Source organism: Methanocorpusculum vombati, from assembly GCF_026891935.1.
Lineage (GTDB): Archaea > Halobacteriota > Methanomicrobia > Methanomicrobiales > Methanocorpusculaceae > Methanocorpusculum > Methanocorpusculum vombati.
The window spans coordinates 170,776-284,785 of the sequence record NZ_JAPTGC010000001.1 but is presented as its reverse complement, the minus strand read 5'-3'; the positions used below and the strand labels follow the sequence as shown (position 1 = coordinate 284,785).

General features: G+C 54.1%; 118 protein-coding genes and 2 tRNA genes (1 of these 120 cut by a window edge). 70 read left to right on the top strand and 50 right to left on the bottom strand.

Translation table 11 applies throughout. The features are described from left to right. The 3 genes from O0S09_RS01445 to hcp form a co-directional block, all read left to right on the top strand. Positions 1–146, top strand: the final stretch of a protein-coding gene (locus tag O0S09_RS01445) for a DUF367 family protein (protein WP_268922113.1). 364 nt of this gene lie to the left of the window's left edge; the window shows 146 of its 510 coding nt (coding positions 365–510); the start codon falls outside the window, past its left edge; its stop codon occupies positions 144–146. 54 nt (positions 147–200) lie between these two features. Continuing rightward, positions 201–1,844: an ABC1 kinase family protein gene (locus tag O0S09_RS01440; protein ID WP_268922112.1), complete on the top strand. Its 1,644-nt coding sequence runs from the start codon at positions 201–203 to the stop codon at positions 1,842–1,844. A gap of 138 nt (positions 1,845–1,982) precedes the next feature. Further along, entirely contained in the window at positions 1,983–3,596 is a 1,614-nt protein-coding gene (gene hcp / locus O0S09_RS01435) for a hydroxylamine reductase (RefSeq protein WP_268922111.1), read from the top strand. On the opposite strand, the gene O0S09_RS01430 is transcribed toward hcp, so the two are convergent. Further along, positions 3,597–5,219: a uracil-xanthine permease family protein gene (locus tag O0S09_RS01430; protein ID WP_268922110.1), complete on the bottom strand. Its 1,623-nt coding sequence runs from the start codon at positions 5,217–5,219 to the stop codon at positions 3,597–3,599. Between the two features lie 104 nt (positions 5,220–5,323). Continuing rightward, on the bottom strand, positions 5,324–6,094 hold the full coding sequence (locus O0S09_RS01425) for a type IV pilin domain-containing protein (protein WP_268922109.1): 771 nt from the start codon (positions 6,092–6,094) through the stop codon (positions 5,324–5,326). A gap of 27 nt (positions 6,095–6,121) precedes the next feature. Between O0S09_RS01425 and O0S09_RS01420 the strand changes: the two genes are divergently transcribed. After that, positions 6,122–6,454, top strand: a complete 333-nt coding sequence (locus O0S09_RS01420; RefSeq protein WP_268922108.1) for a hypothetical protein — start codon at positions 6,122–6,124, stop codon at positions 6,452–6,454. A gap of 74 nt (positions 6,455–6,528) precedes the next feature. On the opposite strand, the gene O0S09_RS01415 is transcribed toward O0S09_RS01420, so the two are convergent. Beyond that, positions 6,529–7,464, bottom strand: coding sequence for a cation diffusion facilitator family transporter (locus O0S09_RS01415; RefSeq protein WP_268922107.1), 936 nt, complete (start codon positions 7,462–7,464; stop codon positions 6,529–6,531). A 65-nt stretch (positions 7,465–7,529) separates the two neighbouring features. On the opposite strand from O0S09_RS01415, the gene O0S09_RS01410 reads away from it, so the two are divergent. Then, entirely contained in the window at positions 7,530–8,633 is a 1,104-nt protein-coding gene (locus O0S09_RS01410; protein ID WP_268922106.1) for a hypothetical protein, read from the top strand. Between the two features lie 58 nt (positions 8,634–8,691). Here the strand turns inward: O0S09_RS01410 and O0S09_RS01405 are convergent, their stop codons facing one another. From O0S09_RS01405 to O0S09_RS01380, 6 genes are all read right to left on the bottom strand, one after another. Then, on the bottom strand, positions 8,692–8,958 hold the full coding sequence (locus tag O0S09_RS01405) for a hypothetical protein (protein ID WP_268922105.1): 267 nt from the start codon (positions 8,956–8,958) through the stop codon (positions 8,692–8,694). A 225-nt stretch (positions 8,959–9,183) separates the two neighbouring features. Continuing rightward, a tRNA-Ser gene (locus O0S09_RS01400) sits at positions 9,184–9,267 on the bottom strand. Positions 9,268–9,398: 131 nt separating this feature from the next. After that, the gene (gene thsA, locus O0S09_RS01395) at positions 9,399–10,985 is read right to left on the bottom strand and encodes a thermosome subunit alpha (protein ID WP_268922104.1); all 1,587 of its coding nucleotides are present in this window, start codon (positions 10,983–10,985) and stop codon (positions 9,399–9,401) included. Between the two features lie 79 nt (positions 10,986–11,064). After that, positions 11,065–11,661, bottom strand: a complete 597-nt coding sequence (locus tag O0S09_RS01390) for an orotate phosphoribosyltransferase-like protein (RefSeq protein WP_268922103.1) — start codon at positions 11,659–11,661, stop codon at positions 11,065–11,067. A gap of 108 nt (positions 11,662–11,769) precedes the next feature. Next, the gene (locus O0S09_RS01385) at positions 11,770–12,249 is read right to left on the bottom strand and encodes an NOB1 family endonuclease (protein WP_268922102.1); all 480 of its coding nucleotides are present in this window, start codon (positions 12,247–12,249) and stop codon (positions 11,770–11,772) included. A gap of 5 nt (positions 12,250–12,254) precedes the next feature. Then, the gene (locus O0S09_RS01380; protein WP_268922101.1) at positions 12,255–13,100 is read right to left on the bottom strand and encodes a ribose-phosphate diphosphokinase; all 846 of its coding nucleotides are present in this window, start codon (positions 13,098–13,100) and stop codon (positions 12,255–12,257) included. 96 nt (positions 13,101–13,196) lie between these two features. Between O0S09_RS01380 and lonB the strand changes: the two genes are divergently transcribed. The 5 genes from lonB to O0S09_RS01355 all read left to right on the top strand — a co-directional run bounded on the left by lonB (position 13,197) and on the right by O0S09_RS01355 (position 19,306). Then, entirely contained in the window at positions 13,197–15,218 is a 2,022-nt protein-coding gene (lonB, locus tag O0S09_RS01375; protein WP_268922100.1) for an ATP-dependent protease LonB, read from the top strand. Positions 15,219–15,305: 87 nt separating this feature from the next. Next, positions 15,306–16,643 carry a TldD/PmbA family protein gene (locus O0S09_RS01370; protein ID WP_268922098.1) on the top strand — a complete coding sequence of 446 codons (1,338 nt, stop codon included), beginning with the start codon at positions 15,306–15,308 and terminating at the stop codon, positions 16,641–16,643. Continuing rightward, the gene (locus O0S09_RS01365) at positions 16,636–17,928 is read left to right on the top strand and encodes a TldD/PmbA family protein (protein WP_268922096.1); all 1,293 of its coding nucleotides are present in this window, start codon (positions 16,636–16,638) and stop codon (positions 17,926–17,928) included. Before O0S09_RS01370 ends, O0S09_RS01365 begins: the two co-directional genes overlap by 8 nt. 126 nt (positions 17,929–18,054) lie before the next feature. Next, the gene (locus tag O0S09_RS01360; protein ID WP_268922094.1) at positions 18,055–18,294 is read left to right on the top strand and encodes a hypothetical protein; all 240 of its coding nucleotides are present in this window, start codon (positions 18,055–18,057) and stop codon (positions 18,292–18,294) included. A 175-nt stretch (positions 18,295–18,469) separates the two neighbouring features. Continuing rightward, on the top strand, positions 18,470–19,306 hold the full coding sequence (locus tag O0S09_RS01355; protein ID WP_268922093.1) for a hypothetical protein: 837 nt from the start codon (positions 18,470–18,472) through the stop codon (positions 19,304–19,306). 64 nt (positions 19,307–19,370) lie between these two features. On the opposite strand, the gene O0S09_RS01350 is transcribed toward O0S09_RS01355, so the two are convergent. Together O0S09_RS01350 and O0S09_RS01345 are read right to left on the bottom strand one after the other, a co-directional pair. After that, entirely contained in the window at positions 19,371–19,610 is a 240-nt protein-coding gene (locus O0S09_RS01350) for a hypothetical protein (RefSeq protein ID WP_268922092.1), read from the bottom strand. 4 nt (positions 19,611–19,614) lie between these two features. Then, positions 19,615–20,160 carry a hypothetical protein gene (locus tag O0S09_RS01345; protein ID WP_268922091.1) on the bottom strand — a complete coding sequence of 182 codons (546 nt, stop codon included), beginning with the start codon at positions 20,158–20,160 and terminating at the stop codon, positions 19,615–19,617. A gap of 250 nt (positions 20,161–20,410) precedes the next feature. Between O0S09_RS01345 and O0S09_RS01340 the strand changes: the two genes are divergently transcribed. Beyond that, entirely contained in the window at positions 20,411–22,069 is a 1,659-nt protein-coding gene (locus O0S09_RS01340; RefSeq protein ID WP_268922090.1) for a cache domain-containing protein, read from the top strand. Between the two features lie 12 nt (positions 22,070–22,081). On the opposite strand, the gene O0S09_RS01335 is transcribed toward O0S09_RS01340, so the two are convergent. Beyond that, on the bottom strand, positions 22,082–22,798 hold the full coding sequence (locus O0S09_RS01335) for an ATPase domain-containing protein (RefSeq protein ID WP_268922089.1): 717 nt from the start codon (positions 22,796–22,798) through the stop codon (positions 22,082–22,084). Between the two features lies 1 nt (position 22,799). Further along, positions 22,800–23,657 (bottom strand): RAD55 family ATPase, encoded by an 858-nt coding sequence (locus tag O0S09_RS01330; protein WP_268922088.1) that lies wholly within the window; start codon positions 23,655–23,657, stop codon positions 22,800–22,802. A gap of 328 nt (positions 23,658–23,985) precedes the next feature. Between O0S09_RS01330 and O0S09_RS01325 the strand changes: the two genes are divergently transcribed. The 3 genes from O0S09_RS01325 (at position 23,986) to O0S09_RS01315 (ending at position 28,009) form a co-directional block, all read left to right on the top strand. Continuing rightward, entirely contained in the window at positions 23,986–24,390 is a 405-nt protein-coding gene (locus O0S09_RS01325; protein ID WP_268922087.1) for a hypothetical protein, read from the top strand. Positions 24,391–24,452: 62 nt separating this feature from the next. Further along, positions 24,453–26,084 carry a type II/IV secretion system ATPase subunit gene (locus O0S09_RS01320; RefSeq protein WP_268922086.1) on the top strand — a complete coding sequence of 544 codons (1,632 nt, stop codon included), beginning with the start codon at positions 24,453–24,455 and terminating at the stop codon, positions 26,082–26,084. Then, a complete protein-coding gene (locus O0S09_RS01315; protein WP_268922085.1) occupies positions 26,081–28,009 on the top strand; it encodes a type II secretion system F family protein in 1,929 nt (642 codons plus the stop codon). The genes O0S09_RS01320 and O0S09_RS01315 overlap by 4 nt, the downstream gene beginning before the upstream one ends. A 79-nt stretch (positions 28,010–28,088) precedes the next feature. Here the strand turns inward: O0S09_RS01315 and O0S09_RS01310 are convergent, their stop codons facing one another. From O0S09_RS01310 to O0S09_RS01280, 7 genes are all read right to left on the bottom strand, one after another. Continuing rightward, positions 28,089–29,234, bottom strand: a complete 1,146-nt coding sequence (locus tag O0S09_RS01310) for a nitrogenase component 1 (protein WP_268922084.1) — start codon at positions 29,232–29,234, stop codon at positions 28,089–28,091. Beyond that, positions 29,227–30,246, bottom strand: coding sequence for a nitrogenase component 1 (locus O0S09_RS01305; protein WP_268922083.1), 1,020 nt, complete (start codon positions 30,244–30,246; stop codon positions 29,227–29,229). The genes O0S09_RS01310 and O0S09_RS01305 overlap by 8 nt, the downstream gene beginning before the upstream one ends. Positions 30,247–30,253: 7 nt before the next feature. Continuing rightward, positions 30,254–31,060, bottom strand: coding sequence for a Ni-sirohydrochlorin a,c-diamide reductive cyclase ATP-dependent reductase subunit (gene cfbC / locus O0S09_RS01300; RefSeq protein ID WP_268922082.1), 807 nt, complete (start codon positions 31,058–31,060; stop codon positions 30,254–30,256). Positions 31,061–31,132: 72 nt separating this feature from the next. Beyond that, a complete protein-coding gene (locus O0S09_RS01295) occupies positions 31,133–32,620 on the bottom strand; it encodes a TrkH family potassium uptake protein (RefSeq protein ID WP_268922081.1) in 1,488 nt (495 codons plus the stop codon). A gap of 163 nt (positions 32,621–32,783) precedes the next feature. Further along, the gene (gene purC, locus O0S09_RS01290) at positions 32,784–33,497 is read right to left on the bottom strand and encodes a phosphoribosylaminoimidazolesuccinocarboxamide synthase (RefSeq protein WP_268922079.1); all 714 of its coding nucleotides are present in this window, start codon (positions 33,495–33,497) and stop codon (positions 32,784–32,786) included. A 49-nt stretch (positions 33,498–33,546) separates the two neighbouring features. After that, positions 33,547–34,518, bottom strand: a complete 972-nt coding sequence (gene cofG / locus O0S09_RS01285; RefSeq protein ID WP_268922078.1) for a 7,8-didemethyl-8-hydroxy-5-deazariboflavin synthase CofG — start codon at positions 34,516–34,518, stop codon at positions 33,547–33,549. 231 nt (positions 34,519–34,749) lie between these two features. After that, a complete protein-coding gene (locus O0S09_RS01280; protein ID WP_268922076.1) occupies positions 34,750–34,950 on the bottom strand; it encodes a hypothetical protein in 201 nt (66 codons plus the stop codon). A gap of 60 nt (positions 34,951–35,010) precedes the next feature. Here O0S09_RS01280 and cls point away from each other — a divergent pair, with 60 nt between their 5' ends. From cls to carB, 3 genes are all read left to right on the top strand, one after another. Continuing rightward, positions 35,011–36,501, top strand: a complete 1,491-nt coding sequence (cls, locus tag O0S09_RS01275; protein ID WP_268922075.1) for a cardiolipin synthase — start codon at positions 35,011–35,013, stop codon at positions 36,499–36,501. A 671-nt stretch (positions 36,502–37,172) separates the two neighbouring features. Beyond that, the gene (gene carA, locus O0S09_RS01270; protein ID WP_268922074.1) at positions 37,173–38,234 is read left to right on the top strand and encodes a glutamine-hydrolyzing carbamoyl-phosphate synthase small subunit; all 1,062 of its coding nucleotides are present in this window, start codon (positions 37,173–37,175) and stop codon (positions 38,232–38,234) included. Further along, positions 38,227–41,391, top strand: a complete 3,165-nt coding sequence (gene carB, locus O0S09_RS01265) for a carbamoyl-phosphate synthase large subunit (RefSeq protein ID WP_268922073.1) — start codon at positions 38,227–38,229, stop codon at positions 41,389–41,391. The genes carA and carB overlap by 8 nt, the downstream gene beginning before the upstream one ends. A 238-nt stretch (positions 41,392–41,629) precedes the next feature. On the opposite strand, the gene O0S09_RS01260 is transcribed toward carB, so the two are convergent. Beyond that, positions 41,630–43,612, bottom strand: coding sequence for an InlB B-repeat-containing protein (locus O0S09_RS01260; RefSeq protein WP_268922072.1), 1,983 nt, complete (start codon positions 43,610–43,612; stop codon positions 41,630–41,632). A 312-nt stretch (positions 43,613–43,924) separates the two neighbouring features. Here O0S09_RS01260 and O0S09_RS01255 point away from each other — a divergent pair, with 312 nt between their 5' ends. From O0S09_RS01255 to O0S09_RS01240, 4 genes are all read left to right on the top strand, one after another. Then, positions 43,925–44,152: a hypothetical protein gene (locus tag O0S09_RS01255; RefSeq protein ID WP_268922071.1), complete on the top strand. Its 228-nt coding sequence runs from the start codon at positions 43,925–43,927 to the stop codon at positions 44,150–44,152. Between the two features lie 243 nt (positions 44,153–44,395). Further along, positions 44,396–44,914 carry a hypoxanthine phosphoribosyltransferase gene (gene hpt, locus O0S09_RS01250; RefSeq protein ID WP_268922070.1) on the top strand — a complete coding sequence of 173 codons (519 nt, stop codon included), beginning with the start codon at positions 44,396–44,398 and terminating at the stop codon, positions 44,912–44,914. Between the two features lie 31 nt (positions 44,915–44,945). After that, positions 44,946–45,104, top strand: coding sequence for a hypothetical protein (locus tag O0S09_RS01245; protein ID WP_268922069.1), 159 nt, complete (start codon positions 44,946–44,948; stop codon positions 45,102–45,104). A gap of 3 nt (positions 45,105–45,107) precedes the next feature. Further along, a complete protein-coding gene (locus tag O0S09_RS01240) occupies positions 45,108–45,605 on the top strand; it encodes an alpha/beta hydrolase (protein WP_268922067.1) in 498 nt (165 codons plus the stop codon). 4 nt (positions 45,606–45,609) lie between these two features. On the opposite strand, the gene O0S09_RS01235 is transcribed toward O0S09_RS01240, so the two are convergent. Further along, on the bottom strand, positions 45,610–46,797 hold the full coding sequence (locus O0S09_RS01235) for a hypothetical protein (RefSeq protein ID WP_268922066.1): 1,188 nt from the start codon (positions 46,795–46,797) through the stop codon (positions 45,610–45,612). 141 nt (positions 46,798–46,938) lie between these two features. Here O0S09_RS01235 and O0S09_RS01230 point away from each other — a divergent pair, with 141 nt between their 5' ends. Further along, positions 46,939–47,748, top strand: a complete 810-nt coding sequence (locus O0S09_RS01230) for a phosphotransferase family protein (RefSeq protein WP_268922065.1) — start codon at positions 46,939–46,941, stop codon at positions 47,746–47,748. After that, a complete protein-coding gene (locus tag O0S09_RS01225) occupies positions 47,745–48,542 on the top strand; it encodes an SDR family NAD(P)-dependent oxidoreductase (RefSeq protein ID WP_268922063.1) in 798 nt (265 codons plus the stop codon). The genes O0S09_RS01230 and O0S09_RS01225 overlap by 4 nt, the downstream gene beginning before the upstream one ends. 1 nt (position 48,543) lies before the next feature. Here O0S09_RS01225 and O0S09_RS01220 read toward each other — a convergent pair whose 3' ends face one another. The 8 genes from O0S09_RS01220 to O0S09_RS01185 form a co-directional block, all read right to left on the bottom strand. Further along, positions 48,544–49,434: an SPL family radical SAM protein gene (locus O0S09_RS01220; RefSeq protein ID WP_268922062.1), complete on the bottom strand. Its 891-nt coding sequence runs from the start codon at positions 49,432–49,434 to the stop codon at positions 48,544–48,546. 45 nt (positions 49,435–49,479) lie between these two features. Further along, entirely contained in the window at positions 49,480–51,342 is a 1,863-nt protein-coding gene (locus O0S09_RS01215) for a heavy metal translocating P-type ATPase (protein ID WP_268922061.1), read from the bottom strand. Between the two features lie 123 nt (positions 51,343–51,465). Beyond that, a complete protein-coding gene (locus O0S09_RS01210) occupies positions 51,466–51,729 on the bottom strand; it encodes a metal-sensing transcriptional repressor (RefSeq protein ID WP_268922059.1) in 264 nt (87 codons plus the stop codon). A 62-nt stretch (positions 51,730–51,791) separates the two neighbouring features. Further along, the gene (gene tfrB / locus O0S09_RS01205; RefSeq protein WP_268922058.1) at positions 51,792–53,240 is read right to left on the bottom strand and encodes a fumarate reductase (CoM/CoB) subunit TfrB; all 1,449 of its coding nucleotides are present in this window, start codon (positions 53,238–53,240) and stop codon (positions 51,792–51,794) included. Beyond that, a complete protein-coding gene (tfrA, locus tag O0S09_RS01200; RefSeq protein WP_268922057.1) occupies positions 53,237–54,868 on the bottom strand; it encodes a fumarate reductase (CoM/CoB) subunit TfrA in 1,632 nt (543 codons plus the stop codon). Before tfrA ends, tfrB begins: the two co-directional genes overlap by 4 nt. Positions 54,869–54,943: 75 nt before the next feature. Then, the gene (locus O0S09_RS01195; RefSeq protein ID WP_268922056.1) at positions 54,944–55,837 is read right to left on the bottom strand and encodes a PEGA domain-containing protein; all 894 of its coding nucleotides are present in this window, start codon (positions 55,835–55,837) and stop codon (positions 54,944–54,946) included. Positions 55,838–55,896: 59 nt separating this feature from the next. Further along, positions 55,897–57,288 carry a PEGA domain-containing protein gene (locus O0S09_RS01190; protein ID WP_268922055.1) on the bottom strand — a complete coding sequence of 464 codons (1,392 nt, stop codon included), beginning with the start codon at positions 57,286–57,288 and terminating at the stop codon, positions 55,897–55,899. Continuing rightward, positions 57,248–57,568 (bottom strand): YunC family protein, encoded by a 321-nt coding sequence (locus tag O0S09_RS01185; RefSeq protein WP_268922054.1) that lies wholly within the window; start codon positions 57,566–57,568, stop codon positions 57,248–57,250. The genes O0S09_RS01190 and O0S09_RS01185 overlap by 41 nt, the downstream gene beginning before the upstream one ends. A gap of 87 nt (positions 57,569–57,655) precedes the next feature. Between O0S09_RS01185 and O0S09_RS01180 the strand changes: the two genes are divergently transcribed. From O0S09_RS01180 to O0S09_RS01170, 3 genes are read left to right on the top strand one after another with little or no spacing between them, the layout of a single operon-like run. Beyond that, on the top strand, positions 57,656–58,147 hold the full coding sequence (locus tag O0S09_RS01180; RefSeq protein ID WP_268922053.1) for a peptide deformylase: 492 nt from the start codon (positions 57,656–57,658) through the stop codon (positions 58,145–58,147). A 48-nt stretch (positions 58,148–58,195) separates the two neighbouring features. Beyond that, complete coding sequence (locus tag O0S09_RS01175; protein WP_268922052.1) at positions 58,196–58,489, top strand: ferredoxin-thioredoxin reductase catalytic domain-containing protein; 294 nt, start codon at positions 58,196–58,198, stop codon at positions 58,487–58,489. 53 nt (positions 58,490–58,542) lie between these two features. Then, positions 58,543–59,448, top strand: coding sequence for a transporter substrate-binding domain-containing protein (locus O0S09_RS01170; RefSeq protein WP_268922051.1), 906 nt, complete (start codon positions 58,543–58,545; stop codon positions 59,446–59,448). An 86-nt stretch (positions 59,449–59,534) separates the two neighbouring features. On the opposite strand, the gene O0S09_RS01165 is transcribed toward O0S09_RS01170, so the two are convergent. Both O0S09_RS01165 and O0S09_RS01160 read right to left on the bottom strand, forming a co-directional pair. After that, positions 59,535–60,101 carry a sugar O-acetyltransferase gene (locus O0S09_RS01165; protein ID WP_268922050.1) on the bottom strand — a complete coding sequence of 189 codons (567 nt, stop codon included), beginning with the start codon at positions 60,099–60,101 and terminating at the stop codon, positions 59,535–59,537. A 66-nt stretch (positions 60,102–60,167) separates the two neighbouring features. Continuing rightward, the gene (locus O0S09_RS01160) at positions 60,168–60,560 is read right to left on the bottom strand and encodes a 5-(carboxyamino)imidazole ribonucleotide mutase (protein WP_268922049.1); all 393 of its coding nucleotides are present in this window, start codon (positions 60,558–60,560) and stop codon (positions 60,168–60,170) included. Positions 60,561–60,609: 49 nt separating this feature from the next. On the opposite strand from O0S09_RS01160, the gene O0S09_RS01155 reads away from it, so the two are divergent. The 7 genes from O0S09_RS01155 (at position 60,610) to O0S09_RS01125 (ending at position 66,735) form a co-directional block, all read left to right on the top strand. After that, on the top strand, positions 60,610–61,743 hold the full coding sequence (locus tag O0S09_RS01155) for a pyridoxal-phosphate-dependent aminotransferase family protein (protein WP_268922048.1): 1,134 nt from the start codon (positions 60,610–60,612) through the stop codon (positions 61,741–61,743). Further along, a complete protein-coding gene (ribC, locus tag O0S09_RS01150) occupies positions 61,740–62,201 on the top strand; it encodes a riboflavin synthase (RefSeq protein ID WP_268922047.1) in 462 nt (153 codons plus the stop codon). Before O0S09_RS01155 ends, ribC begins: the two co-directional genes overlap by 4 nt. A 54-nt stretch (positions 62,202–62,255) precedes the next feature. Next, positions 62,256–62,441: a hypothetical protein gene (locus tag O0S09_RS01145; protein ID WP_268922046.1), complete on the top strand. Its 186-nt coding sequence runs from the start codon at positions 62,256–62,258 to the stop codon at positions 62,439–62,441. A 96-nt stretch (positions 62,442–62,537) separates the two neighbouring features. Beyond that, positions 62,538–63,935, top strand: a complete 1,398-nt coding sequence (locus O0S09_RS01140) for an aspartate kinase (protein WP_268922045.1) — start codon at positions 62,538–62,540, stop codon at positions 63,933–63,935. After that, positions 63,932–64,927 (top strand): phosphoribosylformylglycinamidine cyclo-ligase, encoded by a 996-nt coding sequence (gene purM / locus O0S09_RS01135; RefSeq protein WP_268922044.1) that lies wholly within the window; start codon positions 63,932–63,934, stop codon positions 64,925–64,927. Before O0S09_RS01140 ends, purM begins: the two co-directional genes overlap by 4 nt. A 45-nt stretch (positions 64,928–64,972) precedes the next feature. After that, positions 64,973–65,479 carry a hypothetical protein gene (locus O0S09_RS01130; RefSeq protein ID WP_268922043.1) on the top strand — a complete coding sequence of 169 codons (507 nt, stop codon included), beginning with the start codon at positions 64,973–64,975 and terminating at the stop codon, positions 65,477–65,479. Between the two features lie 41 nt (positions 65,480–65,520). Further along, the gene (locus O0S09_RS01125) at positions 65,521–66,735 is read left to right on the top strand and encodes a hypothetical protein (protein ID WP_268922042.1); all 1,215 of its coding nucleotides are present in this window, start codon (positions 65,521–65,523) and stop codon (positions 66,733–66,735) included. A 277-nt stretch (positions 66,736–67,012) separates the two neighbouring features. On the opposite strand, the gene O0S09_RS01120 is transcribed toward O0S09_RS01125, so the two are convergent. Genes O0S09_RS01120 through O0S09_RS01105 form a run of 4 tightly spaced genes read right to left on the bottom strand, consistent with a single transcriptional unit; the run spans position 67,013 to position 69,929 of the window. After that, positions 67,013–68,431 carry a small ribosomal subunit Rsm22 family protein gene (locus O0S09_RS01120; protein WP_268922041.1) on the bottom strand — a complete coding sequence of 473 codons (1,419 nt, stop codon included), beginning with the start codon at positions 68,429–68,431 and terminating at the stop codon, positions 67,013–67,015. Positions 68,432–68,445: 14 nt separating this feature from the next. Further along, on the bottom strand, positions 68,446–69,000 hold the full coding sequence (locus tag O0S09_RS01115) for a ZPR1 zinc finger domain-containing protein (protein WP_268922040.1): 555 nt from the start codon (positions 68,998–69,000) through the stop codon (positions 68,446–68,448). Positions 69,001–69,005: 5 nt separating this feature from the next. After that, positions 69,006–69,380, bottom strand: coding sequence for a cell division protein SepF (locus tag O0S09_RS01110; protein WP_268922039.1), 375 nt, complete (start codon positions 69,378–69,380; stop codon positions 69,006–69,008). A gap of 51 nt (positions 69,381–69,431) precedes the next feature. Next, positions 69,432–69,929, bottom strand: a complete 498-nt coding sequence (locus tag O0S09_RS01105) for an RNA-binding protein (RefSeq protein ID WP_268922038.1) — start codon at positions 69,927–69,929, stop codon at positions 69,432–69,434. A gap of 194 nt (positions 69,930–70,123) precedes the next feature. On the opposite strand from O0S09_RS01105, the gene O0S09_RS01100 reads away from it, so the two are divergent. Then, positions 70,124–70,843, top strand: coding sequence for a signal peptidase I (locus tag O0S09_RS01100; protein ID WP_268922037.1), 720 nt, complete (start codon positions 70,124–70,126; stop codon positions 70,841–70,843). After that, entirely contained in the window at positions 70,840–71,952 is a 1,113-nt protein-coding gene (gene cofH, locus O0S09_RS01095) for a 5-amino-6-(D-ribitylamino)uracil--L-tyrosine 4-hydroxyphenyl transferase CofH (RefSeq protein ID WP_268922036.1), read from the top strand. The genes O0S09_RS01100 and cofH overlap by 4 nt, the downstream gene beginning before the upstream one ends. Positions 71,953–71,963: 11 nt before the next feature. Here cofH and O0S09_RS01090 read toward each other — a convergent pair whose 3' ends face one another. Next, positions 71,964–72,422: a methylated-DNA--[protein]-cysteine S-methyltransferase gene (locus O0S09_RS01090; protein WP_268922035.1), complete on the bottom strand. Its 459-nt coding sequence runs from the start codon at positions 72,420–72,422 to the stop codon at positions 71,964–71,966. Between the two features lie 130 nt (positions 72,423–72,552). On the opposite strand from O0S09_RS01090, the gene lysS reads away from it, so the two are divergent. Genes lysS through O0S09_RS01070 form a run of 4 tightly spaced genes read left to right on the top strand, consistent with a single transcriptional unit; the run spans position 72,553 to position 76,672 of the window. After that, a complete protein-coding gene (gene lysS / locus O0S09_RS01085) occupies positions 72,553–74,058 on the top strand; it encodes a lysine--tRNA ligase (RefSeq protein ID WP_268922034.1) in 1,506 nt (501 codons plus the stop codon). A 2-nt stretch (positions 74,059–74,060) separates the two neighbouring features. Beyond that, positions 74,061–75,071: a radical SAM protein gene (locus O0S09_RS01080; RefSeq protein WP_268922120.1), complete on the top strand. Its 1,011-nt coding sequence runs from the start codon at positions 74,061–74,063 to the stop codon at positions 75,069–75,071. After that, entirely contained in the window at positions 75,068–75,838 is a 771-nt protein-coding gene (gene uppS / locus O0S09_RS01075) for a polyprenyl diphosphate synthase (RefSeq protein ID WP_268922033.1), read from the top strand. Before O0S09_RS01080 ends, uppS begins: the two co-directional genes overlap by 4 nt. Positions 75,839–75,868: 30 nt before the next feature. Continuing rightward, the gene (locus O0S09_RS01070) at positions 75,869–76,672 is read left to right on the top strand and encodes a hypothetical protein (protein WP_268922032.1); all 804 of its coding nucleotides are present in this window, start codon (positions 75,869–75,871) and stop codon (positions 76,670–76,672) included. Between the two features lie 7 nt (positions 76,673–76,679). Here O0S09_RS01070 and O0S09_RS01065 read toward each other — a convergent pair whose 3' ends face one another. Then, positions 76,680–77,288, bottom strand: a complete 609-nt coding sequence (locus O0S09_RS01065; RefSeq protein ID WP_268922031.1) for a flavodoxin family protein — start codon at positions 77,286–77,288, stop codon at positions 76,680–76,682. A gap of 112 nt (positions 77,289–77,400) precedes the next feature. On the opposite strand from O0S09_RS01065, the gene O0S09_RS01060 reads away from it, so the two are divergent. Continuing rightward, positions 77,401–77,778 (top strand): carboxymuconolactone decarboxylase family protein, encoded by a 378-nt coding sequence (locus O0S09_RS01060; protein ID WP_268922030.1) that lies wholly within the window; start codon positions 77,401–77,403, stop codon positions 77,776–77,778. A 73-nt stretch (positions 77,779–77,851) separates the two neighbouring features. Then, the gene (locus O0S09_RS01055) at positions 77,852–78,619 is read left to right on the top strand and encodes an A24 family peptidase C-terminal domain-containing protein (RefSeq protein ID WP_268922029.1); all 768 of its coding nucleotides are present in this window, start codon (positions 77,852–77,854) and stop codon (positions 78,617–78,619) included. Here O0S09_RS01055 and O0S09_RS01050 read toward each other — a convergent pair. Both O0S09_RS01050 and O0S09_RS01045 read right to left on the bottom strand, forming a co-directional pair. Beyond that, positions 78,612–79,499: a DUF1848 domain-containing protein gene (locus O0S09_RS01050; RefSeq protein ID WP_268922028.1), complete on the bottom strand. Its 888-nt coding sequence runs from the start codon at positions 79,497–79,499 to the stop codon at positions 78,612–78,614. The genes O0S09_RS01055 and O0S09_RS01050 overlap by 8 nt on opposite strands. 3 nt (positions 79,500–79,502) lie before the next feature. Continuing rightward, entirely contained in the window at positions 79,503–80,105 is a 603-nt protein-coding gene (locus O0S09_RS01045; RefSeq protein WP_268922027.1) for an undecaprenyl diphosphate synthase family protein, read from the bottom strand. Between the two features lie 104 nt (positions 80,106–80,209). On the opposite strand from O0S09_RS01045, the gene O0S09_RS01040 reads away from it, so the two are divergent. From O0S09_RS01040 to O0S09_RS01015, 6 genes are all read left to right on the top strand, one after another. Beyond that, the gene (locus O0S09_RS01040; RefSeq protein WP_268922026.1) at positions 80,210–80,527 is read left to right on the top strand and encodes a DUF2551 domain-containing protein; all 318 of its coding nucleotides are present in this window, start codon (positions 80,210–80,212) and stop codon (positions 80,525–80,527) included. 43 nt (positions 80,528–80,570) lie between these two features. Beyond that, positions 80,571–80,852 carry a hypothetical protein gene (locus O0S09_RS01035; protein ID WP_268922025.1) on the top strand — a complete coding sequence of 94 codons (282 nt, stop codon included), beginning with the start codon at positions 80,571–80,573 and terminating at the stop codon, positions 80,850–80,852. Further along, positions 80,842–81,255, top strand: coding sequence for an archease (locus O0S09_RS01030; protein WP_268922024.1), 414 nt, complete (start codon positions 80,842–80,844; stop codon positions 81,253–81,255). Before O0S09_RS01035 ends, O0S09_RS01030 begins: the two co-directional genes overlap by 11 nt. A gap of 3 nt (positions 81,256–81,258) precedes the next feature. Further along, complete coding sequence (locus O0S09_RS01025; protein WP_277612881.1) at positions 81,259–82,701, top strand: RtcB family protein; 1,443 nt, start codon at positions 81,259–81,261, stop codon at positions 82,699–82,701. Continuing rightward, positions 82,698–83,291 carry a hypothetical protein gene (locus O0S09_RS01020; RefSeq protein WP_268922023.1) on the top strand — a complete coding sequence of 198 codons (594 nt, stop codon included), beginning with the start codon at positions 82,698–82,700 and terminating at the stop codon, positions 83,289–83,291. Before O0S09_RS01025 ends, O0S09_RS01020 begins: the two co-directional genes overlap by 4 nt. Before the next feature lie 243 nt (positions 83,292–83,534). Continuing rightward, on the top strand, positions 83,535–84,521 hold the full coding sequence (locus O0S09_RS01015) for a biotin--[acetyl-CoA-carboxylase] ligase (RefSeq protein WP_268922022.1): 987 nt from the start codon (positions 83,535–83,537) through the stop codon (positions 84,519–84,521). On the opposite strand, the gene bioB is transcribed toward O0S09_RS01015, so the two are convergent. Then, a complete protein-coding gene (gene bioB / locus O0S09_RS01010) occupies positions 84,511–85,536 on the bottom strand; it encodes a biotin synthase BioB (protein WP_268922021.1) in 1,026 nt (341 codons plus the stop codon). The genes O0S09_RS01015 and bioB overlap by 11 nt on opposite strands. 52 nt (positions 85,537–85,588) lie before the next feature. On the opposite strand from bioB, the gene O0S09_RS01005 reads away from it, so the two are divergent. From O0S09_RS01005 to O0S09_RS00970, 8 genes are all read left to right on the top strand, one after another. Continuing rightward, positions 85,589–86,119 (top strand): biotin transporter BioY, encoded by a 531-nt coding sequence (locus O0S09_RS01005; RefSeq protein WP_268922020.1) that lies wholly within the window; start codon positions 85,589–85,591, stop codon positions 86,117–86,119. Beyond that, on the top strand, positions 86,116–86,715 hold the full coding sequence (locus O0S09_RS01000) for an ABC transporter ATP-binding protein (RefSeq protein ID WP_268922019.1): 600 nt from the start codon (positions 86,116–86,118) through the stop codon (positions 86,713–86,715). Before O0S09_RS01005 ends, O0S09_RS01000 begins: the two co-directional genes overlap by 4 nt. Further along, positions 86,712–87,278: an ATP-binding cassette domain-containing protein gene (locus O0S09_RS00995; RefSeq protein ID WP_268922018.1), complete on the top strand. Its 567-nt coding sequence runs from the start codon at positions 86,712–86,714 to the stop codon at positions 87,276–87,278. Before O0S09_RS01000 ends, O0S09_RS00995 begins: the two co-directional genes overlap by 4 nt. Then, entirely contained in the window at positions 87,271–87,915 is a 645-nt protein-coding gene (locus O0S09_RS00990) for a hypothetical protein (RefSeq protein ID WP_268922017.1), read from the top strand. The genes O0S09_RS00995 and O0S09_RS00990 overlap by 8 nt, the downstream gene beginning before the upstream one ends. A 133-nt stretch (positions 87,916–88,048) precedes the next feature. Then, a complete protein-coding gene (gene oadA, locus O0S09_RS00985) occupies positions 88,049–89,794 on the top strand; it encodes a sodium-extruding oxaloacetate decarboxylase subunit alpha (protein WP_268922016.1) in 1,746 nt (581 codons plus the stop codon). Further along, positions 89,791–91,293, top strand: a complete 1,503-nt coding sequence (locus O0S09_RS00980; protein ID WP_268922015.1) for an acetyl-CoA carboxylase biotin carboxylase subunit — start codon at positions 89,791–89,793, stop codon at positions 91,291–91,293. The genes oadA and O0S09_RS00980 overlap by 4 nt, the downstream gene beginning before the upstream one ends. 73 nt (positions 91,294–91,366) lie before the next feature. Further along, positions 91,367–91,440: transfer RNA gene (locus O0S09_RS00975), tRNA-Met, on the top strand. Positions 91,441–91,974: 534 nt separating this feature from the next. Further along, on the top strand, positions 91,975–93,066 hold the full coding sequence (locus tag O0S09_RS00970; protein ID WP_268922014.1) for a Fic family protein: 1,092 nt from the start codon (positions 91,975–91,977) through the stop codon (positions 93,064–93,066). Between the two features lie 383 nt (positions 93,067–93,449). Here O0S09_RS00970 and O0S09_RS00965 read toward each other — a convergent pair whose 3' ends face one another. After that, positions 93,450–93,794, bottom strand: coding sequence for a ribbon-helix-helix domain-containing protein (locus O0S09_RS00965; protein WP_268922013.1), 345 nt, complete (start codon positions 93,792–93,794; stop codon positions 93,450–93,452). A gap of 106 nt (positions 93,795–93,900) precedes the next feature. Here O0S09_RS00965 and O0S09_RS00960 point away from each other — a divergent pair, with 106 nt between their 5' ends. The 6 genes from O0S09_RS00960 (at position 93,901) to O0S09_RS00935 (ending at position 99,869) form a co-directional block, all read left to right on the top strand. Further along, a complete protein-coding gene (locus O0S09_RS00960; protein ID WP_268922012.1) occupies positions 93,901–94,827 on the top strand; it encodes an FkbM family methyltransferase in 927 nt (308 codons plus the stop codon). Positions 94,828–94,929: 102 nt separating this feature from the next. Further along, positions 94,930–95,748 carry an EFR1 family ferrodoxin gene (locus O0S09_RS00955; protein WP_268922011.1) on the top strand — a complete coding sequence of 273 codons (819 nt, stop codon included), beginning with the start codon at positions 94,930–94,932 and terminating at the stop codon, positions 95,746–95,748. A 73-nt stretch (positions 95,749–95,821) separates the two neighbouring features. Next, positions 95,822–96,724 carry a protein translocase subunit SecF gene (locus tag O0S09_RS00950; RefSeq protein WP_268922010.1) on the top strand — a complete coding sequence of 301 codons (903 nt, stop codon included), beginning with the start codon at positions 95,822–95,824 and terminating at the stop codon, positions 96,722–96,724. Further along, positions 96,721–98,187: a preprotein translocase subunit SecD gene (locus O0S09_RS00945; protein WP_268922009.1), complete on the top strand. Its 1,467-nt coding sequence runs from the start codon at positions 96,721–96,723 to the stop codon at positions 98,185–98,187. The genes O0S09_RS00950 and O0S09_RS00945 overlap by 4 nt, the downstream gene beginning before the upstream one ends. Before the next feature lie 75 nt (positions 98,188–98,262). Continuing rightward, complete coding sequence (locus O0S09_RS00940) at positions 98,263–98,760, top strand: hypothetical protein (RefSeq protein WP_268922008.1); 498 nt, start codon at positions 98,263–98,265, stop codon at positions 98,758–98,760. A gap of 26 nt (positions 98,761–98,786) precedes the next feature. Continuing rightward, complete coding sequence (locus O0S09_RS00935; protein ID WP_268922007.1) at positions 98,787–99,869, top strand: hypothetical protein; 1,083 nt, start codon at positions 98,787–98,789, stop codon at positions 99,867–99,869. A 105-nt stretch (positions 99,870–99,974) separates the two neighbouring features. Here O0S09_RS00935 and O0S09_RS00930 read toward each other — a convergent pair whose 3' ends face one another. The 4 genes from O0S09_RS00930 to fhcD all read right to left on the bottom strand — a co-directional run bounded on the left by O0S09_RS00930 (position 99,975) and on the right by fhcD (position 102,233). Next, positions 99,975–100,535, bottom strand: a complete 561-nt coding sequence (locus O0S09_RS00930; RefSeq protein ID WP_268922006.1) for a manganese efflux pump MntP — start codon at positions 100,533–100,535, stop codon at positions 99,975–99,977. Positions 100,536–100,541: 6 nt separating this feature from the next. Then, positions 100,542–100,826 (bottom strand): DUF1894 domain-containing protein, encoded by a 285-nt coding sequence (locus O0S09_RS00925; RefSeq protein ID WP_268922005.1) that lies wholly within the window; start codon positions 100,824–100,826, stop codon positions 100,542–100,544. Beyond that, positions 100,805–101,269, bottom strand: a complete 465-nt coding sequence (locus O0S09_RS00920) for a DUF1890 family protein (RefSeq protein ID WP_268922004.1) — start codon at positions 101,267–101,269, stop codon at positions 100,805–100,807. The genes O0S09_RS00925 and O0S09_RS00920 overlap by 22 nt, the downstream gene beginning before the upstream one ends. Before the next feature lie 79 nt (positions 101,270–101,348). Next, a complete protein-coding gene (gene fhcD / locus O0S09_RS00915; RefSeq protein WP_268922003.1) occupies positions 101,349–102,233 on the bottom strand; it encodes a formylmethanofuran--tetrahydromethanopterin N-formyltransferase in 885 nt (294 codons plus the stop codon). A 119-nt stretch (positions 102,234–102,352) separates the two neighbouring features. Between fhcD and O0S09_RS00910 the strand changes: the two genes are divergently transcribed. The 3 genes from O0S09_RS00910 to O0S09_RS00900 all read left to right on the top strand — a co-directional run bounded on the left by O0S09_RS00910 (position 102,353) and on the right by O0S09_RS00900 (position 104,755). Then, on the top strand, positions 102,353–103,240 hold the full coding sequence (locus O0S09_RS00910; RefSeq protein ID WP_268922002.1) for a PEGA domain-containing protein: 888 nt from the start codon (positions 102,353–102,355) through the stop codon (positions 103,238–103,240). Positions 103,241–103,494: 254 nt separating this feature from the next. After that, entirely contained in the window at positions 103,495–104,340 is an 846-nt protein-coding gene (locus O0S09_RS00905; protein WP_268922001.1) for a hypothetical protein, read from the top strand. Beyond that, on the top strand, positions 104,306–104,755 hold the full coding sequence (locus O0S09_RS00900) for a type IV pilin (RefSeq protein WP_268922000.1): 450 nt from the start codon (positions 104,306–104,308) through the stop codon (positions 104,753–104,755). Before O0S09_RS00905 ends, O0S09_RS00900 begins: the two co-directional genes overlap by 35 nt. On the opposite strand, the gene O0S09_RS00895 is transcribed toward O0S09_RS00900, so the two are convergent. The 4 genes from O0S09_RS00895 to O0S09_RS00880 form a co-directional block, all read right to left on the bottom strand. After that, positions 104,752–105,507, bottom strand: coding sequence for a pentapeptide repeat-containing protein (locus tag O0S09_RS00895; protein ID WP_268921999.1), 756 nt, complete (start codon positions 105,505–105,507; stop codon positions 104,752–104,754). The genes O0S09_RS00900 and O0S09_RS00895 overlap by 4 nt on opposite strands. A gap of 42 nt (positions 105,508–105,549) precedes the next feature. After that, the gene (locus tag O0S09_RS00890) at positions 105,550–106,716 is read right to left on the bottom strand and encodes an FAD-dependent oxidoreductase (protein ID WP_268921998.1); all 1,167 of its coding nucleotides are present in this window, start codon (positions 106,714–106,716) and stop codon (positions 105,550–105,552) included. A 59-nt stretch (positions 106,717–106,775) separates the two neighbouring features. Next, positions 106,776–107,804, bottom strand: a complete 1,029-nt coding sequence (locus O0S09_RS00885) for an AI-2E family transporter (RefSeq protein ID WP_268921997.1) — start codon at positions 107,802–107,804, stop codon at positions 106,776–106,778. Positions 107,805–107,884: 80 nt separating this feature from the next. Continuing rightward, positions 107,885–108,385, bottom strand: a complete 501-nt coding sequence (locus O0S09_RS00880) for a rubrerythrin family protein (protein ID WP_268921996.1) — start codon at positions 108,383–108,385, stop codon at positions 107,885–107,887. A 144-nt stretch (positions 108,386–108,529) separates the two neighbouring features. On the opposite strand from O0S09_RS00880, the gene O0S09_RS00875 reads away from it, so the two are divergent. From O0S09_RS00875 to O0S09_RS00850, 6 genes are all read left to right on the top strand, one after another. Continuing rightward, positions 108,530–109,237, top strand: coding sequence for a JAB domain-containing protein (locus O0S09_RS00875; protein ID WP_268921995.1), 708 nt, complete (start codon positions 108,530–108,532; stop codon positions 109,235–109,237). Between the two features lie 119 nt (positions 109,238–109,356). Beyond that, positions 109,357–110,367 carry an adenylosuccinate synthetase gene (locus O0S09_RS00870; protein WP_268921994.1) on the top strand — a complete coding sequence of 337 codons (1,011 nt, stop codon included), beginning with the start codon at positions 109,357–109,359 and terminating at the stop codon, positions 110,365–110,367. 3 nt (positions 110,368–110,370) lie between these two features. Beyond that, positions 110,371–110,550, top strand: a complete 180-nt coding sequence (locus tag O0S09_RS00865; RefSeq protein ID WP_268921993.1) for a methytransferase partner Trm112 — start codon at positions 110,371–110,373, stop codon at positions 110,548–110,550. Between the two features lie 11 nt (positions 110,551–110,561). Further along, positions 110,562–111,125 carry a DUF7524 family protein gene (locus O0S09_RS00860; RefSeq protein WP_268921992.1) on the top strand — a complete coding sequence of 188 codons (564 nt, stop codon included), beginning with the start codon at positions 110,562–110,564 and terminating at the stop codon, positions 111,123–111,125. Further along, entirely contained in the window at positions 111,107–112,057 is a 951-nt protein-coding gene (cbiB, locus tag O0S09_RS00855; protein WP_268921991.1) for an adenosylcobinamide-phosphate synthase CbiB, read from the top strand. The genes O0S09_RS00860 and cbiB overlap by 19 nt, the downstream gene beginning before the upstream one ends. 232 nt (positions 112,058–112,289) lie before the next feature. After that, on the top strand, positions 112,290–113,996 hold the full coding sequence (locus tag O0S09_RS00850; protein WP_268921989.1) for a cache domain-containing protein: 1,707 nt from the start codon (positions 112,290–112,292) through the stop codon (positions 113,994–113,996). The last annotated feature ends 14 nt before the right edge of the window (positions 113,997–114,010 follow it).

The window sequence follows — 114,010 nt, the reverse complement described above, 5'->3', positions numbered from 1 at the left end:
GTGAGGAGGAACAGGCAAAGACAATTCTTGCAAAATTTCACTGGGGACTCAACTTCCTCGCCCTCAACGCAGAACCGCTTGCCGAGTATGCGGCGGCAAGGGACAGCGCCGAAGTACTCAAGATCCAAAGCGAGTACATCGGCTGAAACGACCGTCACCGAGACTATTAACATCTGAAACGACCAATTAACACAGATACAATGGCAAGCGTAAGCATCCGGAGATACGGGCAGATTTTTGATGTACTGGTGAAGTACGGATTCTCCTATTATCTCAACGAACTTTTCCCCGGATTCATCAATACCAAAAAGGCGGCACAGGACGATTTCAGTTCCTACTCGATGTACGCCAGAGTCAGAATGGCTCTGGAAGAACTCGGACCGACCTTCGTGAAGTTCGGCCAGCTGATGAGTACGAGAACCGAACTGTTCCCGCCGGAAATGATCGAGGAGCTGTCAAAATTGCAGGACCGGGTCGGAGTCGTGCCGTTTGATGAGGTTATCCCGACGCTGGATGAGTACATTCCCGACTGGCGGGATGTATTCACCTCGGTGGACCCAAAACCGCTTGCCGCAGCCTCCATCTCCCAGGTGTACCGCGCTGTTATGCAGGACGGAACAGAGCTTGCCTTAAAGATTCAGCGTCCAAACATTCAGGACAGAATCGAGCAGGATATTGTCCTCCTCAGATCCATTGCCGAGCGGATTGAGGAGCGGCGGCCGGACCTCCGTATGTATAATCCGGTGACGCTGGTGGACGATTTTTCGGTGCAGATTAAAAAGGAACTGGATTTCACCCGCGACGGAATGAACGCCGAACGGCTCGCACGGAACATGCGGGTCTCCGGCATTCCCGGCATCAAGGTCCCGAAGATTTACTGGGAGTTTTCCGGAAAATGCCTGCTTGCAATGGAGTTTGTTTCGGGTGTCAGGAGCGACGATGTGGATGCAATTGTTGCAATGGGGATGGACCCGAAGGATCTTGCAAGCAGGGGCCTGAAGGCATTCATGGTGCAGATTTTCCAGAACGGGTTTTATCACGGCGATCCGCACGCCGGAAATATCCGTGTGTCACCGAAGGGCGATATGGTGTTTCTCGACTTCGGAGTCTGCGGCGTTCTGATGAAGGACACGCGGAACAAATTCATCTCGCTGATGCTTGCCCTGTTTGCAGCGGATACGGATCTGACGATCCGGTACGTGAAAAATCTCGGCGTAAAAATTCCGTCAAGTGGTCTGGATGAGTTCCGCGGCGAGTTGTATCTCGCCCTGCAGGACAGCAAGGACATGGGTGCCCAGATGAACTTCTCAGGCCTTGTTGCGGCAATTCAGGAGTTGTTCCAGAGAAACAATATCCGCGTGCCGTCGAACCTTATGCAGCTCTTAAAGGCGCTGATGCTTGTTTCCAACATTGCGTTCACGCTTGATCCGCAGCTGGAGTTTGCCAAGGAGGCCGAACCGTATCTGAAGAAACTGATTGCAGAGGACATGAAAAATCCGGAGAATGTGCAGAAACGGATTCTTGATGCAAAGGTGCGGCTGGAGGATCTGTCCCGCGTACCGCAGCAGCTTTCCTCGGTTCTGGAGATGGCATCGGAAGGGAAACTCAGAATTGATGTTGCGGCAAAGGAGGTCGGCGAACTGCGTATGACGATCGAAAGTTCCATTGATCGTCTGGTGATCGGTATGATGGTCTCCGCAATTGTCATTGGTTTGTCGCTGGTGCTGATGAGTCAGCCTGCCGAGGCCGGATACTATCCGCTGCTGGCCTATATTGCTGCGATCATTGTGATTGTGATCATCTTCTATAAGATGAAGACCCGCAAGCTCAAGCGGGAAGACTAATTTTTTTGTGATCTCTTTTCCGGGAAAAAATCATCGCGAAGTACTGTTTGGTACTTTCTCCAACTACTTTTGTCCCCGCGTCCTTATACTGTAGTATCCGTCCGGACCCCCTCCGGACGAAACCAGGAGAATGTTACCATGTTTTGCCAACAATGTGAGGAAACCGCACGGGGTCTCGGCTGCACAGCCGGGGGCGTCTGCGGAAAAAGCAATGACACTGCGTGCTATCAGGACGCAGTAAATTTTATTCTGTCAGGTCTTGCATACCGGAAGATCCACCAGCCGGCGGGAGCAAAAGTTCCGGCCGACACCGCAAAGCAGGACAAAGCGGTTGTGGAGATTTTGTTTGCAACGCTGACGAATGTCAACTTCGATAAAGAACGGTTCAAAGAGTATCTGAAGACCCTCATCGCCTATCGTGATGCCTATCCGATCATTTCCGGAGAGCCGGAAGGGTGTGCGTGGACCCCGAAATCCGAGGAGGAGATTGTTCATCTCGAAGGAGGTATTGGTCTTCTTGCAATTGAGGACGACAACGAACGGTCGCTGTTTTCCCTGCTGCTGTTCGGACTGAAAGGCATGTGCGCCTACTACTCCCATGCCGAGGTGTTGGGAAAGACCGATCCGGATATCATGGCCTTCATCTACAAGGGTCTTGCCTCACGGTTTGAGGTGTACACCATTGCAGAACGGACAGAGCTGGTTCTGGAATGCGGCACGGTTGGTGCAAAGGTGCTGGCCCTGCTGGATGAGGCGAATAAACACTACGGAACAACAGAGATCACGAAGGTTCCCTGCGGCGTCAAAGATAAACCGGGGATTCTCGTGACCGGTCATGATCTGCGGGATCTGGAGATGCTGCTGGAACAGACAAAAGGAACAGGTGTTGATGTGTACACACACGGCGAGATGCTGATTGCCCATGCACATCCTGCATTCAAACAATACGACAATCTGATCGCAAACTACGGTACGTCCTGGGCAAACCAGAAGGACGAGTTCCCGAAGTTCAACGGCCCGGTTCTGTTTACGACGAACTGTCTTGTGCCGCCGCCGGAGGAGTCACGCGGAAGAATCTTTACAACCGGGTCGGTCGGATTTGACGGAGCCGTGCACATCCCGGAGAAGGCCGACGGGTCAAAGGATTTCTCAGAGATTATTGCGCTTGCAAAAAGATGTAAAGCCCCGATCGATCTGAAGCTTTCGGAGGTGACGACCGGCGCGGGTCATGATGCGGTTCTCGCGCTTGCACCAAAGATTCTCAAGCTGATTGAGGAGAAGAAGATCCGCCGCTTTGTGGTGATGGCCGGATGTGACGGGCGGCACAAGGAGCGGAGGTACTACACGGAGTTTGCACAGGCACTGCCGAAGGATGTGATTATTCTGACGGCGGGCTGTGCGAAGTACCGGTACAACCGTCTGAACCTCGGCGAGATCGATGGTGTCCCCCGCGTGCTGGATGCGGGACAGTGCAATGACTCCTACTCGCTCGTGGTGATTGCAACAGAACTTGCAAAGGCTCTGAAGATTCCGGTAAACGAACTGCCGCTGTCGTTCAATATCGCCTGGTATGAACAGAAGGCAATTCTGGTGTTCCTGACACTGCTTGCGCTCGGTATCAGGGACATTATGATCGGTCCGCATCTTCCGGCGTGTCTTTCGCCGGATGTACTGAATACCCTGGTAGAGCGGTTCGGGGTGCAGCCGAACACGACCGTTGAGGCGGATTTGAAGACACTGCATCTGGTGTGATCAGACGATAAGATAACTGGAGCGGATGAATGTTTTGTCCGCAGAAGCCGAGACCGTGACGATTGCGGGGTAGTGCCCCGCGGTCTTCATGGCGGGTTCGTCAACGGGACCCGGTGCAGTGAGTTCTGCGCTGATGGTTCCCGTACTGTTTTTGAGGGTGATGACCAGGGTTTCCGGGTGTGTTCCTTGCGGCAGAGCGGATATGAGTGCCTGGATATGATGCATTATCTGGAACATCTGGGTTTTGTCCATGGTCCAGAGACGTCCGCAGTCAAGGAGAATACAGGATACGTCGTTGTGCGGAGCGGTCCCGAAGGTGATGCTGCGGGTAGTTGGGATGCCGATTTTGAAGAGGAGACCTAAGGTGACGACGAAGATTGCGCCGGAGGTGAGGGGGGAGGCGAAGAAGAGGCGGAGAGTGTCAGGGAGTGCGGTGTAGAGGTTGGGACACATGACCGAGGAGACGCCGATCATGATCGGCAGGATGACGACGAAAGTCCGGCGGTTGTCCAGTACGCGGGAGGAGATGCTCTGCACGCCGCCGAGCATGATGAAGGCGATGGCGTAGATGACGATCGCACCCATGATGGGTTCGGGCATGACATGGAAGAACCAGCCGATGGCAGGAAGAAATCCGCAGAGGATGAGGAGGAGACCGAGACCGATGCCGATGCTGCGTGAGGCGATGCCGGTTCCAGGGATGAGGCCGGTGTTGGACGCGGAGGACCCAATGCCGATTCCGCCGATGGCAGAACAGAGGGCTGCCCCGAATCCTTCGGAGAGGATGCCGCGGCGGAGGTTGTTTTTGTTGGTGTTGCCGGTGTAGTCGTCAAGCAGGGCAATGTTTCCAGCGGATTTGAGCATGACACAGAGCATGCCGATTGCAAAGGGTATGAGAAGGCCGATGTCAAAGCGGTAGCTGACGATGCCGACGGGGTTGGGGAAAGAGAAGATGGATATGGTACCGGCGGCTTCAATGTCGGCAGGGGTGAGGACACCGAAGAGGACGGAGGAGACAAGACCTATGATGATGCCGATAAGGACTGCGTAGAATCTGAATATTTTTTTCTGCTGAATGCCGAGGATGATCATAGAGCCAAGCGTGATGATGCCGACGGCGGTTGCGGCGGGGTTGAGGGGGCCTGACTCGCCGCTGCCGAAGAAGAGAGGGAAGGAGAAGGGGATGATGGCAAGGCCGAGCATGAACATGACGACGCCGATGACTTCCCCGGGGAAGAGGATGCGGAAGTAGCGGGTGAGACGGCTGAACAACATTTCCAGAAAACCGGAGATGATCATCATGCCGTAGAGGAGGGGGAGACCTCCGGCGGTTGCGGCAAGCATGGAGGCCGGGAGGTAGGAGGAGTTGGGGACCATGGGGAAGATGTAGCCGCAGCCGGTGTAGCGGAATGCCTGAAGGAGGGTAGCGATGCCGGAGCCTATGAGGGTTGCGCTGATGAGGAAGGTGGAGAGGTCTTCGCCGCCGCCGATCGCTTTGGTGATGATGACAGGGTAGGTCATGTAGACGGCGAGGACAAAAAAGTGCTGGAGGATGCTGAGGACAAGGACGGAGGGCGGCACGTTGTCGCTGACGTTGTACACCGGACGGTCTTGGTAGTCCATGATTGAGGAGATAGTTTTGTCTGGGGAGTATTATAGGTTTGGACTTTGGGAATGGAGGAGGTCTCCGGGAAAAAGGGTTGGTGGGGAGAGATGTATTGCTGATTTTACGGAACGACAACAGTGCCGTCATAGAGCAGGCTGTCTGTGAAAATCGTATTGCCCGTGGAGTCCACGGTCTGACCACGGACTACAACACGATACGATCCTGGGGCAAATCCCTTATTCGCCTGATTAGTAATTATTACACAGCTATCCTTATAGAAAGAAAGTGCGAGATTAAGTTCCCACCCAGCCCACGTTCGATTCACCACATTTCTGCCAGAGGAATCAGACACATCTACTACCAGTTGTTTTTGCCATCCATTCCCTTGGAAAGTACCTGCAGTCCAGTCACGGGGAAGGGTAACCTTGATCATATTTTCATTCTCATGTTTATGAGAAGAAGCATCCGCCGGCCATAGCGCGAACGCAAGTTGCCCTGTCCACAACGTCACCGCGGTGGTATCCGAAAAAACACCGGTTACCGTGGTGGTGTGGGTTCCCTCCACTCCAACGCCGGTAAACCGGATGGGAACGCCGATCTGTCGGACGCAATCGGTTGTATTGGTACTCTGGAATTCGGTCACGTAGGGATTTCCCGCCACTGAGACGCGCAGCGATTGCAGATCACTGACATCCTGTCCGGTAAAGAGGGTTACCATCACATCCGTATGGTCTGAGGTTACCGTCAGTCCCACATCTTTTAGATCATTCTGCCCGCCCGCCATACCAAGTGCCACCACCGCAACGACTGCGGCGAGGACCATCACAATCGCAACAAGCAAAATCGTTGCAATCACCGGGGATACAGCATTATCCTCGTAATTCCTATTCATACGGACCAACTCCTACGGATATTTCCAATGATATATTTCCTATCAGGAGAGGGTTGCATCATCACCGATGAATATTTTCAAAAAATAATTTTTCTAAAAAGATATTTTCAAATTTTTTCTTTCAATGAGAGGCACAATTTTTTCTCCGGTTATATCCTTCCAAAAAATATTTTTTTCCCGAAATGGGAGATCCAAAAAAAAGTTTCTCGGAAAAATAACGCCATTCACAAACCAGAATGTCATGCAAAGGGAGGAGGGCTGATTTTTGTGATTTTTTCTGCCACGCCACAACTTTATATTTCGTGCAATCCTATCCTGAAAGGATTCAATACCGGCGGACATCCCGCGGTGATGTCATGAAAATAATTCGTCGGTTTTCTTTTCTGAGGAAATTGTGTACGGGTGAGTGGTGAGTGGGCATGATGAAAAGAAAATTAGTTCTTTCTCTCCTTACACACAAACGAACACTCCGGCCTCCCGCAGCGTCCGTCACAGGGATCCAGATGCACAATCACAGATGTCCGCGGCATCTTTGCAACAATATCAGTCTCGATCTCCTTCAGCACCGCATGCGCCGCATCAAGGGGCGTTGCATGCGGCATCATCAGATGAAACTCCACAAACCGGTTCGGTCCCGACCGGCGGGTCTTCAGACTGTGGAAGTTCGTAAACGCATTCGCATGCCGGCAGATGATCTCCTTAATCAGAATAACCTCATCCTCATCCAGACTCTCATCCATCAGATCCGCAAAACTCCGGCGGATCAACGAATACGCCTCACGAAGAATCAGCAAAGCCACAACAATTGCGATCACCGAATCAAGAAACACCAGATGCGTAACCTGAATCAGCACAAGACCCGCAAACACTCCCGCAGATGTCAGAACATCCGTACGCAGATGCCACGCATCGCTCTCCAGCGCAATCGACTCCGTCTCCTTTGCAACCCTCATCAAACGCTGCGACACCACGAAGTTCATCACCGCGGAAACACCCATCACGATCATACCCGCATACAGAAGATCAAGCGAGACCATCTCCCCGCCGGAGACCAGCTTATGGCACGCCTCCCAGATAATAATCCCTGCCGCAACAACAATCAGCAGCGCCTCAATCAGACCCGACGCATCCTCATACTTCCCGTGACCGAACGCATGATCCGCGTCCGGCGGCTCGGCCGACTTCTTCACCGAAAAATACGCAATACAGGAAGCAAGCAGATCCATTCCCGAATGGATACCCTCCGAGATAATACTCACCGAACCAATCGAGATTCCCGTCAAAATCTTTGCAACCGTCAGAAACAGATTCGAGAACACCGATAAACGAGCGACATTCTGCTTTCTGGCATCATCTGTCACGGTATTCATGGTTGATCACAACAGTAGAAAATATAGGTCAGCGCCACGTAAATAACTTAAGCGAGAGATACGACATGGCAACCAAAGATGCACTCATTATCCGCATCTCCGGGCAGATCAAAGAAGAACAGGAATATGGCAAAGCCCTGGAAGAAGGAGAGCAACGCCTTGCCAGAACAAAATACTGGGTCCCCCTCCCGATCCTTCTCCTCCTCATCTGGAGCATCATCTGCATCCTCCATGACATCTCCCCCTATGACATCCTCATGCTCTGGATCGTTGCAAGCTTCTTCATCTACATGTTCTACTTCTTCCTCATGATGATCCCCTCCCTTGGTTCCGGCACCAGTACCCCCCTAACCGGCACAGCCGCCCACATGCAGATCCGTGAGTTCCTGCGGCTGGCAAACCTTCTGAAAACATTCCGCAAAAACAAAGTCACCTTTATTGAAATATTCTGGAACGCATTCCTCATCAATGCAAAACCGCTTGCAAAAGGATTTGCGATCATCTATAGTATCGACGTCCTCTGTGCCGTCATCCTCTACACAGAGGAGATAATCGACCGGCATCTGCTCCTCGTTGTCATCCTGCAGATCGCAATCATCCTCGCCTTTTATGCAAAGATCATCCGCACCCGGCCGGACGAACAGGGATTTTTCGTACCCCGGAACATCCCTGCCGAAGCTCCGGAAACGGAAACAGCGAAGTTCAAGATCTGGCTTTACCTCAGCACCGCCGCAATGATCACCGGCCTGTTACTGGTCGGGGCAATGCTGTTTCCGGGACTCACCCTAAACCAGTACCTCGAATTCATCTCCATCCTCCCGACCGAGTACCCGATCATCCTCCTGCTTACACTCCTTACGCAGGCGGTCATTATCCGCTACTATCAGGGAGTAGAAAGCCGCAGACTTATGACGGCCTTAAACACCCGCCATATTGCCGCTCTCAAGGATGACCTGCTGCCCCGTATCCGGGCAGCAGAACCGGAACAGATGAACGAACTGCGGCGGGAGTTTCTGATTCTCCGGATGAACAAACTCGTAGTGCAGGAGTTTTTCCGACGCTTCCCAGTCTATGCAATCCTGCCGAACTTCCTCCTGATCGCCGACCCGACTGCCCGTGAAGTGCTCGACAGTACCGGAGATGAGAAGACCATCCGCGATCTGCTGTAAAAACGAACCTCCCTGCACGTCCCGGAAAAAAAGATCATCTGAAACTTCCCGCAGGAAATCAGGAAGCTTCCGCGATGATCGGAATCACCACTCTGCGGTATGCCCCGTCATCGCTCTGCTGGATCATTCTCAGTTCATAAATGCCGGGCCGTCTTGCCTGGACCGTCCAGGAGTAACACTGCCCGCCGTTGCACGGCGCGCGTTTCTCGTCCATCACTGCAAGTCCGGCGGACTCCAGCGTCCGCCATGACTGTTTGCCTGGGCTCGTCACGGTTACCGTAAACCTTCGCGCGTCGATTTTTCGGATCGTATAGGAGTCCATCATCTCTTTCTCCGTGCTGTAGAGGAATTGCTGGTAGCTATGCTGTTTAGTAATTGAAAATATATTGTTCTACTATATAAAAACTCGCGTGAGATTTTGCGCATAATTTTCCAAAGATCCCTTCTGTTTCCCCCTGCCCCTCGTCGAAAATTCATTCGACGGGGTTTCAGGGTGAAGAAAAAATGGATTCAGATCTCAATGTATATCAACTATTTTGTAAAATAAAGACGCCGAGGGGGAGATTTGAACTCCCGAGGTGTTACCACCAGAGGCTTTCGAGGCCACCGCCCTTCCGGACTAGACTACCTCGGCACGTCCGTTTGCCGCTGAAAACAGTATGCGCGACCAGATCTCCGCTGATGCGGGCAAAACAGGATCTCCCGCTGCACCTTACTGCCTATACACATAGACCTGTGGTCTAAAAAAGATAGTGTTTTTTGGTATTATGCCTGGCCGGCGCCTTTGCTGATCATCATGTCATCCACACGGATCAGCAGCATTGCGGTCTCGGATGCGCTCTGGATTGCCTGACGTTTGACGCGCTTCGGCTCCACCACACCTTCGGACTGCATGTCAACAACCTTTCCGGTGAACACATTCAGACCTGCGTACTTCTCGCCGGTTGCATGTGCCTGACGGAGATCAATAACCTTGTCCACGGTGTCAAAGCCGGAGTTCTCTGCAAGGGTCTTGGGAATGATCTCAAATGCCTTTGCATATCCCTCAATTGCCAGCTGGACACGACCGCCTTCGGTTGCCGCATACTCGCGGAGGCGCAGGGCAAGCTCGGTCTCCACCGATCCGCCGCCGATCAGGTATGCGCCGTCCTCGACAACATCCTGCACTACGCGGGTTGCATCCTCGATTGCACGCTCAAGCTCGTCCACAAGATGCTGGGAAGAGCCGCGCAGAAGAATGGTTACTGCCTGCGGGTTCTTGCAGCCGGAGAGTTTGGTCATCTCAATGTCCTCCAGCATCTCAAGGTTGCCGGCGGTTCCGATCACTTCGGGGGTAAGATCTTCGGGTTTGTTGACGATCTGTCCGCCGAGTGCCTTTGCGGCATACTTCAGATCCTTTTCCGCGACAAACTCAAGTGCGTAGATACCGTTCTCGGCAAGGTAGTACTGGACCGGGTCAGCGATACCTTTCTGACAAAGAACCACATTTACGCCGGTCTCCACAAACTTCTCGGCCATTGCACGGAGCGTCTCGCGCTCTGCAACGGAGAATGCTTCAAGCTGTTCGTGGGACGTGATCTTGATCTTCGACTTCGTCTGGGTCTTGGTGATCTCAAGCGGGTTTGCAATGAACGCAGCCTTCACGCCTTTGATCTTCTTGGGCATCAGCGCGTCAAGTCTGGTCTTGTCAATTAAGACACCTTTGATCATCTCGGCATCCATCGTTTCGCTGCGTTTGGTCTTGACCAGAATGTCATCTTCGTTGACCACCGTCTTCTTGCCGGTAGTAACCGCGACGTTGCTGACCGCCTCCACGACAACATCACAGGCCTTGTCCATGATCATCTCAATGGATTTGCCGGTCATTGCCGTCTTTGCGATCTGCTTGAGCATGTCCTTGTCCTTCGGAGTGACTGCGATTGCGAGGCTGTCGAGAAGCTCAAGCGCCTTCATCATACCGAGGTTGTAACCTTTTGCAATAACCGACGGGTGAACGCCCGTGTCGATGAGGTTTTCCGCCTGTTCCATAAAGGAGCCGACCATTACGACTGCGGTTGTGGTTCCGTCACCGCACTCATCGTCCTGCGTCTCGGCGACCTCAACGACGAGTTTTGCGCCGGGGTGCTGGACGTGAATCTGGTGCAGAATGGTTGCGCCGTCGTTGGTGATGACGATGTCATCACTCCCTTGCGTAACCAGCATCTTGTCCATGCCGCGGGGACCAAGGGTGGTCCGAACGGTGTTTCCAAGAACCTTTGCAGCCATGATATTGGAGCGGAGCGCCTCCTGTCCAGGCACGCGCTCAACGTTGTCCCGTAAAATAACGACAGGTTGTCCTGATCTGCTTGACATAAAATCTATTATCTCCTGTACTCGTGTGATAAAAATGGAATTGAACTTCTATATAAAATATATGTATTGGAATCTTCCCTTAGTCAATAAGCCGGATAGAGAACAGCGAGTACACCGGTACTCCATCGACTTCAGTCACACCGCGCTTATCGAAGATGACCAGAATCGCAACCGGCACTGCATTGTGTCTGCGCAGATAGGCGACCAGTTCGGTCAGAGTATTGCCCGACGTAATGACATCGTCGACAAGAATACAGCGCTTGCCGCTGATCTTGCTGAAGTTTCCGGAGATGCATCCGGTTCCGGAGTCGGTGTTGTGTTTGGAAGGGTGATAGATGGAGAGATTGAGTCCCTCTTCAGCGGCAATGAGGGTTGCAAGCGGCACGCCGGAGATGGAGATACCAACGATTGCATCAACTTCCTCTTCGCCGCCGGTTGCTGCATCGAACCGGGCGGACAGCATGGATGCGATGCCGCCGAGCAGTGTTGCGTCCGAGCTGACAACCGTCCAGTCGATGTGCACATCTTTGGGGACAGCCATGTTTGTTTTGCTCTGGGTCAGAAGCCAGGTAACCGTGTCCACGGACAGACTCAGTTCGTCAGCTATCTGGCCTGCTGAGTGGCCGTCAGCACGCAGGTCTTTTGCTTTTGCCATAAGCTCTTCAAGGGAAGACATGATACTACAGTATTCGAGTTGCGGGAATTATTACTTTTGGGTTTTCGGAGGGATTGGGCAGGATGAAGAAGATAAACCAACGAAATGCCTTCGGAGCATCACAAAATATTATTTCTTCCCGCCCCGCTTCTCGGTCCCGCGTCGGACCGGCGGCGACCCGCAGACCGGACAGTCCTCCTCACCCGCCGGAATCTCCGCGCCGCATCCGCTGCAGATACTTTTCCAGACGCGGCGTTTTGCTTTCTTCTGCATCATGTTCTGTACCGGAATCTTCAGATGACGACAGACGTTCTGTACGGCAAAATCATCCGAGACAACCGTTCCGGAAAGAGCAAGGCCCAGAGCGATCACCGAGATATCTGTTTCCGAAAGCACCCGTGCATCTCCGGACCTTCTTGCGGCATCTCTCACGCGGTCCACTGCCGCAGCGTCTGCTTCGCTGATCAGAAGTCCCCGGCTTTGCATCACCTCAAACCGCATCTTTGAGGTTACATCCCTGAGTTCTGCGACAACCTCCGGAGTTGTGGCAAACTCCCCGCAGAAGGGATACTCCCCGAAAAAAAAGGATGCGTCTAAAATATAGCGCATGAAAGTTATCGGCGGACAGCGTCTGCAATGACCGTTGACGCAGTAAATCTGCTGCTCGCACGCTCAATGGTATCAGAGGATGCAATATCTGCAAGTCCCGCCTGCATCAGCTTCACATATCCGCCGCTTGCAAACACGCCGTGCACCCCTGCGGCACGAACGGAGGTTGCCCCCTGCTCTTTCAGCATGCCTGCCGCCGTTGCCATCGACCCGCCGGTTGCAATGATGTCATCAACGATGATACAGTCGCGACCGTTTGCATCCAGATGCTTCGGCGCCATCTTCACCTCGGAACCGGACAGCCGCGTCTTGTCGAGATGATCGCAGTCCCAGCCGCCAACGGCCGCAACACCCTTGGCGAACTCCCAGGCACCGTCATCGGGCGCGAGCACCAGCGGGTCTGCGAGATGCATCGTCTGGATGTATCTGCCGATCTCAGGAGCAATGGTGAGATTTTCGGCAGGACACTTGAAGTGCCCGAGAACGGAAGGGTCGTGGATGTTCACGGTAAAGATCCGATCCGCCCCTTCGGAAAGAACGCGTGCGAGTGCACGGGCGCTGATCGGTTCGCCGTCGTTGAACCGCTTGTCCTGCCGGGCATACCCCATGTAGGGAAGAACCAGCGTGGTATTCTTCCCTTCGCAGGCATCCAGCATCAGAATTGCCTGAAGAACCGACTGGGAGTCCACCGTACTTGCAACAATGACCATATCGTCGTCAAGGTCCATTACGCGGACATACTGCTCCCCATCGGGGAAAGTGTTGTATTTTACCTCGGCGATTCTGCATCCGAGGTGACGGGCCACCCGTGCGGCCAGCAGCTGACTTTTCTCGGTATAGATAACTTTCATCAGTACTCTCCTTCTTCTATCTTTTACTGAAACTACTTAAACCATCATCAAGCACAATATTAACACTCTCGAGTTAGGCGAGTTAGGAAATAAACTATGGATGATACAGATAGTGCGGCAGGACGTGCTGGCGGCGCGGATTTGGGGACTGCGCCGGTTATCAGTCCCGGAGTACAGGAACCGGAAACTCCTGCGCGGGAAGAGCCTGCCGTCCCGAAGACCTACGCATCGGATAGTTTCGATCCGGAGTTCTTCGGCGGGATACAGTTTGATACAACCGCTGATATTGTGATCCCTCCGTCGCTGATCGATCAGGTTATCGGTCAGGAACATGCGGTGGAGGTAATCAAGAAAGCAGCTACCCAGCGCCGCCATGTGATGATGATCGGCAGTCCCGGTACGGGAAAGTCGATGCTTGCCAAGGCAATGTCCGAGCTTCTCCCCAAAGAGGAGATGCAGGATATTCTGACCTACCCGAATGCCGAAGACAGCAACAATCCGATTATCCGTGTGGTTCCGGCGGGACGCGGCAAGGAGATCGTTGCAGCCCATCGTGCCGAGGCACGCAAACGTGTTTCATCAAGGAACACAATGCTGATGGTTCTCATCCTGGGAATTCTTCTGTTTGCGTTCTTCAGCGGCCAGATCTTAATGGGTTTGTTTATCGTGATCATTCTCCTGATGGCATTCCGCACGATGATGCCGCGGGATGAGGCAATGGTGCCCAAGCTGATCGTTTCCAACAAACCGGACTCCAAGGCGCCGTTTGTTGACGGTACGGGTTCCCATGCAGGAGCACTGCTCGGCGATGTCCGGCATGATCCGTTCCAGTCAGGAGGTCTTGAGACGCCGGCGCACGATCGTGTGGAGGCCGGGGCAATTCACCGCGCCCACAAGGGTGTGCTGTTCATTGATGAGATCAATACGCTGGAGCTTTCTTCGCAGCAGAGTCTGCTGACTGCATTACAGGAGGGCGAGTTCCCGATCACCGGACAGAGCGACCGATCGTCAGGGGCGATGGTCCGGACCGAGCCGGTTCCCTGCCGGTTCATCATGATTGCGGCAGGAAACCTCGACGCCATGCAGGGTATGCACCCGGCACTCCGCAGCCGTATCCGCGGATATGGTTACGAGGTGTATATGAGTGAGACGATGGATGACACGCCTGCAAACCGTGCGCGTCTTGTCCGGTTTATTGCACAGGAGGTGCAGAACGACGGGAAGATTCCGCATTTCGATCCGTCCGCGGTCTCGGAAATTCTCCGCGAGGCGCGCCGCCGGTCCGGCAGGAAGGGACATCTCACGCTGAAACTCCGTGATCTCGGTGGTCTGGTGCGTGTTGCAGGAGATCTTGCCCGGCAGGCAGGAGACCCCGCCACCACCATGAAGCACGTGGTGGACGCAAAGCAGATTGCCCGTTCCGTTGAGGATCAGATCTCGGATGAGTACATCAGAAGAACCCGCGATTATGATCTGACGATCGTTTCCGGGACGCTTGTCGGCCGTGTGAACGGTCTGGCGGTCGTGGGGAACGATGCGGGTTCGGTTCTGCCGATCACAGCAGAGGTTACGCCGTCGCAGGGAGCCGGCGCGGTTATTGCGACCGGTCTGTTAAAGGAGATTGCGCAGGAGTCGATTAAGAACGTGAGCGCTCTGATCAAGAAATTCTCCGGAACCGATATCCGCAAGGTGGATATTCACGTGCAGTTCATCGGAACCTACAATGGTGTTGAAGGCGATTCGGCATCGGTGACGGTGGCGACCGCAGTTATCAGTGCTCTTGAGGATATTCCCGTCCGGCAGGATGTGGCGATGACGGGGTCGCTTTCGGTGCGGGGTGATGTGCTGCCGATCGGCGGAGTGACCTATAAGATTGAGGCTGCTGCAAAGGCAGGCATTCACACGGTCATTATTCCGCAGTCGAACCTGGATGATGTGCTGATTGAGGAGCGCTACCGGGAGATGGTTACGATCATTCCGGTTACGCGGATCGAGGAGGTTCTCAAGTATGCTCTTGTGCCGCAGGATAAGGAGGCATTTGAGAAGAAACTCGGCCTTATCGGCAAGCACATGGAAATCCCGAAGATGCCCGAGGCCGCTGAGAAGGCGGAGGCATAATTTTTTTCTTTTTTCTCTGGTGAGTGAGGCGGGACTCTGCCGTTTCCAAAATCAGTTATCCTTCCTCACGAAACCATAGAAGCATCAATGGATCCCATACGCTACTATGATATCCGGTACGTCCGCGGAACCTCCACGACAATTACGGTGGAGAATGGTGACGTGGAATCAGCCGGTTCAAACTTTTTCGGGAAAGCGCTCATCCGTGTTCTGGGAGAACACGGATGGGGCTACTACTGTGCTTCGCCGTTTGATCCGGATGATCAGAACGCAAAGAAGGAGTACATCAGCCGTGCCGCCCGTGCTGCAAAGCTTGCAAACGTTCCGGCAGAGATTGCCGATGTTCCCTACGGCACGCCCCGCAACTGGGCCTGTTCCGCTGCGGAACAGGCTGCGGTCCCGATTGAGGAGAAGGCTGACCTTCTGCTGAAGATGGAGGCGGGAGCAAAACTTCCCGAGATTTGCAGCACGTCCGCACGGTACTCGGAACAGTATCAGGATGTCTGGTTTGAGGACTGCAACGGGTATGCGGCGAACTCTTCGGTCTGCCGGACACTCTTTACCATCTCTGCGGTTGCCGCCCGCAGCGGAAACATGCAGATGAACTATGAGCAGGAAGCGGTTGTCGGCCCGCTGAATCTTTCAGCGTATCTCGGTTATGGCGAGATGTGTGCAAAGCGCGCCACTGAACTGCTGGATGCATCCGCGGTCTCCGGCGGCAGGATGCCTGCGGTGCTGGACCCTGCCATCGGCGGGGTCTTCGCACACGAAGCGGTCGGTCATGCAAGTGAGGGAGACGCCGTCCGTGACGGCGTCTCGGTTCTCGCGGGAAAACTGGGTACACCGGTCGGATCACCGCTGGTGACCATCATTGATGATCCGTCGATGCACGGCTACGGGTACGAGCCGTTCGACGCGGAAGGTGTCGCCTGCGGCCCGACCGAACTGATCAAAAACGGCATCATGCACGCCTACATGCACTCGCGCGAGACGCTTGCAGCGGTCGGTACGGATACCGGCGACGCCGGGCATGCCCGTGCGGAACCGGGCATGCAGCCGCTGGTCCGGATGAGCAACACCTACATTCAGGAGGGAGACTCCTCCTACGATGAGATCATTGCCGAGTGCAAAAACGGTATCCTTCTGATCGGCTCCCGCGGCGGACAGGTGGATCCCGGTCGCGGTGCATTCCAGTTCAATGCGAAGTACGGCTACCGGATTGAAAACGGCGAGACGACATCCATGATCCGCGATGTTTCCCTTTCGGGTGATATTTTGTCCGTTCTCCACAATATTGCCCTGTGCGGTAATGAACGAAAAATGTCGTCCGGCATGTGCGGGAAAGGTCAGGCAGTACCGGTCTCGGACGGTGCACCGCATGTGTATCTGACCGAGGCCATGGTGGGAGGTGCCGGCAATGCATGAAGTGGATATTGATGCGATTCTCCGTGCGGGTGAGAAACTCGCAGATGAGACGGAGGTTCTTGTTCTTACGTTTGAGGATCTCTCGCTGGAACAACGGGAGATGGCGGTTGCGGCAGTTTCTGAACATGCGGGAACGTCCATTTATATCAGAACCGTCACCGGCGGCAGGATAGGCGTGTCCGCAACGTCGGATCCTACCCGCTGGAAGGACTGTCTTACCGCAGCCGTTTCTTCTGCAAAGCTTGCCGAACCGGTTGAGGGATGGAAAGGGCTGCCGGGTCCGGCAGCCCTTCCGGCAGGGGATGATCCGTTCGATCCGCATCTTTCGATCGATCCGGATACTGCGTCTGCCCTCCTTGCACGGATGAACGAGGGTGCAACGGCGCATCCGGATGCCCGCGTGGTTACCGCAGGAGTTTCCCTTTCCAAGGGTTCATCGGTTCTTGCAAACAGCCACGGTGTCCGGTACGAACGACAGATGACCGGGATCTCTCTCGGGCTTGACGCAATTGCGGACGGTTCAACCGGTTACGAGTATGACGCTTCACCGTTCCTTTCCCGGATTGATCCGGAAAAGATGGGAGAACAGACGGCATTCTGGGCAACCGCATCCCGCAACGGTGTCGCGGTGCCAACCGGGCGGCGCGATGTTGTTCTGTCAGAGCATGTGGTTGACTCACTGATTCTGGAACTGTTTACGGAGGCGGTGAACGGAAGAAATGTTTTGACCGGCAAGTCCGTTTTCGCCGGAAAACTCGGCGAGACCGTTGCGGATTCGTCGATCTCCATTGCGGATGTGCCGATGGATCCCCGGGGAAACAGTATGCGAAGATTTGATACCGAGGGAACACCCGCATCCCGCTGCGGTATTCTTGAAGACGGAGTACTCTCCTCGTTCCTCTATGACTGCAAGACCGCAGCCCAGGCGGGTACGGCGTCCACGGGTCATGCGCTTCGCGGCGGAAACGGGGCAACGTACATCTCCCCGCACTGTCTGCGGGTGTCGGGTGATGTCTGCGATGTTACCCGTGAACCGTGTCTGTTTGTCCGCGAGGTTATCGGTGCCCATACGGCCAATCCCCTGACCGGGGAATTTTCGGTGGAGGTTGCAAATGCGTTCCTGATGGAGAACGGGGAGTTTGTGCAGCCGGTGAAAAAAGCGATGATCGCCGGAAATGTGTTCGAGATGCTGCGGCAGATTGATGGTATCAGCGCAGAGACCAGGGTTTTTGACGGTGCAGTTGTTCCCAGAATGCGTATTTCTTCGATGCAGGTCATCGGATAATTCCGGCATTCTCTTTTTTTCCTGCTTTTCCGGAAATGAGAATAATCATATGATATCAGATTCATAACATTAAAAATGCCCGCACCAAAGCGTTTGTGCAAAAAACCTACCTCATACAAACTTCCGGTGGATATCGAGGTGCTCCTGCATAATGCAGTCGAAAGCGGTGAATACAATAATACGTCAGATGCGATCACGGCTGCGCTTCGGTTCTTCTTTCAGCATAGGGATATTAAACAGGTAAAGGATGAGGTCGCCGTCCTGCAGAGTGAGATTCTGCTGCTTAACAATAAAAATCAGATTCTGGAATCAAAAGTTTCATCTCTTGAGGCACAGATCAAGATTCTTATGCTTCCCCGGGAATAATCTTTTGAGTGTTCTTCTCTGTTTTCGGGAGGGCATACCAAACGTTGTTTCCGGCACCAGGCCTTCGGTACATTGCTCCGTCGTAGTGATGGCCGGCGTCCCGTATGTTCTGTGAGAGGGACAACGCCTGTTTTTACCAAAACCTCTTATTCTGTGATGTGCAAAATAGAACTATATGTTGACAACCCGTATTCTTCCAGTACTTCTTGTGGCAGTTCTGGTAGTGGTTGTTCTCGGTTATATGTCCGGTGCAATCGGAACCGGTTCTGATATGAGTCAGCTGTTTGGTCAGTCGTCCACGCCTGCTTCCACAGAATCATCCGGCGCTGCAACACCTGCTGCAACTCCTGTTGGAACTCCTGCCGAAACCGAGTCACCCACACCTGTACCGACCCCCACCTGGGAGACTGTTCCAATTTCTTCGCAGATCAACGAGGTCGTAACACCAACACCGCAGGTAACTCCCGTGACCGCCGTTCCGACGGTGTCTTCAACAGAACCGGCATATTACGTGCACATGGATGATACCATGAAGTACAACACTTCAACGTCGCGGATGTTTGAGGTGAATGTTGATCAGGTTCCGTTTGTTGTGTACTTCTCCTTCAACCCGGGGACGGTGAAGAAGTCATATGTTGCGAAGGAGTCCACGTCGTCAAATACAGTCCGGTATGAGGAATGGTATGGGACACGATCCCAGGTGGAGTCCAAGTATGTGGTGAAGTCAACGGATGTCATCGATCCGAATGCGTGGTTTAAGGTTGATATTGTCCGCATCTATGCTGATTCCGATGCCTATGCTGCTGCAGTTTCTGCTGCGGGAGGTAAGGAAAAACTTGCCGAGAAGAAGCTCCTGTACGGAGACAACGGTATTATTGTCAAGCAGGACGGGTATGCACATGGTTACAGCAGCGAAGTGGAAAAAGAGCTGAAGCTTTTCAGTGCCGGAACGTATCTTGTAAAGGTTACCGGAAATCAGATTGTCGTCAATATTCAGATGCTTTCACCATAATTTTGGTGAATACTTTTTTCAGGTATCCCACTCACGCACGAACAGTTTCCCAAAAAAAGAAGAATTAGTTTTCGTCTGCGTCTGAGGGATAGATCAATATTGTTCCTTCTTCCTCGTTCATGCTGTCTGCGACGATGCGTTCGATGACCGACTCCCAGGCATGGGTGGACAGACGCCGTGTCAGCGCGCGGGTCAGCAGTTCGGCAAGGAAGATGTTGCGGTTGGAGATGCCTTCCTCGTCCATCCTGTTCTCGATCAGTTTCAGTGTTTCCGGCGGGAAGTTGAGTATGAGTTCTTCTGCCATGATGTTAGTCCCTCGGTTCCTGTTCAGCGTTGTTTTCATCCAGCAGACTTTCCGCAACGAATCTGCGGAAGCGGTCCTGTGCCTCGGGGGAGTCAACATATGCAGAAACAGCTTCACGGATGGATTCCTGTTCCGTGTGTGCACTGGAACTGCGGCTGAGTTCTTCTGTGATCAGGGACTGGATGAACCTGGTTCTGTTGGATGCCCCTTCCTGTTTCATGAGGCGTTCGATCTGCTGTTTTGCGGTTTCTGAGATCTCCAGGTGAATCCCCGGGTTCTTCATTGCGGTGAGCCGCGGTATCAAAGTACTGATCATATAGACAATTGCAAGAAGGAGAAGGATGATAAGCAGGATCAGCAGGACAACAATAAGGGTGAAATATTCAGGAGACACAAATACCAGTGCCTGTGCTTCCTCTCCGGCTCCGCTTGAGACAGCACCGGTGATATTTTCAGGAATTCCACTGTCCTGTGCTGCGGCGGGGACTGCGGCAAACGCTGCGATCAGCAGACAGAGGATGCCGAACAGAATGGTTGTTTTCTGATTCATGATACTTTCACTCACTCCGGATATCAAATGCAATACTATCTATTCCGTTTGCAAATATAATCATATTCATAATGATGAAGGAATCCCGTGTGTTTTATTGTTTGTTTTGGATTTCTTCAGTTCATTTTCCGGGCAGCATCACTCACGGTTTTTCGGTGACTGTTTCTGACGTATGTAGTTCATATGAAACCCATGATATTATGGTTGTTAACTTACAATGAATACAGAGTTTTATTGTTGGGAGAAGTGCATGTCCAAATCCTTCAGAGTTCTTGTGATTGTGCTGATTGCCGCAGTTGTCGTATGTGGTGCCGTTCTTGCATTCCATTCTTCTGCGTCATCCTCTCCGGAGAGTGATGTTCCGGTAAAGGAGATGCAGACGGCTGTTCAGAATCTTTCAGCTTCTTTGTCTGAGTATACCCGGGCTCTTTCCGGGGATATTGTATCTGCTGCGAGGAATCTTTCCGGTATCTCTGCGGATGATCCGGCATCCATACGTGTTCTGACGGAGCTGTATGTGGAAAATCCGGGTGTGTCTTTTGTGTTCAGAACGGATGCGGACGGATCGGTTGTCTGTTCCCTTCCGGTGACGGGCTCTGCCGGATACGAGATTCCGTCTTCAGTTCTGGACCTGGATAATGCATCGGCCGGGATGTATATGCGGACATTTACGGGTCCTTCCGGTGTGGAGGCCACCTGCCTGCTGTCGCCGATCGTTTCGGCCGGGGGAAGGCATGAGGGTGCGGTTGGTGCTGTCGGGGATGCACGAAGGTTCTTTGCGGTGCCGATTGACAGATTCCGCAATGCAACCGGGTATGGTGTGTGGGTGGTGAACGATCAGGGTTACGTTCTGTACTCCCCTGTTCCAATGAACGGCGGGACGAATATTCTGACGGTTGCGGAGGCTGCCGGGAATACCGAGCTTGCAAATGTTCTCCGCAGAATTATGACGGAGGCGGAAGGAACAGCAGAATACTCTTCTTACGACTACGGCCGGCTGCAGGTGGTGGATCGGATTTCGGTGTGGAGTACTCTGGATACCAAGATCGACAGCACGTTCAGGGTTATTATTACTGATGATATGTCCAGCAGGAAGCTTGTGCCGCTTCCGACCGCGTCTTCCGATATGACGCTTAAAGAGTTTGTCCGGGCAGCGTATTCGTATGTGCTGGAGAACGGACGTGATGCTGCTCTTGCGGAATTTTCCAATCCCGAAGGGCAGTTTACGACACAGGAGTATTATGTCTCTGCTTTGGATCGGAACGGGACGCTGCTTGCCCATCCGTACCGGCCGGGTATGACGGGCCTGGATCGCTCTGTATATGAGGATGTGAACGGGGTTCGTACGGTCTCTATGGTTGCGTCCCGGGCTTCGCACGGCGGCGGGTATGTGCTGATGCTGTATCCGAACTATCTGAAGGATATGGAGAATGAGGTACGGCTTTCGTATGTTCAGCCGATTGATGAGAACTGGTGTATTGTCTGCGGGATGTTTGTTTCCGAGATGCCGAAGAGACTGGATCCGGCAAAAAAAGATGCGATGATCCGGGATCTCCGTTCAATTGTGCAGTATGCGCATGAGTACGGGAAAGAAGCTGCTCTTGCAGCTCTATCTGATCCGTCCGGCCTGTACTATAATGAGGGATGTAAGATTGTGGCGCTGGACTATGACGGGACAGTTCTTTCGTGGCCGTACGATCCTACCCGCACGGGAGTGAATCTTCTTGGTGCGACGGATGTATACGGGGGTTCGTTTGTCCGGGATCTGGTCCGGACGGCAAAAGGAGGAGGAGGATTTGAGTACATGTATCTGCCGATTCAGACGGAGAGCAGAAGCAAACTGCAGCTGCAGTATACACTGCCGGTTGATGATGCGTGGTTTGTTTCTGCCGGTGTGCCGCTGTACTGAATTTTTCTTTTTTTATGGCTGCGGGGATTCGAGGTACATGATTCCCTCGCGGGTGAATTTCAGTATTTTTCCGTGATGATCGTGGCCGGAGTAGCGGGTCTTGATAACGAGGAGGATTTTCCGGTATTCGTTTAACAGAGTGTCTTTGGGAAATTCCCTGACAAGGAAGAGTACGTTGTCGGCGAATTTTTCGGAGTAGCCGTAGGTACTTTGCAGAGGGTCGGCAATGTTTGAGGCAAGGACAACAACGGTGGTACAGGGTACGGACTTCAGTGTCCAGTAGATGTGGTAGATGGACATGACGGAAGTCTGGCGGTCGGAGTATTTCAGGGAGTCTTCATACAGGGTCATCGGGTCGATCGCGAGACGCGATATGTTGAGGGTGGTGAGCAGTTCGGGAAGTCCGTTTCCAAGATAGTAGGAAAGGGAGTCGAAGTTCTTCGGGTCGAGTTTGAGGAAGTGAAATTTTTTGTCCAGTTCACTTTCTATCCAGGGGAGGGAGGTGGTCAGTTTGCTTTTGATCCGATCGATGCTGTGGCTGAAGCTGATGTACATGACATCCTCCCCGTTCCTGACACCTGCGGCAAGAAACTGTAATGCTGCGGTTGTTCTGCCGGTTCCGCTTTCTCCAATAATTGCCGTGATGGTGTTTTCCATGTATCCGCCCCCCATCATTTCGTCGAGTCCTTGCACACCGGTGGAAAGGAATATATTGCTGATGCCTGTCATGTTATGCTACCATTCTCATGTTTGTGATCTCAAATCCTGCTCCTGCAGAGACTTTTACGTTGAAGATTACCATGTCGCGGGGGTCTATGCACGGGAGGAGTCCGACAAATTTCAGGATGTACATCTGCCGCTGCCGTTTGACGGTGGTGTCTTTCTGCCAGAACATTTTCAGGACGCCGTCCACGGCGTCGATCAGTTCGTGTTCCTGACCACCGGAAAGGACTCCCGCGGTGAGGAGGAAGACGATCGTGATATTCCATTTTTTTGCGGCACGGGTCAGTCCCCGGATCAGGGTGACGAGTTCAAACCAGTTTTCGGGGGTTTTGGTACAGTACGGCAGGAGTGCGGTCAGGGAATCAACGAAGATGATGCTTTCTTTTGGCAGTTTCCGAATATTATCGGCAATTATGGTGAGCCCTCCGTAGTCATCGGAAGGGGACATGTTCACCATACCGTGGACGGAGTTCTGGGTCCCGTACCAGTCATACGGGACGTGGGTTTTACCGAAGTAGCTTTCTCCCAGGTCCAGATAGTGGAGATGCGACATCATTTCCCGGAACCGGGGATGTTTTTCTGCGTTGAAGAGTTTGGCTATCTGCTGTTCGAACATCTCCCTATTGAGGGTGAGGGAGATGTAGTGCAGTTCGGACGGGGCGGTTGTTCCTTCCGGTACGTTTTCTCCTTTGGTAATGTCGCTGCAGTAGTTCATGACGGAGGTCTGCACCAGTTCAACACCGCCGGATCCCGGTTCTGCGAGAACCAGGATGGTGGAACCTGAAAGGATTCCTCCACCGAGTACTTTGTCAAGGGAGGGGACGCGGGTTGCGTGCAGAACACGGGCATTGATTGTATCCGGCATACGTTATGTATATCTCCCTTCTTTGAGAATTTATAGGTTGCCGTGCCAGGGGGTGTTGTCCATCAATTTGTTTGTTGACCGCCGGCACTGTCATGGTTCGTGTGCTCCGGATGGCAGGGGTTTTTCGTATGGCTGCCCGTAAGTATGGGATTTTGTGTTGCTCCAAATTTCCCGTCTCTTTTTTTGTAGGATAACAAGTCTAATCAGTTTGGAGGAGACAATATATAGCTGAGTATTTCCATATAATTAATAGATTCCCTTTGGCATACCGGTGATTTGGTGGATTCCCCGGTATTCAGGGATTCTCATGCATGAAGCGTGCTGCCTTGTGACTGATAAAAAGACCTCGTTTACCCCAGCGATGGGGGTTGTACTGGTGATTGTAGTGATTGCGGTACTGGTAGGTGTTGGTTTTGTTGTGATGACCAACATCATGGATGAGGTGCAGTCATCCCGCGATGTACAGATGAATATTGTCCTTTCCGGCAATGATATCATAGCAACGGTTCTTCCGGGATCAGATGCGGAGCATCTGCGGATTATTACCATTTATGTGGATGGAGCGGATTCAGTACCTGAGTCGTTCCGTACACGTGAGGTTTCGGTTGGTGTTCCGATTGTGTATGAGGGAATTGCCTATGGTGTGGTCGGGACACGATTCGTCATGGTTAAGGGTACGTTTTCGGATGGGAAAGATGCCATTCTGAAAAATGTCAGGATTCAGTTCTCCTGAATGTTCTGCATGAGATCGTATGGATCCAAGAGATATAATCCCAATTCGGGGTGAAGCGGAGTATGTTTAAGAAGAAAGAGGTACGTGAGCCCGTTCCGGAGTATGATTTCGAACGGGACGATCCCCTTGTTACTCCGGAACTGAATCCATCGTACACGGTTGTGGAGTCATACTGGACACGTCCCGGTCTGGCGCTGATTGTTATTGCGATAACTCCTTCGAATGAGTATGTGTACCTTGTATTTGAGCCGTCGCTGACTCCGTTTGAAAAGGAGGTTTTGGAGCGGCTGTTTGCAGGGGTTCGGGATATTCTGATTCTTGAGGATGTGGCACTGGATACGGAGAGTAAGACAAAGGCACTGTATGACGCGATGGATGCGTATCTGGAACGGTTTGAGATTGAACTTGAGCCAAACTCTGTGCATAAGATCCGGTATTATCTGATGCGGAATTATCTGGGATGGAATATTCTGGATCCGCTGCAGAATGATATTGATATTGAGGATATTTCCTGCGACGGGTATAATACGCCGATATTTTTGTTCCACCGGAATTACCGGAATATCCGGACGTCGATTGTGTTTGAGAGACAGGAGGATCTTGATGCGATGGTGGTAATGCTTGCACAGAAGACGGGTAAGCATATTTCGATCTCGTCACCGATTGTGGATACATCGCTGTCGGATGGTTCGCGTGCGCAGCTGACCTACGGAAAGACGGTGAGCAGTCACGGGTCATCGTTTACTATCCGGAAATTCCGTGAGGTGCCGTATTCACCGGTTGATCTGATTCTGAACCAGACGTTTACGGTTGAGGAGATGGTGTTCTTCTGGCTGGCGGTGGAGTATAACCAGTCGATTCTGTTTATCGGGGGTACGGCATCAGGGAAGACGACGTCGCTGAATGCAGTGGCACAGTTTATCCCGCATCTGTCAAAGGTCATTACAATTGAAGATACGCGGGAGATCACGCTGAGTCATCAGAACTGGCTTGCATCCGTGACGCCGGATGTGACAAATGTTTCGGGGGGAGACCGGGCATCGATTGAGATGTTTGATCTGCTGAAGGCTGCGATGCGTCAGCGTCCTGAGTATATTCTGGTGGGTGAGGTTCGCGGTGTTGAGGCACAGACACTGTTCCAGGCAATGAACACGGGACATACGACGTTTTCGACGCTGCATGCGGGGTCGGTTGACTCTGCAATTCACCGGCTGGAAAATGAGCCGCTGAATGTACCGCGGGCGATGATTGAGTCACTGGACATTGTGTCGTCCCAGGTGCGTATGTATCGTGAGGGCAAACAGATTCGCCGCTGTAATGAGATTGTGGAGATTGTGGGCATTTCGGAAACGAATGATGTGATCGTAAATACGGTGTTCAAGTACCGTCCTGATACGGATACTCCGGTGTACTCCGCCCGTTCGGAGATGTTTGCGCATATTGCAGAGATTTCCGGGAATGATATGAACTGGATTTCGCGGGAGCAGCAGCGCCGGGCGATGGTGATTGAGGCGATGATTGATCAGCGGATTCGCGATTACCGTGATGTGTCGGAGATTCTCTGGAAGTATTATTCTATGCCGGATAAGGTTATTGCGTCGCTGGAGGATCTGTCCGTGCTTTTGGAGAGCGGCATTATGGCGCAGACACTGCACCGGAATCTGAAGGCTGATCTGGATAGTCTGTTGATATGATGCAGTTCGGCGCGATATTGAAGGAGCGAAAGAGGGCACAGCTGGAGTCTCTTGAGCGGGAGATTTTCTCTGCCCGGATGCATGTGAAGGCGGAGCGGCTGTACCAGTACGCGCTGGTTTCCGGCGGTCTGTCGGGTATTGCGACGTTTCTTCTGCTTGCGTATTTGTCGCAGCTGATTATTCCTCTGTCCTTTTTCCTGGTGTTTCCTGCGTTAGGTCTGGTTATCGTTCTGGTGTGGGTTTCCATTGCGCTTGCGGCTACGTACGGTGCGTTTACGGCGATATTGTATCTGCCGGTGGTTGAGTGCGGGAGCAGGAGTCTGCGGATTGACCTGTCGCTGTTTCATGTGACGACGTATCTGTATGCACTGCATAAGTCGGAGCCGAATCTGTATGCACTGGTTGAGTCTCTTGCAAAGTATGCGGATTATTACGGGGAGGCCGCCCGTGAGTTCCGGCAGGTGGTGTTTGACTGCAGGATGTGTTCACTGGATTTCTATACGGCGATCTCGCGGCTTGCGGAGACGACACCGTCGGACAAGTTCCGGTTTTTCCTGACGGGCCTGTTGTCGTCGTATAAGACGATCGGATCGGCAAATGATTATCTGCGGATGAAGGTGGAGGAACTGCGGGAGGAGCAGCGTATTTCCCAGAAGGTGTATCTGAATACGCTGGGCGTTATTGCAGAGATGTATATTACGATTTTTGTTGCGGGCCCGCTGTTTATTATTATCGTGGTGATGGTGATGGGAATGATCTCAAGCGCGAATCCGCTGATTCTTGCATTGATTATTTATGTGATGCTGCCGTTCGGGACGGCGGTGTTTCTTTTGATGCTGGATCTGATCTCGGAGGTGCATGAGGATAAGTCGGAGGAGATTCATGAGACGAAGCGGCGGATCTGGGAAGAAATGCCGGAATATTCGTCGGTTCGCGTGGTGATGCCGCATGAGTCGGAGACGTTTGCGTTTGAGCGGCTTCGCAAGCGTGATGAAAGGGAAGGTGTTCTGCGGTTTCTCCGGTCACCGGTTACGTATATGATGTTTCATCCCGGGACGGTGTTTTTGTTTAGTATTCCCGCGGCGCTGGTGGTTACAGGGATTTTGTATTTCCTGTTTGTGACGGTTCCGCTGACACCGTGGACATTTCTTGAGTGGGTGACGGCTTCGGAGGATATTGTGATGGCAGGGATTCTGGTTGCGCTGATTCCGTTTGCGGTATTTTATGCGATTTATTCGCGGCGTCACCGGAGGATCGAGGAGGCTATTCCGGATTTTGCGGATCAGATGGCGTCTTCGGTGCGGCATAATATGACACTTGCGCGGGCTATTGAGCTGATTGCGGTGGGAGGAAAGAGTAATATGCTGGAGGAGATCAGGCTGATTCACCGGGATATTGTGTGGGGAAGTCTGACGTCGGATGCGATTAAGCGGTTCAGCGAGCATATCCGGATCGGGGCGATTGACCGGATGGGGATTCTGGTTTCACAGGCCGAGCATTTTACGAATAATCTGTCGCAGGTTTTGCAGATTATTGCGGAGGATGCGAAAAATATGGTGACGCTGAAGAGTGAGCGCCGCGGGGATATGCTGCTGTATGTGATTGTGGTGTATCTGGCATTCTTTGTGTTTGTGTTTGTGCAGGCGATTCTGGTGGTGATGTTCCTGCCGATGATGATGCAGGGCGGGGAAGGTATGTCCATGGTCGGGTCGGGCATGGCGATGCCGGGAGTTGGTTCCGGGTTTTCGATTGATCTGTATGATCGGCTGATTTATCATTCGGTGGTTATTCACGGGTTCTGTTCGGGGATTGTAGCGGGTATGATGGGTGAAGGATCAGCTCTTGCGGGCGTAAAGCATTCGTGCGTGATGGTTGCGGTTGCGATGATTGTGTTTGTGATCCTGAAGTTCTTCTTCCTGTCGTGATTTTTCCGGTAGTGCGCACTGAGCACTGCAACCTCCATCACTCATAAACAAATTCCAAAAATGAGATAGTAACTCATCTTTATGGGAAACGCCGTTTCTTCTCTTCTGCTGCATGCCGGTTCATCAGCGCATTCAGTGCCCCCTCGATCAGCACCAGTCCCCCCTCAACCCCGGCAAGAGGCCGGGCAGCAACGGAAACACGGCTCCGGTCCGGCGGCGTAATTCCGAAGAATGCCGCACTCCGGCACCCTGCCGCCTCAAACGTTGAACCGAGGATCAGATCCGGTTCCGCCGCCGCAACAGCCGCGTTGATCTCCGCAGAATTCACCGAGTACGAAACACCCGCCGCAGCCCGGTCGCGGGCAAACACTACCGGCACGTCAGAACCGAAGTACCGTTCCATCATCGCCTTCGCAAACATTGCATAACTCCCCTGCGCCGCAACCGCAACGACCGGCGGCGTATACTTCCGCAGATACTTATCACAGGAATAAAACATCTGCTCCTCCGCCCGCTGCCGCTCCGCAAGCACCGCATCCGCATCCGCATCCGGAAACCGCGTAAGCAGCCGGTCAACCGTACCCGGAATATCCAAAAACAGCATACTGCCGCAGCACTCCCCCACCCCTGACCCGTACGACGGATTTGCCGAAACCGTAACCGGTGCCGCCCCCGCCCGGAGATTTGTCCAGGTATCGCGGCAGAATCGCACCGCAACCGGAACTCCGAGCAGCCCGAGCAGCCGCTCCGTCTCATACAGATTTCCGCGCCAGAACAGATCCAGCAGATGAATCCCGTCAATATTGACGCCCGGCCGACTTGCAGAAACCTCCGGCATCATCGCCGCAAACGCCTTTGCCGCTCCCTCCTCTGCATTCCCGCAGAACCCCGGCGCATCCACAAACATCGCCGGCGTATTTGCAAACGCCGTCTGCAAATCCTCACCGGTCAGTGCAGGAACACAGGTATTTACCACCGCAACCGGCCTGCCGGTCGTCGCAACCTCCGTCACCACCTCATGCAGCCGGTCAACCGTCCCGAACACAATCTCCGACTCCAGCAGATACGTACTGAACAGCGGAACCTTCAGCAGTGACCGCGGATAATAGTAACAACCCGACGACCCGTGAATTATCACACAAATATCCGGGAATCCCGCAAGCGTCGCCGCAGCCCCCGTCATCGCACACGGCCAGACCGGATTTGCACACGCATTCTCAGCCATTGTGCACCGCCCGCCGCCACAAATACAGCATCTTCTCAACACCTGCGGTGCCAACGGGCAGATAAAACGGCAGCCGGATCAAAAACCCGTCCGCACGCTCCTGCATACCCAGACGGGCAACCGTCTCGCGGGCAACCGCCGCAGTACCCGCAAACGGCTCGGCACCAAGAAAAACCGCCTTCCCGCAAAGACCTGCAAACCGTCCGAGCATCGCATCCTGAAACGCCTGCTCCTCCGCAACCGCCGCAGAAATCTTCTCCTCCGCAACACCGCACGCCTCCCCCGCCGCCCGCAGAAACGAAAGACAGCCCGACAACCCGCGGGGAAATTCCGGCAGCACCGGACGGCCGAACCGTTCGCCGATCCTCTTCCCCGCATCCGCCGCCCGTTCATCCCGCAGAATAAAACACGCCGCCGTCCCAAGCCGCATCAGCGTCGCACAATCACAGTTCCGGCAGAACCGCACCGTAACCCGCAGACCCAGCCGGGCAAGCAGACGCTCCACCTCCGCATAGTTCTGATCCGCCTCGGACTCCAGATTCTTCTCACCAACCAGCGCAACCGTCCCCGGAACCGGCTCCGCAGCAGGCGCACGGTCTGCAAGCGCCGCAAGCACCGCACTCTCCCCGTCCTTTGCACTGCCGCCCAGAAATCCCGACGTCGGCACATACACAATCCGGTCCGCATACGGATGGCGGGCACACACCGCACCGCAGTCATCTCCGATCGTCTCCGGAACACAGGACGTCACCACCACAATCAGATCCGGACACCGCGCCGCAGCCCGCGTCAGCGCATCGGACAAACACTCCTCACCGCCGAAGATCACCTCACGGTCGGAGATCCCGGAAACAATAATCTCCGGAACAGTCCAGATATCATGATCATTTGCCATCGCATGCAGCATCGAAAACGTCTGATGCACACAACCCTGCGGAGCATGCACCACAGCTACTGCTCCGGGAATAAAACAGGCAACCGACAGGGCACCGGTTAAGGTGCACCCTGCCATCCGGGATTCATAAATATTCTCTGGCAAGATCTTCCAGCTCGTCAAGTTCGAGAGCTTTCGGGATACGCAGACTCTCATTGGAAAGAATCGTCTTTGCAAGTGCGCGATAGACCTCCGCCTGCGGCGACTGCGGCGCATGCTCAATCACCGTCATCTGGTTCACCTCCGCCGCCTGCACCGCCTTGTCGCGGGGAACAAACTGCACCATATTTGAACCAATCCGCGTCGCAAACTCCGCAACCAGCTCACGTTCATTATCCATATTCTTCGAGTTGCAGATAACGCCTCCCAGCCTGCATCGTGCCGTACTCCGCTGCGACAGCCGGGCAATTGCCTTACAGATATTGTTTGCGGCATACAGACTCATCAGCTCGCCGCTTGTCACCAGATACACCTCCTGTGCATACCCGTCCCGCATCGGCATTGCAAACCCGCCGCAGACCACATCACCCAGCACATCATACACCACCACATCACCGTACAGCGCCTTCATCTTCTCCAGCAGCTGAAACGTTGCAATAATACCCCGTCCCGCACAACCGATGCCCGGCTCCGGTCCGCCGGCCTCAACACACCGGACACCCCCGAACCCGGTGAAAATAACATCATCGGCGGTAAGATCCTTTCTCTCATACATCTGTTCCAGAACCGTCGGAATCCAGCGTCCGTGCATCAGCATCCGGGTACTGTCATGCTTGGGATCGCAGCCTATCTGCATTACATCCAGGTCCATCTCCGAAAACGCCGCCGACAGGTTCGCGGATGTCGTGGATTTTCCGATACCTCCCTTCCCGTAGAGGGCTATCTGTCTCATTCACTACCTATTTGACCCGCATGCCACATATATTTTGACTTGTGGCAATCTGCCTTTCCCAAAACGTACCCGTCACTTCCGCGACGGCCCGCTTCCCAGATGCAACTCAAATCTGCGGAACAGCCCCCAGACCAGAATAAGAACCGGAATGATCTCCAGTCTGCCGATCCACATCGCAATATACATCACCACTTTGGAATAATCCGGCATATCCGGCCCGACCATACCTGCCGTACTGCCGTTGTTGCCCATACAGCTGAACACATCATACATCGTCCCGATGACATCTTTGGAGAAGTAGGGATCGTGCAGAAGAATAACCAGAGTTGCAACAACCAGCAGAATATACAGAATGATCAGCAGCAGAGACTTTGCAATCAGCATATCGGCATCCTTCCCCGCAACGGGTTTTCCGTCATGGCGCATCGGAATGTAGGCACGCGGACTGACAATCGTCTTTCTAAACCACCAGACCATCGCCTCAAACATCACCTGAACGCGGTCAAGCTTGATACCTCCGGACGTACTGCCTGACCCTCCCTCAATGAGAGTGAACACCGCAAGGAACAGAATCATGGCCGCACTCCATCCTGCCATCGTTGTGTTCTGGAACCCGGTTGAACTGATCGCCGTCCCTGCCATAAAGAATCCCTCCCGCACCGCATCAATCAGGGTGTAGTCACTAAACAGCACGAGATCACAGGTAAGTACCGCGGCAACGAGGAAGAAAACCGCAACAAGCAGATGAAGAACCCGGTCGGAGAGGACCTCCTTGAACGAGCGGTTTGTATAGACGAGATAATACAGACGGAACGGCAGCGCACCCGCAAGCATAATCGGAATTACCACCATCTCCAGCCCGAAGTTCTGGAAATGGGAAATGCCGTCGGCATAAATCGACATACCTCCCGTGGAAATGGCACAGAAGGCAACGTTTACCGCGTCCCAGAGATCCAGACCGGCAGCCATGATAGCAAGAAGAGAGATGACTGTCAGCACCACATAGATCTTCCACATCTGAAATGCAGTCGCGATCACACTCGGCATAAACGCTTCCGACCGCGCCTCCGAACGATAGAGACCGCGGGCAACTAGACCGGACCGGCTGGCAACCGTAAGCGTAAACGCGATAATGCCGAGACCGCCGATCCACTGCATAAAAGACCGCCAGAACAGCAGTGTTTTGGGCCATTCCTCAATATTTGCCGCAAGGGTAAAACCCGTCCCCGTCCATGCCGACATGGACTCAAACGCTGCATCCAGCACCCCCATGCCGGTAAAGAGGAAAGGCAGACACCCGAGAAAACTGACAAAAACCCAGATAAGGGCGGTCGCTGCAATGGACAGACTGTTGCGTGCAGGTTTGCTGCCCTTCGGCAGCAAACGGAGGACGGCACCAAGAAGAAGAAACAGAAGCGTTGCCTGTCCCATCACGAAGAATGCATCCCACTCCTGATAATATGCCCCGACTCCGAGCGGCAGAAAAGTTGCAAGGCCTATCAGGAGGAAAACAGCGCCAACGTCGTGCCCGACACTTGCAAGTTCACGGAAGATGCCCATTTGATATATGATGATCGACCTGCTCAAATATAATGATACGGGATCGACAGATGAAATCGGGATAATGAGCAGGCCGGATAATTTTTCTGAAAGAAACAGAAAATAATCCTGACAGTATTTTGAAAAAAAAACGGGAGCAACTTTTTCCCGGAATAAAAAATGTTTACGCACCGCAGATGCGCTGTGCAACCATCGCGTAGGTTTCCATGACGTCGCCCAGTTCCTTGCGGTACACATCCTTATCCAGCGACGCACCGACCGCACCGTGATCCCACAACCGCAGTGAGTCCATACTTATTTCATCGCCCAGCCGGATCATGCCTGCCGCATCTCTGCCGAACTCGAACTTCATATCGATTAAGTCCAGATCCTTTGCTGCAAGATTCTCCCGGAGAACTGCATTGATTGCAAGTGCCAGCCGCTTGATCTCCGCAAGCTCCTCAGCGGCTGCAATTCCGCGTGCCAGAATGATCTCATCATTGATCATTGGATCGTGACGCGAGTCATCTTTCAGATCCATCACAATCAGCGGGGGGGACAGAGGCTCGCCTTCCGCAAAACCATAATTTCGCACCAGAGATCCTGCTGCACGATTCCGGACGATAATCTCCAGCGGAATCATGGAAAGCCGGCGAACCAGATGCGCGGTGGGCGTCACAGCCGCAAGAAAATGCGTCGGGATACCGGCCGCTTCAAGAAGCGGATAGAAGTATGCCGTAACCTTTGCATTGTACCCGCCTTTTCCTGCAAGGACATTCTTCTTTTGCCCGTCAAATGCAGTAATGTCGTCCCGGAACACCACCAGAAGTTCATCCGGTTTGTCGGTCCGATAGACAGACTTTGCCTTACCCAGATAGAGAAGATCTCCCTGCTTCATTGTGCCATATCTATTGAACGGATTTCATGATAAGTGTTAGCATGACACACTATCCATAGGTCCGTTTCGCCAGGCGTTCCGCCAGCGGCAGAAGCTCCGGGGAAACCCACTCCGGGTTGCAGTACTGCGGATAGATGCACAGCCGCTCCCGCAGATCGTATCCGGCGGCGATCTCTGCAAGAACATCCAGTGCCGGCCAGGGATGTTCCGGATTGATGTAATCAATCGTCACTGGGGAAACCCCGCCGAGATCGGTTACCCCGAGGGAAAGAAGCCCGCCGGCATCCGCAAGGTTCGGAGGAATCTGAATGGAAACATCTTTTGGCAGAATACCGGCAGCAAGCCGGAGCGTCTCGCGGATAACCTCCTGCGATGCACCCGGAACACCCGCCATCTCTGTTCCTTCCTTCGGACAGAAGTTCTGGATGATCACCTCCTGAATGTGGCCGTAGCGTTTGTGCAGGTCCCGGATAGCTGCAAGCGACTCCTCACGATCAGCCGCCGTCTCCCCGATGCCGAGCAGAAGCCCGGTCGTAAACGGAATCTTCAGTTTTCCGGCATCGGCCATCATCTCAAGGCGGACGCCGGGATCTTTTCCCGGACTGTGGCGGTGTGCCGGAATTTCGGCGGTCGTCTCCAGCATCAGTCCCATACTCGCGTTCACGTGCCGGAGCCGTTCGAGTTCTTCATATGTTAAAATACCGGCGTTTGTATGCGGCAGCATCCCGAGATCAATCGCCGCCCGGCTCATCGCTTCGCAGTAAGAAAGAATATCCGGATACCCCGCGGCCTCAATATATCTCCGGAATCCCGGTTCGTTCTCCGGCCGCTCCCCGAACGTGAACAGTGCTTCGGTGCATCCGAACGCGGCACCGCGGCGAAGCGTTGCCAGTACCTCTGATGCGGGCATCACGCAGCCGTCGGCAACGGGCGCCTTGAAGGAACAGTAGCCGCAGGCGTTCGCACACACATTCGTCAGCGGGAGAAACACATTCCGGGAAAACGTAATCGTCCGGGGCATAGCTGTTCTAAGATTTGGGTGCTGCTCGCATATGAACCTGATCGGTTCCGGTGATGCGAACATGTTCAGAGGGATTTTTCTGAAAAAATGTATGGGAGAGTCTTTCTCTTTGGTTTTGCTTGCGGGAACCACGGAACACACAGAATATCACCACTAACCCGCCAACAGTTTCCCAACAACACCAACGAAATACGTTCGTCACACCACGCAGACAAAACAAGATAACATCGGTTACTGCGGTTCTGCCTCCCGAATCATCCGCCCCATCATCAGAAACACCACCGCAAGCACCAGCAGAACTGCCGCACCAAGATACAGCATACCCACCCACTCACCGTCTCCCGTCAGAAGACCGGCAATTGCAGCAATAATTGCGGCAAGTAAGAACCCCTTGCCCCAGAAACGACAGAACTCTTTGTAGGATAACGCCATTACTATCCATGCGTGCGCATGGAAAATATATCTCTCCCTACATGCAATAGGGAGTAACGTATGTTTGATCTTCTGCTGAACCTGATCGCCGAGGGAGTTGCATGGTTTTTCATTCTCATCATTCTCCTCGTGGATATCGGCGCCTGTATAACCCTGCTCTTCCTCGAACGAAGAAACCCGCAGGTAGTGGCCGGGTGGCTGCTCCTGATTCTCTTCCTGCCGATTGTCGGCTTCGTCGTGTATCTGTTCTTCGGCAGACACCTGTACGGCGAACATATCTTCAGCAAAAAGACCACCGCGGATGAAGGCATCGCCGGGGTTGCACAGGATCAGTACCGGAAAATTCTCGAAAAGGACATGAACCTGCCGCCGGGGATCGAACGGTTCGACAGCACCATGGCGCTTCTTCTCAATCAGGACAACGCCGCCTACTCGGACAACAATGCAGTTGATGTCTATGTCCACGGTGAGGACAAGTTCGCGGCATTCAAGGAAGCGATCAAATCCGCCGAGCATCACATCCACATGGAATACTATATTCTGCGGGGTGACGAACTCGGCCGCGAGATCATTGATCTCCTTGCCGAGCGTGCAGCAGCAGGTGTTGAGGTGCGGGTGCTCTTTGATGCGGTCGGGGTGCAGAAGGTAAAACATGAGTTCTTTGCAAACCTCCGGGCAGCAGGCGGGCAGGTTGCGATCTTTTTCCCGCTCAAAATTCCGTTCCTCAACACCCGCATCAACTTCCGCAATCACCGGAAAATTCTCGTCGTGGACGGAAAAACCGGATTCATCGGCGGGTTCAACATCGGTGACGAATATCTTGGCAAAGGCCCGTTCGGCTACTGGCGCGACACACATCTGCGGCTTCACGGCGGAGCGGTTGCCGGTCTGCAGACGCGGTTCATCATGGACTGGAACTATGCGGTTCCGGACGCGCCCGTAACGGTCAGCAAAAACTGCCCGTATTACCCGATGGAAGCACTCAATCTCCCGTACGGTACTTCGGGCGTGCAGATTGCCTCATCCGGCCCGGACTCTTCCGGCCGGGCAATCTATGCAGGATTCGTCAGCCTGATCGGGCACGCCCGCAAATCCATCTACATCCACTCGCCGTATTTCATTCCGGATGAGACGATCTTCACCTCTCTTCTGATGGCGGTTCGGTCCGGTATTGATGTGCGGATCGTCATCCCCTGCAAACCGGATCATCCGTTCGTGTACTGGGCAAGCTACTCGTATCTCGGAGATCTGATCCGGGCAGGAGCTAAAGGCTACACCTACGATAACGGGTTCATTCACAGCAAGACGGCGATCATCGACGGCGTAGCGTCTGCGATCGGTACGGCAAACTGGGACATCCGCAGTTTCAAACTGAACTTTGAAACGGATGCATTCGTGTACGATGAGGCGTTCGGCCGGAAAATGGATGAAATTATGCTCCGGGAGATGGAGGAGAAGTGCACACAGGTGACGGTTGGGATGTACAACAACCGTCCGAAATGGATCAAGTTCAAGGAAGGTATCTGCCGGCTGGTCTCGCCGCTGCTGTAATCCCCACCCTTTTTTGCAGTACCAACATATCGTTACTGAAAATTTTTGAAAGATTCAACCGGACAAATGAACCGATCCGCTCCGTACCAGTACAATCACAAAAACAAAAGCAAAAAGAAATAATCAGGAATCAAACCGTTTTCCACAGGACTTCGAAAAGTTCACGCCGTTACATATGAGAGTTTGACTATAAAATTTATATACTACTAAAACACCAGTGCAGAATTATTTCCCCATCACCCTGCACTCCTCCAAAACAGAGAGAAAAGCAGGTGCTTTCCCCCAAAAAAATCATCCGGAACACCCGAACACTCCTCATAATAACCCGGAAAAAGAAGTGAAATTCAGATTAAAGCGAATACTATGAGAATTTTGGAAAAATACAAAAAATTACAGACCAGACAAACAAAAGGCCACAAATATTCCGTAAAATAGAGATAAAAAGCATGAAAACGGCCAGTATAAAAAATAACGCAGAAAACAAAAAATTTGGGAAGATACCGGAAATTATCTCCAGCCCGGGAAAATATAGATTTTAAGGATTGCATATTGATAATTTCATGAAAGACAATAGATAATAGAAATTCGCTATATTTTTTCCAATTACACATAGAGACATCAGAGATTAGCCTTATAACCTCACATAACCGACATATAAGACGGTACAAAACATGAAGGCGGTCTTAGGACTTGAAGACGGAACTATCATCACCGGCAGCGGCTTCGGCGTCGAAGGCACAGCAGCCGGCGAACTGGTAGTAACCCTCGTATCCAACGGATACATGGAAGCCCTCAGCGACCCGAGCACAGCCGGACAACTCTTAATGTTCGGCTACCCGCTTGTGGGAAACTATGGTGCAAACCCTGATCAGCTCCAGAGCAGCAAGGTCCACGCAGCCGGTGCCATCGTCCGTGAACTCTGCGAGTTCCCGAAGCACGAACCAACACTTGGTCAGTACTTCGAAGAAAACGGACTTATGGGAATCGAAGGAGTCGACACCCGTATGCTCGCCATCAAGCTCAGAGAGCAGGGCGTCATGCGTGCCGCTCTCCTCACCGGCTCCGACGACGGACACGAAGCAGTCCGCCTCGCCCAGAACGCCCCCGTGCAGGAGACCCGTGAACTCATTCCGGATGTCACCTGCAAGGAAGCCTATCATATCCCGGGCACCGGCAAAAAGATCGCCGTGCTCGATCTCGGATGCAGAAAGTCCATTCTGCAGAGCCTGCACAACCGCGGCGCAGACCTCTATATCTATCCCTACGGAACACCGGCTGACGTCATCCTCGCCGACAATCCGCAGGCACTCTTCCTCACCAACGGCCCCGGGTATCCGTTCGCCGCACCGAAGGCCGTTGCAACCGTCAAAAATATTCTCGGCACTCTTCCCGTACAGGGTGTCTGCATGGGAACCGAGATCATCGCCGCAGCGCTCGGCGGCGAGGTCGAAAAGCTCAGACTCGGTCACCGCGGCGCAAGCCAGCCGGTCAGATTCTCTGACGGCTCGGTTGCCGTCACCTATCAGGGCCACGGCTACGCCGTGGTCGGTGACAGCCTCCCCGAAGGATGCGAAGTCTCCTGCATCAACGTAAACGACCAGACCGTCGAAGGATTCGTTAACAACGATCTCGGTATCTACTGCGTACAGTTCCACCCCGAACACGATGCGGTTCACGATGGAGCGGAAAAACCAATTTACGACATCATGTACAGAGGTATCCCCGATGCCTAAAAACCCCACACTCAAAAAAGTCCTTTTAATCGGATCAGGACCGATCCAGATCGGTCAGGCAGCAGAGTTTGACTACGCAGGCAGTCAGGCGTGTAAGGCTGTCCGCGAAGAAGGTATCGAAGTCGTCCTCGTGAACTCCAACCCGGCCACCATTCAGACCGACCCAGAAACTGCCGACAAAGTCTATGTCGAGCCCTTGAAGGCCGAGGTCATCGCCGAGATCATCAAAAAGGAGAAACCGGACGGCATTCTCTCCGGTATGGGTGGTCAGACCGGCCTGAACCTCACCGCGGAACTCTATGAGATGGGGGCACTTGAAGGTGTTCAGATTCTCGGAACCCCGCTTGAGGCAATTTATCACGGTGAAGACCGGGAGATGTTCAAAAATCTCATGCTGGAGATCGGCGAGCCGGTCCCGAAGAGTTTCATCCTCACCAAGATGGAACAACTTGAGGAGGCCTACGAGACCGTCGGCCTTCCGGCAATTATCCGGCCTGCATACACCCTTGGCGGCAGTGGCGGAGGAGTTGCGGCCACCAAAGACGAGCTCCGGAAGATCGTCGAGCACGGCCTCACCAAGTCCCGTGTGCATCAGGTCCTGATCGAGGAGTCCGTCAAAGGCTGGAACGAGATCGAGTTCGAGGTTATGCGGGATGCCGCAGATACCTGTATTATCATCTGCGGTATGGAAAACGTCGACCCCATGGGTGTCCACACCGGCGAGTCCGTCGTGGTTGCCCCGATTCTCACCCTCACCGCGGAACAGTTCGGCATCATGCGCCGTGCGGCCATCAAGATCATCCGGGCACTCAACGTGCAGGGAGGCTGCAACATCCAGTTCGCGTTTAACAACGGCGACTACCGGGTCATTGAGGTCAACCCGCGTGTTTCAAGATCTTCAGCCCTCGCCTCCAAGGCGACCGGCTACCCGATCGCCCGTGTTGCGGCGAAGGTTGCCATCGGTCTGCGGCTTGATGAGATCATGAACACCGTTACCGGTACAACCCCGGCCTGCTTTGAGCCGGCCGTCGACTACGTCGTCGTGAAGGTTGCACGCTGGCCGTTTGACAAGTTCAAGACCGCGGACCGGACGCTCACCACTGCGATGAAGTCGACCGGTGAGGTTATGGCAATCGGCAGAACGGTTGAGGAAGGGTTCAAGAAGGCACTCCGTTCCCTTGACACCGATATCTACCACCACACCGACTTAAACGAGATCAGAATGATCCTCTCCCGGCCGACCGACGAGCGGTTCCCGACCCTGTTCGACGCATTCCGCCTCGGCATGACCATCGACGACGTCCACGCACTCACCCAGATAGAGCCGTTCTTCTTAGAGAAGATTCAGCACGTCGTGGACATTGAACTCGAGCTCCGCGAACACCCGACCGAGGAGCTGGTCAAGACCGCGAAGAAGTTCGGCTTCTCGAACGCTGAGATCCGTGAGCTCACCGGCTGGAACATCTACAAGATCGAGCAACTCGTCGGTCTTCCGACCTACAAGATGGTCGATACCTGTGCCGCAGAGTTCCCGGCAAAGACGCCGTACTACTACTCCACCTGGGAGCAGGAGTGCGAACTGAAAGAGACGCCGAACAAGAAAGTCCTCATCCTCGGTTCCGGCGCAATCCGTATCGGTCAGGGTATCGAGTTCGATTACTGTACAGTGCATGCGGTCAAATCCCTGCGGGAAGAGGGGATTGAGGTCCACATCTTAAACAATAATCCGGAGACGGTTTCCACCGACTTCGATACCTCCGACCGGCTCTACTTCGAGCCTATGCAGCTGGAAGATGTTGTGAACATTCTCCGGAAGGGGGACTATGACGGGGTCATGGTGCAGTTCGGCGGCCAGAACTCCGTGAACCTTGCCATCCCGATTCAGGAGGAGATCAAACTCTTCGGTCTTAAGACGAAGGTTCTGGGCACCAGTCCGGACAACATGGATGTGGCCGAAGACAGAAACCGGTTCAGTGTGCTTCTCGAAAAGGACAACATCCCGTCACCGGCAAACGGGTCCGCCTACTCCGAGAAGGAAGCCTACGAAATTGCAAACAAGATCGGCTACCCGGTTCTCGTCCGGCCGAGTTATGTTCTCGGCGGCCGTGCAATGGAGCTGGTCCATGACGAGCTGGAGTTACAGACCTACATCAAGGAAGCTGTCCGTGTCTCGAACACCCACCCGGTGTTAATCGACCGCTACCTTGACAACGCAACCGAGCTGGATGTGGATGCGGTCTCCGACGGAACGGAAGTTCTGATCGGCGGCATCATGGAGCACATCGAAGAGGCCGGTGTTCACTCCGGCGACTCGGCCTGTGTGATTCCGACCCAGACGCTGACGCCTGAGCAGATTGCAACCGTCAAGGACTACACGAGAAAGATTGCGCTGTCTCTCGGGGTTATCGGTCTGATCAATATTCAGTACGCGATTCACAACGGTACGGTCTATGTGCTTGAGGCGAATCCGCGTGCCAGCAGAACGGTTCCGTTCGTTTCCAAGGCAACCGGCCTGCCGCTTGCAAAGATTGCGGCAAAGGTGATGCTCGGTATGAAGCTCGCCGATCTCGGCTATCAGGAGAAGGAGATTCAGCATGTCGCCGTCAAGGAAGTCCTGCTGCCGTTCTCCCGGCTGCCGGGTGTTGACCCGATTCTCGGTCCTGAGATGAAGTCCACCGGTGAGGTTATCGGTATCGATTATGACTTTGGCCGGGCCTTCTACAAGGCAAGCCAGGCTGCGGACAACAAGCTGCCGCTGGAAGGAAATGTGTTCATCTCCGTAACCGACGAGCAGAAGGAGGCTATCCTCCCGATTGCACAGAAGCTTTCCGACCTCGGCTTTAACCTCTACGGAACGGAGGGAACGGTGAAGTTCCTGGAACAGCACAATATCAGAATGAATCTGGTCAGAAAGGTGCAGGAGGGTTCCCCGAACATCATCGATATGGTCCGCGGTGCAGACGTTGATCTGGTTATCAACACGCCGGGCGACAAGAACGCCCGGGCGGATCACTTCCAGATTATGCGGGCGACGATCGATTACAGTATCCCGTATATCACGACCATCTTCGGCGCGGAGGCGGCAGTGCAGGCAATCGAGTCGATGAAGTCGAATAAGATTACGATCGAGCCGCTCTCGCACTATCACGCGGAATAAATATTTTTTTCTTTTTTTGAGATTGTTTGCGGGCATGGTCCTGATGTACGAGATCGCAAAACGATGAACACGACGGAATGGTTGTGTGAGTCGAAGGACTTGTGACTATGAGATAAATGTCAGGAGTTTCATGCAGATGCATTTTTTTGAGAATTGTTCGCGGTTCCTTTTTCTCATCCTGCCCGCTCACCACTCAGCAGTACACAACTTCTCCGGAAAAAAGATGAGATAAAAAAAATTATTCCCGCCGCCGCAACAGCACACCAGCAGCAAGGAGACCCGCAAGCATCCCGAAGAAAGGTGCCGGCGCCTGTGTGAGTGTCAGTTGTGCGCCTGCGGCGGTGGTGCCCGCCGAAACCGGCGTCGTTACGGACGCGGTAGGAGACGGCGTCGGGACAGGCACTGTTGTCGCTTCTGTTGTCGCTTTCGCGGTCGCCTGAGGCGTATCACCGCCGATCCATTTGGCATACAGCGTCATGTCGCCCGGAATGCCGTCGGCGAAGCTCCAAGCTTTCGTGCAGTCCTCGTCCGCGTACCAGCCGCCAAAGGTGTATCCGTCCTTCACCGGTGCGGGAGGTGCGGTGATGACGTCGCCGGAGGAGAGACCGGTGACCGGGGAGATGAGACTGCCGCCGGAGGTGTCGAAGAGGACGCGGTAGGCGTTGTCCATATTGCCGGAGGAATCACCTGATGGAGGTACGGGCGGGACCGGACTGCTCCTGAAGGTTACAATAATCTCATGCGGCTGAACCACGTCGGATATAGTATAGCTGTTGCTGATGGACTGCGTGATGCCGTTATCGGTGACTGTGTCAACAGTAGAACCAGGGTCCGCATTCAGGGTGAAGGTCACCGATGCCCCGTCTTTGTAATTCTGTTTTCCGCTGGGAGTAATCGATCCGCCGGTGCCGATCACTGTTGCGTTGACTGCATGTGTGATGTTGAGATACGAGGCGTCCACGACTGGGCCGGTGGACTGCCATGTGAGAACCGGAAGTCGATAGGCTGCATCGTGACCCATCGTCCAGTTTTTGGTGACGTCCCAGCTGAGATCTTCATAGAACGCTTGGTTGTCCCAGATCATCGCCGTGCTCGCGTTCGTGGCATTGCTGTCGCCTGCGGGAACCGGCCTGACGATGGTGCCGCTGATGTTAAGTCCCATGTACCGCCATGCATAGGGATTGTTTAACGTGGCGCCAGAATTATGGCCGATGAATCGTCCGGTATTGATAGGGCCATTGCCGCTGCTGCTCGCATTCACCCACTGGTTCAGCGCGACGGAGTTCGTGATGCTGATCTGGCTGGCAAGCCCCACCAGACCACCGGCATAGGTTGCAGAGGTTAAGGACTTTGCGGTGACTGCACCGGTTGCGTAGCAGTTCGTGATGCTGCCACCACTGGTCTCCCCCACCAGACCACCTGCGCCATAGGCGTAATGAGCAGTGACGCTTACCGCGCCGGTTGCGTAGCAGTTCATGATGGTGGTACTGTAGCCAACATCTCCCGTCCACCCCACCAGACCGCCGGCGTGGGAGGAGCCCGTGACCACACTGGTTGCATAACAGTTCGTGATGATACTGCTGTGGTGGGCAAGTCCCATCAGACCGCCGGAATAGGTATAGAAGGAGGAGGAGGACTCGGTAGTGATCACACCGGTTGCGTAGCAGTTCGTGATAGCACTATGTTTAACATATCCCGCCAGACCGCCTGAACAAACATAGGCGGAAACGGAGGAGGAGGAGACGGCCACGTTCGCATTCACCACGCCTACATTCCGGATCGTTGCATCCTCCACGTAGCCGAAGAGACCAACATAGATATTGCTAGAAGTGGAGGGAGTAGTCACGTTCATGTTCGAGATGATGTAATTGTTCCCGTCAAACGTGCCATTGAATATCTGACTGGAGGGTGACAACACCGTCGTATTCCCGATCGGTGTCCAGAGATGGGTAGCTCCGTTCAGATCCAAATTCGTTTTCAGCAGAATGTGTTTCTCGAAAAAACCGTTTTGTGACTGATTATTATTCGTCTCGTTTGCAAGAGCGGCAAGACTCGCCGCATCATAAATGAGGAACGGATTATCCGGATCGCCGGTATGTCCCGCGGCAATTTCCTTCTCATACCACGTGGCATTCACTGTCCCGTCCCACGCCGCACTTGCTACACCCGCACTGCACAACAGCAGGAGCACCGCGAGGCAGACCATGCCTGCACCTCTCATCGCACTGCCCCCTCTGCACGTATTCTCCTCCTCAACCCGGCTGCTGCTTGCGCCGCATGCCGCAGAACATCCAGTCCTTTTCGTTAACAAGAGATCACCTCAAATGATTCAACCAAACTGGTTCCACCAGGCACAGGGGAGAAAACGTCGCCGATTGAATCCTATGACGATAGGATAGAATCCTGCAGGAATCTCAAATTACGAAACAAACGGATAATGTTCAGATACACGAACATTTACGCGATATCCGGGCGACGATGATCTTCGGACATTGTCTTTGAGAATGGCGGGAAAAATGAAGGTGTGTGTGCTATGGAGCAGTATTTTTTAAAAAGATGCAGATATTTTGGTATAAAAAAGTCAGAGGATACTTTAATGTCCCATGGGGTGCTATATCCTATCGTCAGAGGATTCAATCACCAAATAGTTTCACCAGTAGTTACTGCAACTTTTCACAAAGAGAACAACACAGGACCAAAAAAGCCGCAAAGGAATGGTACACCACGAAAAAAATCAACAGAAAACAAAACCGGCAAATGAATACTCTCCCTCACGGAAACCCAGAAGAACAGATTATTTTCGATGATGTAGATACACGTGAGTGCATACCGGAACGTGCCCGCAACTCCCTGACATCTCTGGGAGGGGCAAAACAATCTGGCCGATCTTCTGTGGAGTCTTTTCTTGGATTCTTTTATTTCCGGAACAGGACCAAACGTTTGGAACAACGTCCACGCCACCGACAGAATTATGGGAAGTTCTGTTCTATACATACCAGAGTTTATGGCAGATACTATCGACGTTCTGATTCCTGAGGAGAAGATCGATGCACGCATCAGGGAACTGGCAAAACAGATCGATACCGATTATGCCGGAAAGTCCGTGACGCTTCTGACCACGCTCAAAGGTGCCTGTTTTTTTTCCTGCGAACTTGCGAAGCGCCTGACCGTGCCGGTTTTTATGGAGTATATTCAGGCGGCGAGTTACGAAGGAAAAACCTCGACCGGCACCATCACCATGAAACTGGATGTCCCCGTCGATTCAGTTGCCGGAAAAGAAGTGATCATCGTAGAAGATGTCATCGATACCGGCAGAACGCTTTCCGCCGTCAAGGAGCTGATACGTGAACGAAGACCGGCGTCGCTTGCGGTCTGTTCCCTCCTTGACAAACACGAATGCCGCATCGTTCCGTTTGAAGGAGAGTATATCGGATTTACCATCGGCAACGACTTCGTCGTCGGGTATGGTCTGGACTGGGATCAGAAGTACCGCAACCTCCCCTATATCGGGATTGTGCGGTAACACTTATCACCTCCCGCGTCAATGTTCTGGTATGTGTTCCGCAGGCGGACCAATCGACGTTGACTTCAACGACCCTCTGAAAGGAAAAGGCAAAAAATACCGGTGCAACGAGTGCGGTCAGACCTTCACCGGCCTCGGCAGGCATCCGATGTGCCCCTCCTGCCAGTCCGAGGACGTCACCGAGATCTAACCAATGGAAAAAACGATCCGAATCCCGTTTTCCGGGAACAACCCGATCCTCATCAGAGGACGCTCCTCTTTTTTACTCGCGGCATGCGTCCGGGAAAAATTTCCGCTGATCATCGAAACCGACACGGAAGAACTCGTACAGGGCATCTATCCGGGCGACCTCATCATCGTCTCCGCACCGGAAGGCGGCGAGATTGCACCGGCCCTGTACCTGCTGGAGATGGTGAAAACGTATCACACGCCGGTGATAGCCCTGGGAAAAGATCATCCCGCAAGCCGCAGACTCTCCTACGTCGTCTCCGCCGCAGAACGGATTGAGATGCGGTGCGGTATCCGGCGCGGCACACACCCCGACCAGCATCTGCTCTGTGCCGCAGACGAGCTCACCGGTATGATACTGTATGCCGACGGTGCAGAACTGGTGATCGAACACTGCCGCGGAGAGATCACCGCAGCAGTGCTCGCGTGGAACCTGTCTCTTACCGAAGAAAAAATGGGATAAAAATTCAGACCGCGACCGCCGGCAGCCGTTCGGCTTTTCGCATCAGAAACAGCAGTGCAAGAAGCACACAGCCGTTTGCCGCAAGAACCGCACCGATCACAAGACCCGGAATCAGCGTTGTTGTAAGCATCGAGACACCAAACACAATCGTTAACACATTCATTACGATCTGCAGTACCAGCATCTGAAGAACAAACCGGGGAACCGGCACATCCGTCGCCGGAGCACTCTTCATCATCACCGCGATTCTGCCAAGTCCGAGAACACCGCCGAGAATATTGACGCCTGCAATCAGAAGCGTTGCAATCACCAGCAGAACGTCCGGGATGAGACAGCAGATAACTCCGACCACTCCCAGAAGACAGCCGGCACCCACAACCAGATGCGTCCGGGAAAACACACCAACCGGCGTCTCTCCAAGAAGCATCATCTGCATCGAAAAGATCACCAGCAGCAGACCAAGCTGGGCACTTGCTGCGAACGGCAGCAGACCAAGGCTCACCGGAATCAGCAGAACACCCAGAACAACCATGAACACACCGATCAAAAGCAGCATCACATTTCCGATCGACAGACTGACCGAACCCGCAGGCTCCGTCTGCGGATACTTCTGATACACCTGCCGGAGCACACATGCAAGAGCAGTACCGGCAACTCCGTACCCAAGCACGGCAATACACATCACAAGCCCGGCAACCAGACTCTGGAAGATCAGAATGACTGCGAGAACCACGGAAAAGAGATAGACCGTAGTGCGCAGAACAGCAAGTTTCCCAAGAAGCGGATCAGCTGCCCTGCGAACCCGCTCCTCCTCACGCATCAGATACATCTGTACCAGCTGCACCGCCCCGCCCAAACCGAGGAACAGAATCAGCAGCAGACGCGGAACATCTCCGAAGAGACCGGGAATGAAACAGACAACAATGCCGAAAACCGCAACTGCGACGCCGAACAAAACCACCGGCAGACTCCGGTGCACATCCCCGAACGGAGACTTTCCCAGTGCAAGTATCTGCAAAGCCGCAACAATGATCAAAAGACCGAACAACCCTTCCTCATAGTAGGGAAGAAGACCTGCATACACAGGAAAAAGCAGAACGCCGAGAATCAGCATCACAAGTCCCATCAGCAGGAGCACAACCACTTCAGCCGGCAGAGTATTTTTCTGCAGAAGCCGGATATCACCATTCATTATGGTTAGGTCTTTTTGCTGTTTTCCGTATTATAGATTTTGACACATATGAATAACCCTATATAGAGAACGAATTTCAAATACAAAAACAATAAATAAGAAAAATCCGTAGTACATACTATCTGACCGGAGAAAAACCCGATGACGGACGAAACAGCATTTATACAAAAATACGGAAATATCCTGGGCCGCGGGAAAACGGCACTGATCTGTGGAACAGATGATGTTGTCGCAAAAATTTACGTGGAAGGATTCGCGAAACAGGAGATATTCCATGAAGCTTATCTGATGGCCCAGGTGGAACAGTCTGACCTGCCGGTTCCCAAAGTGTACGGCATTGAGCAGTGCGGCTCACGATATGTACTGAAGATGGGCCGGGCCAAAGGCAGAAGTCTGGGAGAACTTCTCCTCACCGGAGAGATAACACCGGAAGCGTGTATGGATATACTAACTCCTCTGCAGGTACAGATGCATCAGATTCAGATCCCTGAAACCTTCCTCCCGATGAAAAAAAGCACATTATACACGAACATCAGGTACAACCCCCTGCTCACCGATGCAGAGAAAGAGGAACTGCTGAACCTGCTGGGCACTCTGCCGGACGGGCACTCCCTCTGTCACGGGGATTTCCATGCCGGAAACGTACAGTCGGACGGCGAAAACTATAGTATTCTTGACTGGGCGGAGGTCTCCTCCGGTCCTGCGGCCTCGGATGCCTGCCGGACTTATCTCGACTATAAGTATCTGGGAAAGTACCTCATGCCCGAAGAGCTTGCCGAACGGATGGCAGAACTGTTCCTGGAAAAATACACCGCGGCCAGCGGTATCTCCCGCGACGAGATCTTTGCCTGGCTGCCGATCACTGCGGCGGGACTGTACGGGTTTGTGCAGGATAAGGAGATGAATCAGGAACTGCGCTCCGTCGTACTGGCCAGAGGTACGCAGGGATGACCAAAGCGTTTGCAGGAAAAATCTGTATTGTAACCGGCGGATGTTCGGGGATCGGTCTTGCCGTTGGTGAGGCGCTGCTGAAACGCGGTGCGGTTGTGTATCTTGCCGATCTCTCAGAACACAATGTTGAGAGAACCCGCGAAAAGATGAAGGCACAGTCAAATGCCAGATGTGCTGTTGTCGACGTAACACGGCAGGAGGAGATTGCCGGTCTTATCCGCAGCGCGGCCGCGGAGAACGGGCGGCTGGATTACCTGTTCAACAACGCAGGTATTGGCGCGACGATGCCGTTTGAGCGGGTAACGCTTGCAACGTGGGAGAAAGTCATCAACATAAATCTCTGGGGAGTTATTTACGGCATTGATGCGGCGTTTCCGATTATGGAAAAGCAGGGATTCGGCCATATCGTAAACACCTCCTCCCTCGCAGGTGTGATAGCCCCCCCGTATCAGGCGGTGTACTGCGCAAGCAAGTATGCCGTCACCGGTCTTGGCGAGGCGCTGCGGTATGAACTTGCCCACAAGGGAATTGCGGTGACGACGATCTGCCCCGGCAATGTGGCAACACCGATCTTCGGTGATGCCGCACCACCGGAGGATGCAATTCTGCCGGAAGATGCAGCCGAAATAATTCTTGCCGGGGTTGAACAGAAGAAAGGAATCGTAATCTTCCCGCGGAATATGGACACATTTGTCCGCCGGGGACAGATGCATCCCGAAGAGATAGAGCAGTGGATGTTTCAGGAAGCCGAGATCCGCCGGAAGGCGTATGCGGATCACGGAAACTACTACTGACTCAGGGCGAAAACAGCGTTGACTGCGTGTCCGTGGCCTGACGGCTGAGCAGGGAATCGATCTCCTCATGCCGCCAGAGAATGCCCGCCGCCTCACACTCCCGTGCAAAGAAGTCCCACAGTCCGGTGTCCGGCGACCCGCACCAGTACTGATCGCCGAACTCCCTCTCATACCGTTCGCGAAGACCGGGGAAGTAGGCATCAAGCCGGTCGTAGAAGTACGCCCGCTGACGATCGCGAAGCGAGACGGCAAAATGTTTTTCCGCATACACAAAGGCGGCCCCCGCCTCTGCGGCACGAGAGACGATCGCGGAAATATTTTCCTTCGTGTCGGTGATGAACGGCAGTACCGGCAGAAGAATGACACCGCACACAATATCTTCCGCAGAAAGTGTTTCGATCGCATGGAACCGATCCGAAGACCGCGGGACGTGCGGCTCGATCTTTTTTGCGAGTACATCGTCTGCGGCGGTGATCGTAATGTTCACCGCCGCGGGGGAATGAGCACCGATTGCAGCAAACAGATCCGCATCGCGGCAGACGAGATCGGATTTGGTGATCGCAACAACACCAAACCGGTAACGGTCGGCAAGCTGCAAAAACCCCCGCGTCAGCTCCTGATCGCGCTCGAACGGATTATAGGGATCACTCATCGCACCGGTAAGAATGGTGCCTTTCCGTTTCTTTTTGGACAGTTCACGTTCAAGAACACCAAGTGCATTCTCCTTCGCCCGGACAACGGAAAAGTCGTCGATGCCGTAACACGCACTCCGGGAGTCACAGTAGATGCAGGCATGCGGACAACCACGGTAGAGGTTTGCCGTGTAGTTTGAGGCAAACCATCCGTATTCCCGGTAGGGGGAGAGGATGGATTTTGCCGGAACGGTCTGCATAGATGATTCATCAGTTGACCAGAGCAGCAAAAAATATTGCGGACGTTACTTTTTCGTCCGCTCCCAGCCAAGCAGCAGCGCCGAGTTGATGATAACCAGCACCGATCCCACATTATGAATCAGTGCTCCCAGAATCGGGCCGATACTGCCGGTCACCGCAAGAACGATTGCCACGAAGTTCATCAGAAGCGCGAGCGCCAGATTGATCCGGATGGTCTGCATCACCTTCTTTGCAAGACCGAACAGATGCGGAATGTACCTGAGATCGTCGCGTACCAGAACAACATCCGCCGCGTCCACCGCGATATCACTGCCAATCCCGCCCATAGCAACTCCGGCGAATGCCCGTTTCAAGGCCGGAGCATCGTTCACGCCGTCACCGATCATTGCCACCCTGATGCCGTCTTCCTGATACCGGTCGATCATCTCCAGCTTTCCGGCCGGAAGGCATTCTGCATGCACATCGGAGATGCCCGCTGCCGTTGCAATGCGGGCGGCGGCTGTCTGATTGTCACCCGTGAGGAGAACGGGACAGACACCCATTGCCCGAACTGCATTCACCACCGATGGGGCATCCTCCCGCATCTGATCCGCCAGTGCGATGAACCCCGCCGGCCGGCTGTTTGCCGCAACGTACATGATTGTTGCTCCGTTCCGGACACATGCATCAGCCGCGCTGACAAGTTCAGGCGGGAGGAAAACATCCTGTTCGGCAAACAATTTCGGATTTCCGACGAGAACCGGAACCGCACCGCACTCTGCCACAACTCCTCTGCCCGGCAGCATCAGAAATGTATCCGGCTGGGGCGGCGCAGTTCCGTGCTGTCCGGTGTACCGGCGAACGATGGATTTTCCAAGAGGATGCTCTGATCTGATTTCCGCGGATGCGGCAAGCGATACCAGATCCTCTTCGGAGATGTCCGGATTGATGGAACACACCTGCGTAACCTCCGGTTTTCCGTAGGTCAGCGTTCCGGTTTTATCAAACATCAGGTATCTGACCATACTCAGTCGTTCGAGAGCATCGCCTTCCCGGATAAGAATGCCGAACTTTGTCGCATTGCCGATTCCGGCCATGATTGCCGTAGGCGTTGCAAGTACCATGGCACACGGGCAGAACACGACAAGCACGGTAACGGATCTGAGGATGTCGCCGGTAACCAGATAGGTGATAACAGCAACAGTAAGGGCTGCGGCAACAATCCAGGTCGCCCAGCGGTCGGCTGTTCTGACGATCTGTGCTTTACCCGCGTCGGCAGACTCGACCAGCCGAATCATTCTTGCAAGGGAACTGTCCTCGCCGACCTTCGTCGCACGCATGTCAAACGATCCGAACTGGTTGACCGTTCCGGAAAAGACTTCGTCGTCCGGCTGTTTGTCAACCGGCAGAGATTCGCCGGTCATCACCGACTGATCGATGGATGTGCATCCCGAAAGAAGAATGCCGTCGGAGACGATCGTCTCGCCCGGTAATACCCGGAGGACATCGCCGGTCTGTACTGTGTCTGCGGCAATGATTTTTTCTTCGCCGTTCTGCACAATCCGTGCGACGGGAGGTGTGAGGCTGATCAGTTTTTCAATACCGGCGCGTGCTTTGGCAACCGTCCGTTCTTCAAGATAGGATCCGATCTGCATGATGACAGCAATCTCCGCAGCGGCAAATGTTTCGCCGATGAGAACGGAAGCCACGAGCGCGATGGATACCAGAACATCAGCACGGATATCAAAACGGGTGACAAGTCCGGTCACCGCTTCGATGATGATCGGAATGCCGCAGAGAATGATTGCAATCCAGGCAGGGTCTGCGGGAAGATCTTTTCCCCAGAGGAAACTGATCAAAACTGCCGCGCCCGAGACGAGAATGAACAGAACGGTCCGGGTCTCTTCGTCACGCAGTTTTGATAGCATGTTTTCAAACATTTGTAGCACCAATCCCGATATACTTATGGGGGTATGGGTATATGTATGTTCTGAAAAACGTCCGGGAATGAAACTGATTTTCAGATACTACAAAAAGAGAGGATGAACCTGTCAGCTCATCCGCGAAAAATGCTCGATTGCTTTGGCGAACTCGGCAACGGTTTTTTCTGCGTCGCCGTGTTCGATGCCGTCTTTTACGCAGTGGTTCAGATGACCCTCAAGCACGATCTGCCCGACTTTGTGCATCGCCGACTTTGCTGCATTGATCTGGATCAGAATGTCCTCGCACGGCACATCCTCATCGATCATCTTATCGATTGCGTTCAGCTGTCCGATGATTTTTTTCAGCCGGCGGTGGAGATTGGGAGAGTCCATACATTGACGCATGAGGATTACCTGCTTTATAGTTAGTGGTGGGTAAGAGATGATAAAGCCGCTTATCTCCGGTATCCTTCGAGCAGCAGCGTTGCAATATTTTTCACCGGGAGTCCCGTTACCTGATGCAGGTGGAACTCACAGAACGGGCAGACGGTCACAATAAAGTCGGCTCCTGTCTTTTTGACCATCTCGGCACGAACGGCTCCGATGGCGGCGGCTTCCTCGGGATGACCGGACTTCACGCCGCCTCCCGCACCGCAGCAGCGTGCCGGCAGGTCGACGAAGGTCTCTGCAACGCTTCGCAGGAGTTCCCTCGGCTGTTCGCTGATGCCCTGGCCGCGAAGCAGGTGGCAGGGGTCGTGATAGGTGTAGGTTCCGGCAACTTTCTCTGGCGGGACAAATCCGATCTCGCAGAGGTACTCGGTGATGTCGGCGACCCGGAACGGGGTGTCGTAGTCGTTTTTGAGAGTCGAGCCGCATCCGGCACACATGGTGAGCACGGTGTCAACCCCGGCTTTCACGAATGCCGCAATGTTGCGCTGCATTAACTCCGGTACAAAACCGGAAAGACCGGTGCGGATCAGCGGCGACCCGCAGCAGACCTGATCTTTGGGGATGACCACGCGGATACCGTTTTTGCGAAGCACCTCCATCGCATCCAGTGCCGGCTGAATCACTCTGCCGTTGAACATGCAGCCGACGAAGAACCCGACCGTGGCACGGACTTCGCCTTCGGGTTCGATGACATTCGGCACGCGTTCGAGGAACGGCGTCTCCTTCCGCTCGACCGACCGTCCCGTCTCTTCAACCAGCCGGGCAAGCGCCCGGTGCGCCGGAAGAGACAGACCCCGTTTCGCAGCCTCGGCCCGGAGTTTTTCCACCGCTTTTCTTGGAGTCTCGATTCCCTTCGGGCAGACCTCCACACATTTGTGGCAGGTTGTGCAGGCAAACAGTCCTTTTGCGATCGCCTCTTCGATGCGGTCACCACAATCCCGCGGATCAAGGTTCAGCCGCTGTTCCTGCCGCATGACAGTCGGACCCGCATACTCGGAAGCTGCAAACGCGGGGCAGGATGAGATGCAGCTGTAGCATTCGATACATTCGCGCAGGGGTTTGATCTCCTCAATTGTTTCGTGCGTCACCTCACAGCCGCAGACGGGGGCATCGCCCCCGGCCACTCCGGGATTCAGCCAGGCGAGCTGTGCCATCACGGGCGCTATGTCGGTGATGAGGTCCCGGATGCGGGGCAGTTCGAGCGGTTCGATGAGGTCGTTTTCGTGTGCCTCTTCCATGCAGGCGAGTCCCGGTTCTCCGTTGATCCGGACGGCACAGGAGCCGCACTGGCCGGCACGGCAGCAGTGGCGGTAGCCGAGTGTCGGATCGACCTCGTCCCGCACCGCGTCCAAAACATTGAGAATCCTTGCCCCGTCCTCAACGCGGACATCATACGTCTCCGTGTGCGGCACAGCATCCGTGTTTGGATCAAACCGCGAGATATGTACCTTCACAGCCGTCCCTCCAGAATCTCAATGCCGGACTTCGCCTTTGAGAAGAACGTGTGACCAAACGGCGAGGTCTCATTCGTCCACGATGTTTTGATATCGGTCCGCGTGTGTGCCCCGCGTGACTCGCGGCGGAGCAGTGCGCCGTCGATCACAAGAGACGCAACGAGCAGCATATTTTCCGTGATGACCGCGTCACTGATCTCACGCGGCGAGGAAATACAAAGAGGCGTCGCCCTGAGTTTTGCAATGTCGCGTTCGGCAACCTTCAGATCAAGTTCGTTGCGGTAGATGCCGACATTGTTCCACATGATCCGTTTCATCGACCGGCGAACCTCCGCAGACGTCGCCTGTCCTTCGTACAGTTGCGCGATCCGTTCCTCGGCTGATGCGATCTGATCCGCATCAGCAGCACGTTTCGCGGAAGGCTGCACTGCGGCGGCAGCACGCCCCGCACGACAACCGAACACCTGTGTATCGGCAAGGGCGTTACCGCCGAGACGGTTTGCACCATGTACACCGCCGGTCACTTCGCCTGCGGCGAAGAGATGCGGCAGTGTGGTGTGCGCCTCCGGCGTGATCCGCAGACCGCCCATAAAGTGATGGGCGGTCGGCGCAACCTCCATCGGACAGGTTCTGATATCGGTACCAAACTTGAGAAACTGTTCAAGCATGACCGGGAGACGGGTTTCGATCTGTTCTTTCGGGAGATGGGTTACATCAAGCCAGACGCCGCCGTGTTCGGTGCCGCGTCCTTCGAGAACTTCGGTGGCAATTGCCCGGGCAACCACATCGCGGGTGGACAACTCCATACGGGCCGGATCATACTTTTCCATGAACCGCTCACCCCTGGCGTTGAGGAGGAAACCTCCCTCACCCCGGACAGCCTCGGTGATGAGGCGGCCGCGGGTATCGTAGGGATACACCGCGCCGGTCGGGTGGAACTGGACCTGCTCCATATCAATAAGTTCCGCTCCCGCACGGTATCCGAGCGCATAGCCGTCACCGGTCCCTGCGGTGGAGTTGGTCGTCGTATCATACACCTGACCCGCACCGCCGGTTGCAAGCACTACCGCGTCCGCAGTGATGACACCGAGTTCCCCCTCGCGATCGCAGGTGATTGCACCCGAAACCGCATCGCCATCCTTCAGGAGATCGATGACGGTAAGTTCATCCCGGATCTCAACCGGGGAACCCCGGAGTTTTTCCAGAAGCGTCATCACCATCTCATGACCGGTATGATCACCGGCGTAGCAGGTACGAGGAAACCGCTGACCGCCGAACGGCCGCTGGGCGATCTCGTTTTCGCAGGTGAGATCAAACACCGCTCCCCACGTAAACAGATCGCGGATGCGGTTGGGAGCTTCGCGGGCAAGAACCTCGACAAGTGCGGGATCATTGAGGAAGGCCCCGCCTTTCATCGTGTCCTCGTAGTGTGTTGCAACGGAGTCTGCGGATTTCAGAACGGCATTGTATCCCCCTTCTGCCATGACCGTACAGCCGCCTTTACCGGTGATGGTCTTTGACACAATGATCGTTTCACCCGCAGCGGATGCGTCTGCGGCGGCGCGGATTCCCGCACCGCCGGAACCGATGACGAGTACATGACAGTCGCTTCTGTTTTCGATACCCATGGATCCCCTCTGATACTGTACTAATGGTTCTGCCGGAAAGATAAAAACGCGTGTCGGGGGAGAAAAAATATTTGGTTACCGGCGAGACAGCAGCAGACCTGCCGCACCGAGGAGGAACAAACCTGCAACCGGAACCGGGGTTTTGGTTGGCGCGGGGGGAACAGTAGCTGTCGGAACAGCAGCTGTGCCGGTTGGAGATTCGGTCGGGACGGTGACGGTTTCAACCGGAACCGGCTGAAGCGTGACACGGACATCCGCAACATCCCCTGCTTTGTACTCTTTGGTGATCGTGGAAATCACATACCCGTCCTTTGCAAGGCTCAGCGTGTGCGATCCGGGATATACTCCCGATATCTGCAGCCACTCCTTCCCGGACTGGGTGATTCCGACATAGTCGTCATCCAGAAACACCACCGCACCGGCAGGTTCGGAATGGACGCGGATACCAGCCTGCCGATCATCCTTTGTCTGATCCGAGTACACACCCACAATCTTGTCGGAGAGCACCTGAACCGTCGTGGTAAAGTCGTGATACCCGGCCTTCACCACACGGACATCATGCTCAACCGGAGAAAGATTCGGAATGGTCACAGTTCCGGACTTGACACTCGCATAGTACATGTCATCAATATAGACATCAACCTCGGGCATGGAGGAGGTGATCCCGATCGAGCCCGGACCTTTATAGAAATGCATCACCGCATCAACCTTCGTGGTCTCACCGGAACGGACAAAGACCTCGTCCGACCAGGTGAAGTACTCCGAGGACTGAATGCTGACCAGATGACTGCCCGGCCGGACCTCGGCGGTTCCGGGAGCGTCCATTACATACTTGTGATCGATGTACACCTGACCGCCGGTCGGGCTGGTGGTCACCGAGATATAGCCCGGTGCTTCATCTGCAGCAGCCGGGACGATGCAAAGTGCGGCAATCAGGATAAACAGCAGCGGGAGAACTGTGTGCTTCATAGAAAATCAATTCGCGCCGGAACGTTGTTAAGATGTCGGTCGGGAGAAAAAAGAAGGAGTTAGTACATCCGCCGGACGGCAAATACCGCGGCGGCTGCAAGACCCGCGAAAGCCAGAACCGGGAAGGGTGACTGTGTCGGCGCCGGAGGAACCGAAGCCGGAGACATGGTCACATCCTTTTCCACCGTCTGTCCGGCAGTGAAGACCACATACTCGGTCCAGTCGTTGTAGCCGGTATGTTTCAGCAGCACCGTGTGCCGGCCTTCGGAGATGTCGGAGAGATATACCGGCGTGTACCCGCGGAAGGCGTTGTCCACATATACCTCCGCACCGGAAGGAGTTGACGCCATATGGAGACCGGCATTACCTGACGGTGTCGGTGCACTCTGCGTCAGTGTTACACTCATGGTACGGATCTCGTTGGGAGACAACGTCACGGTTGAGGTGTAGGTGTTGTAACCGTCCAGTTTCAGCATAACCGCATGTGTTCCCGCCGTAAGCGGACCGATACTCATATAGTTCATTGAACTTCCCGAAGAGTAACCGGTGTTGCCGCAGTAGTTGCCGTCCACATACACCGCAGCCCCCGAGGGAGAGGACGCAATCTTCAGATAGGCGTCGGAACTGGTGACAAGGTTGGCATCAAGGTAAACAGTACTGCCCGTACTGACGGTCACCGTCTGCTGATATACCTCATAGCCGGAGTACACGACCTGTACTTCATGCGAGGTGCCGGCGGTAACGCTGATCACTTCCGGCGTGTTGTCGCGGTAGGTGCCGTCCACGTACACGTTCGCACCCGACGGTGTTGAGTGGACATTAATGTATCCGTAGGTAACGGACGGACCGAGAGAAGCATATACCTGCGCGGTGTCTCCGGAAGAAACACGATAGGTCCCGTACCAGGTGTCGTAGCCCGGTTTTTCCATGCGGATCGAATGGGAGCCTGCATCGACCGAGGCCACGAGCGGTGAGGTTCCTTTGTAGATACCGTCCACATAGACATTTGCACCGGACGGTGAGGAAGAGATATCAAGGTATCCGGTCAGGACCACGGGGGTCAGGACTGCATTGACGGTGATGTACTGATCAGTGTACACATCACCGATGTAGTGATGGTAATCATAGTACCCGTTTTTGGAAACAACAATATCGTGATCGATCGGGGTTGCCGTGGTATGTACGATGATGTTACAGGGGGTTGTGCCCTGATACGTTCCGGCGTCATAGACCTCGGCACCGGACGGCGATGAGGTCACACTGATCGTCGCCGTGGAGCCGCCTACGGAACCGCCGAGTGTTACCTCAGCCGCCGCAGGAGCAGCCAGCACCGCAACTGCGGCCAGCAGCACCAGCACAAGATAGAATTTGTTCATAACAAATGAATCATCGTTCGCAAAGATGAAATAGTCATCGGTCAGAGATACAAAGACGGCGTATCGCTTCTTCACCGGTCACACCGGTTTTTGCCCCGCGAAGTACGGCAGCAGGGGTTGCCGCGGAAACAGGGGATTTGAGGAGATCTTCAATGGTGAAGATGCCGGTAACCTTTGCCGCAGGAATGCTGAGTTTTTCAAAGACGGCAAGATCGAAAAATCCGCAGCCGACAAACCCGGCAGAGGATTTTGCAAAGATCAAGCGGGCAACTCCGAGGTCGAGGCAGTAGGCATCGGCAAAAACACCGGGACCGGTCAGGAGAGCATGGTCAGGGGAGAGGTACTCAATCTGCATGTGAGTTCATTTCGCATTCTTTCCTAAAACAGTTTGCCCGCCCCCCGATACGAAAAAAGTATGGGTCTGTACGGCACAGTTTATACCATGATTCGGGAGATACGGCTGTACGGCGATCCGGTTCTTGCAGCACCGGCAGAGACCGTACCGGAGATGACACAGGAAGTGCGGGATGTGCTGGCCGACATGTGGGACACAATGACCGCAAACCATTGTGTGGGTCTTTCCGCGCCGCAGATCGGTGTATCGCTCCGGCTGTTTGTGATCAATGCAGGCGGAATTGTGATCCGCGGTGCAAACCCGGAGGTACTCACGGAAGGTACGCCGGTTGAGGATATGGAGGGAAGTCCCTGCATTCCCGGCATCCAGCGTCCGGTACGGCGCCCGAGAAAAATTACGGTCCGGTATCTGGACGAGAGCGGGGAGGTTATCCGGTGCGAGCTGAAAGGTATTGCCGCCCGGGCATTCCTGCATGAGAAGGATCATCATGAGGGCGTGCTCTTTATTGATCATCTCCGGCCCGGTGTGCGAAAACTGATCCAAAAGGATCTGGACAGGATTGCAGGCAGCAGAACATAACGTTCCCAAACCAAAAACAGATATTCTCCCAGAGAAATACTACATTCCATGACCACCCCTCCATCCCCGGAAGAGATCGCCGCACTTGTCCCGAAGATCCGTGCGGACTCGGAGAAATTTGCAAAACTGAAAGGCTGGATACTGAACCCGAACACGCCCATCGCCGACTCGGTCATTGAGGGACTTGCCCGCAACAAGCTGATGCGGGGAAAGCGGTACTGTCCGTGCAGACTTCCAAGCGGCAACCCCGACGTTGACAAGCTCTATATCTGTCCCTGCCGGGAAGCGGAAAAGGATATAGAAACGGACGGCCACTGCCACTGCTGGTTCTATATGAAATAATTCTTTTTTCCCGCGGCAAGTAATTTATATTGATTAACTCCCATCACTATAGGATGGATAAAAAAGTGTTGTATGGGGCAGCAGGGCTTTGCCTTGTTTTTGCCATCCTGATGGCAGGGTGTGTGAACACTCCCGCCGAAGACGGCAAAAAAACCTATGTTGTTGGTATTGATGCAGAATATCCGCCGTTTTCGTACCTTGGTGACAACAGCGAGTTCGTTGGTTTTGATGTTGACTCCGTGAAGTGGATCGCAGAACAGAAGGGATTCAATGTCAAGATTCAGGGTGTTGCATGGGACGGAATCATTCCGGCGCTGCAGACCGGAAAGATTGACATGGTGTACTCCGGTATGTCCATTACGCCCGATCGGTTAGAGAAGGTAAACTTCACCATTCCGTACTGGCAGGTCAATCAGGGTATTGCCGTGAAGACCGGTTCTAATGTAACGATGGATCAGTTCACCAATGCCACTGTGGTTATCGGTGTGCAGCGCAGCTGTTCTGCAGACCAGTGGATGCAGAAGGCAAAAGACGAGGGCGGACTCTTCGGTGAGGAGAAGTACAACCAGCTGGTAAAGGACGGCAAGATCAAGCTGTTCGATTCCTTCCCGATGTCGATGGTTGCTCTTGAGCAGGGACTTGTTGACGCAGTTATCTTCGATGACGTAAACATCGAGAGCTACATCCAGGGCAAGCCGCAGTTCACGATGCTCGATGCTATTGAGACCGGCGAGTACTACGCGGTTGCTGTGCGCAAGGACGACAACGACCTCCGTGAACTGATGAACGCAGGCCTGAAGGACCTGATGGCATCCGAGAAGTGGAAAGAGCTGATTGCACAGTACATCGTCGAGGATGCAGCAGAGCCGACCGTTGAGCCGACGGCAAACGGGACGGTTGTCGCAAACACCACGCCGGTGAACACCACCGCGCCTGTTGCAACAGAGACCACTGCATAAGATGAGATAATCTGCCGACCGGCAGATTTTCTTTTTTTATCTCTGTCCGGATGATACGGACAGGTATTCGGGAAAATAGTCCTGGGTTATTCGATTGTCCGTACAACTTTTGCCGGTGTACCGACCGCGATGGTGTTCGGCGGGACGTCTTTTGTTACGACAGATGCAGCCCCGATGATGGCATTTTTTCCGATAGTGATGCCGGGCAGAACGGTGACTCCTGCCCCAATCCACACATTGTCCTCGATTGTGATCGGTTTGCAGACGGTGGTTCGCCGGTTGTTTGGATCAATCAGATGGTTAATGGTGATCAGATTCACCCGCGGGCCTATCAGAACATCATCACCGAGGGTGATTCCCCCACGGTCCATGAAGACGCAGTCAAAGTTGATGAACACCCGTCTGCCCACCCGGATATTTTTTCCGAAGTCGGTATGAAACGGCGGCAGAAGGCCGAAGGTTTCATCAACCCCGGCCCCCGTCAGCTGGGAGAAGAGGGATCGCACCTCCTCTTCTTCGTGGTATCCGGTGTTGAGTTCGGCGGTGATACGCTGGGCTTCACGGATGAGCCGGGAGATGGTGTCATAACCGGGTTCGTAAACGGAGACGGGAACGCCGGAACGGTCACGCTCAAGAATGTCAGGGGAGGGCATGAGTATATTCAGTATTTGATCTGCTGCAACAAAAGTATTCCAGAAAAAAGTGATGTGTGTTGTCAGTCAGGGGAGGAGAGACAAAATCCGGTGAGCCATATGCGCAGCATTTTCGCCGCCGTCCAGTGCCATACATGCAACCGGAACTCCCTTCGGCATCTGGGCAATAGAGAGCAGCGCATCAAGACCGCCCGCAAGTTTGCCCGACACCGGCACGCCAATCACGGGCTTTGTGGTTCTCGCCGCAACCACACCCGGAAGCGCCGCAGACATTCCTGCAATACAGATGAACACCTTCGCATCACTCTTCTTCACATAGGCGTCCAGCTTCTCCGCATCGCGGTGGGCGGAGAGAATCTGCATATCGTATGAAAGGGCATACTGCGCGAGCGTATTCACAACCTTATCGATAATAGCCTTATCTGATGCCGATCCGGCAATAACTGCAACATCTGCCATGCATATAAGTATTGTCTCTTCACATATATGTACAAACAGCCCTGATACCATGTATAACGAAACACTTCTCATGATGCCGGGACCGGTTCCGATGCCGGAGTCCGTCAGAAACGCGATGACAAAACAGGCAATCAACCACCGGAGCCGTGAGTTCGGTGACTGCTACGCAGATATTGTCCGCGTCTTAAAACCGGTGTTCGGCACCAAAAACGATATGCTTGTACTCTCCGGGTCGGGAACCGCAGGACAGGAAGCCGCAATCGGATCCTTTGCCAAAGGCAAGAAGGTTGCATCCCTGGTCAACGGAAAGTTCGGTGAGCGGCTCGGCCAGATTGCCGCAATCTACGGTGAGTCCGTGATGATTGAATCCGAATGGGGACACCCGTTAAACCTCGAAGGACTCAAAGAAGCTCTGGAGAACGGCGCGGAAGTCGTCACCCTCGTCCACAACGAAACCTCCGCAGCAATCCTCAACCCCGCAGAAGAGGTCGGAAAACTTGCACGCAAGTACGACGCACTCTTCATCCTTGACGCCATCACCTCAATTGGCGGAGACGTTGTCGAGGCGGACAAGTGGGGAGCGGATGTTGCAATCGTCGGCTCCCAGAAATGTCTTGCAGCACCAGCAGGACTTGCCGCAGTTTCCGTATCACAGCGTGCATGGGATCGCCTCTCCGAGACACGTCCCTTCTACCTTGACTTAAAGAAGGCAAAAAAATCCGCCGACGGCAACCCGATGGAGACGCCGACGACGCCTGCCGTGCCGCTCTTCCTCGCACTCCGCGAGGCATGCAGACTCATCGAAGAGGAAGGAATCGAAAACCGCATTGCACGCCACCACAAAATGTCCGCCGCCGTTCGTGCCGCAGGCGCCGCATGGGGACTTGCGCCCGTACCGCAGGTTGACGCGCTGCACAAAGCATCGAACACTGTTACCGGTTTCTTCTATCCGGCAGGTATTGAAGACTCCCAGATTCGCGGCGCCTGCAAGAAGATGGGCATTGAGTTTGCCGGAGGACAGGACCGCTTCAAAGGAAAGATCTTCCGTATCGGCAACATGGGTATCATCGACACACCGGAGATTCTCGCAACCGTTGCGGCTGTGCAGATGGCATTCAAAAAGGCCGGATACAAACTCGAGGGCGACGGTCTTGCCGCTGCAGTCGAGGTTTTGTCCTCATGATCATCGGTGTTGCAGACACAACGTTCGCCCGCGCCAACATGGGCGCCTTTGCCGTTGACGAACTGAAGAAGCACACGAGCGCCCGCATTATCCGCGTGACCGTTCCGGGAGTAAAGGATCTCCCGGTTGCCGCAAAAAAACTCATCGAAGAGGAAAAATGCGACATCGTCATGGCACTCGGAATGCCGGGCGGAAAAGATCAGGACAAAATCTGCGCCCATGAAGCATCGCAGGGAATCATGATGGCGCAGCTGATGACCAACAAACACATCATCGAGGTGTTCGTTCACGAAGACGAAGCAAAAGATGATGCAGAGCTTGCATGGCTTTTGGAACAGCGGACACGCGAACACGCGGTCAACGCGGTACTGATGCTGACACGTCCGCAGGATATGACAAAGCTCGCCGGAACCGGCCAGCGCCAGGGATTCGCTGATGCAGGGCCTGCCCGGCGGTAATATTTTTTGAAGGTTTGCAGAAAAGACTATATAATTTCCCTGTGAGGTATTCATATGAAAAATGTTGAAATGAAACTTGAAGGAAACATCCTGACCATTAAAGTTGACATCACCAAAGAGTACGGGGTTTCCTCCTCAGGAAAGTCCGTCATCATCGCCTCGACCGAAGGCAACCAGCCGATTGTCCCGGAACACGACGTTAAGATCGGCTTAAACGTGTACCGCAAGAACACCAACTAACTCTTTTTTTCATTTGCCCTTCCGCCTGCGTGGACAATTTATATCACCTCACAACGCCCACCTGATAGCACATTATTATCACAGGTGCTAAATTCGATGCGACTCGTAATGAAGTTTGGAGGAACATCCGTCGGCGATGAAAAATGCATTGCCAATGTGGTCAAGATCGTCAAGGAATCCCGCGATGCCGGAAACGAAATCGCCGTAGTGGTCTCTGCCATGACCCGCGTAACCGATCAGCTGATCGCAACCGCCGAAGAGGTCATCAACTGCAAACAGAAACCCGCCCTTGACGCGTTCATCGCATCGATCCGCAGCCGCCACATGAAGGTGCTGGAGGCGGTTGCACCGGACTATGTAAAGGAGATCGGCGAGTACCTCGACTCACGTCTCACGAAGCTTGCCAATATCCTGCTCGCCGTTCACAACCTCCGTGAACTCACCCCAAGGTCCAAGGACTACATCATCTCGTTCGGTGAGCGGCTGTCCGCACCGATCATCAGTGCCGCACTCCGGCAGGCCGGTATCCCGAGCTGCTACATGAGCGGATGCGACGCAGGCATTCTGACCGACGGCGTCCACAACGGCGCAACGGCACTTCCCGAAAGCTATGCCCGCATTCAGGCGCGGGTCGGCGCACTCCTCACCGAACAGGTGCCGGTTGTCATGGGATACATGGGTTGTGCGGCGGACGGTGCGGTCACCACACTCGGCCGCAGCGGTTCCGACTACTCGGGTGCAATCGTCGGTGCAGGAATCGACGCCGACGAGATTCTTATCTGGACCGATGTGGACGGCGTCATGACCACCGACCCTCGCCTCATTCCCGAAGCACGCGTGATAAACTCCATCTCCTTCCTTGAGATGATGGAGATGTCCTACTTCGGCGCAAAGGTTATCCATCCGCGGGCACTGGTTCCTGCGATGCAGAAGAACATCCCGGTCCGCGTCAAAAACACCTTCAACCCGGATCATCCGGGAACGGTCGTTATCCGCGAGCCGCATGCAGACAAGAGAATTGTGAAAGCAATATCATTGATACAGAACAGCTGCCTCATCAAAGTCGGCGGCGCCATCATGGCAGGCAAGCCCGGAGTTGCCGGTGCGATATTCACGACACTGGCGGAAGCCGGTGTCAACGTAATGCTGATCTCGCAGGGATCATCTGAGATGACCATCTCCATGATCATCACCGAGGAACAGCTGGATGCAGCACTCACCGCTCTTGCCGAGGTAAAACAGAAGGGATTCATCCGTGAGTTTGACTTTGACCGCGACGTTGCGGTTGTCTCAATCGTCGGTGCGGGAATGGCAGGAACCTGCGGAACCCTGGGACGTATCTTCCATGGTCTCGGCGTTGCCGGTATCAACGTGATGATGCTCTCGCAAGGGTCAGAGGTAAACGTTTCCTTTGTGGTCAAGCAGGCGGACGGGGTAAAAGCCGTGCGGGCAATTCACGAAGAGTATCATCTGGAAGAAGAGGAAGAAGCATGAGTAAAAAATATTCCTACAAGGACGCGGGTGTTGACATCAACCTTGAGGCCGACGGCGTCAAGGCACTGATTCACCAGCTGAGCTACAAACGATCCGGCGAGCACGGTATGCTCGGCGGTGTCGGTCACTTCGCCGGCCTGATCGATTTCGGATCCAAAGTCCTCTCCCTCTGCACCGACGGGGTCGGGACGAAGATGCGGGTCGCCGATGATCTCGGCGACTGGACAACGGTCGGTATCGACTGCATTGCGATGAACGTCAACGACATGTACGTGATGAACATCGAACCGGTGGCGTTCGTTGACTACATCGCAACCGAAGGTATCAACACCGAACAGATGATTCAGATCGGTGTCGGGTTAAATGAGGGCGCAAAGCTTGCAAACATGAACATCGTCGGCGGCGAGACGGCAACGCTGAAGGGTATGATCAACGGTCTTGACCTTGCGGGAACGTGTCTCGGCGTGCAGGACCGCGACCGTGTGGTCACCGGCGAGAAGATTGCGCCGGGCGATGTGATCATTGGTGTTGCAAGTACCGGTGTTCACTCAAACGGCTACACCCTCGCACGCAAAGTGGCAACCGAGAACGGCGGCTACGCGGTAAAGCTCCCGTCCGGAAAGACGGTCGGGTCGGCACTGATTACACCTACCCGTATCTACTCCGAGGTGCTGGACGTCTGCCGGGCGGTCGAGGTGCACGGTATGTGCCATGTAACGGGCGGCGGTCTCTTAAACTTCCTGCGTATCAGTGAGTACGGTTTTTCCATCGATGATCCTATGCCGGTTCCGGAGATTTTGCAGTGGATCAAAGAGAAGGGTGAGCTTGAGACGAACGAGCTGTACCGGACGTTCAATATGGGCATGGGCTTTGCATTCATCGTGCCCGAGGCAAGCGTTGCGAAGATTCTGGCAATAGTTGACGGTGCAAAGGTTGTGGGACATGTGATTCCGGAGCACAGGGTTCTGCTGCAGGGTGTTGAGATCAACTAATTTTTTTACCACAATTTCTATCTGTTTTCCCGCTGATAGTTTTCTATGAAATATTCACATCTGTTTGCAGTGATTCTGCTGCTTGGCTGTCTGATGTTTGCCGCAGGATGCGTGAATCCGGACGGCGGCGGAGAAACACCCGCACCCACCGCAACACCGACGGAGACCCCGGCGCCGCTTGAGTCGGTGAAGATTCTGCCGGACACACCGGGTGTCACCTACACGCTGACGGCAAAGAAATCCACGGAGGAGGCAGGTAACGTTGAGCTGACGATGAAGGCAGTTGCAGTCCGGGATCTCCGCAAAGACGGATACAACATCCGCTATACGTTCTTTGTGTACAACACCGATCAGGTTGAGAACGGCTGGTCGCCGGCAAGCTATGAAGAGGTTGTCAGTGCCGGGATTCCGTATGTGACAAAGATCGACCGGATTTATCCGGCAAATGAGCGTGTCGTCACGGTGATGCTGCCGCGGGCGGCAAGCGTGAAGACATTTGACATAAACAAACCGTATGTGTACGGTGTGGTCGCGGTGGACGTCACGGTGTAATCCAAAACACTATAATCTTTTGCGTCCACTATTTTTTCATAATGAGACAATATCAGATACTTTCTCTTCTCCTTCTTGTCGCGGCGGCAGTTTTTATCCCGGCTGCTGCGGCAAGTGATCTGAGTCTGTCGGGGACGTCGAGTGTCATTGCCGGAAATGATTTTACGCTCTCCATCTCGGGAGGTGATCTGCTCGGGACGGTGACGCTGTCGCTGACGTCGGGCGATCGGCCTGACCTGAAGCTTCTTGCCGGGCAGCCGGATGTGTCGGGGTCGGCAGACTCCGCAACGGTGAAGCTGGACTCCTCGGGCCGTGCCCGCGTGGAGTATACGACAACGTCCGGCGGCGATCCGTCGACCCTCCGTTTCAAGGTCTCGGACGGTTCAAGTTCGGACACGACGTCGGTGTCGGTGACACGGGGCTCGGTGAGTGCGACGGCAGTTTCAACGCCAAGGCCGACACAATCCTCCGGAGGGTATGCGATCGGATCGACAGTGGAGCTTTCCGGGGCTGCTCCCGGAACGAACAAGGTGTATCTGTTTGTGACCGGGCCAAACCTTCCTTCAGCCGGTGCGAAGCTGTCGAACCCGTCGGTCGCCGCGGTGACGGATGATCCGGACACGTTTGTGTCGCGGAGTGTGAGCAACGGACGCTGGAGCTACAAGTGGCAGACGTCCGGGCGGCTGGATGCGGGAACCTATACGATCTTTGCGGTGGACCGGCCGGCGAACCGGTACTCTCTGCGGGACGCGTCCTACTCGACCTATACGGTAACTCTCGGACGGCCTTCGATGAGTGCAGGAATTTCCGGCGGTACATCAGCTACGGCGTTGCCGACCGAGGTTTTGACCACAGTTCCGACGACTGTTCCGACAACGGTCGCGACGCCGGAACCCACACCGGAACCGGGTATCTGGGATCAGATCGCGGCATGGTTTGCCGGACTGTTCCGTGTTTCGGCTGCGGAGCCGATCGGGTATGTTCCGGAGAACGGGATGATCACCCTCTCCGGTACAACTCTTTTCTCCACCGAAAAGGAGCTGGCCGTCTCCATTGAGCCGTACTTCACGGCTCAGCCGAAGGGATCGGTTCAGGAGTTTTCCGGATGGTCCGGCGTCGTGCCGGTTACTGCGGGTGATGACGGCGTAAACATCTGGTCCGTGACTGCACCGGTGCCGGCAGGCGAGTACCTGGTGACGCTGGAGCCGATCGGCGGCGGGGCGGCGATGAGCTGGGAGATACAGGTTGCTGAGTGATCCAAACATCAAACACATACTGACCCGATCAATTCATACTTTTCCTTCAGTGCACGGATTCCATTTTTCATTGAAGCCAATTTACCATACGGTAACCCAATGCTTTTCAAAAAAGCATTGGGTTACAACCATATGCTTTGCTATGTGAACTGGAACTCACCCTGTAGCTCCTCGATAGAAATCCCTGCCCAAACTCATGGACTGTCTAAGTGGCAAACATTGCCCTGTCGTATTCCTACGCAAAAATACTGAACACCAACAGGGCCACCAAAAAAAATTATTTTTTCTTCGCGTCCGGCTTTCGCCGGCGAACCGGAGGACGGGCGCCGTTCTTCATCGCACTGCCCCGCCCATACTTCTCCTTCAGCGCCGCAATCTTATCCGGGGCGGACGCTCCCGCAACACCCACAATCAGCCGCGTGAAACTTTCCGGACCCATCAGCAGATTGTAGGCGTTCTGTTTCGCATTGAACCGCACCAGAACCGAATCGATCGCAACCACCGCCCCGTACGGAGCAGACAGCAGCGCCTCATGTTCGGGATTGCGGTGATGCGCAGGAAGCGCAACATACGTCGGGGTATCTCCCGTTCCGTCGCAGACGAGATACAGATAGTTCTTCGCATCCCCGATCTCTGCGGACATCACCGACACGGTCACGTGAATACGTTTGCCCGCGTGTTTCTTCAGCTGGGAAAGCCGTGCCCGCTTCGCCGCAGCGGGCACCCGGTAGCCGCAGCGCCGGTGACCATCTTTGCGGAGAATTGCATACGAAAACTTCACGTCCGTGTTCACGAACCGGAACTTTTCCTCCTCACCGCCTAACGCAAACATCAGCCGCGTCGGCCGGATGTCTGCGTAGGTTGCAAACGTCCAGCAGGGAGAAACAGTACAGTGCACGCCCCGGATATCATTGCACGGCGCATACAGCGTAAGACCGCGGCGCTTCAGATCGCGGGAAAGATCCCGCAGCATTGTCGCGTTCGAAAGATCTGCCGGTTCAAGCAGAATCAGGTTTCCGTCCGGCACAAGACGCTCCGAAAGCCGCAGCATCAGATCGGTTTTTGCATCACCATAAACCGCCAGCTCATTTATCACATTCGAGCAGACGATAAGATCGAACTCGCCTTCCGGCATCATCTCCGTGATGTCGGCAGCGATCGGGCGCGGCACCGTGACACGATCACCTGCGGCTGTAACAAACGCCGGCACGATCGTCTGATACGCCTCGCGAAACACCTCGGAGCGTTCCAGCGAAACAATTTCCGCCGTGACCCCGTCGCACAGCTCCAGCACACGGGCGACCGCAACCGCAACCGTACCCGGACCCGCACCCACATCCAGAATGCGGATATGATCCCGGATCAGTCCCTCGCGAAGAAGCCGGAGAAAAAACTCCGAAAACTCCGCAACATATCCGGGCATCTGGTACGCCATATAGCCGAGCACACTGTAGCCGCCCTTGTACTGCACCACACGGCGCTCACCCTCCTTCCAGTAAGAATCCTTCTGGGCCGTGATCGCAATCCGGATCTTTTCCAGAACACTCTCGTCCATCCATTTCTTTCCGGAAATCTTTTCGATATAGGAAAGAGTCAGAGAATCAAGCCGCGGATCAGAGGAACGGGTTTCGATCAGTTTTTGCAGACGCGTGCCCTCATCATCCGTCAGGACGTGCCGCTTTGATACAGAATCCATAATACAAAAACAGGTTATGCCAGAGGATGAATCGTACATCCGTCCGGCTGCGGCTCCACATCAAGCTTTGTTTTCACCGCTTTCGGCGAGACTATCCCGGAGTTCCCGGACGGATCCGAAATGATCACCGTAAAGGGAAGTTCCGACACACGTGCCTGCCCGATCTTTTCCAGCAGTTCGTTTGCAGTGGCGATCTCCTCTCCCTCACAGGAAGGAAGAGCACGGCGGATCGCATCCTCGGCACGCATCAGCACACCCTCAATGTTGGACACAAACCCGCTGCATGCAGGCCCCGGATGAATATTTACTCCGAACTCCGGAATATCAATCTCGCCCTGCATACTGCGAATCACACGGGCATCCAGATCCTCGGGAGTTTCCACTTTCAGTTCCCAGCGGCACGGCTCGTGATCGTTTAAGACCATCGTGTCCGTGATGCGGAATCCGCAGTCCGGACATACACCGCTCAGCAGAAGAATATCGGAAAAATAGGGAATATTTTCCGTATCGTAAATATACTCGATCTCTTTGCCGCAGTCGGGGCAGGGCCCCGGAACAATCTGACGCATTAAGGTTACATGCCTCCGATCTTCTCACGGGAGATGCGGACACCCGTCGGGGTGATGATGACGTACCGCTGGTCGCCAAGACCAATGATATCCCCGTTCACATCCTTGGAGACGGCACGCAGGTCGCCCATCACACGGTCGAACATAATCTTGTCAAGCTTGAGCTTGGTGATATCGACGATGACAATATTGTTATTATAGACCTCGTCCTTGACACGCGGACAGTCCTTGATGTCGGCAATGCTTGCAACCTTCACGTACATGACCGCCGGTTCCTCGGCACCTGCAACTCCCTCATACGAGGCGAGGTCAAGCTTCATGTATTCATCTTCAGTAAGGGTGTCCTTCTTTGATCCGAAAACTCCGTCGAGAAATCCCATATGAAAAATAGTTTATTTGTTGTTTATTTAATGCTTTGGTATGATCCCGATTCAGAGTTCAAGATTCCAGAGCTCGTCGCCGATGTAATGCATATTCTTTGCGGCTTTTCCCTTCTCCAGCGCAATAATTTCCGCAGCATCATACAGGGGAATAACGACGGCAAGCGGTTTATCATGACTTTCATCCACAACAAGAGCAGGACTTCCCGCAACGACATCATCGGTTACGGAAACAATTCCAGGCCGCATAACATCTGCGCCGTTAATCATGTAAGGAACCGCGCCCATATCGACAACGATCCGGCGACCGGAGAAGGGACGAAGGACCGCGCCCCGGAGTGTCGGGAACGCCCAGGTATCCTGTTCCATGATGAGCGGTTTTTTGTCGATGATATAGATGTTGAACTTGGAGGCGGTCTCGGCAATTTCAATCATCGGGGCGTCGTAGAGAGCGGCATCCCCGCCGATGTTCTCCCCCAGTTTTTTCATGAGAGAGGAAAGCTGACTCTTCTTTATCGCGTGGCGTTTTTTTATCGTGAGTTCTACCATTGTTGTGGTTATCCGGTTGGTTACCGAGAGCTATAATGGTTCAGTTCGTAACGGGCGCTTGCACCTTTATTTTCGGATCATCCCACGACTCGCACGGGCTCTGCCGTACGAATCGTGGATATCAGGACTTTCCGGGCAACACCCGTATGACGGGAAACTTCTATACCGGTGATGACTTAGTTAGATACAGCATTATGTCAAAGGCGACCAGTAAAGCAGGGAGTCATGCAGATCCGGACGATGTGCAAAAAACCTCTCTTCTCAGGAAACTGAAATCGGACGATCCAAAGATCAGTCTTATCCGTGATATTCTCTCGGTCGTCATCATCGTTGCGGTGATTGGCGGCGTGCTGTTCGGTGTGTCAGGAACCTGGCCGGCGATCGTTGCGGTCGAGTCGGGAAGCATGGTGCCGAACATGAACGTCGGCGATCTGATCTTTGTGGTGGAAGAGAACCGGTTCGGCCCCCTCATGACAGCAGTCGAAGCGGAGGCAGCCGGAGTGAAATCCTTCAACGGCTACGGGGATGTGATCATCTACCAGCCGAACGGCAATGCAAAGGTGACACCGATCATTCACCGGGCACTCACGGAGATCAACGCGTCAGCCGCAGCAGCGATGGGTTTCACCGGTGACGCGGCGCATGCCGGATACATCACCAAAGGCGATCACAATCCGACCATTGATCAGGGCAACACCTTCTCGCATATCGGCGTGATGCAGCCGGTAAAAGAAGAATGGATCGTCGGAAAGGCACTGTTTGCAATTCCTCTGGTCGGCTACCTCCCGCTGCACATCTGGGAGGTTGCCGTAGTCGTTGTCATTCTCCTGATCATCTGGGAACTCTACAGCCGCAAGAAAGAAAAAGACAGAAAAACAATCAGAAAGTCTCAGAAGAAAGGTGGACGAAGATGACTACACCGAGACTGACTCACGCAGAGCTGCACAGGATTCTTGACGATGCGGCGGCCGGATCACGCATGAGCGAGACGGAGGCAGCATCCCTGTTCCGATTGACCGGCCGTGACATCTGGAAAGTTGCGGCGGCAGCCGACGAACGCCGCGAGGAGGTTGTGGGGGACATCGTCACCTATGTCCGCAACATGAATCTGCACATGACCAACATCTGCAAGAACCGCTGCGGTCTGTGTGCGTTCGGACGAAAACCGACCGACCCGGATGCATTCTGTTTCACGGACGAGGAGTTCCGCGAACATGCACGCGACGCGGCAAAGAAGGAGGTCACCGAGGTCTGTTATCTGGCAGGCGTTCATCCGGGGTTCACGATTGAGAACTATGAAACGATGATCCGGACGCTCTGTGAGGAGATTCCCGGAGTCCATGTGCACGGGTGCAGCCCGGATGAGATTGCATTTGCGGCATCCCAGAGCGGGCTGACGACGAAGGAGACGCTGATGCGTCTAAAAGAGGCGGGACTTGGATCGGTGCAGGGAACGGCTGCGGAGATTTTAGTGGACTCGGTACGGAAGGTTATCTGCGAGAAGAAGATTCCGGCCAGCGAATGGCTGCGGATCATCCGCGAGGCGCATGAGGTCGGGTTCAAGGCAACCTCGACGATCATGTACGGATCGGTGGAGACTCCCGAAGAGCGGGCACATCATCTCTCGATTCTCCGGGAGCTGCAGGACGAGACACAGGTGTTCACGGAACTCGTGCCGCTCGCGTTTCTGCATCACAATACGCCGCTGGAAAAGAACGGCAGAGTCACCTACGGCTCAACCGGACGTGAGGACATTCTTCTGACCGCAGTATCCCGGCTGTTTCTGGACAACATGAAAAACATTCAGGTGCCGTGGTCGAAGATCGGTCAGAAAATGACACAGCTCGGTCTCCTGTCCGGCGGAAACGATGTCGGCGGAACCATGTTTGTGGACTCACTGTCACGGACCGCAGGTGCCGGAGAGGAGGCGGACTTCTTCGACCCAAAGGATATGCAGTATCTGTGTGCAGACATGGGAAGACAACTTGCCCGCCGCGATACGCTGTACAATATTTTGGAATAACTCTTTTTTTGTTACCGCAGCACGCCTTCCAGCGTGAGGAGCTTTTCTTTTACCGCAAGCCCTCCGCGGTAACCGGTAAGTTTTCCATTCCTACCGATCACCCGGTGGCAGGGGATCAGAATCGGTACCGGATTTTTGTTGTTGGCCATGCCGACCGCCCGGGCACCGTTTGGCTTGCCGAGAGCACAGGCAATCTCTCCGTAGGTTCGGGTCTCACCGTAGGGAATCTTCCGCAGTTCGGCCCAGACGCTCTGCATGAACGCGGTTCCCTGGGGTGCAAGCGGGACGGTGAAAGGATGGCGCCCCCCGGCGAAGTATCCGGTCAGCTGTTTTGCTGCACGTTTGAGAACAGGTGTTTCCCAGAGATCAGCGGTGACCGGCAGTGAATCAGTTGGAAACCAGAGATTAGTTATGGCACCGTTTTCCTCGGCAATACCGATTTTTCCGACGGGAGTCTGATAGTAGTACATGTACCGCATAGTATTCAGAGTATCCCTGTTCCGGTTTAAAGATGCCGCTCTTCCGATGCGGGCAATCAAGAGATATATCTGAATTGAGAGCACATATATATCAATTATACATTTAGAGGAGTACACAAGCGTGAACGAAAAAATTCACTGGGCCGACGCCAAAGCCTCCCGGGTCCCGGCCGACAGACACCAGCTTATTGCCACCGGAATCACCCCGTCCGGACCAATCCACCTTGGAAACATGCGTGAAGTCATGACCGGCGACATGATCTATAAGGCACTCAAGAGCCGTGGTGTTGACGCAGAACTCGTCTATGTCGCAGACGACTTCGATCCCCTCCGCAAAGTCTATCCGTTCCTCCCCGACACATACCAGAAATATATCGGATGGCCGGTCTCGGACATCCCCTGCCCCTGCGGCAAGCACAAAAGTTACGCCGAACACTTCCTGGACCCCTTCCTCTCCGCAATCGAGGAGCTGGACATTCACCCACGCATCATCCGGACAAGTGAAGCCTACCGTTCCGGCATGTTCACCGAACAGATCAAGGCTGCCTTGGAACACGCAGAAGAGATCAAAGAGACGCTCGAAAAAATCTCCGGCCGCAAACTTGAGGAGGGGTGGACACCGTACTATCCGATCTGTGAGAAGTGCGGTATCATCTCCCGGGCAACCATTCTCTCCCACGATCCCGAGAAGCACACCGTAACCTACCGGTGCTCCTGCGGACACGAGGGTGTCTCCGACTACTCCAAAGGTGAAGGAAAACTCGTCTGGCGTGTGGACTGGCCGATGCGCTGGTCGGTGTACGGGGTCACCATCGAACCGTTCGGCAAAGACCATGCCTCCCCCGGAGGATCGTACGACACCGGCAGGTACATCACCAAAGATATCTACGGCTATGAAGCCCCTATCCCGGTGACCTATGAATGGATCAGCCTGAAAGGCCGCGGCGAGATGCACTCCTCCAAAGGTGTCGTCCTGACCATCCGCGACATGCTCGATATCGTCCCGCCCGAAGTGCTCCGGTTCATGATCGCAAAGACCAAGCCGGACAAGACCATCGCGTTTGATCCGGGAATGGGTCTGCTCCGGTTAATCGACGAGTATGACCGTGCCGCAGCCTCCGGCGAGTCACGCGAGTACGAGCTCTCGGTCATCGCCTCCCCGCAGACCACGATTCCGTTCCGTCACATGGTCACGGTCGTTCAGATCGCCCAGACCGATGACGGTATCTTCGACATCCTCAAACGCAGCGGTTACGAGATCGTGGACAAGGACGCGGTACTGGATCAGGCAAACCGGGCAAAGATGTGGCTCGAACGGTATGCCCCAGACGACGTGAAGTTTGCAATCCAGCCCGCTCTTCCGGCAGTGGCCGCAGCCGAGCCGACAAACGTCAAGGCGGCGGTTGCCGCTTACGCCGCCGCAGTCTCCGCAGGAGAGTGGAAGGCGGACGTCCTGCATAATGCCGTCTATGACGCCGCATCAAGTGCCGGCATCACCGGAAAGGAACTGTTCACGGCAGTGTACCGGGCCTTCCTCGGTGCCGACCGCGGTCCGCGTCTCGGCTGGTTCCTGGAAGCTATCGGCCGCGAGGCAACGCTTGCCCGGCTGAACGAAATGGCCGCGTGACAATGGCGAAGGCAAAGGATAAACTCCCGAAAAATCTCAGCGAAGGATGCAGGCTCTGCTATCAGGGCGCAAAGCTCGTCCTCTTCATTACCGGACGGTGTGACCGTGACTGCTGGTACTGCCCGCTTTCAGAAGAGCGGAAGAACGTGGATGTGATCTTCGCAAACGATGAAAAGATCACAAAGCCCGAAGAGGCTATCCCCGAAGCAGAGGTCATGGACGCTCTGGGGACAGGCGTTACCGGCGGCGAGCCGCTGCTTGAACTCGACCGAGTGGTCGAGTTCTGCACCTGCCTGAAGAATCACTTCGGCCCGGAACATCACATTCATCTCTACACCGGTCACGCCCCGACCGAGGAGGAACTTGCAGCGCTTGCCCCGTGTGTTGACGAAATCCGGATGCATCCCCCGCATGAGGAGTGGAGTACTATCATGGACTCGAAGTTTCCCGCATCAATCGCGAACGCGAAAAAGATGGGATTCTCCGTCGGGATCGAAGTGCCGTCGCTTCCGGGTCTGCGGCACTTCTTCCCGCTGCTGGACAGTCTGGACTTTCTCAACATCAACCAGCTGGAATGGGGAGACTCCTGTGCGGATGCGATGCGGGCGAGAAAACTTGAACCGGAAAATCCGCTCTGTAATGCGATCAAGGGGTCAACAAAGTGGGCCTGCGAGATCAACGGCCATCCAAAGGTTCACTACTGCACCTCGACCTTCAAGGACTCAGTGCAGCTCCGCGAACGGCTGAAACGGATCGCACGGAACTCGGCACGTCCGTTTGATATGATCACCGACGACGGGACGGTGATGTACGGATCGATGGATCCCGGAGACGATCTGGAGATGATCCTCTCCTGTCTGAAGGCCGGCAGTTACTATGAGGAGATGCCGGACGGAACGATTGAGTTTGACTGGCAGCAGATGCGCAAAGTCCCCCGCAAATTCGGTGGTGAGCGAAAGATCATCGAGCGGTATCCGAATGACGGAATGATCGTTGAGGTGATCCCGCAGTGAGCATCCGGTCGGTGGCCGAGAATGTGTACGCGAAGAGACTCAGAAGAAGTCTCACCCATATCCCGAACCATGTGGCGATTATTCAGGACGGCAACCGGCGGTATGCCAGAGCACGCGGGAAGGATACGGGATACGGACACAGACTCGGCGCCGACACAACGGAGAGGGTGCTTGACTGGATGGGAGAACTGGGTATCCGTCATGTAACGTTTTTTGCGTTTTCGACCGAGAACTTCCGCCGACCCGAAGAGGAGAAGGAGGAACTCCACCAGCTGTTTATGGAAAAGTTCTCTGCCCTGCTGACCGACGAACGGGTGTCCCGGCACGAGATCAATGTCTCGGTGATCGGCGATCGGTCGCTGCTGGATGAGGAACTGAAAAAAACGATTCAGGATGTTGAAGCGGCAACGAAAAATTATTCACGCTATTTTATTCACATCGCCCTTGCCTACGGGGGAAGAAATGAGATCGTGACAACGGCGAAAAAAATTGTCACCGCAGTGCAGTCCGGCAAAATCTCCGCGGATCAGATCACTCCGGAGCTGGTAACGGAGAATATGTACCAGGGAGTTGCCATGCCGCCGGTGGATTTGATTATCCGAACGGCAAACGATCGCCGCACCTCAAACTTTCTGCCGTGGATGGCGAACGGCAACGAGGCGGCGGTGTGTTTCTGCACGCCGACCTGGCCGGAGTTCCGATATGTGGATATGCTGCGCGCGCTGCGCATCTACGATGAGCGGATGCGCGAGACATTGATCACATAATATAAGAACGCCGGGCAACCATACTCAGGTATGGTTGTATGGCGTATGGTGTTTGCGGCGGTCGCGATCGTCTGCCTGATCTGTTCAGCGGGATGTATCGGAACGGATGATTTGAGCAACACAACCGCATCACCAACTCCGACGGTGGAGGAGACGGAAAACCAGACCCTCCAGTCATTCGGTTTTCTTCCGAAAAATACATGGATGGTCCACTCATTTGCAGAATCCTATCATGAAAATCCGGTACTGGCGGAACTTCGTGCCTTCATGAACCAGACATGGTACCCCAAAGGTCCGGTTCTTGGATGGACAGAGACGATGAGCAACATCATCCTCTACGTGGATGCGGAACATCCGCCTTCCTATGAAGAGATGGAACGGATCTATCAGGAGTGGAAGAAGGCAGCAGGTCTGAACGGATCCGTCCCGTTCATGAATGAATCCCTGAATATGGCCGATATTCCGCTGAAGTTTGAAACGGTTTCCTTCTCCCCGGACGACACAGAGCATCCTGTCCGGATACAGCTTCTCGCACCAAAAGAGGGGGATGTGTACTGGGGAGATGTGGTTCCCCACACAATCAGGGTTGATGTGCGAATTTTCAGCAAATACGGATTGGAGTCGGCAGAAGTAGAGAGTGTTTTCTATGACGAAAACGGATCAACCCGCATTGTTTCCACGCCACTGCCAAATCATGTCACAACGGTTTTTGTCCCTACCATTACCGGCGCGGCAAATGTCTCGGTGGTTGCCGTTGATATGAGAGGGAATGTCGCAAGAAAAACGGTGAACATCACGCAGAATTCAGGGATGCCGTTCGGACCAAGGGGATAAAGGGAGGTTATTCCCCGTCCCGCATTTTTACAATCCGTTCACCAAGCGCTTTTCCTTTTTCGTATGCAGCCGCAAGAACTTCCGGTTTATTGTCAAGATTGATGATGGTATCCATATCGTTCTGCAGCAGTTCGTCCGCGTACTTTGCGTCCACAATCGCACAGAACGCCTTTGTGGTCAGAACAGGCCCGGTAAACACATCGGGCGCGTTCATTCCCCCGATGCACAGAAACAGCGTGCGGCGGATCTTCGCATGTTCCGGAGTGATGAACGGCTGTTTGCGGTAGTACTTCGCCATGTAGAACGGCTGGCAGCGATCCATGAAACATTTGAGCGCACCCGGAATGCCGTAGGTCATCACCGGGGTTGCGATGATAATGCCGTCCGCCTGTTTTATTTTGCGGTAGGCATCCTGCATATCATCCTCGATTGCGCAGGTGGGTTCAATCATGCAGGAGTACGTCTGGTTGCAGGGGCCGGCATGCAGGTGTGCCACATTGATCCGGTCAACCGTACACCCCGCGTCTTCAACTCCTTTGACTGCCGCACTCAGCAGTTTGTCGGTGTTCCCCCCAAGGATATTGCTCCCGAACAGCGCCAGCACTTTCTTTGTCATTACCTGCATTTATGCGTTTGAACCATATAATAAATCAGGTTGACACCAGTGGTTGTCATCATCTAAAAAACTAATAGCAGAACCGGCTGATATATGGGTAAGTGATACATCCATGACAGAAAAGACTCACACCTGCGGCTGCCACCAGGAAACCGGCGGCATGAAAGAACTTGAGAAAAACATCGGTCATGTTCCGGTCTTTTTCCGCGGACTCGCCAAGTCCGACCCGTCGATGCACGAGGCAATCCTCAAACTGGACAACTACATCTGGGCGGACGGAGCACTTTCCCGCAAACAGAAGAAACTGATGGCAATCGCAATTGCTGCCGCGATGCGCGACGACCATGCACTGCATGCACAGATGCAGGGGGCAAAGAAGCTCGGTGTCACCTTAGAAGAGGTTGAGGAAGCACTTCGTGTCGCGTTCATGCTTGCCGGCATGCCGTCTTATGTGTACGGCAAGACCGAAGCAGCAGAGATCTTCAAATAACCTCTTTTTTATCAGGTCCAGAAAAGTCTCTGCCCGCTAAAATTTCATCACCTTTCCCGTCCCACTACATAGCATGCATGATCTCCTGCCGCTCGCAGTCTCCGCAACCGCGGTTCTCCTGACATTTCTCTACGCATCCTGGCAGGACCTCAGAACCCGTACCGTTTTAACCGTCACCTGGTATCCCGCCGCAGGTATCGGCGGAGCTGCAGTCCTGTACTTCTGGTACCGGCAGTTTCAGGAACCTGCTGCGGCCGCAGTCAGCATTCTTGCAATCTCCCTCATCGTCTGTGTCATGATGTGGCTGTTTGCAAAAGCAGGAATGTTCGGCTGGGCGGATGCAAAAGCCATGATACTTCTCGCCGCAACCGTTCCGATCACCCCGTTCGCCGCATGGATCTTTCCGTCGCTCGCTCTTTCAACCCTCGTCAACGCAGGCGTCATCGCTCTGATCGTTCCTGCGGCGCTGCTGATCCGAAACACCATCCGCAAAGAAAAAGCACCCTTCTGGCTCAGATGTTCCGGTATGCCGGTTCCGGGAGATTCCCTTACCCGGTACTTTGGTTTTGTCGCAGAGGAGATCACAGACGGCGATCCGATCGCAAGGACCTTCCTTCCCGCCGCAAGCTCCATTCGTGCACTGAAGAAAAACTCTGCCCTGTCGATCCGCAACCTCCGCGAATCCCCCGAAAAATTCGCCAGAGAGCTGGATCTCTACCGGCGAGCGGGCAGCGTCTGGATCACCTACGGCGTTCCCTTCATGATCCCGATCACCCTCGGCTACCTCCTCGCACTCGCAGGGCTCAGCCTGCCGGATGCAGTTCTGTCTCTTCTCACGTGAACAGCGTTGTCTGATTGGCGGTACGCCGCAGCGTATGTTCCTCCTCCTCCGTCGGCCACCCGGCAATCAGAGGGGATGCGGGATCGTGCGCCCCGGCGGCCCGGCCGCCGCAGGCGTAACAGTACCGGCAACCGTTGTTACAGGTACCGTACGCCCCGACATCAACACTCTCCGCACAGCCGCAGGCCGCACGCTGATTTCTATCCCGTTTTACCGGAAGGGATCGCCCCAAGAGATGTTCGCACACCGTTTTGTCCACGCACGACGCAGGACCAATCCCGAACCGGCGCAGATCGATCTCTTCTGCGCAGGAGACGAGCGGCAGTCCGAAACATTTCGCCGTCGCAGAAAAAATTTCTGCGAGGCGCTCCATCTCGGGAACCGTACACGGACGATAGGGTGAAGCACGATACGCATCCACAAAACTGATCGTGCACCGGCAGGCTGCGTCCGAAAATATTTCGCACAACTGCGCAAACGCCTCCGCATGGAACTCCACCGGATAGTTTTCCGTAATGAGGATCGGATCGTAGCGCCACAGCATGCGATCTTTTCCCAGGACTTCCGACAGCTCAAGAAAATTTTCGATGCAGCCGCGCTTCTTCAGGCCAGGCTCCACATCCGAACCGTACGGTGTTACGGCGTACTGAAAATAGTACGGGATACCGGATGCATCAATCGCAGAAAGTTTTTCCATCATCGGTGCCGCATTCTTTGTCCAGAACACGATCACATCCGCATCCCCACGCGCCAGAGACACACGCGTGATCTTCTGCGAGTAGGGATTGCGGACGTAACAGAACCCTGCTCTGATGCGGTTGCAGAACCACTCCGCAAAAAAGGCAGGAATATCCGTACGCCGTGAGGCAGAGATGATCATCGGTTACGTCCCGTAACGGCGGACCCGCGACTGATAATCGCGGAGAGCCCGCAGCAGATCCAGCCGCCGGAACCTGCACCAATTGACGTCCGTAAAAAACAGTTCGGAGTACACCGACTGCCAGATCAGAAAATCCGTCAGATGACTGCCTCCCGTTTTGATCACAAAGTCGGGATTCACCTGATACAAAAGATGCGACTCGATCGTCTCCTCCGTAATCGTCTCCGGATCAATTCCCTCCTTCGCGATCGCGGCAATTGCTCCCGTGATCTCCTCGCGCCCGCTGCGTCCAAGCACAATCAGAATTTCAGGCATCCCCGCACCGGAGATGACCTCTCCCGACGGCATACTCAGGCGCACCGACACTGCGTCGCCAAGAGACTCCAGAGACGGCATCACTCCCTCAAGCGCTGCGGGATCCTTTGAGGCTATGTGAAAAATAATTCGTTTGATTGCGGGAAACTCCATGCACCAGCCCACAACCGTCTCCACCCGTCCGGGATCTGCAAGAAGATCCGCTTCGCTGAGCATGAAACAGAGTTCTCCCGGAAACAGACCCGCGTCCAGTTTCCGCTGGATAAGATATTCATACAGCGGGTAGAGCATCGCTGTACACCTTTTGCATTTCAGAACATATGAATCCGCTCTTTTTCCGGAAAATTTCCGGATTTAACGATACATATTTATATATTCAAAATAAATTAAGAAATATGCTATCTCCTTCTGACCTGCGAAAAGAGATAGAGAACCGGCTTCGAAAGTATCTTGCCCGGGACAAATCAGGAATCCGCAAAGAACTGCTCAGCCTGTTTGTCCGTGCAAAGTCACTGACGGTCGCGCAGATTCACGAGAAACTGGCGGAGAAATTCAGTGTCAGCTACCACTCGATCGCGTCGATGGTTGGCACAATCGCTTCCAAACTCGGAATTCTCTCTACACGCCGCAGCCCCGATGGAACAACTGGGGTATACGAAGTCAAAGAACAGTATGTTGATGTAATTGAGCAGGCGATCGCGACAGCGGTCTAGCCTTCCCTTACCTTTTTTGCGGGGCGAGCCTAACTAATAAGGAATGGATATGCAACAGGACGGACCCCGTCCTCTTTCTCCCGTTACGGTCACGGACGACGTGATCACCTACATGGACAAACGCGGCGGGGATTTCCGGATCAGCACCTCGTGCAGTGGTCCGGTTCTGATGCCGGTCAAAATCAAACCGGCGAAACAAAGTGACATTCCCATCAAGGCAGGAAGTCATGTGATCTACGTCTCCCAGTATCAGCTTCCCTGGATTACGGAGATCAATATGCAGCTTGTTCCACGGATTCTGTACACCGAAAACGATGACCTTTGAGGAACTTGAACACACCGCCGATGTGCGGATGAGGATTACCGCACCGACACTTCCGGAACTGTTTGCCGAGAGCGGATTTGCGCTTGCGGAGACGTTGTACGGAAAGTATCAGAGAGATGCGGCAACCGTGTCCTTCCCTATCGAAGCCGGGGGAAAGGATGCCGAGGAAGGAGTTGTGAACTTTCTGTCGGAGCTGCTGTTTCTTACCGAGACAGAGTATCTGGTGCCGGTCTCCTTTGATCTTGCCGCAGACGGCTGTGCCGTCTGCGGGACCGTGTCAGGTGTGTTGTTCGATCGAACAAAACACGCAGGGGGTATCGGCGTGAAAGGTATCTCCTACTCCGGCATTTCGTTTACAAAAACCGCCGCGGGCTATGAACTCATCATCATCTTTGATATCTAAACCATGAACGATCAGATACGAAATATTTCAGATACCGAGTGGGAGATCCCCCAGGGATTTGTCCCGGGCATGCGGGTTCCGGGAACGTTTTTCCTCTCGCGCCGGCTTGCCGAGGGACTTGAGGAGGGCGCGCTGACCCAGCTTGCAAACGTTGCAACACTGCCCGGCATCCTCCGCTGTTCGCTTGGCATGCCCGACATTCACTGGGGATACGGGTTTCCCATCGGCGGAGTTGCTGCGTTTGATGAGGAGGAGGGAGTAATTTCTCCGGGCGGTGTCGGGTTTGACATTAACTGCGGGGTCCGGATGATCACAACGCCGCTGACCGTGACGGATATTCCCGATATGAAAGGACTCATTGAGGATCTGTTTGCAACGGTTCCAACCGGGGTCGGCTCAAAAAGTCCGGTGCGTCTCAGCCAGAATGATCTTTCCAATGTGCTTACGGACGGCGCGGCGAATGCGGTGGAGCTGGGGTACGGTATGGAAGGAGATGTCCGCCGGTGTGAAGAAAACGGCGCGATGCCCGGAGCGGAGCTTGAGTTCGTCAGTAAAAAAGCCCGGGCACGGGGAATTCCCCAGTGCGGGACGCTCGGGTCCGGCAACCACTTCCTTGAGGTGCAGGCGATCGATGAGATCCCCGACCCTGCAACCGCGAAGACCTTCGGGGTTGCCGAAGGCCAGATATGCGTGATGATCCACTGCGGGTCGCGGGGACTCGGTCATCAGGTCTGTACGGATCACCTGAAGGTGCTGGAAGAGGCGGTGAAGAAGTACGGCATCGATCTGCCGGACCGGCAGCTTGCCTGTGCTCCCCTGCACTCGCCGGAAGGCGAGGCGTACTTTGGGGCGATGGCGGCTTCTGCAAACTATGCCTGGGCGAACCGCCAGATCATTACACATCTGGTGCGCGAACTGTTTGTGAAGAGGTTCGGTATCGCCTATGAGGAGATGCCGCTCGTGTATGATGTTGCCCACAATGTGGCGAAGTGGGAAGAACACGAGACCGCAGATGCGGCGGCAGGCCGCCGCCGCGTCTGCGTCCACCGCAAAGGGGCGACCCGCGCCTTCGGCCCGGGCCGTTCCGAGATTGTGCAGGAGTTCCGGGATGCAGGACAGCCGGTGATTATTCCGGGCAGCATGGGAACGTCGTCATATCTGCTTGCAGGAACGACGACTGCAATGGAGCGGACGTTCGGCAGTACCTGTCACGGGGCAGGAAGAGTGCAGAGCAGATCATCTGCGAAGCGGAGCCTGACCGGTGCGGCGGTTGCCGAGGATCTTGCGAAACGCGGCATTATTGTCCGCGCCCCGAATGCTGCGGCAATTGCAGAAGAGGCACCCGATGTGTACAAGCCGAGCAGTGAGGTGGTGCAGGTGGTGCATGATGCAGGAATTTCCCGGATTGTGGCCCGGTTCCGGCCGCTCGGGGTGATTAAAGGATGACAGAAACCTACAATCATATCGCAGTCTTCTGGGACAGCAAAATGATGTTCCACCGGCTGGTTGAGGATGCGTGCGGCTACTGCGAGGCGGTGACGCCTCTGATGCTTGCCGCGCCGTTTTACAAAGGCCGGTATACGGGAGTTATTATCCCGACCGGTTTTGGGAATCTCCAGTACTCAAAGATGCTTCCGGCACTTCGGGCCGTTTCTGATCGTATCGAGGAGTATCTTGAGGAGGGCGGACGTCTGTTTGTGTACGGAGCGGCAGATCCGGCACATCCCGGCAACCCCTACGACTGGCTGCCGGTTGAGGCGGAGTACCACTTCGAATTTGCCGAGCATACACTTGAGATTGACGCATCGTCTCCGTGGAAATCACTCTTCGACGGGTATGATACGGAAAAATTTGCAACCGACGGCTGGTTTGTGCAGTACCCGGGAAAACCGATTGCGGTTGCGGAGAACGGGTTTCCGGTGTTTGTTGAGTGCTCCGTCGGGAAAGGGACGCTTCTGCTTGCAAGTACGCATGAGTATCCGTCCGATGCGTTTCTGAAACAGTTCGGTTCTGCTGATGCGGAGGTCCGGTTCTGACTTTTTTTCATTTGTTTTCATCGGAAGTGTGATCACATTTTTCAGTGGAACTCCATTGTGTTCCGCAGTTATTTCAAAAAACCAAAGTCAAAGCAGTTGTATGCGGAAAATATTGGATCATGCCCGACGGGATGCATGCAAAACTTTTGCAGGAAAGCTTCTCTGAGCGAAATCTTCTTCATGCTCTATGCCGAAGATTGAAGGTATAGATGTTCCGGACAAAAAATCCGGGACGGAGTGGTCATGACACAGACAATATTTGATGTTCTGCGAATCCTTGACGAGGCAGGCATCGGCAAACCGGTGTCCGGAGAGGTTATCAGCGAACGCCTTGGGATTACCCGTACCGCCGTATGGAAATATGTGAACCTGCTCCGGGAGGTAGGATACTGCATTGATGCGTCACCGAAGACAGGTTACGCACTCCAGAAACGGACCTGGCTTCTGCTTCCCTACGAAGTCAAACGATTCCTCAAGACGCAGACCATCGGTCAGGAGATGCACCACTTTGAGCAGGTTCCCTCCACAAATGCGCTCGCCCGCCAGATGCTGCACGAGGTCGGCGACGAAGTCCAGCCGGGAACCGTGCTGATCGCAGAACAGCAGACCGGCGGTATCGGCAGGATGAACCGTGTCTGGATGAGTCCGGAAGGCGGCATCTGGGCAACAATTGTGGTCATGCCAAAGCTCAACGTCGATCAGACCTTCAGTATCATGATGGCAGGATCCCTTGCCCTTGCCCGGGCAATCCGCCATGAGTTCGGACTCTCGGCTCTGATCAAGTGGCCGAATGATGTATTCATCGGCGACAAAAAAGTTGCAGGTATGACCCTTGAGCTCTCGGCGGACGAAGATATTCTCCGGTACTGTCTGATCGGTGTCGGCATCGATGTGAACGTCTCGGTTGAGCGGACGATGCCGAACATCTCAAAGCTTGTCACCTCCATCTCCGACGAACTCGGTCACGAGGTGGAGCGGGCGCAGTTCTTCGCAAAGTTCCTCAAAGAGTTTGAGCGCCGGTATCAGATGGTGCTGATGGGCGAGACAGAACCGCTGTTCCGCGAATGGCGCAGCCTGTCCTACACCCTGCACCGCCGCGTCCGCATCCGGACAATGAAGGAAAGTTTCGAAGGCGAGGCAATCGATATCGATGAGCACGGGGCACTGCTGGTACATCGCGACGGCGGCGAGGTCGAACGCGTGATTGCCGGCGACTGCTTCATGCTCTGACCACATTCTTTTTTCGTGCGTTCCTTTTTTCATCCACCCATACATCACGCACGACCCGTTTCCAAAACAAAACCGAGTCGCGGATCATTTCCTGATCATCCCGCAGTGAAACACCCGCGGTCGTCAGCATATCTCCGGAGATTGCAGCATTTGCACCGGACAAAAACAGCTCACGCCCGCGGTCCGGCATCAGCCCGCGTCCCCCCGCAAGCCGGATGACCGCATCCGGCAGAAGAAACCGGTAAAGGGCAACGATCCGCTTCACCTCGGAAAGGGAAAGGGGGACAGCATCCGCAAGCGGGGTTTCGGGGATGGGATTGAGAATATTGATCGGGATCGATCTGATGCCAAGTTCCCGGAGTTCCAGCGCCATATCGATACGATCCGCCATTGTCTCGCCGATACCGAAGATACCGCCGCTGCATACCGCAAGACCGGCACGCTGCGCCGCTTTGATCACCGCAATCTTGTCATCGTAGGTGTGGGTCGTACAGATCCGGGGAAAATAACGGCGGGATGTTTCCAGATTCGCATGATACCGGACAACACCGGCATCTTTGAGATACAGAAGCTGCTGCTCCGTTAACAGACCGTGCGAAGCACAGAATGGGATCCCGCATGCCTGATGGATCAGGCGGTACTGTTTCCCCAGGAGGGTGAGTTCCTCATCGGTCAGCGTTCTCCCGGCGGTAACAATCCCGCAGCGGACTGCACCCGCAGAATAATTTTCAGCGATAAGCGGAAGATGCCGGCTGATGTCTGTGACCGGAGATGGAATGATCGCAGCTGCGTGATGCATCGACTGGGCACAGTAGATACAGTCCTCGGTGCATCCGCCGCTTTTTCCGCTGAGGATGGTACAGAGATCAAATGAGTTTCCGCAGAACTGTCTGCGTATCTCATCTGCCGCGGCGGCAAGTGTATCCGTATCTTCCCCTGCAAGAAGCAGAGCTTCGTCCCGCGTCAGCATGGTGCCTTTGAGGACTTTTTCTTTGCATGCCGTTATCAGTTCCATTCCCAACCAGCATCCTTATTGTTTACCAGTGAGAAATAAATAGTTTACAATTATGTATGGGGATGAAAAACGGGCGCGACTACTCGCCGCATCAGCGATCTTTGTAGCCCTCATTGCGGTCGGGGGATGGATTTCCGTACCGGTTCTGATGATTCCGTTTACGATGCAGAATTTTTTCATGCTGCTTGCCGCAGCCGTGATGAAACGGTATGCGGTGATTCCGGTCGGGCTGTATGTGCTGCTTGGAACACTCGGACTGCCGATCTTCCACAACGGAACAGCGGGAATCGGTATTCTTCTCGGACCGACGGGCGGGTTTCTGATCGGATTTGTGGTCATGGCCGGTATTGCCGGACTGCTGTTCGAAAAACAATCCGTGCGGTTTGACATCCTCGCGCTTGCGGCGTTCGGAGTCGGAGCCTATGCCTTTGCTGCGGGATGGTTCATGATCTCAACCGGTGCGTCATTCGCCGCCGCAGTTCTTGCCTGTGTTGTTCCGTTTGTGATCGGGGACGTCATCAAATCCGCGGTCATCGAGGCAATTGTTCTCCGGCTGCGCAGAGCCGGAACGGAGCTTCTGTGATATCCGTTACCAGTCTCAGATGCGGGATTCTGGATATCCCGCACCTCACCATCCCGCAGGGGATTACGGCGGTGACCGGAGACAACGGAGCGGGAAAGACCACGCTGCTCCGCGCTCTTGCAGGCATGGTTCTGCCGGAGTCCGGAACAATCATCATAGACGGGGTACCTCCCCGCGAGTGTGAAGTCGGCTGTGTCTCCGAGTTTCCCGACCGGCATCTGATCTTTTCGGTGGTGCACGATGAGATCGCATCGCCTCTGCGGTTCGCGTACCGCGAACCGGCCGCGGTCGCGGCCCGCGTCGCTGAAGTCGCAGGCCGGTTCGGCATCACGCATCTGCTGAACCGGGAGTGCCGGACACTCTCCGGCGGCGAGAAGATGCTTGTCGGAGTCGCAACAGCACTCGCCGCAGATCCGGTGCTGCTCGTTCTGGATGAACCGGACTCGCATCTTGATCCGGAAACCGCCGGCGAACTGTTTTGGAAAATCCGGGACTCCGGCTGTCCGCATGTGGTGTGGAGCACGCACTCCCGCAGAATCCGGGAGAACGCGGATCAAAAACTTGTGCTTGCACACGGGCTGGTGGAGCAGACGTGAACCTCGTCTTCGATGCAGTCCGGTTCCGGCGGGATGCATTCACTCTTGCCGCAGATGCAGTGTTCTCCCGCGGCGTTCATCTCATATCCGGACGGATCGGTACCGGCAAGTCCACGCTCGCACTCGCTGCCGCAGGTCTTCTCACCCCGGACGCGGGGAAGATCCGGTATGAGGGATGCAGCGGAACTCCGCTTCTTCTGATGCAGTTCCCCGAGTATCAGATAACCGGTACCACGGTGACCGGGGAGATCGCTTCCTGGAACATCACCGGAAATGAGGAGACGTTTGCGCATCTGAACGTCACGCCCTCCAACCGCGATCCCTTCACCCTGTCCCGCGGCGAACTGCGGCGGCTGGAGCTCGCCTGCATTCTTGCACGCGAAAGTGATCTCCTGATACTTGACGAACCGTACGCCTCCCTGGACCAATGCGCAAAGCCGGTTCTCACCAGACTTCTGGAACAGCGTTCCGGCATCACCCTCGTCTTCTCCCATGAAACCGAAGGTGTTCCGGCAGCAGCAGACCACTGGACAATCAGGAATGGAGAGCTTCAGCATGAGTGACGTGCGCATCCGTCTTGCGGTCGTAATCCTTCTCTCGCTCGCTGCATTCTCCGGAGGTCTTGGGACACTCTTTGCGGCGGTCTGCTGGATAGTTTTCTGCGCAAAGGAAACATTTGCCCGCGTCTCGTGGAAACTTTTTGTGCCGGTGACAATCCTTGCCGCAGGATTTCCGGGACTCATCCTCTCCCTCACCGGAGGTGAGGGAGGAATCTATGCCGCAAAGATCCTGGTCATGCTCGCTTTCGCATTCTGGTTCGGCGCCGCACAAAAACCCGGCGAGTTCCTTGACCTCGGAGTATGGGCACTCGGCAGAAAAACCGGATTCGATCTCGGCCTTGCCGCAGAACTCTCCCGGCAGTTTCTTACAGGCATTGCAGATGACCTCGCCCACATGAAACATGCCCTGCGCATCAAAGGACAGAAACTCTCCGTTGCAACCCTGCCGCCGCTTGCAACGGGACTGCTCCTCCTCTCACTTGCCCGTGCAAACCATACCGGCGCACATCTCGCACGCCGGGGATACCGGGGAGGGGGAACCTATGTCCCGGCCTTTGCCCCGTCCGGCACCGATCTTGTGCTGCTCTGCTGCGCAGGAGTTTGCGCTGCGGCCGGTTTCCTTGCGGCAATCCTCGCGTAGCATCCTCTTCTATAATATTTTTTTGAATGCGACAAAACCGGGCGGATCAATCAGGACTACTTTTTTATCTTTTCATTCCAAAACAGTATAGGTTTAGATAAGCTGCACTCATGATGCAGACCGGGAGACAACCATGACAAAGCTCAATATTACTGATACAACCCTTCGGGATGCACACCAGTCGCTTGCCGCAACACGGATGCGCACCGAAGATATGCTCGAACTCGCAGCCGCGATGGAGAAGGCGGGGTTCTGGTCCGTCGAGGCATGGGGAGGAGCAACGTTTGACACCTGTATTCGGTATCTGAACGATGATCCGTGGGAACGCCTGCGGGATCTCAAGACGATCTTTGTCAAGACACCGATCCAGATGCTGCTCCGCGGTCAGAACCTTGTCGGCTACAAACATTATCCCGATGATGTGGTTGACAAGTTCATCGCTGCCGCCGCCGCAAACGGCATTGATGTCTTCCGTGTGTTTGATGCGCTCAACGATATCCGCAATATGAAGCGCTCAATGACCGCGGTGCAGAATGAGGGGAAACATCTGCAGGGAACGATCAGCTACACGACAAGTCCGGTCCACAGTACGGACAGGTTCATTGAGATGGCCGAGGAGCTGTACAGCCTCGGCTGCAACTCGATCTGCATTAAGGATATGGCAGGTCTTATTATGCCCGAGGCCGCCCGTGCCCTGATTACCGGTATCAAGAAACGGATCGATATTCCGGTCTGTCTGCACACCCATTCAACCAGCGGGATTGCGCCGATGAGTTATCAGGCGGCAATTGAGGCGGGTGTCGATATTCTCGATACCGCCATGTCGCCGTTTGCCGGAGGAACGTCCCAGCCGGCAACGGAGAGTATTGTTGCCTCCCTCGTTGGTACCAAACGCGATACGGGCATCAAACTGACCACGCTCCGTGACATCAAGAACGCGGCGGCGAAAGTCAGATGCAAATACGATTGCCTGATCGATCCGATCTCGGTCCGGATCGACAGTGATGTGCTGATCTATCAGCTTCCGGGCGGCATGATCTCCAACCTCGTCTCCCAGTTAAAGGAGCAGGGCGCCCTTGACAAGATGGATGAGGTACTCAAGGAGATTCCGGCGGTCAGAAAGGATCTCGGCTACCCGCCGCTCGTGACGCCGACGTCGCAGATCGTCGGAACCCAGGCTGTTCTCAATGTTCTGATGGGCGGCCGCTACAAGACGGTCACAAACGAGGTCCGCGATTATCTGAAAGGTATGTACGGCAAGTCCCCGGCACCGCTGGATGCCGCACTGGTTGCCTCGATCATCGGTGATGAGGAACGGATCACCTGCCGGCCGGCGGATACACTCGGCCCCATCTATGAGAAGATGAAGGCCGATGCCGAGGGTCAGGGTCTGATCAAAAAGGAGGAGGATGTTCTGACGTATATTCTCTACCCGGCAATTGCCCCGGCATTCCTGAAGGGTGAGAAGAAGGCGGAGCCTCTGCCGGCGGCTGTTCCGGCAGGAGCCGCGGCGGCAGCGGCGCCGGTTGACATTGATATTCCCCGATCCATGGAGGTTGAGGTGGACGGCGAGGTGTTCATGGTCCGGATTCTGTCGGTTGAGGGAGAGTCGGTTGCTGCAGGTAGTTCCGAGCCGGGCAAGCGCCAGACGCCGCACGGGGATGTGCCGGGCGGGGTGAAGAGCAGTATTCAGGGAATGGTGCTTGATATTAAGGTGCAGATGGGACAGAAGGTTGCCGCGGGCGATACCCTGCTGGTGCTGGAAGCCATGAAGATGGAAAATCCGGTGGTCAGTCCGGTTGACGGAACAGTTACGGAGATCTTTGTGGAGAACGGTGCGGTTGTCCAGAGCGGCGACGTGCTTGTGGTGGTGAAATGAACAAAGACCGCTACTTCGATAAAGTTCTGGTCGCCAACCGCGGCGAGATCGCTATCCGTGTGATGCGTGCGTGCCGGGAGATGGGTATTGAGACGGTTGCGGTGTACTCGGAGGCGGATGCAAATGCCCTGCATGTGAAGTATGCGGATGAGGCGTTCTTGATTGGTGCGGCGCATCCGACGAAGAGTTACCTGAATATGGATCGTATCCTTGAGGTCGCGGATATGGCAGGAGCCGATGCAATCCATCCGGGATACGGATTCCTTGCGGAGAAAGCGGCATTTTCCGGCGCGGTGAAGAAGGCCGGGTTTACCTTTATCGGCCCGTCGGAGAAGACGATTGCGATGATGGGGTCGAAGATCGGATCGAAGCAGGCGATGTCGGATGCGGGGGTGCCGGTGCTGCCGTGGACGCGGAGTACGGAGCATGATGAGGCGAAGGCGTTTGCGGAGTCGATCGGATATCCGGTGATTGTGAAGGCGTCTGCCGGAGGCGGCGGTATCGGTATGACGATTGTCCGCAGTTCCGCGGAGATGGACGAGGCAATCGAGAAGTCGATGCGGACAGCTGCGTCCGCGTTCGGCGATCCGACAGTGTTCATTGAGAAGTATCTGGAGAATCCGCGCCACATTGAGGTGCAGGTGTTCGCAGACTCAAAGGGTGATGTGGTGCACATGTTCGAACGCGAGTGTTCGATTCAGCGCCGGCATCAGAAGCTGATCGAGGAGGCGCCGTGTCCGATCATGACACCGGAGCTGCGCGAGCGGATGACACAGTCGGCAATCACGGTTGCGAAAACCTGTAATTATGAGAATGCCGGAACGGTGGAGTTCCTTTATGATAACGGGAACTACTATTTCATGGAGATGAACACCCGTCTGCAGGTGGAGCATACGGTGACGGAGCTGATCACGGGTATGGACATGGTGCGGATGCAGATCAAGGTTGCGGCAGGCGAGCCTCTGCCGTATGCGCAGGATCAGATTATCTGCCGCGGTCATGCAATTGAGTGCCGGGTAAATGCGGAGGATCCGATGAACAACTTTGCGGCCGACGCGGGGAAGATCACGCGCTACCGGTCGCCGGGTGGTCCGGGTATCCGCATCGACAGCTGTATTCATGTCGGCTATGCGATCCCGCCGCTGTATGACTCGATGATCGCAAAGCTCTGTGCACGGGCAATGACCCGTGAGGAGACAATTGCCCGGATGCGCCGCGCGCTGATGGAGTATGTTATCCTCGGGGTAAAGACGACACTGCCGCTGCATTATGCGATTATGAACAATCCGGAGTTCATTGCAGGAAACACGCACACGCATTTCCTTGAGGAGCCGGAGGTCAAGAAGCATCTGCCGCGGTATATGCGGGAGAGTGAGACCCGGATGCACCAGCTTGCGGATTCTCTGGGGAAGGGCAAGGAGAAGACGATTGCAGTAACGGCTGCGGTGAATGCATATATGGCAGCAGCGGCTGCAAAACAGGCGAAGGGGAAGCAGTAATTCTTCCTCTCTTTTCCGGGATGAAATCAGTAACGTATATATTTTGATACGTCCTTCTTATAATGCACTTCTTGCTGCGGTGGCCTAGCTGGTTAGGGCGCCAGACTCATAATCTGGAAGTCGGGGGTTCGGATCCCTCTCGCAGCATTTTCTTTTGAGTTTTTTGTTTTTAGAAGAGATCGTATTTGCTTATGTGTTTGGTTTATTCCCATGGCATCAATGATTACGACTCCTGCATTTTCATCATCGTACGTCATGTTTCCGTTCCTGAGTTTTTCCCGGGTTGCGCGGCTGATCCGGATGGTTATCATGTCAGAATAATTCGGGCTTGTGCTCTATAGTCATACAGACTGATGGTCGTCACAACATCATTATGTGTCTGCAGGGGATGTTTATCATACCGGAGCGGGGGGAGACCCTGGGAAAGAGTGCATGCACATGGGTATATGCCGTGAACAGATCGAAGATCTTGTGTCGAAATTTTTTCATTTTTTCGACAGGTATATGCACATGTGTATACGCCGTGAACAGATCGAAGATCCCGTGTCGAAATTTTTTCATTTTTTCGACAGGTGTATGCACATGAGTATACGCCGTAAACAGATCGAAGATCTCGTGTCGAAATTTTTTCATTTTTTCGACAGATAGATATGGGTGGCAGACAAATTACTCACAGAGACTATGGCACATACGGATCCAAACATCCCCTACAATACCATGCCGCACCTGCCCCCGAAGGCAGATATTGAGACGATCCGGATATGGAGAGCCTGTGCCGAGGCAAAAACATCGCTTGCCCGGATGCGGGAGGCAGGCAAACTCATTCCCAATCAGGGAATACTCATCAGTTCTATCCCGCTGCTGGAGGCAACCGCGAGTTCCCGGATTGAGAATATCTTCACCACCAGCAATGCCCTTTACACGGCCCTGTCGGTGCCGGAGGAGAAGATCGATCCGGCAACAAAGGAAGTTCTCCGGTATCGGGAGGCACTCGCCGTCGGGGTCGGCGAGTTAAAATCCGGGAAAAAACTGGGAGAAATTCTGCTTACCCGCATCTGTTCGGTTCTGCTGGACCAGGAGACGGATCGCCGGAGTCCGAACACAGGTACCTACATCAAAGGCCCGGAGGGATGTGTGTATACGCCGCCGGACGATCCGATCGTTCTGGAGAATCTGATACACCAGCTGGAAGACTACATGAACGGCGGCAGAGAACCCGACGCACTGATTCGTCTGGCGCTGATTCATTATCAGTTTGAGGCAATACATCCGTTCGGCGATGCGAACGGGAGAACGGGAAGAATCCTGAATATCCTCTATCTGATCGATCAGGACCTCCTTGATATTCCGACGCTCTATCTCAGCCGCTACATCATCCAGCACAAATCCGAGTATTACTCGCGTCTCCGGAGAGTTACTGAGAACGAGGAGTGGGAGGAGTGGATTGTTTTCATGCTGAACGCGGTCCGGGAAACCGCGGACTGGACTTATGACCGGATTTCTGCAATCAAAACACTGATGGATGAAACGATTGCGGTCTGTAAAGAGAAACTGCCGAAGATCTACTCCTATGATTTGGTCGAGGAGATATTTTTGCAGCCGTACTGTAAACCTGCCTTTCTGGTTGCACGGGGAATCGGGAACCGGCAGACGGCGATGAAGTATCTGAAGGCTCTGGAAGAGATTGGGGTTCTTGCGTCGGTGCGGATCGGAAAAGAGCGGATTTATGTGAATACGAGACTGTTTGCGCTGCTGAAGTTTGATGAGGAGTAGGCTGCCGGTCCATGCCGGCAAACGCCGGGCGGAGGTGATTTGTTACCGACAGGCAGGTAACAAAAATCTCCGCAAATATTTTCGGAAAATGTTTTTGAAGACTGATTCCCGAATTTTTGAGTTTTTGTTACCTCTGTTACCGCAAAATCAGTACTGTGGTTAGAGTTTCTTTCAGATACAGGAGCACAATGATAAAACACCGGTAACAAAATCACGAAGTCCGTGTAAATGAGGGCAAATGAGATTTAAGTCCGTAACATAAGCCAATTTTGTTACCGACCCCGTCGGTAACACGGCTGCCCTTCCGGATTTTTTTCTTTCTCCTACTATTACTACTACGTTGTACTGTACTAAAGAGTACAGTACAGGAAGAAGAGTGGGGGCTATTTTTTGGCGAGCATGGCAAGCAGGGTGTCGATGGTGTTCTGCTGTTTGCCGAGAAGTTCCTGCAGCTGATCCTTTTCTTTGCGGAAGTCCTGTATGACTTTGTCGATCTCTCCGCGAAGTTCGGTGGTGTTGGTCTCGATGGTGTCGAGGCGGTTGAGGATTTGGTGGTCGGTGGTGATGTTTCCTTCGATTTCTGTCCAGTACCGCACGGCTTTGTTGATGATGGCCGAGCGGTCAACTCCTTCTTTTTCTTTGAGGATATCGACTTTGACGACCAGATCTTTGGGCATCCGCATGCTGATCTGTTCGGGTTTTTCTCCTGACCGAAGGGAACGGGTCATATATGTACTACGGGTCGGGGGAAATTATTAAGTGTGGCAACGCTAAATGATTCCTTGTAATTCATTGAAATTCAATTAGTTGTATTTGAAATATTGGGAGGTGGTGATGGAGACTATGAATCATAAAATTGTAAACTTTGGAAAACGGGTCATTCCAGATGCATTATTGCCAACAATTCAGAAATATTACAACAAACACTATTATGACAGACCCACCATCCAAAAAATAATCGCAGCATATTCAGACTCAAACGATACGGAAATCCAAAATATAGTGAAATATATCTCTCGGAACGGTCTCATAGCATTCCCATATGAATGGGCAGATAGATTCACACCTCAAAACAGAAAAAAGATAAACTCTATACAGATATTCAAAGACAAGGAATACGATCTCCCGTACGTGTATCTTGGAGAGGAAAAACTGTACTTTCCAAACGATTGGGATGATCAAAAGATACGAATCAATTACTTTGGCCTTCAGGAAATAGAACAGCATCTCCTCTCCCCTCACTGTTACCTGTCAGAGGACTTTGTTGTTGATGAAAATAGCATTGTTGTGGATTGTGGTGTTGCTGAAGGAAATTTTTCCCTCTCAATAGTAGAGAAATGTAAAAAGCTCTATCTCTTCGAACCAGAAGAACAATGGATGGAACCGCTCAAAGCAACATTTGCTCCATGGAAAGATAAAGTAGTCATCGTCCAGAAGTATCTCTCAGATATAACAGACGAAGTAAACATCACGTTGGACGATTACTTCGCAGACAAAGAATATCCGAACTTCCTCAAACTTGATGTGGAGGGATACGAAAAACAAGTGCTTCTTGGCTCAAAAAAAATACTCTCGTCAGATGATCTCAAAAAAGTAGTAACCTGCATCTATCATAAAGCAGATGATGAAGATGTGCTGGGGGCACTGCTCTGCAATCATGGTTTTATCACCTCCAAAACACCAGGTTACACGACATTGTCTCTGGACAATAAATATCCATATCTCCGCCATGGAGTAATTCGAGCAACAAAATCATCTTAACTTTTTCCCCCAGCACAATCTATAACCACGCGCCCGACAAATATATCCAACAGGAGGAACGCCGGACTCTATACAATACCAAAAGACCGGCCGATCACCGCCATGAAAACAATACTCTACTACTTCACCGGAACAGGCAACAGCCTCGCCGTTGCCCGCGCCATAGCCGACCGGCTGCCGGAAACCGAACTCGTCCCCATCCCCATGCTGCTCCTCGACGGAGAAAAAATCCGGGCAGAAACAGACGCCAACATCGGCATCATCTCCCCCCTCTACGCCATGGGCCTGCCGGGCATCGTTGTCAGATTCTTTGACATCCTCGACCTCTCGGACGCCGGCTACGTCTTCTCCGTCGTCACCGAAGGAGGAACATACGGCTCCCCCACCGGCCAGATATCCGCCCTCACTAAACAGAGCGGTCACGACCTCAACGCCGCATGGTGGATCCGCATGCCGGACAACTACATCCCCCTCTCCGCACCGCCCGCCAAACCCGAACAGAAAACCATCCGCGAAGACGCACTCAGAAAAGTCGCCGTCCTCACCGAAGCAGTTCGCGAACGGCGCCCGCGGCATATCGACCTCACCCCAACCGGAAAACTGCTGCGGCTCGTCATGTACAAACCGTTCATGAAAAAAATCCCCGCATTCGGCAAAAAATTCGTCGTCAGCTCAAACTGCAACGGCTGCATGCTCTGCGTCGATATCTGCCCCGTCAACAACATCCGGATACTTCCCAAAGGCAAAAAAGAATGGCTTGACCACTGCGAAGGCTGTCTTGCCTGCCTCCAGTACTGCCCCGTAGAAGCCATCTCCTGCGGCGGCAAAACCGACGAACGGCCCAGATACCACCACCCCAACGTAACCGCCGCCGACATGCGGGCCCAGAAAGGCGCATCCGGCAGCAAACACCAAGAATAACCCTCTATTTTTCAGCCCTCCCGCCGGACAGGCATGACTTATTATATCCTTTGAAAATCAATATAAATAAACCATGGAACTTCCCCGGTACGATATCAACAAATACGATCCGAAACGGATGATGCTCATCCCGTTTCTGATCTTCCTTGTTGCCGCGGCCATTGTCGTGTTCACCTTCGCAAACACCGGCATGCCCGTCACCCCCGGCATTGACTTTGCCGGAGGTACCGCGGTCACAATTCACACCACCGATACCAAAGACCAGATTACTGCATTCTACGCAGGATACCCCCTGACCTCCATCGACGAAGGAGTCGGCAGTGCCGGATACTACATCAAATTCGGCCCGATGTCCAACGAAGAAATGATGGAGTTCAACGAAAAAACACTCGCCAAGTACCCTGACGCAAGCATCGACCAGATCGGCGCCAACTTCGGTGCAACGCTCCAGTCCCAGGCAATGGTTGCCCTCCTCTTCGCCTTTATCGGCATGGCAATCGTCGTCTTCATTGCATTCCGCAAACTCATCCCGGCAGCCACCGTCGTTTTTGCGGGAGTCGCCGACATCACCATCACCGCAGGCGTCATGAATGTCCTCGGCATCGAACTGTCGCTTGCGACAACCGCAGCACTTCTCATGCTCATCGGATACTCGGTCGACAGCAACATCCTCCTGACCAGTAAAGTACTCAAACGTCAGGGAAAACTTGTCGACAAAATGGCCGGCGCATTCCATACCGGATTCATCATGACCACGACAACGCTCGCCGCAATCGTCGCCATGCTGATTGTTGCCCTCATCGGTCAGGTCCCGACCCTCTACAACATCGCCGCCGTGCTCGTCATCGGCCTTATCTGTGATATGATCTTCACCTGGGCGTTTAACGCTGGTGTCCTCCGTCTCTACATGGAAAAAGAGGAGGGAAAGAAACAGCCCGCAAACAATAAACCAAAGATTAAGGGGGCAAAATCATGAGCGAAAAGAAAACATCCGGATGGCTTGCCACAATCAAAGACCTCCGTGTCCTGCTGGTCATCGTTCTCGTAATCATCGCACTTGCCGCAATCTTTGTACCGATGGGCGACCGCGGCGATGCCATGACCAATCTCCAGTTCGGCCTTGACCTCGACGGAGGATCCTGGATTCAGCTTGAGTTCCAGGCAGAAGTTGTCACCATCGGTGCCGGAGCAGACGTAAACGATGTTGCAGCCAAAATGGGAGAAGCCCTTGACTGTACCGTTGTTCCAATCGATCTGTACCATCTCGAAGTCCAGAAAAAAGCAACCGAAGAGGAACTCCGCGCCGCAACCGCCGCAGCAGGTGCAACCTTCATCAGTTACGAAAACGGTGTGGGCACGACCACTGCCGAGACCGTGAAACGGATTCTGGAGTCCAAAGTCAACAGCCTGGGTACGAACGATGTCAAAGTCAACACCTTAACCAACGCCAACGGTGTTGCGCAGTACGTCCGTGTCGAAATGGCCGGCGTTGACATGCAGACCGCTCAGGAGATCGTCGGAAAGCAGGGTCTCTTTGAGATCCGGATTGTAACGACCGGCAACGAAACGGCCCACGTGCTCTACGGAGACTCGGTTGCATCCGTCCAGAACCCGACGCAGAACCCGGCAGGCTCCAACAACTGGGGTGTCGGATTCAACCTGAACAACGACGGTGCAAAAGCACTGCAGCAGGCCTGTATCCAGTACGGCGCAACCACCAACCCGCAGGCACACAACCTGAACATGTACCTGGACGGTGCCGAAGTGTACAGCGCCCCGCTCTCCAATGATCTTGCAATACAGATTGCAACCCACACGGTCAATAGTCTGTATGCCGGAACCGGTTCGGGCGAGGAAGGACACCAGCAGGCGCAGGAGCTTGAGATTCACCTGCGTGCCGGTGCACTGCCGGTACAGGTGGAGATTGCCGGATCCGGTTCAACCTCCGCAGCGCTTGGCGACTACTTCAAGATCGTCTGTCTGATTGCAGGACTTGCAGCTCTTGCCGCAGTGGCCATCATGGTCTATCTCCGGTACCGGGTTGCCGAGATTGTGCTGCCGATGATTGCAACCAACATGGCAGAAATTATCATTCTGCTCGGTATCGCAGTCTTCATCCAGCAGCTCGACATCGCTGCAATCGCCGCACTGATTGCGGTGCTTGGAACCGGTATTGATCAGCTGGTGATCATCACCGACGAGGTGGTGCATGAAGGAAAGGTTCCGTCGCCGACGCTGTACCTGAAGCGTCTCACGCGGGCTCTCGCCATCATCATGACGTCAGCAGCAACGGTGGTCATCGCCATGTTCCCGCTGATTGTAATGGACCTCTCGACTCTGAAGGGCTTTGCCATCATCAGCATCCTGGGTATCCTGATTGGTGTCCTCATCACAAGACCTGCCTACGGTAAGATTGTGATGGACATCATGGCCAAATAAAAAATATTTTTTTGAAATTTTTTTCCGGCAGCCGTTCGCCAAATGTTTATTCCCCAGAGACACAAACACATCTGTATGAAAATTCCGGTTGCCGCAGGTGTTCTTGCAGTCCTCGTCCTCGCCGTACTTTCCGCGGGATGTATCGGGGATCAGACCACCGATATCATGCTCGGCAACCAGAGCATCGGCAAAATTACCATAACACCGGTGTACGAAAATATGCTCTCCAACAGTTCTCTGGACGAGAAGTTCAATGTGAAGCTGGAACTCTTCGGAATGGTCTTTTCCAAAAACGGTGTCACCCGGGCCGAGGCCGACACCATCAGTTCCGGCATTCTGGATGAAGGCGGGGGGCTGAACATGTCCTTTGTCAACAGCTCCGGCCTCATCACGCCGGATGCGAATGATGCGGGCTCGAATCTTACCTCTTTCATGGACGAGGTCTTCAACATGCCCTTAACCAACCGGGACAAAAACACCACCATCAGCAACATTGACTGGGACGGTGCATTCACCCGTATGCAGGATTCCCTTGACCGGCTGAGCGGGTTATTGAACCTATCAGGAAGTTAATATAATTCCGTCGCCCATGGACTACTATGCATCACCGATACCTTCTCCTCGTGCTGGCAGTCCTGCTGCTTGCAGTACCGGCAGCGGCTGTTCCGTATGATGATACGCTGACCGTCTCCTTTGACGGGTATGCCGATTCATCCCCCGCGGAAAGCTATGCGGGCGGATCGACCGTTATCATCCCATACGGCAGTACCGTCTGGATAGGGGCAACCCAGTACCCGGGCGGTACCTGGGATGTGACCGTGCCGAATCTCTACCCGATGAAACCTTCCTGGAAAGAGATCGTCCAGCTGAACTTCGGGAGTGTGCAGGGTCTGTACTCTGTTACCTATAACGTACCGGCGGTCTATTACACCAACGGCGCGCCGAAAACCATTACCCTGCACCTCAACGTCGGTGACGTGGGCGGCGACTCCTACGAAGATTCCATCTATGCAAAGTATCCGAACCGCTATACGCTGATCTTCTCTGATGCGTACCCGGTTTTGCAGGAGGGAAAGACAAAAGGGCTCTTCAGTTTCGGCAATCCCTATGATGCCCCCTACATCCGGGTAATCTCGGTGACTACGAACGGTACAGTGATTCCGCAGAATGCAAGAATCGTGCTCGTGCCGCAGAGTTCCGCAAATCCGGTTCCGACCCCGTCCCAGCCCTACACCGCACTCTACGACATGAAGGTCGAGCATATTCCGGATGAGGCAGTTGAACAGGTCGATTTCCTCTTTGGTGTGCCGGTCGGGGTGGTGACCGATGCGGGATTTGATCCGCGCTATGATATTGAACTTCTCCGTTATACGGATGCGTGGGAAAAACTGGAGACGTCCTATGTCTGGGAAGGGTCCGGTCAGCAGGCGGGTATGGACTGGTATGCCGCAAAGTCTCCGGGATTTTCTTACTACGCCGTAGGCTTTGCCGAGAACGTGACCCGGCTGCCGGCGGAGGTCTGGACGCCGACACCGACCGCAACGGTTGAGGTGGTGACACCGCCGCCTACGGAGGCGACTGCTTCCCCGACCGTTCCAACCGCGCCGCAGCAGTCATCCCCCTTCGCGTTTGCGGGAGTTCTTGCCGCAGCGGGTGCCGTGCTGCTGTATCTGCGGCGGTGAAATTTTTAATTTTTTTCTGGTGAAGCGAAGCTGTTGAGTGGCGGTGTTTTTCGTCGTTCCCATCCATCACCCAACCGTACACAACAAAATCTCTGCGCACCCGCTTCACAAAATATATTCCAGCAGAAACTTGCAGCCGATCAGAATGAGGATAACCCCGCCGATGATCTCCATCTTAGTACCGAACACGCAGCCGAGCTTACTCCCGGCAAAAACACCAACCGCCGAAAACACAAACGCCACCACACCGATGATGATCGAAGGAAGAAGAATCTCCTCACCCAGCAGGGCATAACTCACACCAACCGCAAGCGCATCAATACTTGTTGCGACCGCAAGGATCAGAAGAACCTTCCAGCCGGTCAGATCGATCCCGCACTCCTCATCCCCGAAAACGGCATCATAGATCATCTTCCCCCCGACAAACAGGAACAGGAAAAAGACGATCCAGTACCCGTACGGCGTGATGAGATCGGTGATCGGCACTCCGATCACGTAGCCGATCAGCGGCATCGCAAACTGAAAGAACCCGAACAGAAGACCTGCAGCAAGCGCTGTCCTGAGAATATGGTTCTTCAGCACCGCACCGCCCGCAAGAGAAACGGAAAACGCATCCATCGCAAGACCGACTGCGATAAAAAAAGCGGGAATCAGAGACGCCACCATGAAAAACTACCAGACCGGCTTGCCGTTCTTTCTCACGTGGTCCACGCCCTCCGGATCCTCGACAACCACAACAAACGTTCCATGGCAGGGTTTCGTGTATCCGTACACCAGTTTCTCCTCCTTCACCCCGACAAGAACCGGCGGGATACCGAGCAGAGGTTTTTCCAGCAGTTTGAATCCCGGCGGCACCTCATACTTCTCCGTACTGTTCTCCCGGATAATCTCTCTCGCCTCCTTGAAACTGCAGTTCCTGGCGAGAATCTCATAATTCATATTTTCAAGACAGCCCATTCCATCACCTCATCGATTTTTGCAAGCAGCGGCCGGGTATTATGCGTCACCGGCGCCACAATTTTCTCTGCCGGAAACGCAATCTCCCCGGCAAGATCATATGCATGCTCCCCGAAAAGAACGGTAACCAGAAGCGACTCCGGCGCAAGAGCAGCGGCTGTTGCCGTATAGGTCAGACCCGCATCATTGTGAATAAAAGAGATAATCAGCGGATACCTCACCTTACCATCAGCAAGATCCGCAATCGTCCGATCCACATCCCGGTACTCCGCCACGTAATGCTTCTTCGGATCACTTGCAACAATCAGCTGCCTGGCCGAGGGGTTCGCCGCGACCACCGGAATTTTGCCGAGATCCTTCAGTAAATCAGCCACGTAAAGAACAAGAGGAGACTGGACCGGTATTTGCGGGCATCCCAGCAGGAGAAGCACTTCATCGGTCATACGTGATGTACACGTCAGTGCTCGGAAGGGATAAACATTGGTTTTGCGGATAACACACGCCAAAAAAAGGGAAAAATATTTAGATGCAGTCCTTGAGGAAGAACTTGAACGGGCCGAGGTTGCCGCCGTAGTTTCCTGCGGTGATCTTCACGACACCCGGAACTCTGCATGCTGCCTGAACGCCTGCCTTCATGGCTGCCTTCACGCTTGCCTCATCGACACCGTCAATAACGATCTCGTACACTGCCTTGACATTCTCCGGAATCTCGGTGTCTTCAACCTTCTCGCGGATGGTCGGGCAGAACTTCTCGTTGGTGGATGCGCCCATGAACTTATACTTCTTGGAACCTACCTTGGAACCGGACGAAACAACGCCTCCGGGGAACGGAGTGATCGTGCCCGGGACACCCTTGATTGCATCGACTGCTGCTTCTGCTGCAACAAGTGCGGACATCTGGGAGTCGCCCATGATCAGGAAGTTGCCGCCTGCGACACCCTTGACTGCACCGATCTCCTCTTCCACAATGAAGTCGCCGCCCATAATCGGGATGGACCAGCACTGAATGCCGCCGACCTCGACCTTGGACTCATAGCCGTCGCCGAAGAAGTGGAGCTTGATAGGGATGATCTCTTCCGAACCCGCCTTGCCGTTAAAGACAGCCGTGGTCGGAGCGGTCAGAACACACTCGGATACACGCTCAAGAACCTGTTCCTTGAGTGCTTTCTTGCCGCAGCAGATCAGAATAGAAAATCCGGGGCGGTTGTCAGGGGTCTCTGCCGGCGGCATAAACCGCTCGATGCCTGCTTCACACGGGCATCCGATCGTGGAGGTTGCAAATCCGGTTGCTTCGGTTGCTGCCTTGTAGGCCCATTCCTTCGTTACTGCAGTAATTACGACACGGGCAACCCACACCGGGAAGCCTTCTGCATATGTGTCTTCGAGAATAACACCGTTGAATTCCATATGTTCACCAGTTTTTAGTGATAGTATAAATTGGGACATCAAAGATAAAGAGCATTTTCTTTCCGCACGATGTTGCCATCAGCAGAAGATATATGCGCATATACGCAGTATAGTCTGCTATGAAATTGTCATTGACCGCAGGTATGTGTCTGCTGCTGATTCTGCTGGTCTGTCTTCCGGCTTCCGCTGCCGCAGGACAGACCGGTGCTGTTTCCGTAATATCTTCGCCGCAGCCTGCTGATGTATATGTAAGCGGGGTCTATGTCGGCCAGACGAACAATGCGTTTGTGAATATTCCCGAAGGATCCCACACCGTCCGCGTGGTGAAGGCGGGATATCATGAGTATGTGGCAGAAAATGTGTACGTTCCGGGCGGGCCGAGTGCGAATACTGTCCCGATGTCGGCAAATCTGCAAAAATCCGAGACACTTGCAGGTCTCGTGGTGGACAGTACGCCCGAAGGTGCTTCGGTGTATGTGGATGATGTCTATTACGGAACGACCCACTATGGCGGACTCCAGATTGCGGATCTTTCCTCCGGTCTCCATACAATACGGCTGGAGATGGACGGCTACAAACCCTACACGGTAACGGACTACAACACGCCGTCGGGCTATGCAACGTACCTGACGAATGTCCGGCTGATTCCCCTTGCGACCGCAACACCTACGCCGACCGTAACAGGATCGACAACGACTGCGGCAATTACGCTTGATTCAACACCGTCCGGGGCAACGGTCTCGCTGAACAATGAGTTACGCGGTTACACGCCGCTGACAATCCCGGAACTGGTGCCGGGAAGTTACAGCGTACTCGTAAGCCGTGACGGCTATATGGCGTGGCAGACGACACTCACGGTCGCAGCGGGAGATGTTGTCACCCAGACCGCCGTGCTGAATCCTGTACCGGCAGCGCCTGTTGCACCGACAAAAGCTGCGGCAGGTATTGTACCGGTCTTTGCCGGAGTACTGATTGCAGCAGGATGTCTGATCACCTTCAGACATTGACCCCCTCTTTTCTGAAATATTGAATCCTTCCCCGGAAGGATTCAATATCTCTCCGAGTTATCTTCCCGGGAAAAGTGGTGATTCCCTGACTGTTTTTCGGATTTGCAATCCGGACGATGATACAATGTCCTGACAAGACAATTCCGGAGAAAATTCTGCGGTATTTTGTTCATTAAAGGTATTTTCAGGGAAAACCTAATTTTGGATTAATAAATTGAAATAATATCAGAAAAAATAATACCCGTAATAACACGATGAGATTATCCTTCCGGGGGATACAGGAACCGGATGCCGCATCCTCGATCGTGATCGGGTTTGTACTGCTGCTGGTGATTGCCGCAGCAACCTTAGGTATCTGGGCAGCGGTCGGACTTCCTGAACTGATGAAAGAACAGGATGAACACACATTCCGGGAACTGCAGCGATCATTCCTCCAGTACAAACTTGCAGCCGACACGCTCCGGGTACAGGAGAACTATGATGCGGCTGTCGGGTTCATTCTGCCAAAGACGCAGGGACTCACCTTCCGCGTCGTCACCGACACCGGAGGAAAACTCAGCATCGTGACCGACGATGACTTCGGCAACACCACAACCCTCCGGATTGGAAGAGTGTCCGCAGAAGCCGCCGGTTTTTCCGGAAAGCGATCGGTGGTGACGTACGAATCCGGAGGGATTCATCTCAAAACTGCCGGCAGGAACCCTGCGTGGACAACTCCCGCACTGATGCAGATATCGCCGGTTGCACCGACCGCCGCACGAATAGAGATAGGCAGCATTTCATTTACAGGGAACTCGGAGATCAGCGGCAACGGCCATCTGCCGGTAACGATGATGCTTCAGGGGTCCGCGGCACGAACGCTGTACTGGAAGGACAATGCAACAATACAGTTCCAGAGTCCTGACGCTGAACAACGAAAACTATGGGAGGACGTGTTCTTTGAAACAAAGGAACGGATTGCAACTGGATCAACCTTTACCATTGATCAAACCGATCCTCTTACCCTCCGGCTTGAAACGAAAACGAACACAACACTCTCCGAAATAATCCTCCGCGAGGCAGTCTATGCTACAGGACCGGCAGAAATTATCTACGCGTAACGATGCACTCACTCCCGTGGTGGCTTCGGTTTTTCTGCTTCTCATGGTTGCCGGCTGCTGTGCGGCAGTCGGAATCGTCATGTTTCAGCAGATGAATGCAATGGAATCGGATGTGCCGGATGTAAGGATTCAGACATCGGCGGAAGGAAAACATCTCTATCATGCCGGAGGCGATACCCTGTACCGAGATTCAGTCACCATCTATAATCTGGATAATGATATAACCCACCGGACACTCGTAAACGGGAAAAAAGACTGGACTGCATGGAAAAGCGGAGAGTATCTTGAAAGTGAACAAACACTCTCAGATGTGTATCTTGTCTGGCATGGTCCGGGAAAAGATACCATTCTCTATCACTACGGGCTAAACAGAAAGACCGGCGTGACACCGATCACAGACGCCGTCCCCGATTAAAACAGTGCCTTCTCCTTCTTCGCGCCCGCAAGATTTGCGCCGCCAAGCTCGGCATACCGGAGGTCCGCACCCGTAAGGTCCGCCTGCCAGAGATCCGCACCTTCCAGATGCACATGCGAAAGATTCGCACCGGAAAGATTCACATGCCGGAGATCCGCACCTTCCAGATGCGCGTAGCAGAGGACAGCGCCCGACAGATCCAGATTACGCAGGGAAGCCTCCTCAAGGTACGCCCCGTACAGCCGCACATCACCATCCGCTTTGGAAAGCTCCCTCTTATACCACTCATTCCATGCCCCGATGTTCCCCGACTCCGCCGCTTCCCGAAGCCGGGACGCGTGAAGCGGATCAAACTTGATCCTGCCTGCCGGATCATACACCGCCGCATCCGGATTAGCCCCCGAAAGTTCCGCGCCCGCAAAAAACGCCCGCCAGAGATTGGTACCGGCAAGATTTGCATTCGCCAGATTCGCATGCTTCAGATACGAGTAAGAGAGATCCGCTCCCTGCAGCTGGGCAAACCGGAGGTCCGCACCCTCCAGATACCAGTAGGCAAGGTCCGCGCCCGCAAGATGCGCACCATAGGAGTCCGTACTGCGGAGAAAGAGATTGTCCGCGAGATATTCCGCATACCAGCGGTTCCACTCCGTAAAGTCCATTGACTCGGAGCCGCGGCGAAGCAGTGCATACTGATCCTGATTAAACCGGGTGCGACGTGGGGGCATGGTGAACGAACCTCGTTTTGTATTCATATGTGCGGATACCGTATAAGAACATGTCACCGGGCAACGGGATCATTTTCTCAGATACGAATATGCAGCAAGCGAAGCTTTGATCCCGTCCCCCACGGCAATACCAAGCTGTTTACTCTCAACAGAGGTCGCATCCCCTGCGGCAAACAATCCCGGAACATCCGTTCTGCAGTTCTCGTCAACAAGAATTTCGCCAAAGGTGTTCATGCCGACGGCACCCGCAAACACCGCAGTGTTCGGAGTAAGACCAAGACCGAGAAACAGCCCGTCGATCGCAAGACTGCTCGTGTTTGCCGGATCAGATCGGGGCGCGGTATCGATGGCAGATAATGCTCCGTCGCCGTGAAGACCGGTGATCACAACCCCAGTCTCGATTACCACGTTCCTCCTCTCCTTAAGGCGGTCAATAGTGACCGCATCCGCTCTCAGGGGACTGCGGGAGATCAGATACACAACCGATGCAATGCCGCTCATCTCAAGCGCCATATCTGCGGCGGTGTTGCCGCCGCCGTACACCGCAACCCGTTTCCCTTTGAAAAACGGACCGTCACAGGTTGTACAGACGGAGACCCCCTTCCCGAACAGCTCCGCCTCGCCTGGAACTCCGCTGAGTTTCGGCGTTCGGCCGGACGCGGCAATCACGGCCCGGGCAGTGAACTCCCGACCGGACAGTGTCTCAACAAAGAACAGACCGTTTCGCACAGAAAAACCCGTCACCACATCGTCAAGGATAACAGCACCTGCCCCTTCCGCCTGATCCGCAAACAGACGCATCAGAGACTCGCCTGAGATCCGGTAAAATCCCGGATAGTTTTCAATCTCAGCACTTCGTGTGGCCATGCCGCCGCGGGCACCGCCGATAACCAGCGTCTCAAGACCTTTGCGGCCGGCATACATCGCCGCCGCAAGTCCGGCGGCACCCGAACCGATAACGATCAGTTCATGATCCGCGGAGATCGCTTTGCCGCTGTCGATGCGGAGCCGCGCCTCGATTCTCGGACGATCGAATCCCACGATCACGTCGCCGTCGATAATGATAACCGGCACGCCACGCTGGCCGGTGAGATCGATCATCTCGCGGGCGGCGTCTGCATCCTCGCCGACATCGATCGCGTGATAGGAAATATTCTTCTGTGCAAGCCATGCCTTCAGATTATTACAGTGCGGACACTGTTTGGTGGAGTACACGGTAATATCAGGAACAGTCATACTCCAATTTTTGGCGCGGGAAAATTAAAAGGGTGGGATAGAGGCATGACCCGTTCCGGTTATTCTGCATCGGCGGGTTCGGGAGTTTTCATCCGCCGCATCTCTTTGAAGAAGATTTCATAGCCGGTGATTCCCAAAACCAGCAGAACCGGACCGAGAACAAAACCAAGCAGCCCCATGATCATTGCACCGCCGAAAAATCCGATAAACATCAGCATCGGACGAATCTGTACCCGTTTTCCGGTAAGTTTCGGCCGGAGAATGATATCCGTCACTACACAGAGGAGGAAGTAGCCGACCGTGCAGATAAGGAAGACTCCCCGCCAGTCACCGATACACAGGGAGTAGAGTCCGACAAAGATCAGAATCATTACCGGGCCGAGGAACGGAATCAGGGCAAACACCGCACACAGCATTGCATAAAACATCTCATGACCATACCCGAGCAGCAGGAAAAAGCCGTAGGCCAAAAAGAAGGTGAGAATCGAGATGATCACATGCACAATATAGAGGGAGTAGAGAATGTCCTTGGTCTTGGACGCCATCAGGCCGACATTTTCCTTTGCATTTTCCGGAAGAACAGACCAGATGTCGCCCCAGATACGATCGCCGAGCGCGATGAAGCTGTAGAGGAGCGCATAGAAGAGGATGATGTCGATGATGAGTGCCGGGACGAGTTCGGCGAAGGTGATAACAAATTTGGGAAACGCGGCGGTGATCATCGATCCAAGGGCTCCGGCAACGTTTCCGGCGGCGTCCCCGCCCGCGGTTCCGAGAATCCGGAACAGGGTATCAGCCATTACCCGAAGAATCGAAAGCAGATACTCAATGTCGGAAAGCAGAACAACCACCACTGCAACACCGATACCGACTACTGCGCCGGTAATGAGGGTGGTAATCGTACCGGCAGATATCCATACAGGCATTGTCCGAATCAGTCTGCGGTGCAGCGGCATGCAGACAACCGCAATGGAGAGGGCAAAAATGGCGATGAACAGATAGTCGCGTGCAAGAAAAAGCGTCAGCAGAGCGACGGCGGCAATAAGGATCAGGCTGAGATTGTCCCGTGCAAAGGCACTGAAATTCATTGGGTAGTAATCAGCCCTGAAGAATGATAAAGCCCGCGTGGATTGCTACAAAAAAGTTGGAAATGGGGGGTGAGAACGGTTTACTCGACGATCTTGAAGGATGCGCCGGGGATGCCGCAGATCGGGCAGCGGTCGGAGGTCTTGTTGATCTCAATGTTGCCGCAGACCGGGCAGAGGTACACGGTCTTGACCTCAAAGTCGCGGCCTGCCTTGACTGCCTCAAGTGCCTGCTTGTAGAGGTCGGCGTGAACTGCTTCCGCCTTCATTGCGTGTTCGAAGGTGATGAGTGCGTCCTGACGGCCTTCTGCCTCGGCAACTTTAATGAAGGAGGGGTACATCTCGTTGGTTTCGTGCAGTTCGCCTGCCATACCGGCTTCAAGGTTTGCAACGGTTGTACCGATATAGCCGCCGACACGGAGAAGACGGCGTGCATGAATTTCCTCGGCTGCGGAGGTTGCACGGAAAAGCTTTGCAACATGTTCGTATCCCTCGTCGGCTGCTGCTTCGGAGAAGGATTTGTACTTACGGTTTGCCTGTGACTCACCGGCAAAAGCATCTGCAATGCATGTCTTAGTGTCCATGTACTATTATTTGCAGAAGTTGGGGAATAAAGGTTTGGGATGAGTACCTGTCCTGGAAAAAAATACCAGAACTTTTTGAAAAAATCCAGTGAATATCTGCGACACATTAATATAATTTCTTTGCTGATAACTCATCAGAGCAGCATGAGTCTGAAAAACACAGCGGAGATCGATCGGCCACGGGAGAAACTGATCGCAAACGGACCGCAAAGTCTGACCCTCGCAGAACTCATCGCAGCGATCATCGGCCGCGGAACGGTAAAAAATGACGCACTCAAGATCGGCAGAACCGTGGCGGACATTCTGATGAAGCACACCTATGCAACGTCCATACAGGACGTTGCCGCGGTTGACGGGATGGGACCGGCAAAGGCCTGCCAGATTCTTGCAGCCCTTGAACTTGCCCGCAGGTTTCCGCCGCCGGACAGAAAGAACGCAAAAGTTCAGTGCGCCGAAGACATTCTGCCATTTATCAGCCAGTACCGCTACGATCAGCAGGAAAATGTGGTTGCAGCAACACTTTCCGGAGCGCATGAGATCCTGAACATCCGGCTGATCACCCGGGGACTGGTCAACCAGAGCCAGATCCACCCCCGCGAAGTGTTCGCAGACGCAGTAACGGATCGTGCGGCGGCGATCATACTCATTCACAATCACCCATCGGGGAACCTCACCCCGAGCGCACGGGACATTCTCATGACAAAAAATATTCTGGATGCAGGAACTATTCTGGGGATTGAACTGCTGGACCACCTGATTATAGGGCCGTGCGAGGGATTCCGAAGCATTCTTACCGAGATCAAAGGAAAACCGACGACGGAAACATCCGGAAGTCCCCGCGAAAATCCGTGAGGAGAGCAGAACGGATCGGAGACGGATGACCGGTACCGGGGGGTTCCGGAAGTCCCGGAACGACAGCCATGAAAACCAAGACCTTATGTGATTCCGCCGCCCATAGATATTGATACAGTATGCCAAGCACGATCATTGTCGGCGGTTTTTTTGGTGACGAGGGAAAAGGAAAAATCGTCGCCCACATTGCCCAGCAGGATAAAGCAACAATTATTGCACGCGGCGGTGTCGGGCCGAACGCCGGCCACACCGTGGAAGTGGGAGAGAAAAAATACGGTGTGCGGATGGTACCGTCCGGATTCATTTACCCCCATGCAAAACTCATGATCGGCAGCGGTGTTCTGGTTGACCCGCGGGTCTTTGCCCACGAGCTGGAAGTGCTTGGATGCAGAGACCGCACCTTCGTTGACAGCCGCTGCGGAATCATCGAAGAGGAACACATCTACAAGGACAAACACGACGATCACCTTTCCAAAACGGTCGGTTCTACCGGCTCCGGCTGCGGTCCGGCAAACTCCGACCGCGTAATGCGGACGGCACGCCTCGCAAAGGATGTCCCCGAACTTGCCCCCTATATTATCGATGTGGCCCAGAACGTGAACGATGCAATTGATGCAGGCGAGTCGGTGGTAATTGAGGGAACACAGGGATTCGGTATCTCCCTCTACTACGGAAACTATCCGTTTGTAACCAGCAAAGACACGTCCGCCTCACAGATGGCAGCAGACGTCGGTGTCGGCCCGACCAAGATCGATGACGTGGTTGTAGTCTTCAAGGCATTCCCGACCCGGGTCGGCGAAGGCCCGTTCCCGACCGAACTTACCCACGACCAGTCCATTTCAATGGGCATTCAGGAGTTCGGCACCGTCACACACCGCGAACGGAGAATCGGAACCTGGGATGGCAAAATGGCACGCTACTCGGCAATGATCAACGGCTGCACGGCAATCGCCATCACGGGTGTTGACCACATCGACAAGGATGTCTTCGGCGTCAAGGAGTACGGCAAACTCACGCCGAAGGTCCGGGAGTTCCTCGAACAGATCGAGTCCGACACCGGATGCCCGGTCGGCATCATCTCAACCGGTCCGGAACAGTCGCAGATCATTGATATCAGATCCGAGCTGTAAAACATGAAACGCTGGGTCCTCGATAGTATCTGCTGCCCTGTCTGCAAGGGAAACTTTATGCTTACAGAGATGGAGGGTAATGATACAGATATTGTCGAAGGACTGCTGACCTGCACATCCTGCAAACGGGTGTACCCCATCTCCTCCGGCATTGCAAACCTTCTTCCGGATCAGGGAGACTGAGGTGCTCTACTATGGCCATTGTTGAAATTCAGCTGAACCGTCTGGGGATTAACTCCCTGGAACTATCCACCGACGCCGTGGATGTGAGCGCGGGAACCGCGCTGCACATCCGGTTTGTGAACCACGGGTCCCCGACCCACGCAACCCTGCGCTGCGAGGCGTCCGCCTACACGGATTTCACCTACGAAAACATCTATGTGGAAGGCGAGTCGGAACTTGAGATCAAGATGAAGGAGGATGCGGGAACAGGAAGTTTCGACATGCAGGTCATCACCGGGTACGGCATGCGCCGTGAGGCGTTTACGATCAATGTGCTGAAATCCTGCCCGGTCGCCCCGTCACCCGAACCGGTCATCTTCCCGGAAGAACCGGTTGCCGAGCCGAAGAGGAGATCCTCATCCCTGAACGCGGGTGCCGGAAAGGCGGTGATGATGCTAATTATGCCGATCATCGCTGCGATCATTATTGTGCTGTGGCAGTTCTTCTCCCTGAATATTGACGGACTTGCCATGACGATCGTCGTCTACCTCATTATGCTTGCCGGAGTCATCATTGCATGGCATTCGGCGCAGTAATCCTTTTTTTCGCACTTGTCCTTGACCGGCTGATCGGCGATCCCCGTTCCCGCTGGCATCCGGTAGCGCTTCTTGGAACTGTGATCGGATGGTGGGGAAAAACCAACTATTATCCAAAACGGCTGGAACGCCTCACCGGCATTGCCGGATGGCTGCTGACCGTCGCGGTCTTCACTCTGCCGTTTCTTCTGATCTGCCTGATCCCAACCCGGTACTGGTTCATTCAGATTCCGCTTGCAGTAGTGGTACTGTCGTTCTGCTTTGCATCGCGGTCTCTGGAAGAACATGTCACAGACGTTGAAGCGGCACTTGCGCGGGGCGAATCCGAAGGACGGGCAGCAGTTCAGATGCTGGTCAGTCGCGATGCAGGCAAATTATCCTTCGAACAGGTACGATCCGCAGCATACGAATCGGCATCGGAAAATCTGGTGGACAGTATCGTTGCGCCGATCTTCTGGTTTGCCGTCTTTGAACTGCTGTTCGGGATGGGAATTGCCGGGGCAGCACTATTCCGTGCGGCGAATACGATGGATGCGATGCTCGGCTACAAAGACGATCGTATCCGCATCGGCTGGTTTGCCGCACGGATGGATGATGTCCTTGCCTGGATCCCTGCGCGGATCACCGGCGGTCTGCTGCTGATTCTCTTTGCCTGCCGCGGCCGGGCGGGAAGGGCAGTTGCAGTCTTCCGGGCAGACGGGAAAAAACGCCCGGGATTCAACGGCGGTATTCCCATGAGTCTGATTGCCGGGGGATGCGGCGTGATGTTTGACAAACCGGGCGTCTACACGATCGGCTCGCCCGAACAAACACTGGAAAAAGGCGGACACTGCATCATCAGAACACTCAGAGAGACAACGATTCTTTTTTCGGCACTGCTGCTTCTCCTCCTGCTGATCATTCAGGGAGATGTATTCTTGCTCCTTCCCTAAAGAATTCTCCGGAACAGAGTACACATCCTGCAATTTTGCAGAAATGATGCTGAAAACAGTGTCGTATCATTAGGTACGACACCTCACAATGAGATCTTTTTGCACCTACCCGGGGAAGGTTAATAAGTCCACGGTGAATATACAATACAATATCAGAATTAAAATATTTTTTCGAAGAACGGACAACTTCGAATAAAATAAAAGTATTTCTAAAAAAACAGGGAATGGAATAATGTCAAAAATCGATGCGGGGAACATCGGAAGGGGGTGCGGGGTTGTACTGCTTCTTGCAGCACTGCTGATCCTCACCGTATCCTCGGCGGGATGCATCAGCCAGCCGGAGCAGGAACCCTCACTGGAAGAAAAATATGCAGACCAGCTTGCCGCAGCAGAAAATCTGACGAACATTGTCGGAGCCTACCTCGTGAACGGCAGCCAGGCCCTCCGGAAAGCAGCAGACATCATCGCAGAAGATCCGACCAATGAAACCCTGGTGGATCAGATTTTTGCTGACATCTACACCACCTATACCTCGGTGAAATACTTCCTCGTCGTGAACCCCGAAAAACAGATAATCGATGCATATCCCGCGGAAAACCAGATCATCACCCCGTACATCAGTGTCATGGTTAAGAATCCGGCACTCACCTACTCCGCAGACTCCCCGGCCATAACCATGAAAGCCGTAAGAATTGATACGGGTGACGACATCCTGGTTTCCATCCTCCCGCTGATCAACAAAAACGGAACATACACAGGATACCTCATCGTCATACTCGACCCGGCCTTAATCTATGAAAAACTCGTAAAGAATTTTGAAGAGAGCACCGGATACTCCGCATGGATCATCGAACAGGACGGAAGAATCATCTACACCCCGGAAAGATCACAGAGGGAAGATAGTATTCTGGAGATGACAGCACCAAACCAGACGGAACTGAATATACTGACACAGACAATTCTCCATACAAAATCCGGCGTGGAAACCTACTCTGCTTACAGCTACGGAAAACTCAAAATCGTCAGCCGGGTTGCCGCGTGGGACTCAGTTCATGCCCCGGCAAACATAAGCCTCTCCAGCCCGGTCATCGTTGTAACCTCTGACATCGACAGCACCATGCAGGTGGACACCCCCACCAGAACCACCAACCTCAAACTGGAAGAGTTCGCCCGCAGCGCCTACCTCTATATTCAGAAAGAGGGAAAGGAAGCAGCTCTCGCAGAGTTCAACAAACCGGACGGCAACTTCACCACACAGGAGTACTACATCGCCGCATTTGACACAAACAACACCCAGCTCGCAAACCCCTACCGCCCGGGACTTCTCGGCGCAGACCGGACGGACTATATGGACATCAACGGCGTATCCAGTGTCAAAATGCTTACCAACCGGGCAAAACAGGGCGGCGGTTACGTCACCGATGTCTATGAAAACCCGGCTGACAACATGACACCGGAACTCAAAGTAGCCTACGTCCTCCCGATCGACGAGACCTGGTATATTACGGTCGGTGAGTACTACCCGGAGATCCGCGCCACCATATCCCCGGACACGCGGATGAATATGATTCAGTATGGCCGGGAGATAATTGCATTCGTTCAGAAAGAGGGGAAAAAAGCAGCCCTCGCCTCTCTCAATAACGGTTCCCACTACCGCGGCGACATCGAGCTCAGCATCTATGACTCTGCAGGAAACACCCTCGTTCACGACCCGAATCCCTGGTCAACCGAAAATCTTCTGGGAATCACCGACATCTACGGAGCATCCATCGGGCGCGACACACTCGCAATGGCACGCGCAGGAGGAGGATTCAACTATATCAACCTCCCGTCAAAGAGCGATGCCACAACCCGGCTGTCACTGGGATATGTACAGCCAATCGATGATGAATGGTTCATCCTGCTCACCGTACCAATGAAGATGCTGGAAACGGTTTGAGCGTACTGGAAAAA

Bases quoted from the DNA above. Each gene is read 5' to 3' on its own strand.
- O0S09_RS01440 (WP_268922112.1), top strand. From the start codon at position 201: ATGGCAAGCGTAAGCATCCGGAGATACGGGCAGATTTTTGATGTACTG.
- hcp (WP_268922111.1), top strand. From the start codon at position 1,983: ATGTTTTGCCAACAATGTGAGGAAACCGCACGGGGTCTCGGCTGCACA.
- O0S09_RS01430 (WP_268922110.1), bottom strand. From the start codon at position 5,219: ATGGACTACCAAGACCGTCCGGTGTACAACGTCAGCGACAACGTGCCG.
- O0S09_RS01425 (WP_268922109.1), bottom strand. From the start codon at position 6,094: ATGAATAGGAATTACGAGGATAATGCTGTATCCCCGGTGATTGCAACG.
- O0S09_RS01420 (WP_268922108.1), top strand. From the start codon at position 6,122: ATGATATATTTCCTATCAGGAGAGGGTTGCATCATCACCGATGAATAT.
- O0S09_RS01415 (WP_268922107.1), bottom strand. From the start codon at position 7,464: ATGAATACCGTGACAGATGATGCCAGAAAGCAGAATGTCGCTCGTTTA.
- O0S09_RS01410 (WP_268922106.1), top strand. From the start codon at position 7,530: ATGGCAACCAAAGATGCACTCATTATCCGCATCTCCGGGCAGATCAAA.
- O0S09_RS01405 (WP_268922105.1), bottom strand. From the start codon at position 8,958: ATGATGGACTCCTATACGATCCGAAAAATCGACGCGCGAAGGTTTACG.
- thsA (WP_268922104.1), bottom strand. From the start codon at position 10,985: ATGTCAAGCAGATCAGGACAACCTGTCGTTATTTTACGGGACAACGTT.
- O0S09_RS01390 (WP_268922103.1), bottom strand. From the start codon at position 11,661: ATGTCTTCCCTTGAAGAGCTTATGGCAAAAGCAAAAGACCTGCGTGCT.
- O0S09_RS01385 (WP_268922102.1), bottom strand. From the start codon at position 12,249: ATGCGCTATATTTTAGACGCATCCTTTTTTTTCGGGGAGTATCCCTTC.
- O0S09_RS01380 (WP_268922101.1), bottom strand. From the start codon at position 13,100: ATGAAAGTTATCTATACCGAGAAAAGTCAGCTGCTGGCCGCACGGGTG.
- lonB (WP_268922100.1), top strand. From the start codon at position 13,197: ATGGATGATACAGATAGTGCGGCAGGACGTGCTGGCGGCGCGGATTTG.
- O0S09_RS01370 (WP_268922098.1), top strand. From the start codon at position 15,306: ATGGATCCCATACGCTACTATGATATCCGGTACGTCCGCGGAACCTCC.
- O0S09_RS01365 (WP_268922096.1), top strand. From the start codon at position 16,636: ATGCATGAAGTGGATATTGATGCGATTCTCCGTGCGGGTGAGAAACTC.
- O0S09_RS01355 (WP_268922093.1), top strand. From the start codon at position 18,470: ATGTTGACAACCCGTATTCTTCCAGTACTTCTTGTGGCAGTTCTGGTA.
- O0S09_RS01350 (WP_268922092.1), bottom strand. From the start codon at position 19,610: ATGGCAGAAGAACTCATACTCAACTTCCCGCCGGAAACACTGAAACTG.
- O0S09_RS01345 (WP_268922091.1), bottom strand. From the start codon at position 20,160: ATGAATCAGAAAACAACCATTCTGTTCGGCATCCTCTGTCTGCTGATC.
- O0S09_RS01340 (WP_268922090.1), top strand. From the start codon at position 20,411: ATGTCCAAATCCTTCAGAGTTCTTGTGATTGTGCTGATTGCCGCAGTT.
- O0S09_RS01335 (WP_268922089.1), bottom strand. From the start codon at position 22,798: ATGACAGGCATCAGCAATATATTCCTTTCCACCGGTGTGCAAGGACTC.
- O0S09_RS01330 (WP_268922088.1), bottom strand. From the start codon at position 23,657: ATGCCGGATACAATCAATGCCCGTGTTCTGCACGCAACCCGCGTCCCC.
- O0S09_RS01320 (WP_268922086.1), top strand. From the start codon at position 24,453: ATGTTTAAGAAGAAAGAGGTACGTGAGCCCGTTCCGGAGTATGATTTC.
- O0S09_RS01315 (WP_268922085.1), top strand. From the start codon at position 26,081: ATGATGCAGTTCGGCGCGATATTGAAGGAGCGAAAGAGGGCACAGCTG.
- O0S09_RS01310 (WP_268922084.1), bottom strand. From the start codon at position 29,234: ATGGCTGAGAATGCGTGTGCAAATCCGGTCTGGCCGTGTGCGATGACG.
- O0S09_RS01305 (WP_268922083.1), bottom strand. From the start codon at position 30,246: ATGGCAGGGTGCACCTTAACCGGTGCCCTGTCGGTTGCCTGTTTTATT.
- cfbC (WP_268922082.1), bottom strand. From the start codon at position 31,060: ATGAGACAGATAGCCCTCTACGGGAAGGGAGGTATCGGAAAATCCACG.
- O0S09_RS01295 (WP_268922081.1), bottom strand. From the start codon at position 32,620: ATGGGCATCTTCCGTGAACTTGCAAGTGTCGGGCACGACGTTGGCGCT.
- purC (WP_268922079.1), bottom strand. From the start codon at position 33,497: ATGAAGCAGGGAGATCTTCTCTATCTGGGTAAGGCAAAGTCTGTCTAT.
- cofG (WP_268922078.1), bottom strand. From the start codon at position 34,518: ATGCCCCGGACGATTACGTTTTCCCGGAATGTGTTTCTCCCGCTGACG.
- O0S09_RS01280 (WP_268922076.1), bottom strand. From the start codon at position 34,950: ATGGCGTTATCCTACAAAGAGTTCTGTCGTTTCTGGGGCAAGGGGTTC.
- cls (WP_268922075.1), top strand. From the start codon at position 35,011: ATGTTTGATCTTCTGCTGAACCTGATCGCCGAGGGAGTTGCATGGTTT.
- carA (WP_268922074.1), top strand. From the start codon at position 37,173: ATGAAGGCGGTCTTAGGACTTGAAGACGGAACTATCATCACCGGCAGC.
- carB (WP_268922073.1), top strand. From the start codon at position 38,227: ATGCCTAAAAACCCCACACTCAAAAAAGTCCTTTTAATCGGATCAGGA.
- O0S09_RS01260 (WP_268922072.1), bottom strand. From the start codon at position 43,612: ATGAGAGGTGCAGGCATGGTCTGCCTCGCGGTGCTCCTGCTGTTGTGC.
- O0S09_RS01255 (WP_268922071.1), top strand. From the start codon at position 43,925: ATGGAGCAGTATTTTTTAAAAAGATGCAGATATTTTGGTATAAAAAAG.
- hpt (WP_268922070.1), top strand. From the start codon at position 44,396: ATGGCAGATACTATCGACGTTCTGATTCCTGAGGAGAAGATCGATGCA.
- O0S09_RS01245 (WP_268922069.1), top strand. From the start codon at position 44,946: ATGTGTTCCGCAGGCGGACCAATCGACGTTGACTTCAACGACCCTCTG.
- O0S09_RS01240 (WP_268922067.1), top strand. From the start codon at position 45,108: ATGGAAAAAACGATCCGAATCCCGTTTTCCGGGAACAACCCGATCCTC.
- O0S09_RS01235 (WP_268922066.1), bottom strand. From the start codon at position 46,797: ATGAATGGTGATATCCGGCTTCTGCAGAAAAATACTCTGCCGGCTGAA.
- O0S09_RS01230 (WP_268922065.1), top strand. From the start codon at position 46,939: ATGACGGACGAAACAGCATTTATACAAAAATACGGAAATATCCTGGGC.
- O0S09_RS01225 (WP_268922063.1), top strand. From the start codon at position 47,745: ATGACCAAAGCGTTTGCAGGAAAAATCTGTATTGTAACCGGCGGATGT.
- O0S09_RS01220 (WP_268922062.1), bottom strand. From the start codon at position 49,434: ATGCAGACCGTTCCGGCAAAATCCATCCTCTCCCCCTACCGGGAATAC.
- O0S09_RS01215 (WP_268922061.1), bottom strand. From the start codon at position 51,342: ATGCTATCAAAACTGCGTGACGAAGAGACCCGGACCGTTCTGTTCATT.
- O0S09_RS01210 (WP_268922059.1), bottom strand. From the start codon at position 51,729: ATGGACTCTCCCAATCTCCACCGCCGGCTGAAAAAAATCATCGGACAG.
- tfrA (WP_268922057.1), bottom strand. From the start codon at position 54,868: ATGGGTATCGAAAACAGAAGCGACTGTCATGTACTCGTCATCGGTTCC.
- O0S09_RS01195 (WP_268922056.1), bottom strand. From the start codon at position 55,837: ATGAAGCACACAGTTCTCCCGCTGCTGTTTATCCTGATTGCCGCACTT.
- O0S09_RS01185 (WP_268922054.1), bottom strand. From the start codon at position 57,568: ATGCAGATTGAGTACCTCTCCCCTGACCATGCTCTCCTGACCGGTCCC.
- O0S09_RS01180 (WP_268922053.1), top strand. From the start codon at position 57,656: ATGATTCGGGAGATACGGCTGTACGGCGATCCGGTTCTTGCAGCACCG.
- O0S09_RS01175 (WP_268922052.1), top strand. From the start codon at position 58,196: ATGACCACCCCTCCATCCCCGGAAGAGATCGCCGCACTTGTCCCGAAG.
- O0S09_RS01170 (WP_268922051.1), top strand. From the start codon at position 58,543: ATGGATAAAAAAGTGTTGTATGGGGCAGCAGGGCTTTGCCTTGTTTTT.
- O0S09_RS01165 (WP_268922050.1), bottom strand. From the start codon at position 60,101: ATGCCCTCCCCTGACATTCTTGAGCGTGACCGTTCCGGCGTTCCCGTC.
- O0S09_RS01160 (WP_268922049.1), bottom strand. From the start codon at position 60,560: ATGGCAGATGTTGCAGTTATTGCCGGATCGGCATCAGATAAGGCTATT.
- O0S09_RS01155 (WP_268922048.1), top strand. From the start codon at position 60,610: ATGTATAACGAAACACTTCTCATGATGCCGGGACCGGTTCCGATGCCG.
- ribC (WP_268922047.1), top strand. From the start codon at position 61,740: ATGATCATCGGTGTTGCAGACACAACGTTCGCCCGCGCCAACATGGGC.
- O0S09_RS01145 (WP_268922046.1), top strand. From the start codon at position 62,256: ATGAAAAATGTTGAAATGAAACTTGAAGGAAACATCCTGACCATTAAA.
- O0S09_RS01140 (WP_268922045.1), top strand. From the start codon at position 62,538: ATGCGACTCGTAATGAAGTTTGGAGGAACATCCGTCGGCGATGAAAAA.
- purM (WP_268922044.1), top strand. From the start codon at position 63,932: ATGAGTAAAAAATATTCCTACAAGGACGCGGGTGTTGACATCAACCTT.
- O0S09_RS01130 (WP_268922043.1), top strand. From the start codon at position 64,973: ATGAAATATTCACATCTGTTTGCAGTGATTCTGCTGCTTGGCTGTCTG.
- O0S09_RS01125 (WP_268922042.1), top strand. From the start codon at position 65,521: ATGAGACAATATCAGATACTTTCTCTTCTCCTTCTTGTCGCGGCGGCA.
- O0S09_RS01120 (WP_268922041.1), bottom strand. From the start codon at position 68,431: ATGGATTCTGTATCAAAGCGGCACGTCCTGACGGATGATGAGGGCACG.
- O0S09_RS01115 (WP_268922040.1), bottom strand. From the start codon at position 69,000: ATGCGTCAGATTGTTCCGGGGCCCTGCCCCGACTGCGGCAAAGAGATC.
- O0S09_RS01110 (WP_268922039.1), bottom strand. From the start codon at position 69,380: ATGGGATTTCTCGACGGAGTTTTCGGATCAAAGAAGGACACCCTTACT.
- O0S09_RS01105 (WP_268922038.1), bottom strand. From the start codon at position 69,929: ATGGTAGAACTCACGATAAAAAAACGCCACGCGATAAAGAAGAGTCAG.
- O0S09_RS01100 (WP_268922037.1), top strand. From the start codon at position 70,124: ATGTCAAAGGCGACCAGTAAAGCAGGGAGTCATGCAGATCCGGACGAT.
- cofH (WP_268922036.1), top strand. From the start codon at position 70,840: ATGACTACACCGAGACTGACTCACGCAGAGCTGCACAGGATTCTTGAC.
- O0S09_RS01090 (WP_268922035.1), bottom strand. From the start codon at position 72,422: ATGTACTACTATCAGACTCCCGTCGGAAAAATCGGTATTGCCGAGGAA.
- O0S09_RS01080 (WP_268922120.1), top strand. From the start codon at position 74,061: ATGGCGAAGGCAAAGGATAAACTCCCGAAAAATCTCAGCGAAGGATGC.
- O0S09_RS01070 (WP_268922032.1), top strand. From the start codon at position 75,869: ATGGTTGTATGGCGTATGGTGTTTGCGGCGGTCGCGATCGTCTGCCTG.
- O0S09_RS01065 (WP_268922031.1), bottom strand. From the start codon at position 77,288: ATGACAAAGAAAGTGCTGGCGCTGTTCGGGAGCAATATCCTTGGGGGG.
- O0S09_RS01060 (WP_268922030.1), top strand. From the start codon at position 77,401: ATGACAGAAAAGACTCACACCTGCGGCTGCCACCAGGAAACCGGCGGC.
- O0S09_RS01055 (WP_268922029.1), top strand. From the start codon at position 77,852: ATGCATGATCTCCTGCCGCTCGCAGTCTCCGCAACCGCGGTTCTCCTG.
- O0S09_RS01050 (WP_268922028.1), bottom strand. From the start codon at position 79,499: ATGATCATCTCTGCCTCACGGCGTACGGATATTCCTGCCTTTTTTGCG.
- O0S09_RS01045 (WP_268922027.1), bottom strand. From the start codon at position 80,105: ATGCTCTACCCGCTGTATGAATATCTTATCCAGCGGAAACTGGACGCG.
- O0S09_RS01040 (WP_268922026.1), top strand. From the start codon at position 80,210: ATGCTATCTCCTTCTGACCTGCGAAAAGAGATAGAGAACCGGCTTCGA.
- O0S09_RS01035 (WP_268922025.1), top strand. From the start codon at position 80,571: ATGGATATGCAACAGGACGGACCCCGTCCTCTTTCTCCCGTTACGGTC.
- O0S09_RS01030 (WP_268922024.1), top strand. From the start codon at position 80,842: ATGACCTTTGAGGAACTTGAACACACCGCCGATGTGCGGATGAGGATT.
- O0S09_RS01025 (WP_277612881.1), top strand. From the start codon at position 81,259: ATGAACGATCAGATACGAAATATTTCAGATACCGAGTGGGAGATCCCC.
- O0S09_RS01020 (WP_268922023.1), top strand. From the start codon at position 82,698: ATGACAGAAACCTACAATCATATCGCAGTCTTCTGGGACAGCAAAATG.
- O0S09_RS01015 (WP_268922022.1), top strand. From the start codon at position 83,535: ATGACACAGACAATATTTGATGTTCTGCGAATCCTTGACGAGGCAGGC.
- bioB (WP_268922021.1), bottom strand. From the start codon at position 85,536: ATGGAACTGATAACGGCATGCAAAGAAAAAGTCCTCAAAGGCACCATG.
- O0S09_RS01005 (WP_268922020.1), top strand. From the start codon at position 85,589: ATGTATGGGGATGAAAAACGGGCGCGACTACTCGCCGCATCAGCGATC.
- O0S09_RS00990 (WP_268922017.1), top strand. From the start codon at position 87,271: ATGAGTGACGTGCGCATCCGTCTTGCGGTCGTAATCCTTCTCTCGCTC.
- oadA (WP_268922016.1), top strand. From the start codon at position 88,049: ATGACAAAGCTCAATATTACTGATACAACCCTTCGGGATGCACACCAG.
- O0S09_RS00980 (WP_268922015.1), top strand. From the start codon at position 89,791: ATGAACAAAGACCGCTACTTCGATAAAGTTCTGGTCGCCAACCGCGGC.
- O0S09_RS00970 (WP_268922014.1), top strand. From the start codon at position 91,975: ATGGCACATACGGATCCAAACATCCCCTACAATACCATGCCGCACCTG.
- O0S09_RS00965 (WP_268922013.1), bottom strand. From the start codon at position 93,794: ATGACCCGTTCCCTTCGGTCAGGAGAAAAACCCGAACAGATCAGCATG.
- O0S09_RS00960 (WP_268922012.1), top strand. From the start codon at position 93,901: ATGGAGACTATGAATCATAAAATTGTAAACTTTGGAAAACGGGTCATT.
- O0S09_RS00955 (WP_268922011.1), top strand. From the start codon at position 94,930: ATGAAAACAATACTCTACTACTTCACCGGAACAGGCAACAGCCTCGCC.
- O0S09_RS00950 (WP_268922010.1), top strand. From the start codon at position 95,822: ATGGAACTTCCCCGGTACGATATCAACAAATACGATCCGAAACGGATG.
- O0S09_RS00945 (WP_268922009.1), top strand. From the start codon at position 96,721: ATGAGCGAAAAGAAAACATCCGGATGGCTTGCCACAATCAAAGACCTC.
- O0S09_RS00940 (WP_268922008.1), top strand. From the start codon at position 98,263: ATGAAAATTCCGGTTGCCGCAGGTGTTCTTGCAGTCCTCGTCCTCGCC.
- O0S09_RS00935 (WP_268922007.1), top strand. From the start codon at position 98,787: ATGCATCACCGATACCTTCTCCTCGTGCTGGCAGTCCTGCTGCTTGCA.
- O0S09_RS00930 (WP_268922006.1), bottom strand. From the start codon at position 100,535: ATGGTGGCGTCTCTGATTCCCGCTTTTTTTATCGCAGTCGGTCTTGCG.
- O0S09_RS00925 (WP_268922005.1), bottom strand. From the start codon at position 100,826: ATGGGCTGTCTTGAAAATATGAATTATGAGATTCTCGCCAGGAACTGC.
- O0S09_RS00920 (WP_268922004.1), bottom strand. From the start codon at position 101,269: ATGACCGATGAAGTGCTTCTCCTGCTGGGATGCCCGCAAATACCGGTC.
- fhcD (WP_268922003.1), bottom strand. From the start codon at position 102,233: ATGGAATTCAACGGTGTTATTCTCGAAGACACATATGCAGAAGGCTTC.
- O0S09_RS00910 (WP_268922002.1), top strand. From the start codon at position 102,353: ATGAAATTGTCATTGACCGCAGGTATGTGTCTGCTGCTGATTCTGCTG.
- O0S09_RS00905 (WP_268922001.1), top strand. From the start codon at position 103,495: ATGAGATTATCCTTCCGGGGGATACAGGAACCGGATGCCGCATCCTCG.
- O0S09_RS00900 (WP_268922000.1), top strand. From the start codon at position 104,306: ATGCTACAGGACCGGCAGAAATTATCTACGCGTAACGATGCACTCACT.
- O0S09_RS00895 (WP_268921999.1), bottom strand. From the start codon at position 105,507: ATGAATACAAAACGAGGTTCGTTCACCATGCCCCCACGTCGCACCCGG.
- O0S09_RS00890 (WP_268921998.1), bottom strand. From the start codon at position 106,716: ATGACTGTTCCTGATATTACCGTGTACTCCACCAAACAGTGTCCGCAC.
- O0S09_RS00885 (WP_268921997.1), bottom strand. From the start codon at position 107,804: ATGAATTTCAGTGCCTTTGCACGGGACAATCTCAGCCTGATCCTTATT.
- O0S09_RS00880 (WP_268921996.1), bottom strand. From the start codon at position 108,385: ATGGACACTAAGACATGCATTGCAGATGCTTTTGCCGGTGAGTCACAG.
- O0S09_RS00875 (WP_268921995.1), top strand. From the start codon at position 108,530: ATGAGTCTGAAAAACACAGCGGAGATCGATCGGCCACGGGAGAAACTG.
- O0S09_RS00870 (WP_268921994.1), top strand. From the start codon at position 109,357: ATGCCAAGCACGATCATTGTCGGCGGTTTTTTTGGTGACGAGGGAAAA.
- O0S09_RS00865 (WP_268921993.1), top strand. From the start codon at position 110,371: ATGAAACGCTGGGTCCTCGATAGTATCTGCTGCCCTGTCTGCAAGGGA.
- O0S09_RS00860 (WP_268921992.1), top strand. From the start codon at position 110,562: ATGGCCATTGTTGAAATTCAGCTGAACCGTCTGGGGATTAACTCCCTG.
- cbiB (WP_268921991.1), top strand. From the start codon at position 111,107: ATGGCATTCGGCGCAGTAATCCTTTTTTTCGCACTTGTCCTTGACCGG.
- O0S09_RS00850 (WP_268921989.1), top strand. From the start codon at position 112,290: ATGTCAAAAATCGATGCGGGGAACATCGGAAGGGGGTGCGGGGTTGTA.